This is a genomic window from Streptomyces sp. NPDC003023, from assembly GCF_042888225.1.
Classification (GTDB): domain Bacteria; phylum Actinomycetota; class Actinomycetes; order Streptomycetales; family Streptomycetaceae; genus Streptomyces.
Genome location: NZ_JBIAPL010000001.1, coordinates 1,744,584 through 1,858,294, shown reverse-complemented (window position 1 = coordinate 1,858,294; position 113,711 = coordinate 1,744,584). Strand labels below are relative to the sequence as shown.

The window sequence follows — 113,711 nt, the reverse complement described above, 5'->3', positions numbered from 1 at the left end:
CTCGGCGCGGGCCCAGGCGTCCGCCCGCCGGTGGCCGGCGGCACGCAGCGGCTCCGCGATCAGCTCCCGCAGGGTCAGCCGCGGGTCGGCGGACAGCCGCGGCTGCTGGAAGACCACGCCGACGGCGGTCCGCAGGGAACGCGGTGCGCCGTGGCGCCAGCCGTTCACCGGCTCGCCGTCCATGACGACCCGGCCCTCGTCGGGCCGGTGGAGGAGCGCCGCGACCTTCGCCAGGGTGGACTTGCCGCACCCACTGGGGCCGAGCAGGCCGACCGACTCGCCGGGGGCGATGGTCAGACGAGCGCCTCGTACGACGGGCCTGCGGCGGTCGTAGCCGGCGGTGATGTCACGCAGTTCGAACACGCTGCGGCTCCTCGGCGTGGTGGCAGGCGGTGCCGTCGGTGAGACGGGGCAGCACGGTGCAGGCGTCGTCGGCGCGGTCGCACCGGGGTGCGAAGGCGCAGCCCTCCGGGAGGTCGCCCAGTTCGGGAGGCTGCCCCGGAACGGGAGTGAACGCCCGCTCCGGCAGGGCGTCCAGGAGACCGCGGGCGTACGGGTGGCGGGGGCCGGGGCGGCCGAAGAACGAGTCGGCGGCGGTGAGTTCGACGATCCGTCCGGCGTACATGACGGCGACCCGGTCGGCGGTACGCTCGGCCGCCGCGAGATCGTGGGTGATCAGCAGCAGCGCGCGCCCCTCGTCCGCGTGCCGGCGCAGTTCGTCGGCGGTGTGGTCGACCAGCTCCCGGTCCAGGCCGGTCGTCGGCTCGTCGGCGAGCAGCAGGGGCGCGTCGCCGACGAGGGCGATCGCGGTGGCGGCGCGCTGCGCGAGTCCGCCGGAGAGTTCGTGCGGGTAGCGGTCGAGGTGGTCGGCGGGGAACGCGGCCCGTTCGGCCGCGACGGCGGCGGCCCCACGCGCGTCGTCGCCGCGCAGGCCGGTGAGCGCGCGGACGGTCTCGACGAGCTGTGCGCCGACGGTCCGCACGGGGGTGAGGTGCGCCGCCGGGCTCTGCGGCACCAGTGCGACGCGCCGGCCTCTGACCGTGCGTGCGAGGGTGCGTTCGTCGGCGCCGAGCAGTTCGACGCCGTCCACGACGGCGGATCCGGCGGTCTGGGCGTTCGCGGGGAGCAGTCCGAGGAGGGCGGAGGCCAGTACCGACTTGCCGCAGCCGCTTTCGCCGACGAGAGCCAGGCACTCCCCCGCCGCGAGGTCGAAGGAGACGTCGCTCACGGCGGCGACATGACGTCCGCCGCGCATCCGGAATCGCACGGACAGCCCGTGGACGGCGAGGACCGGCGGTGTCGTCCCGGTGTCCTCTTGCGACGGGTGGCCCTGAGGTCGCGTGGTCACAGCATCAGCTCCGATCGGCGGCGGGGACTGATCCGTTCGCGCCACGCACCGGCGAGGCCGGCCACGGCGAGGGTGGGGACGATCAGGAACAGGCCGGGGAACAGCGTGGGCCACCAGTCGCCGGCGAGCAGCGAGCCGCGCGCCGACTGCACCAGGTTGCCCAGGCTCGCCTGATGGGTGGGCAGTCCGAGGCCAAGGAACGACAGCGCCGACTCGTGCCACATCGCGTGCGGCACCATCAGCACGGCCGCGAGCCCCGCCTGCGGCAGCACGCCCGGCAGAAGGTGCCGTACGGCGACCCGCCTGCGGGACGCGCCGCCGCTGATCGCCGCGTCGATGTACGGGCGTGAGCGCAGCGACAGCACCTCGGAGCGGACGATGCGTGCCGTGGACAGCCAGTGTGTCAGCGCGACGGACACGATCACGGGCCACACCCCGGGCCGGAACATCGCCACGACGAAGATGCCGAGCAGCAGGTGCGGCACCGAGGAGAAGGTGTCGACGAGCCGCATCAGCACCCGGTCGACCCAGCCGCCGCCGACTGCTGCCACGGCGCCCACCACCGTGCCGATCACGGTGGCGACGAGTGCCGCGACCAGCCCGACGAGCAGCGAGACCCGCAGCCCGTAGACGCAGCGCAGCAGCAGGTCCCGGCCTACGTCGTCGGTGCCGAAGGGGTGGGCGGCCGACGGCGGTCGCAGTTTCATCGACAGGTCGACCGCCTGCTGGTCGAGCTGTACGAGCGGCGGTACGAGCAGCACCGCCAGCGCGACGGCCGCCACGGTCACCGCGGACACGGTGACGCGCACGGTCCGGGTGGAGCGGCGGGTGCGGCCGTGGGACTTCCACGCGAGGTCAGCCATCGAAGCCCACCCTCGGGTCGGCCAGTCCGTAGAGCAGGTCGGACAGCAGGTTGCCGAGCAGCACGGCAGCGGTCGCGAGCACGGTGAGCGCGGCGAGCAGCGGGAAGTCCACGGATGTCGCGGCCTGCACGGTGGCGGCGGCGATGCCGGGCCAGCTGAAGACGGTCTCCACCAGCAGTGCTCCGGTGATGAGTTCGGGTACGCGCGAGCCGATGAGGGTGAGCATGGGGAGCATCCCGGAGCGCAGCGCGTGGCCGAGGAGGACGGTGCGTTCGCCCAGGCCGCGGGCGCGCGCGCCGCGGACCGGGTCCTCGTCGAGTGCGTCGCCGACGCCCTGCCGCACGTACAGGAAGAACCACGGCAGCTGGCTCATGCCCAGGACCGCGGCGGGCAGCACCAGGTGGGTGGTGACCTGGCCGAAGGTCACGGTGTCGCTGCCGGTGTCGGTGAGGCCGCCGGCCGGCAGCACGCCGAGTTCGAGCGCGAAGAACCAGATGGCGAGGAGTCCGAGCCAGAACGCGGGCGCGGCTTCCAGGGTGTAGGCGAGGGAGCTGACGCACCGGTCGAGGTGTCCGCCGCGCCGGCGGGCGGCGAGCACGCCGAGCGCGGTGCCACCCGCGATGGCCAGTGCGAAGGCGGTGGCCGCCAGCAGCACGGACCAGCCGGTCCGTTCGGCGATCACGTCGGCGACGGGCTGCCGCATCACGCTGGAGTCGCCGAGGTCGCCGGTGAGGGCGGCCGTGAGCCAGTTCCACCAGCGGGTGACGAGGGGCTGGTCGACGCCGAGGTTGGCGCGGATCTGGTCGAGGTTCTCCTGCGAGGCGGTGAGTCCGGCGGCGCCGGTGTACGCCTTGACGGGGTCGAAGGGCGAGGCGGCGGCGACGGCGAAGACCGCGAACGTCACGGCGAGGAGCACCGGGACGGCGAACAGGGCCCGGCGTCCCGCCATCCGCGCCATCGCCCCTGCGGGGAAAGCGCGTTTCACTTCTTCGGCGTCCAGTCCTCGACGTTCCACCAGGGGCCGGAGGCCAGCCCGTGGTCGTGCGGCTCCACCTGGGTGCTCGGGCCGTCCCACCTGTCGTTCATGACGTAGACGTGGTCGATGTGGGTGAGGAAGGTGTAACCGGGGTTCCTGGCCAGTTCGCGCTGCACGGTGTCGTACGCGGCCTTGCGAGTGGCCTTGTCGCCGCTGCGGCGGCCGACTTCGAGGGCTTTGTCGACGGCCGGATTGTCGTACCACGCCATGTTGTTGAAGCCGTCGCCCGCGAGGGAGGACTTGAGCAGCAGGTACTGGTCGAAGTCGGGGTCGCCGGGCGCTCCGCCGCCGGCGAGGACGGCGTCGTGCTTCATCCGCGGTTCGATGACCTCCCAGGTGCCCGCCTTGGTGGTGATGTCGATGCCGGCCTTCCTGGCGTCGGAGGCGTAGGCGAGGGCGTGGTCCTGGCGGAGTTTGTCTCCCGTGAGGTACCAGAGCGGGAAGGCGGCGCGAACGCCGTCCTTGACGCGGATGCCGTCCTTGCCGGGCTTCCAGCCGGCCTCGTCGAGGATCTTCCTGGCCCCGGCGAGGTCGTGGCGGCGCTCGGTGCCCTTGGCGAACCACTCGCTGTCGGTGGGGACGGGTCCGTGGGCGGGCCTGCCCGCGCCTTCGAGGATGCTGTCCACCATGGCCCGGCGGTCGACGGCGATGTCGAGTGCGCGGCGCACGGCGGTGTCGCCGGTCACCTTGTTGTGGGTGGGCAGGGTGACCGTGCGGTAGTCGTACGTGGTGGCCTCGTACGTCTTCCTGTCCGCCTCGCCCTTGAAGCCCTTCGCCAGGTTGGGCGGCAGGATGGCGCCGTCCAGGTCTTCGGCGCGCAGCCGGGTGGCGCGGACGTCGTCGTCCTTGATGATGGCCATGGTGAACTTCTTCACCGCGGGCGCGCCGCCCCAGTAGTCCGGGTTGGCCTTGAAGCTGATCTTCTCGCCCTTGGACCAGCCGGTCAGGATGTACGGGCCGGTGCCGACCGGCTTCGTGGTGAACGGGCCGGTGTTGACGTCCTGCTTGCCGGCGATGTGTTCGGGGGCGATGGGGAGCACGGTGCGCTGCGCGAAGGGCGCGTAGGGGTACTTGAGCGTGAAGACCACGGTGTCGTCGCCTTCGGCCCTGACGTTCTCGACGGCGTCGAGTTCGGTCCTGGAGGCGTTGTTGGTCTTCTCGTCGAGGATGGTGCGGTAGGTGAAGACGACGTCGTCGGCGCCGAACGCCTCGCCGTCGCTGAACTTCACGCCCTGGCGGAGCTTGTAGGTGTAGGTGAGGCCGTCGTCGCTGACTTCGGGCAGTTCGGCGGCGAGGGCGGGCCGCAGGCGCATGTCCCCGTCGAAGGCGAGCAGCCCGTCGAAGACCTTGGAGTTGCCGTCCTTGCCGTAGCCGAGCAGCGGGCTGAGGCTGTCGGGTTCGTAGGCGATGCCGACGACCACCGAGTCCCTGGCCGTGGAGCCGCCGGCACCGCCCGGGGCGGAGCAGGCCGCCGCGCCGAAGGTCAGCGCGACGGCCATGGCCGCGGCGGCCGCGGCCCGTATCGATCGGCCCGTCATGTACGTCCACCCCTGTTGAAGATCAGCCGTTATTGCAAACTGCTCGCAATTAAACAGCATGTAAAGGGTGGGACGGAACATGGGGTGTTACGGGACGCGGCGGGCCCCGCCCCCGCGAACCTCAGGTCCTGTCCGGGCGGACAGGGCTACGGGGCCCGGAGGTCGACGATCTTCGCCAGCGCCTCCTTGTGACGCCCCGGAGTGCCGAGCGCGATCTCGTCGGACTTGGCCCGCTTGAGGTACAGGTGGGCCGGGTGCTCCCACGTCATGCCGATGCCGCCGTGCAACTGCACGCACTCCTCAGCAGCATGGACCGCGACCCGTGAGCAGTACGCCTGGGCGACGGCCACCGACAGCGCCGCCTCCGGGCTGCCGGTCGCCAGCGCGTCGGCGGCGGCGCGGGCCGCCGCCCGTGCCGAGACGACCTCCAGCCACAGCTGCGCCATACGGTGCTTGAGCGCCTGGAACGAGCCGACCGGCCGGTTGAACTGATGGCGTTCCCCGGTGTGCCTGACCGTCTCCTCGAGGCACCACTCCGCGAGGCCGAGCTGCTCGGAGGCGAGCAGCCCCGCGCCGGTGAGCAGGCCGCGGCGCACCGCCGCCTCGCCCTCGGCCGGGTCGGCGAGAAGAAGCCCGCCGCCGGCGGCGGTGACGGCCGCGAGCGGGCGGGTGAGGTCGAACGGCGTGAGGGGCTCGACCTCGGCATCCGCCGCCTCGACCGCGTACAGGCCGTCGGCCCTGAGCACCAGGAGCACATCGGCACCCGCCGCGTCGGCGACGCCGGTGACGCGCCCGGCCCCGTCGGGCAGCGGACCGTCCGGCGCCGTGGACAGCGGCACGGCGACGACAGCCGTGCGCCGCCCCTCCGCCAGCGCGGTGAGCAGCGCGGCGACCGGCTCCCGCTCCGTGTCCAGGGCGAGCAGCACCTCCGTCGCGACGACCGAGCTGGTCAGGTACGGCGCGGCGACGACGCCGCGGCCCAGCTCCTCGAGCACGACGGCGGCCTCGCGGTGGCTCGCGCCCTGGCCGCCGAGCTTCTCGGGTACGAGCAGGCCGGCGGCCCCCATCTCCGAGGCGAGCGACGTCCACAGCTGCGGGTCGCCGGGCGAACCGGCCTCGGCGCGTGCGGCGAGCGCCGCCCGGTCGCCGCGCGCCGCGACGAGGGACCGTACGGCGGCGCGCAGGTCGTCCTCGGTCTCCGAGTAGAGCAGATCAGTCATCGCGCGAGGTCCTTCCAGGCGACGTCCTTGTCGTTGCGCGGCTCGGAGGGCAGTCCGAGGACGCGTTCCGCGACGATGTTCAGCAGCACCTCGCTGGTGCCGCCCTCGATCGAGTTGCCTTTGGAACGCAGATAGCGGTAGCCGGCGTCGCGTCCGGTGAAGTCGACGAGGTCCGGTCGTCGCATGGTCCAGTCGTCGTACAACAGCCCTTCCTCACCTCGCAGTTCGACCTCGAGACCGCTGATCGCCTGGTTGAGGCGGGCGAAGGCGAGCTTCATTGCGCTGCCCTCGGGGCCGGGCTGTCCGGCGACGAGCTGCTGGCGCAGCCGCTCCCCCGCGAGCCGTGACACCTCGGCCTCGACCCACAGCGTCAGCAGCCGCTGGTGCAGGTCGTGGGTGCGCAGCTCGGGGCGCTCGCGCCAGGTCCGCGCGACCGGGCCGATCATCCCGCCCTCACGGGGCAGACGCATGCCGCCGATGGCGACACGCTCGTTGTTCAGCGTGGTCTGGGCGACCTTCCAGCCCTCGCCGACCTCACCGAGGCGGTGCGCGTCGGAAATGCGGACCCCGGTCAGGAAGACCTCGTTGAACTCGGCCTCGCCGGTGATCTGGCGCAGCGGCCTGACCTCCACACCGGGGTCGGTCATGTCGCAGACGAAGTAGGTGATGCCCCGGTGCTTGGGCAGGTCGGGGTCGGTGCGGGCAATGAGGATGGCCCAGCGGGCGACGTGCGCGCTGGAGGTCCACACCTTCTGACCTGTGACGATCCAGTCCCCTGTGCCGGCGTCACGTACCGCGCGGGTGCCGAGCGCCGCGAGGTCGGAGCCCGCTCCGGGCTCGCTGAACAGCTGGCACCACACCTCCTCGCCGATCCACAGCGGTCGCAGAAAGCGTTCCTGGACCTCCCGGGAGCCGTACTTGAGGATCGTCGGCGCGGCCATCCCGAGGCCGATGCCGATGCGGCGCGGGTCGTTGTCGGGGGCGTCGGCGGCGGCGAGTTCGGCGTCGACGACGGCCTGCAGGGCACGGGGGGCGCCGAGCCCGCCGAGGCCCTCGGGGAAGTGGACCCAGGCGAGTCCCGCGTCGAAGCGTGCCTTGAGGAAGTCGGTGCGGTCGGTGGTGGCCGGCGGGTGGTCGGCCAGCAGTTTCCGGGTCAGTTCGAGGAGTGCGCCGGCGTCCGTCATCGGGCGGCTCCGTCCAGGACGACGACCAGACGGCCCGTGGTGGTGCCGTCGGCCACGCGCTGCACGGCGTCGGCGGCGTCCTCGAAGGCCACCCGCTCGCTGACGAGCGGCTTGATCAGGCCCTTGGCCGCGTACTCGGTGAGGGTCTCGTGGCAGCGGCCGATGGAGCGCGGGTCCTTGGTCGCGTACAGGCCCCAGTGCAGGCCCATGATCGAGTAGTTCTTGACCAGGGCGTGGTTGAGCGCCGGGGCCGGGATGTCGCCGCTCGCGAAGCCCACGACCACGATGCGGCCCTCGAAGGCCACGCATTTGGCGGACTTGGCGTACGCGTCGCCGCCGACCGGGTCGTAGACCACGTCCGCGCCGCGTCCGCCGGTCGACTCCTTCACCGCGGCGACGATGTCGTCGGTGCGGCGGTCGATGACGACGTCACAGCCGAGATCGCGGGCGACGGCGGCCTTCTCGGCGCCGCCGACGACGCCGATCACCCGGGCTCCGGCCGCCTTGCCGAGCTGTACGGCGGCGCTGCCGACGCCGCCGGCGGCGGCATGGACGAGCAGCGTCTCGCCCTCCTTGATCGCGGCCCTGCGATGCAGCCCGAACCAGCCCGTCTGGTAGCCGATGTGCAGCGCGGCCGCCTCCGCGTCGTCGAGCGCCTCGGGTGCGGGGAGCAGCGCGCGGGCGTCGGCGACCACGTACTCGGCGAGGCCGCCGCCCGGCAGGACCGGGTTGGCGATGACGCGGCGGCCGTCCTCCGTCTCCCCGCAGACCTCGACGCCGGGGGTGAACGGCAGCGGGGGCCGCACCTGGTACTGGCCGCGGCAGAGCAGCGCGTCCGGGAAGTTGATGTTCGCGGCGCGCACCTTCAGCAGGAGCTGCCCTTCGCCGGGCGTTGGCCGGGGAGCCTCTTCGAGCCGCATCACCTCGCTCGGCTCGCCGTTGCGGTGCACTCGCCATGCCTGCATTTCGGGGCCTCCCACGCGTAGGGCAGTACTGTGCCGCCTCGCATACTAAGCGGTCGCTTGCCCCTCCGGGAAGTCCTTTCAGGCCCCCTTGGGTCTGGCTCGCACATGCATCCGCTCACCTTGGGGGCCGAAGAGGCTCAGAAATTCGACCGGCTTGTCGTCGGCGCACCCGAACCAGTGCGGCACCCGGGTGTCGAACTCGGCCGCCTCCCCCGCGCCGAGCACCACGTCGTGGTCGCCGAGCACCAGCCGCAGCCTGCCGGACAGGATGTACAGCCACTCGTAGCCGTCGTGCGTCCGCGGCTCGGGCGAGTCGCCCGTGGGCCTGTGGACCACCTTGTACGCCTGGAGTCCACCGGGCCGCGCGGTGAGCGGATACATCGTCCGGTGCCCACGGACGATCGGCTTGGCCCGCACCCGCGGATCGCCGACGGGCGGGGCACCGACCAGTTCGTCGAGCGGGACCTGGTGGGCGCGGGCGATCGGCAGGAGCAGTTCGAGGCTGGGGCGGCGTCCGCCGGACTCGAGCCGGGACAGGGTGCTCACGGAGATGCCGGTCGCCTCCGAGAGTGCCCCGAGGGTGGCGCCCCGCTCACGCCGGATCCTGCGCAGCCGGGCGCCGACCTCGTTCAGCACGGCCTCGAGCCGTGGGTCGTCCTGGGTTTCCTCAGTCATGCACCCATTGCAGAAACGGCAAGCTCGTTTGTCAACCGAACAAGCCCGGTCCTGCGGGTGGCGTCAGCGCCCGAAGAGCTCGAACGCGACGGCGGGCCGGCCGCCGAAGCGCGGCGCCGCCATCTGCGTCATACCGGTGAGGAACGTGCGGCAGTACTCCTCGGGGTCACGGTCCGTCAGGCCCTCGATGTAGAGCCGGTGCTCCAGCAGCGAGGCGACGGACCGCTCGAGACCGGGGCCGGCGTCGACGGCGTGCGTGGGGCTGGTCGATCCCGCCACCGCCACCCAGCGCACGCCGTTCCACGGCTGGAGGCCCTGCTCGGAGACGAGCTCAGGGAAGATCCACCGGTTCCCGGCGTCGGCGGCCGCGTCGAGGGTCGCCCTGCCGACGGCTCGGTGATCGGGCGTGTTCCAGGCGGTGCCGCCCCAGGTGTCGCGGTGGTTGAGCGTGATGACCAGCTCCGGCCGGTGCCTGCGGATGGCCGCGGCGATGTCCCGCCGAAGAGCGGTCCCGTACTCGATCACACCGTCGCTGTGATCCAGGAACTCCACGACGGAGACACCGACGACGGCGGCACTCGCCCGCTGCTCCCGCTCGCGCAGCGGTCCGCACTCGCCGGGAGCGATGCCGTCGATTCCCGCCTCGCCCCTGCTGGCCAGCAGGTAGGCGACCTCGCGGCCCTCGTCGGTCCAGCCGGCGATGGCGGCCGCGCAGCCGTACTCGAGGTCGTCGGGGTGTGCGACCACGGCGAGCGCGCGCTGCCAGTCGGTCGGCATCTCTTCGAGCTGATCGGTCTTCTCATCGGTCATGTCCGGCAGGATACGGACACGCTGACCAGGTGTCAGAGTTCCTGCCGGGCGAGCGCCAGCAGCCGGTCCACGACCCGGGGCCCGCCAGCCCGCACCCCGTCGTGCTCGTACTCGTCGGTGACCCAGGTACGCAGCCCGCGCACGGCACGGGCGGTGCGCAGCGAGTCCGCGGTGTCGACGTACATGTCGTCGTGGTAGACGGCCGCCGCGACCGGCACCTCGTTGGCGGCGAGCCGTGCCGGGTCGTACAGCGGCGACCAGTCGGTGCGGGCGGCGAGCAGTTCCGCGGTCTCGCGCAGCGGCCGCAGGGCCGGGTCCACCTCGAAGTGCCACGGATGGATGGTCTCGCCCGTGAACAGCAGGTGCGCATCGCCTTCGAGGGCCTTCGCCGCGTCGAACTCGGGGAATTCGGCGCGCGTCCGCTCCGCCGCCCAGTTCGTCGGCCGCCCGCCCTGGGCGTAGATCGCCTCGTGCAGCACCGCGTACAGCGGGTTCGTGGCGAACGACAGGACCGGGCGGACACCCTCCTGGAACACGTCGGAGAGTTCGTGTCCGGACGCCGTGCGCACGAACGCGTTCTCCAGCAGGTAGTGCAACTGGTGGCTGCCGTCGCCCCTTCCCAGCATGATGCCGAGGGACTGGAACGCCTCGACGGTCAGCGTGTAGCCGCCGGGCAGCCGAGCCGGACGTTCGGCGAGGTGGCCGGCGATACGCCGGGCCCGCTCCACGTCCTGCGGATAGCGGGCGTAGTGCGCCTGCGCCTTGCGCCGGATACGGGGGTAGGCCGCGCGGTAGACGTCGTCGGCATGGCCGTCGAGGGACGGCAGGCCGCCGGTGATGAGGACGGTGCGCAGCCCCTCGGGTGCGCTGGAGAGGTAGTGGGTGGCGCAGAAGCCGCCGAAGCTCTGGCCCAGCACCGTCCAGGGCGCTCCCCCGGTGAGCCGCTGCCGGACGCTCTCGCAGTCGCGGACGATGCTGTCGGCCCGGAAGAGCGCGAGGTGGTCGGCCTGCGCCTGCGCGCCGCCCCGATCCGCGAGTGTCTGGCGGTTTCGGGGCGTGGAGCGCCCGGTGCCTCGCTGGTCCAGCAGGAGTACGCGGAAGTCCTGCACCGCCCGCCCCAGCCAGGCCTGTTTGCCGACGAAACGGTGGACGGCGCTGCCGGGACCGCCCTCCAGGTACACCAGCCACGGCGGGGCCTCGTCCGCGTGGGACGCGGACACGACCTCGCGGCCGTAGAGCTCGATCTGCTCGCCCGCCGGGTCACCGTGGTCGAGCGGGACGGTGAAGTGGTGGTCGGTGAGTACGACTCCCGGCTGCCGGTAGCTGCCCACTGCTGCTCCTGTTCCCTGTACGCCCCCGCCCGCCCAGTGGATCACAGCGGGCGGGCGGGGTCGCGCACAGGTACCGGATCAGCCGGTCGGGAAGTTGTCCGGTGTCCTGATCCGGTCACGGATCCAGACCCCGGCGGGCTTGAGCGACGAGGTGCCGGCCCAGGGGCCGTTGTTGGCGCAGGTGCCGCTGTTGAACACGGCACCTGACCGGTGGTCGTCGGAGAAGTTCCAGTTGACCCAGCTGATCTTCTTGGCCGCCATCAGGTCGAGGTAGCGCTGGGACATCGCGAAGTCGTCGGGGCCCTCCCCCGCGTAGTCCTGGGTGCCGAACTCGGTGACGAACACGGGGATCCGGTCGGCCGCGCGGGACAGCGTGTTCAGGTTCTCCTCCCGGTGCGAGGCGGCGTAGAAGTGGAACGTGTACATGATGTTGGAGGCGTTGACCGGGTTGTCCACGACCTCGCGCTCGTCGGAGCCCTCGGACACCCCGAGGGAGGACCAGGCGCGGGTGCCGACGAGTACCGGGGTCTCGGGGTCGTTCTGCCGGATGACCGGGATGAGCTCCTCCGCGTAGCTCTTGATCCGCGACCAGCTCACGCCACTGGGCTCGTTGGCGATCTCGTAGAGCAGGTTCGACTTGCTCCGGTGACGCTGGGCGATCTCGGTGAAGAACGTCTTGGCGCGCGAGAGGTTGTGGTACGGGTCGCCTGGGCTGAGCATGTGCCAGTCGACGATCGCGTACATCCCACGGGCGGTGGCCTGCTCGATCAGCGCGTGGACCTTGTCCGTGAACCCGCGCGGGTCGGTCTCGTAGCCGCCTTCCTGGATGTACATCGAGATGCGCAGGACGTCGGCCTTCCAGTCGGTCGCCAGGGCGTCGAGCGAGGCTCCCGTGACGCACTGGCTGTACCACTGGAGTCCGTGGGTGCTCATGCCGCGCAACTGGACCGGGTTGCCGTACTGGTTGCAGAGCTTGGTGCCGCAGACCTCGAGCCGCCCGTTGACGCCGACGGGGGTGGCGTCGGCGGTGGGAGCGGTGTCGACGGCGAGGTGGTCGACGTTCGGGCCGCCGTTGGCGGTGGTGGCGGTGGCTCTGATGGTGTTGGTCCCAGCTCGGAGATCGACGGTGACGGTGGCCGTCGACCAGGACGTCCAGGAGCCGGTGCCGGGGAAGGACCGTTCGTCGGCGGCGAGGGTGCCGTTGACGGAGATGTCCATCGGCCGGTCGGCGGTGGTGCCGTTGGCGAAGCGCAGCTTGAGCGTAGCGCGGCCGGCACGGTCGGCGTCGACCGTCCACTGGACGTGACTTCCGGTCACGTTGTCGTAGTTGACGAATCCGCTGCCGGTGAAGCCGGTGTGGTTGGACTCGACCAGACCGCGGGAGACGGCCGCGTTCTCCGCCTCGTGGGTGACGGCGGCGGCGTGGGCGAGCGGAGTGGGGGCGGGGGCCGCCGGGGCGGCGGGTGCGGCGGTGAGGGAGAGGAGCAGTGCGGCGCAGAGCGCGCCCGCACTGCCGAGGGGGCGTAGCCAGAACCGTGCCGGTCTCATGGGGGACTCCGTTGGCTGGGCGGATGGGCCGGACGAACCGATGTATCGGCCAAACAATTGGAAGTAAACTTTCCTAACGACAGAAATAGCAGGACCCCGGCAGCCCCGACAAGGGCCATGACAAAAGTGCGATCGGGCGGGCGGACGGTTCTCGACCCGCCCCAGGAAGCCCTCTCGCAACTGCGCCGACTGCCGCGACAGTTTGGGTTCCGGCGCCCTTGGCGTGAAGCTTCGGGCGTTCTTGACCGCACCGACGGGAGGGCATAGCTTCCGAAGAAAGCGCTTGCCAACTCTGCGCACGACCGAAGGGAACCGCGGTGACCACGGCGGACACAACCGCTACACCGGGCTACGACGGCCTACCGGGCGGGATCGGCGTGTCCCGGCTGCGGGTCTACGACTGGGAGGCCGCCGACGGCCGGCGGGGCGGCACGCCGCACATCCATCTGACCTGCTCGGAGGGTTACGCCGTGACAGGCGGCCGGGGCGCCGTGCAGACGCTGACCACTGACGGGTTCGAGGAGACCGCCCTGTCCCCCGGTGCGCTCGTCTGGTTCACACCGGGCACGATCCACCGGCTGGTCAACGAAGGCGATCTGACGATCGTCGTGGTGATGCAGAACTGCGGCCTGCCGGAAGCCGGAGACGCGGTACTGACGCTGCCGCCGCGTCTGCTCACCGACCCGGCCACGTACCGTGCCGCCGTCACGCTCCCGGAGGGCGCTTCGGAGATGGACCTGGAGCGGGCGGCCCGGCGCCGTCGCGACCTCGCCGTCGAAGGCTTCACCGCATTGCGCGAGGCGGCACAGGCCGGGGACCACGAGCCGCTGGCCGCCTTCCACCGGGCCGCCGCGGCACTGGTCCGGCCGCTCGCCGGAGCCTGGCGGGAGCGCTGGCGCCGAGGCGCGCACGCGGCCGCCGCGGCAACAGGCGCACAGCTGGACGGGCTCGAGCGGGGCGACGCGGCCCATCTGGCGCAGGCACGGATTCGGGCCGAACAGCCGTCCGTACGGGGTCGCTTCGGCATGTGCGGCCGCCTCGACGTCTACGACATCGGCTGATCGGGTCGCCCCATCGCGTCCGCCGCCGCCCGTCCGCCGCCCGTCCGCCGTCGGCCGCTGTCGACCGCCGTGGACCGCCGTCGACCGCCGTCGACCGCCGTTGTGGGCGGCCCACGGCCGTACGCGGTTCGTCGGATCCACGGCGGCGTACGGGTCACCGGCAGCTGGGCAGGCGGTGGAGTACGACTTCCGAGAGGCGGCCCGCGGACACCCGGGCCGTCATACAGGTGCAGTGGGGCTGTTGCCGTCGGTCGGTCGGCGAGCCGGGATTGAGCAGTCGCGGCCCGGCCGGGCACGTCGTGTCCCACGGAATGTGGCTGTGCCCGAACACCAGCACGTCGAGATCGGGGAACCGCTCGGCGCATCTGCGTTCGCGGCCCCGTGCGGGACCCGTCTCGTGGACGACTCCGACGCGCACACCCTCGAGCTCGGCCAGTGCGACCTCCGGCAGGCGGGCCCGCAGCTCGGGACCGTCGTTGTTCCCGTACACCGCGAGGAGGCGCGACGATCTGGCCTCGATCAGGTCCAGGGTGGCGAGGTCGACCCAGTCTCCGGCGTGGATCACCACATCCGCCCGCTGGACCTGCTCCATGAGCCGCGCGGGAAGCTGCCGCGAACGGGCGGGTACATGGGTGTCGGACATCAGGAGCAGCCGCATACCTCCACCATGCGCCTGAAGTGGCGCGACGGCCGCGGCAGCGAGCCCCTGCCTTCCGCTGCCCGTACGCGCCGGCTTCGCCTCGAGAGTGGAAACGAAGTCGTGTGCATACCCGGGCGAGGACGGGGCACCAGCACTCCGAAGGCTCGCCCGGCCCACCCCCCCTGGTCGGCAGCGAGGCATCGCGGCTCCGTCCCCCTCCCCCCGGGGGCGGAGCCGCCCTTCCTTCTCCGTGAGTTCGCGCCGCCATGGCGACTCGGTCGGCGTGTCCGTACCGTGCTTCACCGTCGGTCGCGGTGCGCGCGCCGCCGAGGGTGGCCGCGTCAGCGCGGGAGATCCTCCGGCGGAACCCGGTGGTCCGGGTGTCCGGCGGTCCTGCGCGCCGCCCGCATCTCCGCCTCGTAGAGGTGGCTCTGTCCACCGGCCAGCTCCTGCCTGATCCCTTCCTCGATCAGACCGAACGGGCGGTAGTAGCTTCCGTCGTACGACTCCACGATCTGGAACGTCCAGTGCCCCGGGATCACGTTGCGGCCCACGATCTCCCGTTCGACCCGGTCCGCGTGTTCGCCGTGACCGGCCTCCCGCAGCAGCCTCACGGCTTCGTCGAGCTCCAGGTCGGCCGTACCCGTCAGCTGGTGGAATGAGTACAGGTGCCCACGGGCCCGCTCCGTCGTCTCCAGCGCCTTCGACAGGGCGCCCAGAGCCGCGACCGTCGTGTCGCTCATGCCCTCGGGACGCCGGTGGCCGACGGGCGGCCCCTCGTGCTCTGCTCTCTTGTCCTGTTCACCAGTCACTCCTCGCATGTCCCCGTACAGCGGCACACCATGCGCCGCTCTTCGAGTGATCGGGACCTTGGGACCGGGTGCGGGCGGCGCGGAGCAGGAAGGCAAGTACTTCGTGACGCACCCGTGAACCAGGGGCCCGAGGCGGGTACCCGCGAATGACCCGCCGTCGGCGGCAGCCCCACGGGCCGTCCGCCAACGGCCCGCCAAGGCGGCCCGCCGGGCCGGAAGGACAGGTGAACGCAGTGACCGCACCTCCGCAACCGCAGCGGGACGACGAGCAGCCCGTGGGGGTACGGGCGTACGCCGAGGCCGAGGCGGCGGTTCGCGAGCTGCCGGGGCTGCTCGCCGGCCCGGAGCATCCGCCGCAGTTCCGCGCCGGTGTGACGGCGGGATACAGCTGGGCCCTGGGCCGCGAGGCCGGCTCGCCGGTGACCGGGGTGGACGCCGGCGGTGTCCCCGACATGGAGCTGCTGACCGCGGAGATCGACGCCGCCGTGGTGCGGGAGGACGAGGCCGCCGGCGACCCGGCGACACGCGACTACGTGCGCGGTGTCCACGCCGCTCTCGCCTGGGTCTGCGGCTTCAGCGAGCGGCGAGTCTGAGACGGGCGGCTGCACACGGGCTTCGACGGTTCGGCCGGGGCCCGCTCCTGTGCCGGGCCCCGGCCGGTACGGGCCGGCCGGAGATCCCGCTTACGGGTGGCGATGCCCACCGGGGCCCGTGACCGTCCCGGGCGACGGGGTCAGGCGCGCCCACCGCGGGCCAGGTCGAGGCGGTCGGCCAGGCCGGCGGCGGTGAAGGCCGCCTCCAGCTCGTCACTTCCTTCGGTGAAGTGGGCCCAGCTGTCGTAGTGGGCGGGCACGACACGGCGGGCACCGAGGATCCGGGTGGCCTCGGCGGCCTGGGCGCTGTCCAGGACGAGCAGCGCTCCGCCGAAGAGGACGGGGAAACGGGGGGCGCCCGCGAAGAGGACGGCGGTGTCCACCGGCGCGAAGCGATCGGCGATCTCCTTGACCGCGTCGAGCGAGGCGTTGTCGCCGCTGACGTAGACGGTGGGCAGGTCCTCGCCGGTCAGTACGAAGCCGACGACCTGGCCGGTTATCGGCTCGATCTCCTCGCGCGCGCCGGGGCCGTGGACGGCCGGCACGCCGGTCACGGTCACCGTGCCACCCCCGGGACGGTCCAGCTCGACGGACTCCCAGTCGGCCAGGCCCTTCGCCTTCCCGCCGAGTCGCTGTGCGCCACCAGGAGTGGTGAGGGTGAGCGGGACATCCACGAGCAGGGCACGGCCGGAGTCGTCGAGGTTGTCGGCGTGCTCGTCGTGCGAGAGCAGGACCACGTCGACGGGGCCGAGGTCGGCGGGGGCGGCCGTGGACGGGGCGGTCTTGGTCAGGGTCGGGCCGGGGGTCTCGTAGTCGCCGGGGCCGTCGAAGGTCGGGTCGGTCAGAAAGCGGAGGCCGCCGTACTCGAAGAGGACGGTCGGGCCGCCGAGGACGCTCACCGGGAACTGGTCGTTCGTTGTGGGAAGAGAAGACATGAGAGAGCACCTCACGGATAGAAATGAATGAACCGTGAGACGACTGTAGCCCATTTCTAACGGATGACCGCAAGCCGTACCATGAGGAACATGACGGAGTCCGCGATCGAAGAACCCGCACTGTCGCCCGCGCAGGGTGAGGAGGAGCACCTCTCCCTCGCCCTTGCCAACAGCGCGATCACGATGCCCGGAGAACGCACGACTGATCTGCTGGGCACTCCCACGCAGGCCAACCAGTGGCTGACGGAGCGGGGTCTCGCCCCGGTCGAAGCCGGCATGCTCGACATGTGTGCCGGGCTGCTGCGCTCGCTTCGCGAACATGTCAGATCACTGTTCGCCTCCCGCGCCGCGGGGCTTCCCGCCCTTCCCACCGCTCTCTGGGCCGTCAACGACGCGATGACCCGCGTCCCCACGGCACCTCTGCTGCAGTGGGACGAGAAGACCGGCCCGTACCGCGCCGCGCCGCACCCCACCACCGAGATCGTCGCCCACGCCCTGGCGGCCCTCGCCGCGGACGCCGCCGACCTGCTCACCTCCCCGGACGCCGAGCGCCTCACCGCGTGCGGTTCCCCTCCGTGCAACCGCTTCCTGCTCCGCCACGGCCGCCGCCAGTGGTGCTCCACCCGCTGCGGCGACCGGGCCCGCGCCGCCCGCGCCTACGCCCGCCGCACCCGGCCCGGGACGGAATGACGACGGACAGACGGCAACAACGGCACGAGGGACTGACGGGTCCGCTCGTGCGGCGGATGCGCGGATCAGCCGTCCCCGCGGGGCCGATCCGACAGCCTGGACGTGAGCCCGGCGGCTTCTCGTACCGGCGCCGCCCGGGCCGTCACCGGCAGCTGGTGAGCCTGATGACCGCCGCTGGCCAGCATCCGGACCTCGCCGCGCTCGCTGATCTCGGCGCGCACGATCCCCGTGTCGTCCTCGTATATCGGGCTCCCGCCCGCTCCCGCGTGAAGCGTGCGCCGTACCAGGACCACGTCGTCCACGGCCGCCGCCTGGAATATGAGCTCGTAGGTCTCCGGATGTCCCATGACCGCCTCCCGGTCGTGCGCTGCGCGACCGGGACCGAGTGCCGGCCGCGCGGCACCCTTCCTTCCATCGTGGCCCCGGACCCGCCTCGGCGCCTGTCCTGACCAGGGCCGGATACTCGTTTGGGCACCGCGCCCACCCGTGGAAGGCTGACCGAGTGACGACGAAGACGGACACGGACACCGGCGGGACACGGCTGCTCTACGGATGCATGGGGCTCGGCGGGAGCTGGGACAGCACGCCGTACGGTGCGCCGGACATCGCCGCGGCGGAGGCGGCTGTCGAGGCGGCACTCGACTGCGGGATCACGACGTTCGACCATGCCGACATCTACCGGCACGGCAAGGCGGAGGCGGTGTTCGGCGAGGTCCTCTCCCGTGCGCCGGGCCTCCGGGACCGCATCGTCCTGCAGACGAAGTGCGGCATCCGGCTCGCCGACGGCGACCGGCCCGGCATGTACGACCTGCGCGGCGAGAGCATCGTCCGGCGCGTCGAGGAGAGTCTCGGCCGGCTGGGCACCGACCACGTCGACGTACTGCTTCTGCACCGGCCCGACCCGCTGGCCGACCCCGAGGACATCGCGGGCGCCCTGACGTCGCTGCACCGCCAGGGACTCGTACGCGGCTTCGGGGTGTCCAACATGGGTGCCGCGCAGATCTCTCTCCTGCAGAGCTTTCTCGACCTGCCCCTTGCGGCCAACCAGCTCGAGATGAGCCTCCACCGGCGGGACTGGCTCGAGTCCGCAGTGCTGGTCAACACGCCGGAGGCGGCCTCCGTCGGTTTTCCGTTCGGGACGGTGGAGCACTGCCGGGCGAACGGAATTCGTCTGCAGGCATGGGGCGCCCTGGCGCAGGGCCGCTTCACCGGGCGCCAGGAGACCCCCGCACAGGACGCGACAGCACGCCTGGTCGCCTCACTCGCGGCGGCCAAGGACACGACACCCGAGACCATCCTGCTGTGGTGGCTCCAGCGGCATCCCGCGAGGATCGCCCCGGTCGTCGGCAGCGCCCGCCCCGAGCGGATCCGCGCCTGCGGCGACGCCGCGCTGCGGGAGCCGGAACTGACCCACGAGGAGTGGTACCGGCTGTGGATCACCGCGCGCGGCGCGGCCCTGCCGTAGAACCTGAGAGGCCCGGCTGCCGGCCCGTCGGCAAGGCGGGCACCGCCGGGGAGCCGGGACATCGGCGGCCGGGCCGTCGCGGAACGCGAAAGGCCCGGCCGCTCCCCGTAGTCAGTGACGGAAGATGTCCTTCGTCTTCTCCTTTGCCTGCCGGGCATCGCCCTTGGCCTGCTCGGCACGCCCCTCGGCGGTCAGCCTCTCGTTGCCGACGGTGCGTCCCGCTGCTTCCTTCGCCTTGCCCTTGGCCTGTTCCGCCTTCGCACGGGCCTTCTTCTTCTCAGCCATTGCATTCACATCCGAGTCGTCGTGGACGTCCTGGCCAGGTTTTGCGTGTCTCCGCTCGGCGCCGCCCCAAACATCGCCCCCCGCCCGGCGGGAGCCGGTCGCTCGCGTATCGACGGCCGTGGTGTGACGCTGGAGTCATGAGCTGGGCGTCATGGACAACTCGCGATGTGTACACAGGACGTGGCGGAGCCCTCACGGAGGAGACCGGGATCATGACCGGGAACCTCACCGTCCATACGACATGGGCCAACGGCACCGCACAGATCGCCCTGCAGTACACCGGTGCGACCGACTGGTTCACGATGGCGGGGAGCCCCACACCGTGCCCTTCGGAGGAGGCCAGCCGGGCACTGCACGAGGCGGTGGTGCAGGCGGTCCGCGACGGTTCGGGGGCGACCGTCCCCTCATGGACACCGCAGGAGGGGCCGGGCCGCTGACTTCGGCATCTCCGTCCCCGCGATGGGCACACTCTTGCGGACCGGGCGTTCCTGTGCGGATGCCCGCAGCGGTCGGCACCCGGCCGCGCTCAGGAGATCAGGAGGACCGACGTTGCACGACATGTGGGCCTATCCGCCGGACATCGGCCACGATCCCGCGCGGAACCTGACCGGCTTCACCGTGGAAGCGCCGGACGGGGTGCTCGGACACGTCGACAGACAGTCCCGGGGTTCCGGGCCGCAGCACCTGGTCGTCGACACCGGGGCGTGGGTCTTCGGGCGAAGCGTCCTCGTCCCCGCCGGCTTCGTCCGGCGGATCAACGCCGGGGAACGGACCGTCACCGTCGTCCCCACGAAGGACCAGATCAAGAACGCTCCCGGTTTCACCACGGACAGCGAGACGACGGACGCCGGCTATCTGGCCGCGGTGGGCAGCTACTACGAGGGCCTCGGTCCGGCGGCGCCGCCCGTCGTGTGACCGGTCCGCACCGCCTTCCCGGGGCCGGGACCCGGTGGGGCCGGGGCCCGGAGCCCGGGGCCGGTGGAGTCCGGAACCCGGGGTCGGTGGAGTCCGGAACCCGGGGTCGGCGGGTCTTGAGGTCGGCGGGTTCGCTGAACACCTGCGGCGGGCGGTCGCTCACTGCCGGCGGCGGGCGGCGCGGCGCTTGAGCTTGCGACGCTCGGCCTCTCCGAGGCCGCCCCAGACTCCCAGGCCCTGTTCCGTCTCCATGGCCCATCGCAGGCACTGTTCCCGCACCGGGCACCGGCGGCAGACCGTCTTGGCCTCCTCCTCCTGGAGCAGCGCCGGTCCGGAGGTGCCGATGGGAAAGAACAGGTCCGGGTCCTCGTCGCGGCATGCCGCGTCGTCTCGCCAGTAGTCGTGCATCTGAGCCTCGCAACAGTCGTGGGTACTGCCGGTGTTCGGCATCTCAAGGGCTGTTCTGTTCGGGTGACCGCGTCGCGGACGTTGAAACGGGGCACCGGAAGAGACGAGGCGGTCGAACGGCCGCGGCCCGGACCGGCCGTGATCCGATCGGGGGTGTCCGGAACGAGTGGCGGTGCCCGGACGTTGGCAGTGTGACGCGCCGTACCCAGCGGACGCCGGACGAACGACCTGAACAGAAGAAGCCGAGGTGGCACCAGTGGCAATGTGGGACCGGATCAAGGACCAGGCCAAGAGTCTGCAGCAGTCCCAGGGGACCCGGCCCCCCGGCGGGCACGGCGCCGGCACGCGGTCCGCGGGCGGCTCGCGGGCCCAGTTGGTGAACACGCTCAAGACTCAGCTCACCTCCCTGAAGGCGGAGTTGAAGAGCGGCGCGTTCAGAGACGCGAGCATGGCGATGTGCGCCCTTGTCGCCGCCGCCGACGGGCATGTGGACGCGGCCGAGCGACAGCACGTCGAGTCGCTGATCCTCAACAACGACGTCCTCCAGAACTTCCCGGCGGACCAGCTGCGCCAGCGGTTCAACCAGCACGCCGACCGGCTCTCGGCCAACTTCCTGCTGGGCAAGGCGGAGGTGATGCAGGAGGTCGCCAAGGCCGCCAAGAAGCCCACCGAGGCCCGTGCGGTGATCCAGACCGGCATTGTCATCGCGGGCGCCGACGGCTATGTGGAGCCGTCGGAGCAGGAGATCATCCGGGAGGCGTGCGCCGTACTGGGCCTGTCCCCCACCGAGTTCGGCATCTGAGTCCGTGGCGCCCCGCGGCCACGACCCGCGGGGCGCGGGGCGCCACAGCCGCCCGAATCGGCCAACACGAGGTGAACACCGGCCGCCGCAGTGGACGGCACGGTGAACGAGACCCGAAGAATCACGGCAGCCGTCGCAATCACGCCTACGCACTCGTAACTTTGGCGCACATCCGTACACGGAGAGCGTCAGGAGTCGGCGGTGAACAGTTTTCCCTGGGAGTCGGTGATCGCCGTACTCGGGCTCGCGATACCCGTGTGCGCCGCCGCGTGGGAGTTCGCGTTCGTCGGCCGCAAGCGGCTCGGCTACCGAATACAGATGGACACCACCGCGCCGGACGCGGCAGAGGCGCCGCACGCCGGAGTACTGCGGCAGATGCAGCGGGAGAACGCCTCACTGCGCGATCCGTCGTTCGTGCTCCTGCGCATCGAGAACAGCGGCTGGACCCTCATCGACTCGGACGACTACGTCTCCCAGGGCTCCGCGGACATCGGTATAGAGGTCCTGTTCCCGGGCCGCCGGGTCGTCGGCATGGTCGTGACCGAGATGAGCCACGACTATCTGCGCCGTTCCTTCGTGGCCACTCCCCGCGAGGGATCCCCCGCCGTGGCGGCCCCCGGTCTGGGAGTGATCGACGGCCGCATCACGCTCCCCAAGGTGGCGCTCAATCGCGGTACCCACTACAAGGTCCTCGCGGTGCTGGAACGCGAAGCGGGTTTCCAGGAGCAGTCGTTCCCCGACCCTTCGGTCGTCGCCGGCGTCAAGGGCGGGGTACGCGGCGGTTCGGTCAAGGAGACCGCGAGCCACGTCCTCGCCTCGAGGCCGGTCATGATGTTCATCGCCATGCTGGTGCTCGTTGCCGGCGCCCAGTCGGTGACGACGTTCGTCCGCGAAGACGTCAGGGCCGCTCCGCTGGACTGCGCCCAGGGGACTCTGACCCTCTCCGGTTCCACCGCGTTCGCCCCCGTCGTACGGGAGGCCGCGAAGCAGTACGAGAAGACCTGCCCGGACGCCCGGATCCCCATCACGGACAACTCATTCAAGGGCAGCGTCGCCGGCCTCGACTCCCTTGCCGCGGCGGGCAGAGAGGCAGGCGGCTCGAAGGACGCGGACGGCGCGGGCCTGTCCGACCGGCTGGCGTTCACGGACGGGGAGAAGAGTGTCCGCCGCCCGCAACTGCTGCCCAGACCGGTCGCGTTGTCGCTGTTCACACTGGTCACCAACAAGGACACCGGAGTGCAGGACCTGTCCCTCCAGCAGGTCCGGGAGATCTACACGGGCAGGATCACCAACTGGCAGCAGCTGGGCGGCAACGATCTCCCCGTCCAGCTCGTCAGCCGCAACCCCGGCTCCGGAACCCGGTCCACGCTCGTCAAGCAGGTCCTCGACGGCAAGGAGCTGATGGAGGTCACCCAGGGCGACTGCGCGGCGCTGGACCGGAGCAGGCCGGGCCGTTGCGAGGTCGGTGACACCGGCACACTCCTGGACACCGTGGCCTCGACACCCGGCGCCCTCGGCCACAGCGAGGTCGGCGCCACCAGCACCCGCGAGGACCTCCAGCAGGTACGGATCGACGGGTTCGCGGCGACCCTGGAGGGCGCGGAGGACGGCGCGTACCCGTACTGGCAGACCGAGTTCGCGTACACCTACGGGGAACCGCCCGCCGACTCGATCGCCGCCGGATTCCTCCGCTACCTGGCCAATGAGGTCGGCAAGGACATCCTGCGCGCCGAGGGCCACCGCCCCTGCTCCGAACTGGCGAAGCCGCTGCTCTGCCGGCCCAGCTGAGCGCGGGGCAGTCAGGCGAGTCGGGCCAGGTTTTCGCGCAGCACGGGATGGGCGAACCCCTCGCCGTCGGCGAACCGGGCGACCTCGGCCACGGCCAGTTCCGCCAGCCGCCCCCACTCGTTGCCGAGCGATCCCGCGATGTGGGGGGTGATGGTGACGTTGTCGCACTCCCACAGCGGGTGGTCGGGCGGCAGGAGCTCGGGATCGGTGACGTCCAGCACTGCCCGGATGCGCTTCGCCGCGGCGGCGTCGGTGAGTGCGTCCTGGTCCACGACGGCTCCGCGCGCGGTGTTGATCAGTACCGCGTCCGGCCGCATGGCACCGATCAGCTCCCGGCTGACAAGACCGCGGGTGGCGGGCAGCAGCGGCGTGTGGACGCTGACGACGTCGCTGCGGGCGAAGAGTTCGCCGATGCCGACGGCCTCCGCGCCGAGACCGGCGGCGTCGTCGGCGGTCACGTAGGGGTCGTGCAGCAGGATCTCGAGGTCGTACATCCGCAGCAGCTCGATCACCCGGCGCCCGATCATCGAGGCGGACAGGATGCCGACGGTGCGGCCGTAGTTGCCGATGCCGCGCGTGCTCTTCAGCACGGCGGGGTCGCGGCGCTCCGCACGCAGGGCGCGGGCGCTCTCGAGGGCACGCTTGCCGCTGAGCAGGATCATGGCGACGGTGTACTCGGCGACGGGCAGGGCGTTGGCCACGGCCGCGGAGGACACCGCGATGCCGCGTTCCCAGCATGCTCGCGTGATGTGGCCGCGTACCGAACCGGCGGTGTGGACGACGGCCCGCAGCCGGGGTGCGGCTTCGAGCGCGGCTGCGTCCAGCGCCGGGCAGCCCCAGCCGGTGATCAGGATCTCGGCGTCACGCAGCGCCTCGTGCGCCCGTCCGGTCGTGAAGTCGTCGAGCGCGGGCCCCGGCGCGAGGTCGCACACCTCTCCGAGGGCGGCCAGGGCCGCGGGATCGAGCACGGCGGCGGCCGCGTCCGGTGCCATGGCGAGGGCGGCGCGTGGCCGGACGGTGCGGCCGGGGGTGGCACTGGCGATGCTGGGCATCTCTCTCCTGCGACTGGGCTCGGAACGGACCGGCGCCGGCCTGCTTCGCGGCGTCCGTGTCCGCGGCGCACCGGCCTTCCGTGATCATGCACCGAGTCCGTCCGCCGAGGAAGGGGGCCGGTGCTGCCACCCGCCGGCCACCGGTGCTGATGGCAGGACCGGCCGGCGGGGACGTGCCGCCCGCTCCGCGTTCCGGCCCTGCTGAAAGGTGCGCCGGCGAAGCTCGCGTCTCAGCCGCTGGGCTCCTCCGGTTCCGGCGTTCCGGGGCCGCTGACACCCGGCGACGCGGGAGTGACCGCGTCGGCTTCGCCGCTGTCGGGCGCCTCTTCCGGGCGCTCCTGGTCGCCACCACCCGTCGCGGCCGCCACGTCCTCCTGCGTGTCCGCCTCTTCGGCCTCGTTCGCCCCGGCCTGCTGATCGGGCATGTCGCGCGGCAGCGACTCGTCGCTGTCCTCGAAGCCCTCCGGGCGATAGTCGTCACTCATGGCGCTCCTCGTGGTCTGTCGGAATGGTGTGCCGGAATGGTGTGTCGGGGTGGTGTGTCGGCATCGGCGTTTGATGTGCGCGCGGCCGTCGGCGTGTGGTGCGTCGGTGTGGCGGCGGACGCCGGGCGGGTACCCGCCCAGGCCCTGCCGACACGGGCACCGACCCGGCCGCAGCCCCGGCCCGCGCTCGGTGTGCGCGGGGGCAGTGCCGTCGGAATGTCTCCCGAGCAGGGCAGGCGCGCCCCACGGATCTATCGTTGAGACATCGGCAGAAGTGGTGATCACGGTCGGACCGTGCGGTCGCACCGAGCGGCCGGCGGCCGGACTTCCCCGGGAGGTCTGTGATGACGGACGCGACGGCAATGACCGAGGCCGATCTGGCCCTCAAGACGAAGCACCGCAAGATGTGGGCGCTGGGCGACTACCCCACCCTCGCCAGTGAGCTGATTCCCGGCCTGGGCAGGGCCCTCGTCCAGGCATGCGGTACCAAGGCGGGTGACCGGGTTCTGGACATCGCCGCCGGCACGGGCAACGCCGCGATTCCCGCGGCTCGGACCGGAGCGGACGTAGTGGCCTGCGACCTCACCCCCGAGTTGCTGGACGCCGGACGGCGCCGGGCACGGGAGCAGGGCATCGAACTCGAGTGGCGGGAGGCCGACGCCGAGGCGCTGCCGTTCGACGACGGCGAGTTCGACACGGTCATGTCGTGCGTAGGGGTCATGTTCGCCCCGCACCACGGGGCGGCCGCCGACGAACTGGTCCGGGTGTGCCGCCCGGGTGGCACCATCGGCCTGCTCAGCTGGACGCCGGAAGGTTTCATCGGCCAGATGTTCGCCGCGGTGCGGCCGTACTCGCCCGCTCCGCCGCCCGGTGCCCAGCCGCCTCCGCTGTGGGGAAACGAGGAACATGTGCGCACGCTCCTCGGCGACCGGGTGACCGACCTGCAGGCACGCAGAGCGACGGTGACGGTGGACCGCTTCGGCACTCCCGAGGCCTTCCGGGACTACTTCAAAACCGTCTACGGACCGGCCATCGCGGTCTACAACAACATCGGCGACTCCTCCGAACGCGTCGCCGAACTCGACAGCACCCTCGTCGAACTCGCCCGGCAGCACGGCTGCGGGACGGGAGATTCGACCATGGAGTGGGAGTACCTGCTCGTGACCGGCCGCCGGAGCGGGTGACCCGGGCAAGGGGGAACCCCGCCGCGACGGGGGATGCGCGGCGGGGCCCGGTTGGCGTATGCCCACGGTGGGGGTGATCCATGCCTGAAGATCCATACCGGATCCGCACGACGTGCGGAGGTGGGGAGCGGCGGCGGTCCGCAGCATGACGGCGCCGGACCGTCGGCGCCCCCTCAGCCGCCCGAGGTCCTGCGCACACAGGCCGTGACGACGTCCCGGAGGCTGCCCGTATTGTTCATCAGGTCGCGCTGGAACCGGGCCCCGTTTCCGGTCTCGTGCAAGGCCGCCACCGCCTTCTCCACGTCTCGGACGTCGCCCGAGTCCTCCAGTGCGTCCCGTACGTGGTCGACGAGCGCCCGGACGACATCCGCGGCGGGCGCGGGTCGCATGGTGAGCGGATGGATCAGCTGCTCCTCGAGGCCGGAACGGCCGGCCCGCCATGAGGCCAGCCGCAGCAGACCGATGCCGTGCGGCGCGGGCGGCAGGCCCTCGCGCCACTCACGGGCCGCGGTCTCCACCAGCCCCCGGACGAGGGTGGCGACGAGAAGGGTGCCGGCAGGGTCCAGGCACACGTCCGCCACCCGGATCTCCACGGTCGGATACGTGTACGAGAGGCGCGCGTCGAAATAGATCATGCCCCGGTCGCGCAGGGCGCCGGTGCCGACCATCGCGGTGACCTGCTCGTGGTACCTGGCCGCCGACCCGAAGAGTTCCATCGGGCCCGCGGAGGGCCAACGCCCCCAGACACGGCTGCGGTAACTCGAGTAGCCGCTGTCCCTGCCCTGCCAGAAGGGCGAGTTCGCACTGATCGCCACCAGGACGGAGAGCCACGGGCGGATACGGTCGAGAACCGCCACGCCCTCCTCGTCGGAGTCGACGGACACATGGACATGGCAGCCGCAGGTGAGCTGCTCCTGCGTGGTGAGCCCGAACTGTTCGGCCATCCATCCGTAACGCTCGCCGGCCCCGAGGGAGGGACTGACCGGCAGCGGCGAGGTCGCCAGCGCGGCGACGGCCGCCCCGAGCCGTTCGGCATGGCGGGCGGCCTCCGCGCGCCAGCGGACGATCTCTTCCGCGAGATCGTGCATCGACGCCTGCGGGTGGGTCGCGAATTCGAGCTGCTCACGCTGCAGCTCCGCCTCGAACACCTGCTGGGCGTCACCGCCCTCCCGTCCGGCGGCCGCGAGCACAGCCGCCGACAGAGCCTGCGGCTCCCCGGAATCGGGATCCACGAGGAGCAGCTCCTCCTCCACACCCACAGTGCGCACGTCCATCACTTCACTCTCCAGCGGCCGATGTCGGAATCTCTCATGTGCCCGGACGTGGGAACACGATGCGCCTCCTCGTCTCCGCGATCACCGACGTAGCGCATCCGGGCCGCTGCGTTTCTTCTGCCCGCCCGGCCGGAGGCAATACCCGGGCCGCGGCGGCGGGCCGACCGGTGGCCCGGGAAGCCGGACACGGGAGAGAGGGCCGCCCCGTCCATGGAAGCCGGCCACCGGCGCCGGGTGCGACGCTCTGCCGTCGGCACCGCGTAGGCCGCCGTGAAGGGGGCAGGCGCACTGTATGACCCATTTCGCCCGGCTGCGTGAGCAGTCCACGCCGTGCCATCACTTCGACATCCGTGCCCTGCGCGCGAGCGGTCGGCCTGCCCGCTCGCCGAGAGTCCTGCCGGGGGCGTGCCCGCTCCCCGGCACGGAGCCGGCGCCGTGATACCCGGCCCGGCAGGGGCCGTGGCGCTGCTGACCGCGGTACTGCTGCCGGTGCTGCTCCTGGGGCTGGTGCTCGCGCTGGACCGGTACGAGGAACGCCTGTTCTCGCCGGGTTCCGCGCACCGGCACCGTGCGGGCCGGCATTCAAGGCCGGGCGGGCGGCGCTCGGCGGCGGGGCGGCGCCCCTCCGTCTCGCTGGGTACGGCGGGCGGCGGCCCCCGCTCCACGGGTGCCGGTCCGGCGGCGGGGAGCAGATCCGGCCTGCCGCCGGTGCGGCCGAAGCCGCCCGCCGTGACGCCCACGAACACCGTGACGCCGTGACTGAGGATGATCGGGCTTCCGTACCGCGCTCCTCGTGGCGATCGACCCGACGAGGCAGCCACCACCCCGTTTGCGTGCGTTTATGCGGCACCGGAGGGTAGGCGGAGAGCCCACCGCGGCAGCGACGCGCAGCGAGGAGGAGTCGGTCGTGCCCCAGCAGAACGACGAGGCCAGGGATCCGGTGTCGAAGCACCCGGAACCGCAGTTCCCCCAGCAGGAACAGGAGCACCCGGGCTGGACCGGTCCCATGGACCCACCGCCGGACCACGGCGAGAAGAGCTACCGCGGCAGTGGCCTGCTGCGCGATCTCAAGGCCGTGCTCACGGGCGGCGACTCGGGCATCGGCCGGGCGGTCGCACTGGCCTTCGCCCGCGAGGGCGCCGATGTGCTCTTCACACACCTTCCCGAGGAGGCGCAGGAGGCGGCCCGTACGCGTGATCTCGTCGAGGAGGCGGGACGCAAGGCGATCGCCGTCGCCTGCGACATCCGCGAGGAGGAGCAGTGCCGCCGGCTCGTGGACCGCGCCGTCGGCGAGTTCGGGCGGATCGACATCCTGGTCAACAACGCCGCCTATCAGATGTCCCAGCCGGACGGCATCGGGGCGATCACCACGGAGCAGTTCGACCGCGTCATGCGCACCAACCTGTACGGCATGTTCTGGCTGTCGAAGATGACGCTCCCCCACATGCCGACCGGCGGATGCATCATCAACTCCACATCCGTCCAGGCCTACAAGCCCAGCCCCCATCTCCTCGACTACGCGATGACCAAGGGCGCGATCGTCACCTTCACCCAAGGGCTGGCGCAGATGGTGGCGTCCGACGGCATCCGTGTCAACGCCGTCGCTCCGGGGCCCGTGTGGACCCCGCTGATCCCGGCGACCATGCCGGACACCGCCGAGTTCGGCAAGCAGTCGCCGCTGGGCCGCCCCGCCCAGCCGGCGGAAATGGCTCCTGCCTATGTCTTCCTCGCCTCGCCGCAGGCCGGCTACATCACGGCCGAGATCGTCAACGCCACGGGCGGGACGCCGCTTCCCTGATCGACGGGCCGGGCACGGCAATGACTCCCGCAGGCCGCAAGGAGCCGCCGTGAACGACGGGTCGGGCCCAGCCGGCGGCGAGGGCCCGCGGGCGTACCGCGTTCGGACCGCACCCCTGCGGACACTCGCACGGGAATCGACGTCGCGCTCGACGAGGGCCACGTCCGTCCTGGCGCGACGTCCTCGCGAACGCGCTTCGTCCTGTTCCCCCCGGCCCCTCTGCTTCCACCCGCCAGAAGGACGAGCAGAGGGACGAGCAGGAGCAGGAGCAGGAGCAGGGGGAACGCGATCGCGGCTCTCCGGGTGCGCCGGGCCCCTGCGCTCCCCCGCCCCGGCCCTCCCCCAGCCCCGGCGCTGCCCGCCCTACCCCCGATCGCCGTGCAGCACGGCCAGCAGCCGGGCCACCTCGGTGGCCACGGCGTCACGGGCGGGCCCGAGGTACTTGCGGGGGTCGGCGGTCTCGGGGTGCGCCTCGAGGTAGGTGCGGGCGGCTTGGGTGAACGCCTTGTTGAGGTGGGTGGAGACGTTCACCTTCGTCATCCCGGCCGCCACGGCCTTGGCCAGCCCCTCGTCCCCCACGCCGGACGACCCGTGCAGCACGAGCGGGACGGTCACGGCGTCCCGCAGCCGGGTGATGAGCGCGAAGTCGAGGACGGCGTCCCGGGTGAGCATCGCGTGCGAACTGCCCACGGCGACCGCCAGGGCGTCGACGCCCGTGGCCGTGACGAAGTCGCGGGCCTCCTCGGGGTCCGTGCGCACACCGGGGGCGTGGGCGCCGTCCTTGCCGCCGACCTCGCCGAGTTCCGCCTCGACCCAGACGCTCCACGAGTGGCAGTAGCCGGTGACCTCCCGTGTCGCGGCCACGTTCTCCTCGTAGGGAAGCTTCGACGCGTCGAACATGACCGAGGTGAAGCCCAGTTCGACGGCCTCGTGCACCAGCTCCGCGGATTCGGCGTGGTCGAGGTGGACGGCGACGGGGGCCTTCGCCGCGCGGGCGACGGCGAGCGTGGCCAGCCCGATCGGTTCGAGTGATCCGTGGTAGCGGGCGGTGTTCTCGCTGATCTGCAGGATCACCGGCCGGCCCGCGGCCTCCGCGCCGGCGACGATGGCCTCCGCGTGCTCGAGCTGCACGACGTTGAACGCCCCGACACCGACGCCGGCTCGGGCTGCGGAACGGGCGATGTCGTCAGTGGGCGTGAGCGGCATGGTCTTCCTCCGTGGATACGGTCGGTCGTACTGGTCCGGCGGCAGGCGCCGCCGTCGGGGGCCGGGGGCGGCCGTGCCCGTCAGGCTCCTGCGGCACTGCTCTCGTCGAGGACGACCGACCGGGTGAGGTTGCGGGGCCGGTCGGGGTTGTGGCCGCGCGCCTCCGCGAGGAGGACCGCCAGGCGCTGGGCGCGGACCAGGTCGGCGAGCGGGTCCAGGTCGTGGTCGGTGCCCCCGGAGTCCGCGACGAGCCGGCCGCCGACCCGTGCGACGTCGTCCGCCAGCCCGTGGGGCAGCGGGCCGAAGGCCCATGCCACCCGCCCGGGGCCTGTGATGCTGATCGGCCCGTGCCGGTACTCCATGGCCGGGTATGCCTCGGTCCAGGCGCCGGCCGCTTCGCGCATCTTGAGTCCCGCCTCAAGCGCCAGGCCGTAGGTCCAGCCGGTGCCCAGGAAGGTGAACTGTTCCGCGGCGCACACCGCCGCGTCGAGAGGTTCACAGACGGCCCGCTCGGCGTCCCGGATCGCCTGGTCGAGAGGGAGGACCCCGTCCGGCAGGGCGTTCTCGGCCTCCAGATGGGCTCGCAGCAGTGCGAGGTTGGCGGTGGCGAACCGGGTCTGGACGACGGATTCCTCGTCCGCGAAGTCGAGTACGGCGACGGCGTCGGCCGCCTGCATCACAGGGGTCGCGGGATCGGCGGTGACGGCGCCGGTGGGCACGCTGCCCTTGACCCGCCGCAGCAGGTCGAGGACCTCGGTGGTGGTGCCGGACCGGGTGATGGCGAGGACGCGGTCGTAGGTGCGGCCGTGCGGGAACTCGGAGGCCGCGAAGGCGTCGGTCTCGCCGTGACCGCCGCTCTCGCGCAGGACGGCGTAGGACTGGGCCATGAACCACGACGTTCCGCAGCCGACGACGGCGACGCGTTCACCCCTGCGGGGCAGGGCCGCGGCGTGCTGCGGGAGCGTGTGGGCGGCCTGCCGCCACACGGCGGGCTGGGAGGCGATCTCGGCCGAGGTGCGGGAGGAACCGGTGGGGGACAAGTGGCGTACTCCTTGAGGGGCGAACAGGACCACCACGGACGTGATCTCTGGTCTGATTCAACTTTGCCTGCATTAATCTGCTCAATCTATAGCACTTTCGAGCAGTTACGAGCAGCTGCCTGGGTGGCCGCATTATTGCTCCGGCGTGAAGGAGTGGTGCGGCACGCGCCGTGCGAATGTTGGCGAGAACAGGACGCTGCGCCCGCCCGACCCTCCGTCAAGGGCGCCACCCCTGGTCCTTTAGCGTGTCGAGAGCGCAGGTCCGATGCCCGAAGGAGTCCCACACATGGCCAAACACGAGCGGTGGAGCAGGCTGCTGGAGTTGCTGGCTTCCGAGGGCAGGCTCGAGGTCGAGGAGGCCGCGACCACTCTGGAGGTCTCACCTGCCACGATCCGCCGGGATCTCGACGAACTCGCCGAGCAGCAGATGCTGGTGCGCACCCGGGGCGGCGCCGTCGCGCACGGCGTCTCCTACGAGCTGCCCCTGCGTTACAAGACCTCCCGGCACGCGTCCGAGAAGCAGCGCATCGCCGCAGCGGTCGCCGAGCTGATCACCGAGGGAGATGTCGTCGGCCTCAACGGGGGCACCACGACGACCGAGGTGGCCAGAGCGCTGGCCCTGCGGGCGGGCGGCAGGCGGCAGGAGTCGCCCGACACGCCGACGTCCCCTTCGCTCACCGTCGTCACCAATGCGCTCAACATCGCGAGCGAACTCGCGGTGCGTCCGCAGATCAAGATCGTGGTCACCGGCGGGGTCGCCCGCCCCCAGACCTACGAACTCGTCGGCCCGCTGACCGTGGGCGTCCTGAACGAGGTCGTCCTCGACGTCGCGGTCCTCGGGGTCGACGGCGTCGACCCGCAATTGGGCCTGATGACCCATCAGGAGGACGAGGCGAGCATCAGCCGGCTGTTCGCCGAGCGGGCGCGCCGGGTCGTCGTGGTCACCGACTCGTCCAAGATGGGCCGCCGGGCCTTCGCCCGGATCTGCGGACTGGACCGCATCGATGTCCTGGTGACCGATTCGGCCCTCCCGTCCGACATGGCGGCCCAGCTCGCGGAGGCGGGTATCAAAGTGCACGCCGTCTGATCCCTCCGTACCGGGCACAGCGCACGGGCTTGGCCGGCCCCCGGGGCCGACCCGGGCCCGCGACCTCGGAACACGCCCTCGGGCCCGCCGCCGGGTGCGGCAGGCCCTTGGCACTTCGCGCCCGACCGTGCGTGTCAGGGAGCGAGGGCCATGTCGAAGACGTGGATGCCCCCGTTGCTCGGCAGGACCACGAGCTCGACCTGCTTGGCAGGGTCGAGCGGGACCGAGTGGGCGAAGATGCGGTAGGCGATGCCCGCGTTCCCGTATCCGTCCTGCCGGTTGCGCCCGTCGGACGAACCGACCAGCGTCGCGCCATGGGCGTTCGCCGGATCGAACGACCAGTTGGGGAAGCCGAACCAGCCGGTGCTGCTGGTGCCGTCGGTGTAGTAGACCGTCGCCTTCCCGGTCGCGCCGCTGCCGACGCCGGAACCGAGGAGTACGAGCTTGCTCCCCGAGCCCTCGAGCGCGATCGCCTGCCCCGCGCTGGAGACGTTGCCCTTGGTACCCGCCGGCACGTCCGGCCAGGTCAGCTCGGCGCCGAGCGCTTCGACCCGGCCACCCGGCGTCAGCCCCGCGTCGGCGAGCCTCTGCGCCGAGAAACTGTTGCCACCGCCGTCGTAGTTGCCCGGCTTGGTGTTGCTCTCGTCGGTGACGCCCACGTTGTTGTACGCGGCGGCGAGGTCCGGCAGCGGCGTGCCGGAGCGCTGGGACAGGGTCGCCGTCGCCGACCCGGCGCCGTCCCCGCCCTTGTACGTCGCCGTGGCGGTGAAGGTCCGGATGGTGAACCCGGACCGCTGCTCCGGCACCTGGATGCTGAACTCCGCGACGGCGGTGGCGCCCACGGCGAACGTGCCGTCGACGGTGCGGACGGAGGGCTGGACCGCCCAGCCCACCGGCCCGGCGAACGACACCTTCAGGGAGCGCATCCGGTCGGGCCCCGCGTTCTTGACGGTCACCTTCACTGCCGAGATGGCCGGTCCGTCGAGGTCGACGGGCGCTATCGTCACCTCGGTCTTCGTGGAGGTCTGTGCGGTCTGCGCCGTCGCGGCGACCGCGGACGGGGCGGGGACGAGCAGCACCGCGGCCGCCACCGCCATGGCTCTGAGGGATATGAACAGTCGGGCTGGTCTCACTTCGTGCTCCTTCGGTCGGGCAGCTCGAGAGGTGACGCTCAGGCGACGGGGGGCATCTCGGACTCTCGGGAGTCCAGGCCCATGCGCAGATTCACCCAGGCACCGCGGGTGAAGTCGGGGATCTCGACCGGACGGCCCCCGGCGGCCAGGGACTTGACGCTCAACGGCACCGGTGAGCACCAGGCGGCCGAGTCGTAGACGTCGATGTCGGGGACGAGACCGGCCCGCATCAGCTGCACGGTCCGCCACTGCAGCACGTAGTCCATGCCACCGTGGCCGCCGTTGTTCGCCGCGTCGTCGCCGATCTTCTTCCACAGCCAGTGGTCGAACTCCTTGCGGTACGTGTCGAAGTCGCGCCAGGAGTGCCCGCTGTGGTCGGGCTCGACGTAGATGCGTCCGCCGGTCGTCGAGGTGCCCGCGTAGTCCTCGAAGATGCCGCGGCTGCCGGCGAGGGAGTTGATGCGGCTGTACGGGCGGGGCGAGCTGACATCGTGTTCGGCCCTGATCACCCGGCCCTTCTCCGTGTCGATCAGGCAGGTGACCAGGTCACCGTTGATGTACGTCTCCCGCCACGACGGATGCGAGGCGGGAACGAAGCGCTTGCGGTAGTCGGCGAGGCCCTTGGGTTCGGTGGCGGTGGCGCGGAGTACGGCCATGCGGTCGCCGCGGTTGATGTCCATGGCCGCGGCGACGGGGGCCAGACCGTGCATCGCGTAGAAGGAGGCGGTGCTGCGGGTGTGCCAGAGCCGGCGCCAGGAATCGGTGTAGTAGGTGTCCGAGAAGAGCAGTTCCCGCAGATCGTGCAGGTAGCCGCCGTGCCCGTTGGTGATGTCGCCGAAGAGGCCCTCGTGCGCCATCTTGAGCATGGCCAGTTCGTTGCGGCCGTAGGAGCAGTTCTCCGACAGGATCAGGTGTCTGCGGGTGCGCTCGGAGGTGTCGACGAGGTCCCAGAGCTCGTCGAGCCCGGTGGCGATGGGCAGTTCGACGATGACGTGCTTTCCGGCCAGCAGCGAGTCCCTGCCCTGCTGGTAGTGGAACTCCCACGGGGTGGCGATGTAGACGAGATCGATGTCGTCGCGCCGCAGCATCTGCTGGTACGACTCGTCCGAACCGCCGTACTCCGCGGGACGCGGCTTGCCCTGCGCGACGAGCCGGTCGGCGGTGCGCTTCACGCGGTCCTCGCGGATGTCGCAGACCGCGGTCACGGTGCAGCCGGGGACGGCGGCCCAGCCCGTGCTCATGCCCGAGCCACGGTTGCCGAGACCGATCAGAGCGACGCGGACGGTCCGGTGGACGTCGAAGGGGACACCGATCATCGTCTTCTGGCCGGGGGTGCGGCGCGGCGCGGGGGCCGACTCCACGGCAGTCTGCGCGGGAGGGGCCGCATGCGCGGAGCCGCCGCCGGCTGCCAGCGCTCCGGTGGCGAGGGCACCTCCGAGGATCAAGCGGCGTGAGACTGCGGGGATTTCAGGCATGAAAGAACGCTCCTCGTGTCCGCGATCGACCATCTCTGGCGGGGAAGACTCTGACGGGAGTGGCGCTTGCATGTCAATACATGTTCATAAGACCCGTGTTACGAGCAAGAACACGCATTATTGCGCGCGTCGTCGCCCAGCCACCGCATCGCCGCGCCCAGCAGCGTCCGGACGCCGAGTTCGATCGTCGGGTCCTGCAGCGGCGCGTAGTGCGGTGAGTGGTTGTACGGCACACCGGGCGGCAGCCCGCCTCCGACGAGCGCCGCCGGGTCCGGGTCCGGGAACAGTCGCGGGTCCGCACCGCCGAAGTGCCAGAACACGGACGGCACTCCCATGGACGACCCGAACGCGCCGAAGTCCTCGCTGCCGGTGATGGGCTGGGGCAGGGTCCACACCTGTCCCCCGCCGAGCACCGACTCGAGTCCCGCCACCGCGGTGGCCGTCGCCCCGGCGTCGTTGAGCGTGAGGGGGAAGCTGTTCAGCGGCGTGAACTCCGGTTCCTTGGGCGCACCGGCCGCCAGCGCCTCCGCCCGTACGATCCGCTCGACCGAGGCGAGCACCTTCGCGCGCACGGCGGCGTCGGAGCTGCGGATGTTTATCTTCATCTCCGCGGTGTCCGGGATGATGTTCTCCTTGGTGCCGCTGTGCAGGGACCCCACGGTGACGACGGCGGCCTGATTGGCCCCCACCTCCCGCGAGACCACCGTCTGCAGACGCATGACGACCGCCGCGGCCATCACCACCGGATCGACGGTGTTCTCCGGCGCCGAGCCGTGACCGCCGCGGCCGAAGAGGCGTACGGAGAAGCTGTCGGAGGCGCTCATGACGGCGCCGGGGCGGGTGGCGGCGATGCCGGTGGGGATGGGCCCGACGTGCTGGGCGAGACACACGTCAGGTCGGGGGAAGCGTTCCGCGAAACCGTCGTCGAGCATGGCCTGCGCCCCGCTGACCTCCTCGGCAGGCTGGAAGACGGCGACGACGGTGCCCCGCCACGCGTCCCTGCCGGCGGCGAGCAGGGCGGTCGCGCCGAGCAGACAGGTGACGTGCATGTCGTGCCCGCAGGCGTGCATGACCGGCACCTCGTTGCCGTCGGCGTCGATGCCGGTACGGGTGGACGCGTAGGGCAGCCCCGTCGCCTCGAGCACGGGGAGCCCGTCCATGTCGGCCCGCAGCAGGACGACGGGCCCTTCCGAGGACGTGAGCACGCCCACCACTCCGGTGCCGCCCACCCCTTCGGTGACCTCCCAGCCCTGGGCCCGCAGCACCCGGGCCACGATCCCGGCGGTGCGCACCTCCTGGAACGACAGTTCCGGATTGGCGTGCAGATCACGGTAGAGCTCGCGCAGTGCCGGGAGCCGTTCACCGAGTCCGGCAAGGAGTGACGAGGCGTCAGTCACGCTGTGTCCTTTCCACGACAAGTCCGCAGAGGTGCACAGTCACTGTCTCAGCCGGTCGGGGCTTTTCGGCGTTACTGAGGTGACTCCTTGATGAAACGGCGCAGTTCGGCGCAGAGCGCGTCCGGATTGTCGAGCTGGACGAGGGTGCGCGCGTCCGGGATCTCGCGGTATTCGGCCCGTGGCAGCAGGGCGGCGAGCCGCCGGCCGGTCTCGTGCGGCATCATGCGGTCCTCGGCGCCCCACAGGACGAGCGCCGGGCGCTGGAAACCGCGCAGACGCTCCCCCGCCTCCAGGTAGGTGTCCTTCCTCGTACTGTCGAGGAACTTGGCGAAGTCGCGCCTGATCCTTCTGTCCGCGAGCAGCGGCCCGTACCACCGCCGGACCAGTGCGTACGGGATCGGATGCTCGGCCATGCCGCCCAGCGAGTTGGGCAGCCGGACCAGGAGGGGCACCCGGAAGGTCTGCAGCAGCAGGAAGATGCCGCCGGGGATCCGGCTCAGTACCTGCAGGGTCCTGCCCTGCACACCGGGCGGGTAGTTCTCCAGCGCCTCGCAGGAGGTGAGGACGAGCCGGCGCACCCGCTCGTCGCGCACCCCGACGAGCAGTTGGGCCGTCCCCGCGTCGTTCTGAACCAGCGTCACGTCCCGAAGGTCGAGCCGCTCGAGGAACTCGGCCAGGATGTTCGCCACCCCCTGCGCGGACAGGTCGGCGTCAGGGCGCATCGGCTGCCGGTGGCTTCCCATCGGCAGCACGGGCACGACGACACGGAATTCGGTTCGGAGCCTGTCCACCACGGGCTCCCACACCGACTCGTCGAAGGCCAGCCCGTGGAGCAGCACCAGGACTTCGCCGCTCCCTCCGGTGTCCGTGTAGTCGACGGCTCCGGCACTCAACTCGATCTTCGGCATCGGTTCCAGTCACCCCTTCTGGATTGATCGATCTAGTGAGAGACTAGCGGCGATGAGAGCGACAAGCGACACACGAGCGCGCATTCTGGCCTCCGCGACCGAACTTTTCCGGCGCCAGGGCTACTCGGCCACGGGCATGAAGCAGATCCTCACGACGGCCGACGCCACCTACGGCTCCGCCTACCACTTCTATCCGGGCGGCAAGTCACAGCTGGGCGAGGAGGTGATCCGTACCTCGGGCGCCGCCTACCTGGGTCTGATCGCCGAACTCTTCCAGGACCGGGGCGCCGACCCGGCAAAGACGACCGCGGACGCGTTCGCCGGGGCGGCGAGGACACTGCAGGACCTCGACTTCGCCGACCCCTGCCCCGTTGCGACCATCGCCATGGAGGTCGCCGGCACCAACGAGCCGCTGCGGCTGGCCACCGCGGAGATGTTCGCCTCCTGGACCGAGGCGCTCGCCGCGTTCTACGCCTCCTGCGGCATCGCCGGGTCCCGTGCGACGGCCACCTCGGTGATCGCGCTGCTCGAAGGCGCTTTCATGCTGGGCCGCGCGGCGCGCTCCACGGCACCCGTCCTCGACGCCGCCCCTGCCGCGGCCGCGATCGTCCGCGCCGCTGCCGCTGCCGGCCCGGCGGGCGAGGCGGCGGGCACCCGAAGCGGCGGCCCGGAAGGAGCACCCAGGTGATCGTCGTCGCGGGTGAGGCCCTGATCGATCTGGTGCCGCAGGCCGGCGGGGGCGTGCCGTCGCCGCTGCTGCCCGCCCCCGGCGGCGGCCCGTACAACACGGCTGTCGCGCTGGGGCGCCTCGGCGCGGCGGTCTCCTTCTGTTCGCGTGTCTCCACCGACGCCTTCGGCGAGTCCCTGATCGAGCGGCTGCGCGAGGAGGGCGTCGGGGTCGGGCTGGTGCAGCGGGGCCCGGAGCCGACCACTCTGGCGGTCGCGTCGATCGCCGCGGACGGCTCCGCGGCGTACACCTTCTACGTGGAGGGCACCGCGGACCGGCTGTTCCGGGTCCCGCCGGGGCTCCCCGCCGCCACCCGCGCGCTGTCGCTCGGCACCTGCTCGCTGGTCCTCGAACCGGGGGCGGGCGCCTACGAGGAGCTGATGCGGCGAGAGGCCGGGCGCGGCGTCTTCATCGCCCTCGACCCGAACATCCGGCCGGGACTCATCCCGGACCCGGACGCCTACCGGGCGCGGTTCAGGAGCTGGCTCCCGTACGTCTCGCTCCTCAAGCTGAGCGAGGAGGACGCCGACTGGCTGGGCCTCGACGTCAGGGAATGCGCTGCCGCCGGTCCCGCGGCGGTCGTGACCACCCGGGGCGCGGACGGTCTGACGGTGCTCACCCGCGGCGGTGACCGGGTGTCCGTGCCCGGTGAGCAGGTCGAGGTGGTGGACACGATCGGGGCCGGGGACACGGTGAACGCGGCGCTGCTGCACGCCCTGTCCGCCCGTGACCTCCTGTCGCCGGACGCGCTCGGGTCCCTGGCGCCCGCGGGGTGGCGCGAGGTGCTGGGTTTCGCCGCGACGGCCGCGGCGCTCACCTGCGGCAGGCCCGGGGCACAACCCCCGTACGCCGCCGAGCTGCGGGGCCGGGGGACGTACCCCGGCAACGGGTGACGTACGTCATTTTCCCGGCCGGACACCGGCGGTATGTTTCGCCCACCATTTCCTGTCCACCGGGCGGCCGCACTGTGCATGCTGATCTGTCACCGCTCATAGCGGCGACCGCCACCTGGCTGACGCGCGCCTACCCGGCCGTCGGCGGCGCCATGGCGTCGGCGCTGTGCGAGGCGCAGGCCCGGCAGGCCGTCACCGTCGCCGCGCTGCTGCGCTACCCGACTCCCATGGACGCCTCGCTCGTGGCCATGGCCGGACCGGGCGGCTCCGCCCGGCTCGACCGGATCGGCGACACCGGGCACCGCGCCGACTCCGACGATGCCGCCGCGCCGGAGCGCCACGCCTGGCGCACCTGGGTGGACGAGGTCGTCGCCAGCTGGGCGGCCTGTCTCCTCGGCGACCCCGGTCTCGCAGCCGCCGCCGTCGCGGGCACGAACGACGACGCACCCGGCGCGTACCGGCGTCTGGTCGCGCCCGACGAGCACGACCGGCAGGCCGCCGCCCTGCTGCGCCACCCGGACCTCCTGGCGCCCGTGGCCGCTCTGCACCGGGACCTGCTCCGCAACAGGCTTCGTCCCACTGTCCCGGACATGGCCTGACGTCTCCCCTCGCCCGCGTCGCGCCCGACGCGGGGACATGGCCTGACGCCTGTCCGCCCCGGCGCCGGGCCCGACGCGCCGACGGTGTCGAAACCGCTGGTGTGTCCGCCGCCGCGTGCGCGCGCCGGAGCCCGGTGGCCGAGTTAGGGTCGCCGTTGAGGCGCGGCAGCCACGCCCGTGGGGGGATCCTTCGCAGCAAGCGAGAGAGGACGCCAGGACATGGGACACGGCGGGAACGTCATCCAGGAGCTGACGGCCGACCACCGCGAGGTCGACCAGATGTTCACCGAGATCGAGGCCCGGAGCACCGGGGACTCGCGGCGCCGGGAGCTGGCGGACGAACTGACCAAGGAGCTCGTGCGGCACTCCGTCGCCGAGGAGGAGCACCTGTACCCCGCGGTGCGCCGGTTCGTGGACGACGGCGACGACCTCGCGGACGAGGAGACCGCCGACCACGCCGAGGTCGAGCGCATGCTGAAGGAGCTCGAGGGCTGCCAGGCCGACGACCCCCGCTTCGACACGCTGGTCTCCCAGCTCAAGGTGAAGGTCACCGCGCATGTCGCCGACGAGGAGAACCGGTTGTTTCCTCTGCTCGCCGAATCGTGCAGCCCTGAACTGCTGATGGACCTGGGCGAGAAGGTCCGTCGGGCGAAGGCGAGCGCCCCCACCCGCCCGCATCCCTCCGCCCCGAGCACCCCGCCGGCCAACAAGCTCCTCGCCCCCGGCATGGGCATGGTGGACCGGGTCCGCGATCTCCTCACGGGCCGCGCCCAGGGCTGAACCCCGGCCGGCTCGCGCCGGCGCAGGGCCCGGCCCCCGCTGCAGGGCCGGGCGGACACCGCGTATCCGGACGACCGGGTACGCGGTGTCGTGCGATCCGTCACGCGGCGCGCGGTCGCGCCACGTATGCGCGGGTCAGCTCCATGAGGCGGTTGCGGGCGTTGGCGTCGTATGCCTGCTCGTGCGCGCGGGCGTCGGTGAACCGGTCGAAATAACGGCCCGTCACGCCGGTCAGCTCCGGGTCGGTGAGAAGCCGCACGGTGGGCCGCACGCCCTCGTCGACGCCGACGACGGGGGTGAGCCCGTAGTCACGAACCCCCTGGGTGTCCATCAGGTGGGCCGGGTGAAGGGCGTTCACCGTGACACCGGTACCGGCGAGTTCTTCCGCCAGTTCGAAGGTGGCCATGATCATCGCCAGCTTGCTGCGGCAGTAGGCGCGCAGCCCCTCGTAGCCGTGCTCCAGCATCACGTCGTCGAAGTCGATGCGTTCCTGACCGATGGAGGCGACGTTGACGACGCGGGCGGACGCGCCGGCCGTCAGCAGCGGCAGCAGGCCCCGGACCAGGGCGTACGGCGCGAGGTGGTTCACGGCAAAGCGCAACTCGTGGCCCTGTGCGCTCACCTCACGTCTGAGCGGTTCGACGCCGCCGCCGGCCACGGCGTTGTTCACGACGGCGTCGAGCCGGGGCTCGGTGGCCAGGATCCGGTCGGCCATCGTGTGCACCTGCTCCAGGTCCGCCAGATCCGCGAGCACGGTGCGCACCGTGGTGTCGGGAGCGGCCGCCCGCACGTCGGCGGCGACCGCGTCGAGGCGTGCGCGGTCGCGGCCGTGGAGCAGGACGGTTCCACCTCCGCGCGCCACTTCGACGGCGATTGCGCGGCCGAGGCCCTGAGTCGTACCGGTGATCAACGTGGTGGGTCGGTTCATGTCCGTCATCCTGGCGGGCACGCTTCGGCGCGGGGAGTGCCTGCCGAGCCTGGTGTCACCACCACCAGGCTCCCGCGTCAGCCGGTGCGCACCGCCGTGACCGTGAACCTCTCGACCTCGGCGACGTGCCCGCCGGTGGACGCGACGATCGTCAGCACCGGATCGGTGGCTCCGGCGAAGGAGACGGCGGACGTCCAGGGACGGGCGGTGGTGCCGCCCGCCGCCGTGCAGCACGACTCTCCGATCGGCGCCTCGGACGACGGCTGGCGCACCTGCACGCGAATGCTCTCGTCCACGCCGGTGATCCGCCCGCCGCTCGTGAACGGGGAGCGTACGACCGATCCGTAGGCGGGCCTGGTCAGCGACAGGGTCGTGTCGTCGGTGCCCACGACCTCCCAGGGGGCGTCACTGCCGGTGCCGAAGCGCGCCAGGTGGACGACCGCCGCTGTGCCCGTGGACTCCGTACCGCTCAGCCCGACTCCGATACGGGCCTCCCGCGCCCCGACCGAGCGTGAGGTGACCCGGTCGATGTCCTCGAAGCCGAGGTAGTGACGGGTGAAGGAGAGTGCCGTCTGCTCCGGGTCGAGATGCCACGGCTGGTGGCCGCCCGAGCGGAACTCACGCTCCCAGTCCTGGGCTTGGGCGAGCGTGGCGAACGGCCACATCGGCCGGAGGTCCGAGAAGCCCGGCAGTGACTCGCCGCGGCCCGGTGCGGGCGCGGTCGTCCCCGTGGCCGGCGACGGCGTGCCGGGGACGGTCGTGGCCGTCGGATCGGTGGCGGGGGCCGACTGTGACGCCGAGGACGTCGTCGCCGGTGCTGCGGACTGCGACGCGCTCCGGGGCTCCCCGGAACCTCCACAGGCGGTGAGCGCCAGGACGGTCGAGGCCGTCACCAGGGCGAGTCGGAGCGGGAGCCGGATCTTCATAGGTGCCCCAGGAGACATATGACTGCCTTCGCTATAGCTTGTGCGGCCATCGTGCCACTTCTGCGATGCGCCTCACAGAGCGCGCGGGCCTCCGGGACCGGGCGACCGCGGGTTCGGCGGGATTGTCGACGGTGCCGGCCGGTGCGGTGGAGGGCGGTGATGCCCGTGGTGACGCCGGTGCCGGCGCGGGCGGGCGGACTTCGGGGGCCTTGCTCGTCCTCCCCGGCCGAGGCGGGCGGAACCACCGTCGCGTTGGGGGTGTGTCACCCGGACGGGTCACTCGCGCCGCGTGCCCGGGCGATCGCCGGTGAAGTGGTGGGGCGCCCCACCGGTAGAAGTCGCGGACGGTGGGCAGCCGACAAACGATGCCGTTGCCCGGAAAAGACCGGGAGCAGTTCCACAGTAGGAGGACGTCATGCCGGCAGGATCCAGCCCCAAGCGGGAACGTCAGTACGAGCACATCAAGGAGGGCGCGGAGAAGCGCGGAACCTCCACCGGGCGGGCGAAGGAGATCGCCGCGCGGACCGTCAACAAGGAACGGGCCCGCTCCGGCGAGTCGACGACCGCGAGCAGGACTTCCACCCGCGACAAGAAGTCCGCCTCCCAGCGTGGCGGCGAACGGTCCCACAGCGGATCCCAGGGTCCGACGAAGGACCAGCTGTACGAGGAGGCCAAGAAGAAGAACATCGACGGTCGCTCCTCCATGAACAAGCAGGAACTGCGCCGGGCCCTCGGCCGCTGAGCATCGCGGCACCCCGGCACGAGCACGATGACCGCGGCAGCCGGCAGGAGCGGCTGCCGCGGTCGCTCATGCCGGGCACACGGGCCGGCCGCGGCTCGGGCAGGCCGCGGCGGCCGGTCCCGGACGGCTTCGACGCCGCGGTCCCGCCCGGGGCCGACGCGGCCGGTGGCGCTGGCCGACCCGTGTCCGACGTGACCGGTGGCGCCTGCCGACCCGCCCGTGTCGGCGTAATCTCCCGTAATAGGTGAATCCGGAGCGTTTCCAGGTCCAGCGCACCCGTCCGTGCCGGAAGGTCAGGGCGAGCCGCACGTTCCCGAGGACGCACGGCGAAGGCTGGAGGTGCCTCGTGGCCGGCACGGCTGGTCCGACCAGTGCGGCCGACGGGCTCGACGCCGCGGTCGCGGAAGTCGTACGCCGCACCGGTGCGTCCATCGGCGCTCTCTACCTGCTGGAGCCGGATGACCAGGTACTGCGGCTGAAGGTGCTGTGCGGGGCGCCGGCCGAGCTCGCCGCTCCGTGGGAACGGGTCCCCCTGGCCGCTCCCGCCCCGGTGGCCGCAGCGGTTCGCGAGGAGCGCCTCGTCTGGGTGGGCAGCCAGGAGGAGATGGTCCGCTCCTATCCGCGGACCGCGGTGGCGCTCCCCTACCCCATCGTCCTCGGTGCCGCGCCGGTCACCGGCGTCCGGCGCTGGGGCTCGCTGCTGCTGATCTGGCCGGCCACCCGTCCACCGCGCATGAGCTCTCGGGAGCGGCGTCACATCGCTTCGAGCTGTCGCATGCTGGCCCGTCTCATCGAGGAGACCGTCGATGCCGAAAGGGCCCCGGCCAGTGGCACACCACCCCACATCGTCCCCGTCGAATCGGGCCGCAGGGCCGTCCCCCCGGGTCCGGCCGCCGCAGACTTCGCCGAACGTCTGCCGGGAGGCTCCTGCTCCCTGGACCTGGAGGGCCGCCTCACCTTCATCAGCTCCGGAGCCGCCGAGATGCTGGGCAGCGACGCGGGCCGGCTGATGGGCACCCATCCGTGGCAGTCACTGCCCTGGCTCGACGACCCGACCTACGAGGACCGCTACCGCGCGGCGGTGATCAGCCGCGAGCCCGTCGCGTTCACCGCCTGCCGCCCGCCGGACCAGTGGCTCGACTTCCACCTCTATCCCGATGCCAGCGGCATCAGCGTCCGCATCATCCCCACCGGCGCGGCGCCCCCGCCCGTCCCCGGAGCCCGCAGGTCGACACGCACCGTCACACCGGCCCGCGCGGGGCAGCTGTACCAGCTCATGCATCTCGCCGCGGCCCTGACGGAGGTCGTCGGCGTCCAGGACGTCGTCGATCTCATCGCCGACCAGATCGTGCCCGCCTTCGGTGCCCAGGGTCTGGTCCTCTCCGCCGTCGAAGGGGGGCGGCTGCGCATCACCGGGCACCACGGCTACCCCGCCGAGGCCGTGGAGGCCCTCGACGGCCTGCCCGTCGACACCGAGTTCACCCCCGCCGGACAGGCGCTCAGCAGTGGCATCCCGTCGTTCTTCTCCGATCCGGAGGAGATGCGGCGCATCTACCCGGACGCTCCGGCGGTCAGTGGCAAACAGGCCTGGGCCTTCCTGCCGTTGATCATCTCCGGCCGGGCCGTCGGCTGCTGTGTGCTGTCCTACGAGAATCCCCACACGTTCTCGGCCGAGGAACGGGCCGTCATGACGTCGCTCGCGGGCCTCATCGCCCAGGCCCTCGACCGCGCCCGTCTGTACGACGTCAAACTCCGGCTCGCCCACGGTCTCCAGGAGGCGCTCCTGCCGCACACCCTGCCCGAGGTCGCCGGTCTGGAGGTCGCCGCCCGCTATCTGCCCGCCACCCACGGCATGGACATCGGCGGGGACTTCTACGACCTCATCCGGCTCGGCGAGACCGCCGCGGCCGCCGTGATCGGCGACGTCCAGGGCCACAACGTCGCCGCCGCCGCGCTGATGGGGCAGGTCCGTACCGCCGTCCACGCGCACGCCACCTTCGCCGCGCCTCCCGACCGGGTCCTGGCCGGAACCAATCGGCTCCTCGTCGACCTCGACCCCGGTCTGTTCACCAGTTGCCTCTACGCCCACCTCGACTTCGCGCGCCGCCGCCTGTGCCTCGCCAGCGCCGGCCACCCCCCGCCACTGCTGCGCCTCCCCGGCCGGGACGCCGCACCCGTCGACATCACCGCCGGGCCGCTTCTGGGCATCGACCCACAGGCCACGTACCCCGTCACCGAGATCCCGCTGACCCCCGGCCTCCTGCTCACCCTCTACACCGACGGCCTGATCGAGACACCGCGCACGGACCTGGGCGATTCGATCGCACATCTGGCGCGCGAGCTCACGCACGCCGACGAGCCGGACCTGGACCGCCTCATCGACATCCTGCTGGAGCGGGTCCGCCCCACGCGTCACGGCATGGACGACATCGCGCTGCTCGTGCTCCAGGCATGACGCGAACCGGCCCGCAACCGAGCCCCGTGGTCCCGGACGGACGGGACCCGGTCATCGGACGGACGGGGCCCTGTCATCGAAGCGGGTCGTGGCCCCAGTTCATGAGGGAGTGACGCCATCTGGTGTCGGTCACGTCGCCGCTGGGGCGTTGCTCGATGTGGCGGTGGACGTAGCCGACGACTTTGCGCATGTGCGCCAGGTCGTCGTCGCTCAGGTCGGCCTTCCTGGTGCGCAGGAGTTCCACGATGCGCCGCCCGGAGGCGTGACCGATGCTTTCACCGCCGTCGCTCTGTCCGGCGCTCTTCGACTCGTCGGTGGCCAGCCACTTCTCCAGCCTGCCCGCCGTCATGTTGACCGCTTCGTCGAACGCGTCCAGTGTCGCGGCCCGGTCGTCGTCCTGCTGACGCGCGGCCATCAGGATTTCCTGCCCCTCTTCCGCAGCGCGCCGGGCCTGTGCACGGCGGAGCGACCGGTTTTGTCGCTCTCGACCTCGTACTGAGGTTCCTCCGGCGAGGCGTAGACGGTCCGGCCGGCGGCGCGGGTCCGGTCCGTGATCCTCTTCTTGACCCTGCCGGTCACGTTCTGGCCGTGGCTCTTCCACGAGACCTTGTCGCCCGTGCTCGGACGGTCCTTCTTCGGCATGGCGCACTCCCTTTCGGTCCGTCTTCCCGGTCCGTACCTCAAGGCTCGTGCACGTCACCGGGTCACGCACCCGTGCGCCCTTCGGACGGCGGCCGCCGCATCCGCACGGGTGAGAGACCGCGGCCACCGGAGGCGGCCGGAAGGCGGTCCTCCACGAAGGCTGCTTGGCTGAATGCCTCAGCCTTGACCACCCAAGGAGCACCACCGTGTCGTCACAGCCTTCGGACATCTCGTACACCGTGCCGGGGATGAGCAGCCGGGACAGCGCGCAGATCATCTCGATGCTGCAGATGCGCCTGCACTCCCTCAACGATCTCGCCCTCACCCTGAAGCACATCCACTGGAACGTCGTCGGGCCCCACTTCATCGCCGTTCACGAGATGATCGACCCGCAGGTCGACCAGGTCCGTTCCATGATCGACGACCTCGCCGAGCGGATCTCCACCCTCGGCGGCGAGCCCAACGGCACCCCGGGCGCGCTGGTCGACGAACGCACCTGGAACGACTACTCGATCGGCCGCGCGGAAGCCATCGAGCACCTCGGCGCCCTCGATCTCGTCTACACGTCGGTCGTCAAGGACCACCGGGAGGCCATGCAGGCCACCGAGGAGAGCGACCCCGTCACCCAGGACATGCTCATCGAGCAGCTGCGCGGTCTCGAACTCTTCCAGTGGTTCGTCCGCGCCCACCTCGAGTCCAGCGGGGGCCGGCTCAGCACCCGCGGGGCCACCACCGAGAAGGCCGCCGCGGGCCAGGCCGCCGGCCAGGCCCGTAAGCAGCCCTGACCCGCCCTCGGCCCCGGCCCGCCCGCCTGGCGCCCGGCCCGCCTTGTCCCCGGCCCGCCTGACGCCGGCGGTCGGCCGATCCGCGGGCCGGCGCCGGCGCCCCGGCGGTCAGAAGGCGTAGCGAATGGTCAGCCACGGAGCGTGAGTGCCGACCAGCCGGCGCACGGACTCCACGGCCGCGGCCTTCGGGGCGTTGCGGTACCGCACGTTCAGGCTGCCGTTCTCCGAACGCTTGGCCTGCTGGAGTTCGGGGCGCCAGATGGCGTCCTCGGCGCGGGGGTGCCACTCCATGTTGACGTCGTGCAGGTCCCGGTTGTGCGTCAGCATGATCACCTCCGCGGCCGCCTGCTTCTTGACCTCGGCCGGCAGCACGTCGTCCATGTGCCTGAGCAGTTCCGCCCAGGCCTGCTCCCAACCGGGCCTGATGACGACGGGTGACAGGTTGAAGTGGACCTCGTAGCCGGCCTCGAGGAAGTCCGCGGCGGCGGCGATGCGGTGCTCGACCGGGCTGGTGCGGATGTCCAGCAGCCTCGAGTCGTCGGGCGGCATCAGGGAGAAGCGGATACGCGTCCTGCCGCGGGGCTCGAGCAGCAGCAGATCGGGGTTGACGAACTTGGTGGCGAACGACGCCTTCGCGGTGGGCCACCGTGCGAAGGCGTGCACCAGGTCGGCGGTGTTCTCACTGATCAGGGCGTCGACAGAGCAGTCGTTGTTCTCCCCGATGTCGTAGACCCAGGCGCTCGGGTCGCACTGGTTCGCCTCCCCCTTGGGGCCCTGCTCGGCGACATGGCGCCCGAGACGAGCCACGATGCGGTCGATGTTCGTGAAGACGGTGATCGGATTCGCATAGCCCTTGCGCCGCGGGACGTAGCAGTACGCGCACGCCATGGCGCAGCCGTTGGCCGCGCCAGGGGCGATCCAGTCGGCGGACCGTCCGTTGGGTCGCACGGTGAGCGTCTTCTTCTCGCCGAGCACCAGAACGGTGCTCTTGATCCGCACCCACCGTTCCGCGTTTCCCCGGTTGCCGTGCAGCTGGGGGATGCGCCAGTGGGAGTCGACGGGAACGATCTCGGCGTCGGGGTAGGCCCCGATGATCTGTTTCCCGCGCGGCGAGGACGCCGCGCCCGGCTCTGCGTGGATCTCCCGCACCGCGAGCATCCGACGTGCCTGCTCGGAGTCACGGAACAGCTGCCGGCCGTCCGCGGGACGGGTTCGCGGGTCCGTCCGGATCTCGTCGAGGCCGAAGAGCCCGTCGGGGGCTTCGTCCGGCGTGCCGGACGGCTGTGGGGTGTGCATGCCTGCTCCGGAGTCTGTCGCGTCGCCCTCCACCGTACGGGAGTCCGGCCGCCCGCCGACGCGGGCCCCGCCGCCGCGCGGTGGGGCGTTTCACGGGAACTCCTCGGCGCGCACATGGGGCATGACGCCGCTGGTGACGCGGTAACGGCCGTTGGGGATGTCGGTCGAGGGGGTGACGCGCACGGTCAGCGGGCCGGCCCATTCGTAGCCGTTCTCCTCCCCGTGGCGGACCAGCGTGTCGGTCAGTGCCTGTCCGACCCGGCCGCCGCCGCGCCCGAGCTCCTCGTACACCTCGGCGTCGAGTTCCACCTCGTAGGCGTTGGGCACGACGACGCGGCTCTCGCTGCACACCACGGCGCGGGTGTCGCATGCGTGCCGCAGGGCGTCGAGCAGTTCCACTGGCTCGTCGCGGACGACCTTGGCCACCAGCGCGTCCTGCCGGCGTTCCAGGGCTCGTTCCCATCGGTTCAGCGTTCCCATGACATGCGGGTGCCCCGGGGCCCACCGCGCACGCGGCCGGACGTTTGGAGAGTCTTCGAAAGGCTGTCGGGGCGGGGCGGCGCTCCGCAAGACTCCCGTGTGTCGGGGGGTGCGGGGCCACGGAGCCGCGGACTCCGCGGGAGCAGTCCACGTCGCGTGCTCGCGGAAGAGCCACGCCCTCGCGCATGTCAGGAGCACATCAATGCTGTTCGACAGATCCATGGCGCCGGCCGAGCCGGCCGCGGTCCGCGACTCACGGTGAAAGAGCTGCTGAGCCGGGCCCGCCGTCGGCCGCGGACAGCGGTGAAGGCCGCGATTCCCGCCGGCGTCGCCCTTCTGCTCGCCGTCGGCGGTTGCCTCGGCGGCCCACGCCCCGGCAGCGGGCCGGAGCCCGGTCCGACCGTCCCGAGGACGACCACCGCCGCGGAACGGAGCCTGCTGTACAAGGCGGAGCAGGAACTGCAGCGCGCGTGCATGACCGCCGCCGGCTTCCGGTTCTGGACCGTGCCCGAGAACCCGCTGCCGGAGGCGCGCGACTTCCCCTACGTCGTCGACGACCCGGACTGGGCGCGGCAGTACGGCTACGGCGGCGTCCTGCAGGAGCGGATCGAGCGGCTGCGCACCCAGGACCCGAACCAGGTGTACCTGCGCGGCCTGCCGGAGGAACGCCGCAGGGCCGCCGTGGCCACGCTCAACGGCACCGCCCGCGAGGACGGGCTGCGGGCCGAACTGCCGGGCGGCGTGGTCATCGGCCACAGCAGGGACGGCTGCCAGGTCGAGGCCTGGCGGGAGCTGTACGGGGACGTGCCGGGCTGGTACGCCGCCGGCACCCTCGTCGACAACCTCGGCGGTGTACGACGCCAACGGGTCACCGCCGAGCCGGAGTTCAGGACCGCCGTGCGCGCCTGGGCGGCATGCATGCGGCAGCACGGCCAGGCGTACGAGCAGCCGGCGGACGCCAGGGCAGCCTTCCTCGGGCAGGAAGGCCGGGACACGGCGAACGAGACCCGAACCGCCGTCCAGGAGGCCCGCTGCGCGCACAGCAGTGGCCTGGCAGGCGTCGCACGGCGTCTGGACCGCCACCACGACAGGGAACTGCGGCGGGAACACCGCGCCGCGTTCGAGCAGATGGAACGGCTCCGGGTCGCCGCACTGCCGCGGGCACGCACCGTACTGGCCCCTTGAACGGGCCGTTCCCTCATGACTCCCGCGCCCCGGGGCGCGGGCCCGACCGCACGACAACAACCCACGAAGGAGACATCATGTCCAAGAACCGAGGCATGCTCGCACTCGCCGGCGCGCTGGCCGTGGCCACGCTGGGGCTCGCGCCCACCGCCGCCCAGGCCCAGGAGGCGACACCGGCCCCCACCGCGCCGGCCCGCACCGCCGCGGTGGCGGCCGCAGACGGCAACCTGTACGCCTGGGAACACTCCTGGAAGGGCGGTCGCGTCGCCACCTGGTCCGGGAACAGCACGAACTGGGCCGACCGCAACATGCGCAACCAGGCCTCGTCGGTCGACAACAACGGCTACGCGGGCGCCTACGACGACGTGTTGCTCTACTGGGACGTCAGCTACGGCGGCGCCTCGTACTGCCTGCGCAACGCCAACTACCTGATGGACATGCCCTACGACCACTTCCCCAACAACGGAGCGGGCGGCGGACAGTCCCTGAACGACAACATCTCCTCGCACAAGTGGGTCAACGCCTGCTGAGGGCTGTCCCGCAAGGTCCGAGCCGGAAACCCCCGCCGCGCCGCATGGCGGGGGTTTCTGGCGTCCGTCCCCCGCCATATGCTCACGACGGCGACCGCGGACCAGCGGGTCGCCGGTGCACACACCGGGGGAAGCATGTCCGAGCGAAGAACCGTGCCCGTGGACCACCTGTTACAGCTCCACCCGTCCGTCAGCCGGCATCCCGGCCCGACCCTGTTCTCGGTCATCACGAGCGCCCTCGGCACCAGCGCCCACGGCATGCCGCCGGCCTGGCGCCGGGCCGTCCGCGAAACCGCCCCCCTCCCTGCCGCCGGCGCACTGCGCACACTGCTCACCACCGGCCGGCCGTGGATGCCCGATTGCCTTTCCCTGACGCGGAACATGCACTCGGGGCACAGCACCTCCATCACGGACGAACTCGACTCCATCGAAGTGGACACCTTGGTCGCGGAGGTCCAGCACCAGTTCACCGGCGCCGTGCCCGACATGTGGCGGCAGGTCGTCGACCGGCCCCGTCAGTTCCTGACCGCCTACCGGGACCTGACCCACGCGGTGTGGGACGCCTTCTCCCCGCTGTGGCGGCAGGCGGACGGGCTGATGGCGCGCGAAGTGGAACGCGTCGGGGTCGCCTCGGTCACCGGCGTCATGGGCCCGGTGCTCTCCGGCCTCGGGCCGCATGTGCGGTACGCGGACGGCCGGCTGCACCTGCCGGACACGTACTGCGGCCCTTCGGCCGACCACGGCCAACGGCGCCTCGTCCTCGCCCCGCTGGCCTCCGGGCTGACCGCGTGCGCCTACAGCACGGAGGACGCCGCTCTGGTCTGGATCGGCTACCCGCTTCCGGGGCTCGGGCGGCTCGTCCACCGTGCGGGCCCGCCGGAACCGAGGGACGGAAAGGACCGCCTGGAACTGCTCCTCGGCCCGGTCCGTGCCGCGATCATGCGACACGCGCATCGGCGCCCCTCGGTGTCGCAGGCCGCGCAGTTCGCCCATGTGACGGTCAGTACCGCCACGTACCACTGCGGTCAGCTCACACGGGCCGGACTGCTCCAGCGGCTTCGGCACGGTCGGGAAGTGCGGCTGCACCTCACCGCCGAGGGCACCGCCCTCCTCGACCTCCTCGCCTGACTCCCGCCCGGGCCGCCGGCCGGTTCGCGGTTCCGGCCACTGTTGTTCCACTGAAGGTGCGACCTGCGCCACTTGGGTCCAGGTCCACCGTTCGACCGTCATCGGCAAGGCCGCTGCCGGCGGGAGGGGATCAGCCCTCGGCAGTGCCGGCGAGGGCCTCGGTGCGGACGGTGATGCGGAGGGTGGCCATTCCTTCTTCCGTGATACGGGAGACGCCGCGCATGCTGTCGTCGGTCACGGGTAACGGCGCGTCGGGGGGAATGCCGGACACCTGACAGGAGGGAACCCCGACATGCTGATGGCCCACCCCGCCGTACTGAAGGACCTGGTCACACAGTACGAGACACTGCGTCTGCTGCGTGCCGACGAAGGCGGCCCCGAGGTGCGCCGGCGGCTGGACGACATCGCCTACTGCCTGTGCGTCTCGACCGGCACGCAGGACGTGGACGTGGCGCTGGTCGCCGCTCGCCACCAACTCCCCGGCGCCCGCCCGCACGACGACTCCCTCGTGGCCGGCTGAACCGGCAGCCCTGCCCCGCGTCGCGCGGTCCGGGGAGGGCTGCCGGTCCGTGCCGCCGTCACGCGGGGTCCTGCTCCTCGATGGCGGCCGGGCGCAGTTGCGCGGCGCGAACGCGATCGACGTCCAGCTTGTCGCTCCGGTCGAAGCGGTAGATGCCGTTCTGCTCCTGGAAGACGTCGGTCAGCTGCGTGTAGCAGTAGCCGAACATGGCGGGGTCCTGCAGCAGGACGCCGGTGAGTCCGCTGAAGCGCGCGTGGAACTCGTCCTCGTCGCGTACCCGCTCGCCGTAGCCCCAGGACTCGGTGCGGTCCTCGCCGGACCGCTCGGCAGCCGCCTCCGGGTCCCACCAGATGCCGCCGAACTCGCTGACGAAGTACGGCTGGCCGCGGTAGGGCTGTGAGTAGGCGGTGCCGTTCTCGTGGGCGTTGACGAAGGGTTCGTCCTTGGCGAGTCCGGACATCAGCTCCCGGAAGGCGGCCGGGTCCTGCTCGTAGTTGTGGGCGTCGTAGATGTCCGTCTCGGCGACCCGGTGCGCGTAGCCGGACGCGTCGATGACGGGCCGGGTGGTGTCCATGGCCTTGGTGGCCAGGAACATCGCGCGGGTCACGGCGTCGAGCTGGGTGATGCGGTCGTGCAGCTTCTGGTACGTCTCGTTGAGCGGGCACCAGCCGATGATCGAGGGGTGCGAGTAGTCCCGTTCGAGGGCTTCGAGCCACTGGGCGACGTACGAGGCGTCCGGCTTCTGGTTGTCGCCGGAGGAGCCGCCCGTCTCGCAGCCCCAGTCGCCGAACTCGCCCCAGACGAGGTAGCCGAGACGGTCCGCGTGGTAGAGGAAGCGCTCCTCGAAGACCTTCTGGTGCAGCCGGGCCCCGTTGAAGCCGGCGGCCATGGCGAGCTCGATGTCGCGGACCAGCGCGTCGTCGGTCGGGGCGGTCATCAGCCCGTCCGGGTACCAGCCCTGGTCGAGGACGAGGCGTTGGAACACCGGACGTCCGTTGAGAGTGACGGCCTTGCCCCGCAGGCCCACGGCGCGCAGGCCCGCGTAGCTCCCGGCGCTGTCGATCACGTCGCCGGAGGCGTCGAGGAGTTCCAGCCGCAGGTCGTACAGGTGCGGGTCGTGCGGGCTCCACTCGCGTCGTCTGTCGTCCGGCACGGGCAGGTGCAGGCGCGGTGCGAGGTCCAGGTCGGCGCGGGCCTCGGCGCGGCACACCTCCCCGTCGCCGTCGGTGAGTACGGCGCGGACCCGGTGGCCCGGCCGGTTGCCGGACAGGGGCAGTTCGACGTGGAAGGCGGAGCCGCCGAGGTCGGGAGTGATCCGTGGGCGCCGCAGGTGGACGTCGGGGACGGGCTCCAGCCACACGGTCTGCCAGATGCCGGTGACCCGGGTGTAGTTGCAGTCGTGGTTGGCGTACTGGACGGCCTGCTTGCCGCGGGCCTGCGGGCCGGAGCGTGGGTCGCGGGCCCGGACGGTGACGACGACCTCCTCACCCGAGCCGGCGATGTCGCCGAGGTCGGCGGTGAAGGGGGTGAAGCCGCCGCGGTGACGGGCGACCTCTGTGCCGTCGGCCCACACGGTGGTGTCGTGGTCGACGGCGCCGAAGTGCAGCAGCACCCGGCGTCCGGCCCACTCCGGGGGCAGGGTGACGGCCCGCCGGTACCAGACGGCCTCCAGGAAGTCGGTCTCGCCGATGCCCGACAGCTCGGACTCCGGCGGGAAGGGTACGAGGATCTCGCGGCGCAGCTCGCGGCCGAGGAGACCGCGCTCGAGTCCGCTGTCCCCGCGGTCGGTCTCGAACTGCCAGGCGCCGTTCAGATTGAGCCAGTCGCGACGGACGAACTGCGGTCGCGGGTACTCCGGGCGCGGTACGGAGTGAGTGGGCACACATGCTCCAGTCGATCGGTGGGCCGGCGTGGGACCGCCGTGCCCGGTGTGTACGGCGAAGGGGGTGCGGGTCAGGAACCGCCGAGGCCGGTGGTGGCCACGGAGTTGACGATCCGGCGCTGGAAGAGGAGGAACACCGCGATCAGCGGCAGCGCGGCCAGCAGGGCGGACGCCATGGACTGCGCGTACTGGATGCCGAAGGCGTCCTTGATGGTGGCCAGGCCGACCGGCAGGGTCATCAGGTCGGCGTCGTTGGTGACGATGAAGGGCCACATGAAGTTGTTCCACGCCCCGATGAAGACGAAGATCGCCACCGCGGCGACGATCGGCCGGGACAGCGGCAGCACGATCGACCAGAAGACCCGGACCTCGGAGGCGCCGTCGATGCGTGCCGCGTCCTCCAGTTCCCTGGGGACGCCGTCGAAGAACCGCTTGAGGATGAAGACCATCATCGGCGCGACCACCTGGGGCAGGATCACGGCCGCGTAGGTGTCCACCAGGTCGAAGAGGAGCATCTGCTCGAACAGGGGCACGACGAGCAGTTGCGGCGGAATCATGATCGCGGCGACGGTGATCCCGAGGAGGACGCGGCGGCCGCGGAACGTGCCGCGCGAGAAGCCGTAGGCCGCGAGCGTGGAGACCACCACTGTGATCAGCGTGACCAGCCCGGCGATCAGGAAGCTATTGAAGCCCCACAGGAGTACGCTGCCGCGCTCCAGGATCTGCCGGTAGGCGTCCAGCGTGAAGGCGCCCTTGAACGGGGACAGCCCTGGGGTGGCCACGTCCTGCTCGCTCTGGAGGGAAGTGGCCACCGCCCAGAGGAACGGCACCAGCCATACGGCCGCCAGTACCGTCAGCGCCGTCCCGGCCAGAAGACGGGGCAGGCGGCCGTGGCCGAGGAGCAAGGGCGAGCCGGCTGCCTCACGGGGCGGACGGCGCCGTGGGCGGACGGTCGTTGCGGAAGCGGACACGGTCAGTCCTCCTGCCGGAAGATGCGCAGCTGCGCGAGCGAGACGACGATGACGAGCGCGAAGAAGACATAGGAGACGGCGGAGGCGTAACCCAGTCGGTAGCCGGTGAAGCCGACGTCGTAGACGTACTCGAGGATCGGGCGGGTCGAGCCGCCCGGGCCGCCCTTGGTGAGGATGTAGATCTGGTCGAACACCTTGAGCGAGGCGAGGACCTGGAGCATGGCCACCAGGGCGGTGGTCCTGCGCAGTTGCGGCAGGGTGACGGACCAGAGGCGTCGCCAGGCGCCGGCGCCGTCGAGTGCGGCGGCCTCGTCGTAGGTCGACGGCAGGGACTGGAGCGCCGCGAGGTAGAGCAGGAAGTTGAAGCCGATCGTCCACCAGACGGTGAGGGCGGTGACCGACCACATGGCGACGGCTTCGTCGGACAGCCAGCCGACGGGCTCGAGGCCGAGAGCGCCGAGGAGTTCGTTGCCGAGGCCGATGTCCGGCTGGTACAGCCAGGTCCAGATGAGCGTGACCACGGTGACGGGCAGCAGGTACGGCGCGAAGAACGACAGCCGCCAGACCCACTGGCCGGCCAGTCCGCTGTGCACCAGGAGCGCCATCGCGAGGGCGACCAGCACCAGTGGCACGGAGGAGATGACGGTGAAGAAGACCGTGTTGCCGAGGCTGCTCCAGACGTCCGGGTCGCCGAAGGCCTCCGCGTAGTTGGCGAAGCCGACGAACGTCGTGTCGCGGAGAGTGAGCGAGGTGTCGGTGAAGCTCATCCAGAGCCCCTGCACGACCGGCCACACCAGGAACAGGCCGAAGACGAGCAGGAAGGGCAGTACGAACAGGAGGCCTCTGCCGGGTGCGGCGGGATTCCTCCGGCCGCCGGCGAGGCGGCGGTCCTCGGTGCGGGCGGAGGCCGGATCGGCCTGTGCGCCGGCACCGACGGGTGCGGTGGTGGTCACGTCGGTAACTCCTTCTGCTGGGTCAGGCCACCGGGTTGGGCTGCCGCAGCAGCGCGTCCGCCTCGCGGACCATCTGGCGTACCGCCTTCTCCGCGGAGGTGTTGCCCAGCAGCGCGGACTGGAGCGGCTGGCACATCCGGTTCTGGAAGTTGGAGCCGGCCCCGGCGAACCAGTTCGGCGGGTCGAGGACCGCCACCTTTCCGGCGTCCGCGTAGGACGACTGCGGGTCCAGCGCGGCGTACTCCGGCTCGGCGAGCACGGGCTGATAGGCGGGGATGTGACCGGCGGTCGCCCAGGTGAGGCTCTGCTTGAGCATCTGCGCCACGTACCGGTGCGCCTCCCGGCGCCGCGCCGGGTCGGGGTCGTCCTGGTGCGGCAGGACGAAGCTGTGGGAGTCCGTGTAGACCGCGGGCCGTTCGAACACCTGGGGAAAAGGTGCGGCTCCCAGCGGGACGCCGGACTTCTTGAGGGTGGGCAGCTCCCACTCCCCGAGCATCACCATGCCGCCGCGGCCACCGATGAAGCCGGCCATCGCCCCGTTGTAGTCGAGGTTGTTGGGGTTGGTGCGGCCGTCGAAGAGCTGCTGCATGAACGTCACGACCCGCACCGCGGCATCGATGTCGATCTCGGCCGGGCCGCCCTCCGGGAGGTTGAACGAGGCACCGGTCTGCGCGTAGAACGCGGCGAACTGCCGCCAGCTCTGGGCCGTGTCGGTGACGTGCCCGAAGAGGATGCCCGCTCCCCCGGTCTCGGCGGCGAGTGCCTTGCCCGCGTCCAGCAGCGCCTCCGGTGAGCCCATGGCGGCCAGCTCGCCGGAAGGGTCGAGGAGTCCGGCCTTGTCCGCGGCCTCCTTGTCGTAGAAGACGATGAACGGGTGGACGTCCAGCGGAATCGCGTGGACGACGCCGTTCGTCTGTGTCCGGGCCCAGATCGCCGGGGTGAAGTCCCGCTCCGTCACGCCGAATTCGGCGAGCAGGTCCAGGTCGTAGGGGTCCAGCAGCCCGCCGGGGGCGTATCCGGCCAGCCGGGACAGGTGCAGGACTGCCACGTCGGAGGCCCGGCCGCCGGCGGCCGACATGGCCAGCTTGGTGTAGTACGACGGGCCCCAGTCGAGGATGGTGCGGTCGACGGAGAAGCCCTCGGGACCGGAGGAGACCGCCTTGATCATGTCGTCCATCAGCATGCCGTCGCCGCCCTGGAACAGGTCCCAGACGCTGAGGGCGGAGGGTCCGGAGGCCGAGGCCGGTGAGGCGCAGCCGGCCAGCGGGCCGGAGGCGAGCAGGGCGCCCGCTCCGGCCATGCCGTAGCGCAGGAGGCGGCGGCGGCTGAGACCGCGGACCGGGCCGGACGCGGGTGCGGGCGGCACCTCGGGAACAGGGGAAGGGGAACTCATCGCGGACCTTTCGACGGCCGGACGCTCATGCCGGACCGGCGGTGGGTCCGCCGGTGAAGGCGGCTCCACCGCGCACGGCAGCGGGTGGCGCACCGGCTGAAACGGTGCGGTGGGATGTTTTTACATCGATGTACATTGGCTGTAAAGAGTCGGGGAACAGACGGCTGCGGGACGGTCGCCGGGCGCCCCGTCGACGCACGGAGACCCCCGGCCGGGTCCGCGAAGGCCGCCAACGGGGCAGGGGCGGCCTCCGGCGGGTCGGCGAGGGCCTCCGGCGGGTCGGCGACGCGCCGGGACATAGACTCGGCGGCGCGCCAGGGGGCAGGGAGGTTTCAGGTGGCACGGCCAAGGATCAAGGACGTCGCACGGCACGCGGGGGTGTCGGAGAAGACGGTGTCCAACGTGATCAACGACTACGCCCATGTCTCCGACCGCACCAGACGCGTGGTGCGCGAGGCCATCGAACACCTCGGGTACCGGGTGAACCTGGCGGGCCGCCATCTGCGCAAGGGACGCACCGGCATCATCGCGCTCGTCGTACCCGAGCTGGACGTCCCGTACTTCGCCGAGCTCGCCCGGCATGTCGTCCGCGAGGCCGAGCAGTGCTCCCTGACCGTGCTGATCCACCAGTCGGGCGCGGACCGTGAGCACGAGCTGGCCGCGCTGGCCGGATTCGGCTCCGACTTCGTCGACGGGATCATCCTCAGCCCTCTGGCCCTCACCGCCGACGACCTGCGCAACCGTGCCGGCGCCCCACCGACCGTGCTGCTCGGCGAGTTGCTGGAGGAGGGCGCCGACCATGTGGCCATCGACAACGAGAAGGCCGCACGGGAAGCCACCGAGCACCTGATCGGTCTGGGCCGCAGCACCATCCTGGCCGTCGGCGGGCGCGACGACGCGGGTCTCGGAACCGCGGAGGCCCGCACCCGCGGCTACCGCGCCGCCCTGCGGGAAGCGGGCATCGCCTGGGATCCGGCCGCACTGCTGGCGGTCGAGTCCTTCCGGATGCCCGACGGCGCCGACGCGGTGGCCAGGGCGCTGCGTGGGGGCGCGCGGCCCGACGCGCTGCTGTGCCTCAACGACCAGCTGGCGCTCGGCGCGCTGCGCGCCCTGCACGAGCACGGGATCAAGGTGCCGGAGGACGTCGCCGTCGTCGGCTTCGACGACGTGGAGGGCGGACGGTTCAGTGTGCCGACGCTGAGCACGGTGGCCCCCGACAAGGAGGCGGTGGCCAGGGTCGCCGTACAGCTCCTGCAGCACCGTATAGAGGAAGCCGTGGGGCCGGAGACGGCGGACCCCACGACTCCCGGCGTCCTGTCACCGCAGGACCGCGTGGTGGCTCACCGCCTGGTGCTGCGCGAGAGCACCGAAGGTCCCGCACACCGGAGGTGAGCCCGGCCTGCGGGTCCCGCACGGCCACCGTGGACCCGGCCGGCGCGGACTTCGTCGGGACGGGGTTACGCGAGGGGTCCGGCGGCGGACAGTCCGCTCAGGACGCCAGATGCGGGAACCGGAATTCGGTACGGCTGCGGCGGACCGAGCCCGGACGCAGCACGGTGCTGGGGTACTCGGGGCGGTTGGGGGCGTCCGGGAAGTGCTGGGTCTCCAGGCAGACGCCGCTGTGGCGGTCGAGGCACCGGCCGGTGCCGTCCATGAGCGAGCCGTCGAGCTGGTTGGCGGTGTAGATCTGCACGCCGGGTTCCGTCGTCCAGACCTCCATGACGCGCGTCGCGGCCGGAGCGGTGAGCCGGGCGGCACGCCGCAGTCCGCGCCGGGCGTCGCCCTCACCGGCGTACTCACGAGCGCTCTCACCGGCGCTCTCACCGGCGCTCTCTCCGTCACTGACGAGGTCACCGACGAGATCGCCCGGAACGTCGTCGTCGGCCAGCATCCAGCAGTGGTCGTAGCCGCCGCTCTGGCGGACCTGTTCGTCCGAGGCGGTCACCCGCTCAGCGAGGAGACGCGGCGAGCGCAGGTCGAAGGCGGTGCCGTCGACGTCGGCGGCCGGCCCGTACGGGATGCCGTCAGCGGCGACCGGCAGATAGGCGGGGGCGTGGACCTGGAGGGTGTGGTCGAGTACGTCACCGCCTCCGGCGAGGTTGAAGTAGGCGTGGTTGCTCAGGTTGACGACGGTGGGGCGGTCGGTCACCGCCGTGTACTCGACGCTGAGCGTGCCGGAGGTGTCGAGGCAGTAGGTGGCGGTGACGTCGAGCGCGCCGGGGAAGCCCATGTCGCCGTCCGGACTGTGCAGGGTGAGCCGGACCGACGCGTGGCTCTCGTCCGTGTGGGAAGTGGCCCGCCACACCTTGGTGTCGAAGCCCCCGGGGCCGCCGTGCAGAGCGTGACCGCGGTCGTTCACGGGGATCCGGTAGGTCGTTCCGTCGAGCGTGAACCGGCCGTGCGCGATGCGGTTGGCGTAGCGGCCGACGAGAGCGCCGAGGTACGGGCTCTTCTGCGCGTACTGGTCGACCGAGGCCAGCGACAGGACCACGGAGGCGGTGTCCCCCGTGGTGTCGGGCACGCCGAGCGTGTGCAGGATGCCGCCGTAGGTGAGGATCTCGGCATGGACGCCCGTACCGGATTCCAGCCGCCACAGGTCGGCTTCCTCTCCGCTCGGGGTGGTTCCGAACGGCCGTTGATGGACGCTGGGTCGGGGCATGATCAGTCCTCGTGACGAGCGGTGGCCGCGGTGGGCGCGGTCGATGGGGGGAAGGGTTCACGCGTGGGGGGTGGCCGGCCTCTGGCCGGCTTCCCCCGCGCCGGGCCGGCCGGCTCCGGTCGACTCGCGGGCGATGAGCCGGTACCCGGGTCGCATCCGCTGCGGCTCCGTCAGCGGCTTGCCGGCGAGGCGGTCGACGAGCCGGTCGACCGCCAGCCGCGCGATGGCCGGCTTGTCGGGGGAGACAGTGGTGAGGGTGACGGTGCCGTAGCGGCTCTCCTCGATGTCGTCGAAGCCGACCACGGCGACGTCCTCGGGGACACGCAGACCCCGTTCGGTGAGGGTGCGCATCGCGCCGATGGCGATCAGGTCGTTGTAGGCGAACACACCGTCGGGCCGTTCACCGCGGTCCAGCAGCTCTGCCATGGCCGCGGCGCCGTCGGCACGGCCGTAGCCGTCGGTGGCGACGACCAGGGCGTCGTCAGGCCGCAGCCCCGCCTCTGCCGTCTCCTCCCGCCAGCCGCGCAACCGCAGGTGCGCGGGGCGGCGTTCGCGGCTGGAGCGGGAGCCGAGGAAGGCGATCCGGCGGCGGCCCCGGTCCAGCAGATGGCGTACCGCGGTGCGCGCCGCGGCCACGTTGTCGATGGCGATCTGGTCGTAGGGGGCGTCGTACTCCCGCTCGCCGAGCAGCACCAGCGGGGAGGTCTCCTGCCTGGCGAGCAGGTCCTCGTTCTCCAGATGGATGGGGCTGAGGATGAGCCCGTCGATGACATGGGAGCGGAACTCCTGGCTGACCAGCAGCTCCCGCTCGCGCAGACCGGCCGTGTGGTCGACGAGCACGGTGTAGTCGTGCACCGCCGCGGCGTCGATGACGGCACCGGCCAGTTCGGCGAAGTACGGGTTGCCGAGTTCTGGAACGGCGAAGGCGATGATGCCGGTACGCCCCTTGCGCAGGTGACGTGCGGTGAGGTTCGGCCGGTAGCCGAGCTCGTCGATGGCCTGCTGCACCTTCGCCCGCATGTGTGGTGTGACGTGGGGATAGTTGTTCACCACGTTCGACACGGTCTTGATCGACACGCCCGCCCGCTGCGCGACGTCCTTGAGGCTGACGCCCACGGCACTCCTCTTGCTCGGCTGTCCACGGCTTGGGACCGGTGCGCGGGTCTCTCCGGGCACCGGGCAATGCGCCGGGATCCTGGCGGTCCTGTGCCCGCACGGGATCCCGGCCGCGTTCAGGCTGTTCTTCGGCTGCGCCCCAGGTAACGCTGCGCAACCACCACGAGGATAAGGAACCCGCCGCTGACCACGGACTGGTAGGAGGAGTTGAGCGAGCCGATCTGGTTGATGAGGTTCTGGATCACGGCGAGCAGCAGCACACCCCACAGCGTGCCGCTGACGGATCCGGCGCCACCGACCAGCAGGGTTCCACCGATGACCACGGCGGCGATCGCGTCGAGCTCCATGCCGGCGCCGATGATGGTGACTCCGGAGGAGAGCCGTGCGGCGTTGATCGCCCCGGCCAGGCCGGCGAGGAGTCCGCTGAGCAGATAGACGGTGATCTTGGCGCGGGCGACGGGCAGCCCCATGAGGGTGGCCGCGTCGCTGCTGCCGCCGACGGCGAACAGGGTCTGGCCGAACGAGGTGCGCTGCAGCAGCAGTCCGCCGGCGCCGAACAGTACGAGGGCGATCAGGATCGGGTGGCCGAAGCCCCAGACGCTGCCCTGGCCGAGTTCGGCGAAGGCCGAGTCCTTGGGCACCAGGTAGGTGGTGGCGCCCTCGTCGGTGATGGCGAGCAGCAGGCCGCGGGCGCCGAGCAGGGAGGCGAGTGTGACGATGAAGGGCGCCATCCCCGCCCGTGCGATGAGCAGTCCGTTGAGCGCGCCGATCGCTCCGCACACCACGAGCGGTACCAGCAGGGCCGCGAGGATGCCGTACTGGGAGGCCCATGCGGCGAGTACGCCGCCGAGGGCGAAGACCGAGCCGACGGACAGGTCGATGCCGCCGGTGATGATCACCAGTGTCATGCCCAGTGCCACGACGGCGAGGAAGGACGCCTGCACGGTCACACCGCGGGCGTTGTCGAGCGTGGCGAACGTGGGATAGACGAAGGAGGCGATGACGACGACGAGCATCAGGACCGCGAGCACGCCCTGACGCTGCACGAGGGAGACGAGTCGCTCCCTGCCGGAGCCTTCGGCGGCGGGCTCCGTGCCCGCTCCTCGTCCGAGGGGCACGGACGCCGAGGGGACGGCGGGTGGTGAGGTGACTTTCATCGGGATCGGCGCTCCCGTGCGACGTAGACGGCGACGATGATGATGGCGGCCTGGGCCATCTGGGCGGTGGAGTCGGGCAGGTCGTGCTTGACGAGCGTGGCGCGCAGCAACTGCATGAGCAGCGCTCCGGCGACGGTGCCCAGCACGCGGATGGAGCCTCCGGTGAGCGGAGTTCCGCCGACCACGACGGCGGTGATGGCGGAGAGTTCCATCAGGGTGCCGAGCGACGACGGGTCGCTGGCGGTGAGCCGGGCGGTGGCGAGGATACCGGCCAGCGCCGCGAGCACGCCGCACAGGATGTAGACACCGGTCAGGACGCGCTTGACCGGCAGTCCGGCCAGGGCGGCGGCGGAGCGGTTGCCGCCGATCGCGACGACCTGCCGTCCGAAGGTCGTGCGGTGTACGAGGAAGGCCACCGCGAGTGCCAGTACGGCGGCGATGAGGACGACGAGCGGGATGCCGAGGAGGCTTCCGGTGCCGAGGGACAGCAGATCGGGGTTGGTGATCTGCTTCAGCCGGCCGTCGGCCATGACGAGGGCGATGCCGCGTCCGCCGACGAACAGGGCGAGGGTGGCGACGATGGGTTGCAGCCCCACGACGGACACCAGGGTGCCGTTCACCGCGCCGACGACCGCGCCGGCGAGGAGCGCGACGAGCAGGGCGGGCACGAGACCGTAGCCGAGGTAGAGCGGCAGCAGCGCGGCCGCCAGTGCCATGGCGGAACCGACCGACAGGTCCACGCCTTCGGTGCCGATGACCAGCGCCATGCCGAGCGCCACGATGACGATCGGCGCGACCTGGATCAGCTGGGTGCGGAGGTTGTCGACGGTCAGGAAGTGTTCGGTGAACGCCGCGTTGAAGACCAGGAGCGCGGCCACCGCGGCGTACACGCCGTACTCCTGGAACCATGCGGCGCCGCTCGGCCGTGGCAGTCGGCGTGTCGGCGCCACGGTCGCCTGCGTGGTCATCGGGGGTCCTCCTCGGCGGCCTCGGCCCGGGCCGGGGCGTGCGGTTCTTCTGCGGCCCTGGTCCGGGCCGGGGTCTGCGGTTCCGGGCCGAGGACACCGGGGTCATCGGTGACGCCGGGGTCATCGGCGGTTGCGGCGGTTCCGGCGGTTCCGGCGGTTCCGGCGGTTCCGGCGGTTCCGACCGGGGCGGGGCCGGTATCGGAGTGGTGGGCGAGTGCGGCGAGCAGGGCGTCCTCGGTGACCTCGGCGCCGGAGAGCTCGCCGGCCGTGCCTCCGTTCCGCATCACCACGATCCGGTCCGACCCTTCGATGAGCTCCTCGATGTCGGAGGAGATCAGCAGCACGGCAAGCCCTTCCTGGGCGAGTTCGTCGATGAGCGACTGCACCTCGGCCTTCGCCCCGACGTCGATACCGCGCGTCGGCTCGTCGAGCAGCAGCACCTTCGGTTCCAGGCACAGCCATCGGGCGAGGAGGACCTTCTGCTGGTTCCCGCCGGAGAGTTCGCCGACCTTCTGCTCGGGGCTCGACGCCTTGATGCGCAGCCGCTTCATGAAGATGTCGACGACGCGGTCCTGCTGTGCGCGCGAGACGATGCCTGCGCGCGAGAGCCGGGGCAGGGCGGCGAGCACGATGTTCTCGCGGACCGACAGACCGGGCACGATGCCCTCGGCCTTGCGGTCCTCCGGCAGCAGGCTGATCCCGGCACGGATGGCGCTCGCGGAGGTGAGCCTGCCGAGGGAGGTGCCGTCGATGTCTATCCCTCCGGCGTCGAGCGGCAGCGCTCCGGCGAGCGCTTTGGCGGTCTCGCTGCGACCGGATCCGAGCAGACCGCCGAGGCCGAGGACCTCGCCGGGGTGGAGTTCCAGCGACACATCGTCCAGTCGGTGCCTGCTCGCCAGCCCGGTGGCGGTGAGTACCGGCCTGCGTGCGATGTCGTGGTCCTCTTCACCGAAGCTCGTCACACCGTGCCGGCGGACCTCGGAGATCTCCCGGCCGAGCATCATGGACACCAGTTGCATGCGGTCCACGTCGGCCAGGTCGCCGGTGTGGATGTGCCTGCCGTCACGGAGCACCGTGACGCGGTCGCAGACGCGGTACAGCTCGTCCATGCGGTGGCTGACGTAGACGACGGCGATGTCCTGGCGGCGCAGGTCCGCGATCACCCGGAACAGGGTCTCGACCTCGCGCGGCTCCAGGGACGAGGTGGGCTCGTCCATGATGACCACCTGGGCCTTCACGGAGACCGCGCGGGCGAGAGCGACCATCTGCTGGGTGCCGACGCCCAGGGTGTGGAGCGCTCGGCGGGGGTCGACCGAGACGCCGAACCCGCCCAGGATGGTGGCCGTCTCACTGTGCATCCGCGCGAAGTCGATCAGCCCTAGCCGGGTGCGGGGCTCGCGGCCGAGGAAAATGTTGCGGGCCACGCTCATCAGCGGTACCAGATTCACCTCCTGATAGATCGTGGAGATGCCTGCCTGCTGTGCCTCGAAGGGGCGGGCGAAGTGCACGGGCCGGCCCGACAGCAGCAACTCGCCGCCGTCCGGGCGGTGGACACCGGTGAGCACCTTGATCAGGGTGGACTTGCCGGCGCCGTTCTCGCCGACGAGCGCATGGGTCTCCCCCGCGCGCAGAGTGAAAGAGACGTCGTCGAGGGCGACCACGCCGGGGAAGCGTTTGCCGACGCCGCGAGCCTCCAGCACCGTCGGCGCGACCGCCGGCTGGGTGCCGGGCGCCGCGGACACTGCCGCTTCGGGGGGTGCCATGAACGTGGCCTTCCGGAGATCGATCGTGGGAGTGAGAGTGGGAGTGGACCCGGGCCGCCACGGAACGGGAGTGCACCGCGGCGGCCCGGAGGAACGGGCCGGTGTCCGGTCCGAGTCAGGTGAACCGGACACCGGCCGGATCAGGTGAATCGGAACTCCGGCCGGATCAGGCAAGCAGGAACACCGGCCTGGTGAGGTGACCAGGGGTGCCGGCCGGGTCAGTACGCTCCGCCGAGGGAGGCCTTGGCATTGGTCTCGTCGTAGGCACGGTCGGCGATGATCACGTTCTCCGGGACCTCCTCCCCGGCGTAGAACTTCTGGGCGGTGGCGAAGGCGAGCGGGCCGAAGCGCGGGTTGGACTCGATGACGGCGTTGAGTTCGCCGTTGGCGAGCGCCTGAACGGCGTTGCGGGTGCCGTCGATGGACACGATTTTGACGTCCTTGCCGGGCGTCTTGCCGGCTGCCTTGAGCGCGGTGACGGCGCCGAGCGCCATTTCGTCGTTCTCCGCGTAGACAGCGGTGATGTCGGGCTTGGACTGGATGAGCTGCTCCATGACCTGCTGGCCCTTGTCGCGGGCGAACTCGCCGGTCTGCTGGGCGACGATCTCCAGTCCGGGCGCCTTGGCCCCGACCTGGTCGACGAAGCCCTTGGTCCGGTCGGTGGTGACGCTGTTTCCGGAGGAGCCGAGGAGAATGGCGACCTTGCCCTTGCCACCGGTTGCCTTGATCATCGCGTCGGCCGCGCGCTTGCCCTGCTCGACGAAGTCGGAGCCGAGGAACGCCAGATAGTCCTTGCAGGCGGTGGCGTTGACCTTGCGGTCGATGGTGAGCACGGGGACCTTCTTCTCCGCTGCCGCCTTGAACGCCGGCTCCAGACCGTCCGAGTTCAGCGGCGCGACAATGAGGAACTGGGCGCCCTGGGCGAGCATGTCCTGGATGTCGCTGATCTGCTTCGGCAGTTGGGACTGCGCGTTGGTGGTGAGCAGCTTCTTCACACCGACCTTGGCGGCCTCGTCCTTGATGGACTGCGTCTCCGCGATACGGAACGGATTGGCCTCCTTCTCCGACTGGGAGAAGCCGACGATCGCGTTCTTCAGGTCGAGCTTCGGAGCGCCGTAGGTCTCCAGCTTGCAGCCGGCGCCGGAGGACGCGGCCGGCGTCTGGACCGCCTGGGCAGCCTGGCCGCTGTCGCCGCCGGCGTTGTTCGAGGTCTCCGACTTCGCGCAGCCGGAGAGGGCCAGCGTGGTGGTGGCGACCACCAGGCAGGCGACGGCGAACGTGCGGGATCTCAGCGGAAGGGTCATGCGAGGACACTCCTTGGCGGGTGACAGCACCGCCGAGCGGCGTGCGGTCGGGCGGGGTGGGTGGGCGGAACCGGCCTGTTCCGATTTCCGGACAGGAATGGTCAGTACGCTCCTGACCTGCGAATACCGTGCTGCGAAGCATCCGTGCGGCCGTCGGGAGCCTCGGATTTACAACGTTATATAGCCGCCGGAGCGCGCACGGCAAGAGTGCGGCACCACGTTTCCGGGAGGCTCCGCCGCGATGACTTGCCGTCAGCCGCTGCCGCCACGACCACGAGTCGGGCGATTGCGTGTGCGGGGTCTGGACAGCCGTCGGGGGGCGTGCTGTCATTCCGCTGCACACAGTTTCCAACGTTGCAACGCCCAGCGGCCGTTGCGGCTGTCCGCTCCTGCGCCACTGTCCTGCCGGTCCACGACGCCGGACCGTGCGGCACCCCGCCGACCGCCGACCGCCGGCAGGCCTCGGCGAGCAGGACATCTTGCCGGGGCCTTCCAGCCGCTCCGTTCCGTCCAGGCCCGCTCCGACTCCCTCTGCACGAGGAAGAATCCGATGACAAGACAACGCACCCGCCCCCGAACCAGACTGTGGGCGCTGCTGACAGCAGCCGCCCTCGTACTGCCGACGAGCAGCTTGATCCCGACCGCCGCGGCCGCGGAGCCGACCGGCAGCGCGCCCGCGTCCGCCTCGGAGAACGCCGCCATCGAGGTGCACGGCCTGAAGGGCGAGTACTTCGCCATGTCGGCCCCCGGCGCCCGGGACTTCGCCGAGCTCGGCGGCGTAACGCTCGATCCGCAGATCAACTTCCCCGGCCTGACGACCACCTTCGAGACACTGACGGGCCGCACGGAGCACACGACCGCCCGCTGGACGGGGCAGATCGAGGCACCCGTCACCGGCGACTACACCTTCTACGGCATCGGCGACAACGGCTTCCGGCTCTTCATCGACGGCAAGCCGGTCATCGACCACTGGGTGGGCGACTGGGACAAGGAACAGACCAGCACGCCCGTCAGGCTGACCGCCGGGCAGAAGTACGACTTCCGTACGGAGATGTTCCAGGACGTCGGCGGGGCGAACATGTTCCTGCGCTGGTCGACGCCGTCGATGCCCAAGCAGCTGGTGCCGGAGTCCGCGTTCACGCCGCCGGCGGGCTTCGAGGTCTACCCGGTGGAGTTGTCGGTCGCCGAGGACGGCCGGCGGCTCCGCGCACGGTTCGAGGACAGGGTCAGTGACATCCAGGCGGTCAGTGACCACCTGAAGATCGAGGCCGACACGACGGCCATGCCGATCAAGTCGGTGGCCGTCGCCCCGGGCGACCGGAACTCCGCCGTCGTCACGCTCTCCGAGCCGATCCAGAAGAACCAGCAGGTCAAGGTCGTCTACGACGGTGAAGGCGGCCTCAAGTCCGGCGGCGAGACCGTGCCACGGATCGCCCGTTCCGCCCAGAACGCCTCCACCCACCGGCTCACCACCGAGTGGGGCGACGAGCTCGACGAGAAGAACCCCCTGCCGGAGTACCCCCGGCCGCAGCAGGTTCGCGCCAAGTGGAAGAACCTCAACGGCCCCTGGCAGTTCAGCGGTGCCGACGCGGGCGAGCAGCCGGTCTTCGGCAAGGACCTCGACGAGAAGATCATCGTGCCGTTCCCGGTCGAGTCGCAGCTCTCCGGGCTCGAGCGGCACGAGGACCACATGTTCTACCGCAAGCTCGTCGACGTGCCCGAGAACTGGAAGGTCGGCAAGGGCAACCGGCTGAAGCTCAACTTCGGAGCCGTCGACTACCAGGCCCGTGTATGGGTCAACGGCAAGCAGGTCGCCGAACACACCGGCGGCTACAACGCCTTCAGCGCCGACGTCACCGACGCCCTCAAGGGCACCGGACCGCAGGAGGTCGTGGTCGCGGTCACCGACACCGGCGGCGCGAACCAGCCGATGGGCAAGCAGTCCACCAACCCGGGCGGCATCTTCTACACCCAGTCGTCGGGCATCTGGCAGACGGTCTGGATGGAGCCCGTCGCCGACGCGTCGATTGACAACGTAGTCACGACACCCGACATCGACACCAGCAGCCTCGCGGTGACCGTCGAGTCCGACGACGCGTCCCCCGACGCCCGTGTCGAGGCCGTCGCCCGTGACGCCCGCGGCAAGGTCGTCGGCACGACAAGCGGGCCGGCCAACGCCGAACTGCGCCTGCCCGTCGCCGAGCAGCACCTGTGGAGCCCGGACGACCCGTACCTCTACGACCTCGACGTCAAGCTGACCGACGGCAGGACGACCGACAGCGTCGACAGCTACTTCGGCATGCGGAAGATCGGGATCGAGAAGGTCGGCGGCTTCCCGAAGCTGGTGCTCAACGGGAAGCCGGTCTTCTCCCTCGCCACGCTCGACCAGGGCTTCTGGCCCGACGGCCTCTACACCCCGCCGAGCGATGAGGCACTCGCCTTCGACCTCGAGGCGCACAAGAAGCTCGGGTTCAACGCCGTCCGCAAGCACATCAAGGTGGAGTCGCCGCGCTGGTTCCACCACGCGGACAAGCTCGGCCTGCTGGTCTGGCAGGACTTCGTCTCCGGGAACCTCACCAACGAGACGGGCCGCAAGGCCTTCGTCGACCAGGGCCGGGAGATGATGCGGCAGCATCACAACTCGCCCTCCGTCATCGGCTGGATCGTCTTCAACGAGGGCTGGGGCGAGTGGGACCGCGAGGAGAGCGGCCGCATCGCCGAATCCGTCAAGGCCGCCGACCCGTCCCGTGTCGTCAACGCCCACAGCGGTGTCAACTGCTGCAACTCCAAGGGTGACTCGGGCAAGGGCGACATCATCGACCACCACGACTACAACAACACCGACCCGGCCTACCCCGACGAGAAGCGGGCCGCCATGGACGGTGAACACGGCGGCTTCACCCTGCGCACCCCCGGTCACATGTGGCCTGGTCCTCCCACCGTGATCTACAGCGGCGTCGCCGACAAGGAGGCGCTGACCCGCAAGTACGTGGAGAACACCGAGAAGTTCTACCTCGAGGCCGCCGGCGCCGAGCTCTCCGGCTCGGTGTACACCCAGATCTCCGACCTCGAGAACGAGCTCAACGGCCTCTACACGTACGACCGCCGGGAGATCAAGCTCGACCCGGTACGGGTGCGCGAGATCAACCTCAAGGTCATCGCGGCGGGCGCCGCGGCCGGTGAACGCGACGAGCTCAAGGGCGGCGGCCACTGGGCCCTCGACGAGGGCAAGGGCACGACCGCCGGGGACTCGGGCCCGAACGACAAGCCCCTGCAGCTCACCGAGGGCACCAGCTGGACGCCCGGCGTCAGCGGCAGCGCGCTCAAGTTCGACGGTCAGGGCCAGTACGCGCAGACGGACGGCCCGGTGCTCGACACCACCAAGAGCTACTCGGTCTCCGCCTGGGTCACGCTCGACTCCCTCCCCGGCAACTACGTGACGGCCGTCAGCCAGGACGGCCGGCGCCAGGAGAACCCGTTCTACCTGCAGTACGGGCAGGGCGCGTTCGCCTTCAGCACGCCGGGCGGCAACCGCGCCCGCATGGCGACCACGCCCGAACTCGGCCGCTGGTACCACCTCGTCGGGGTGCGCGACAGCTCCAGCAACGAGATCAAGCTGTACCTGGACGGCAAGCTCGTCTCGACGGCGGCCGCCGGCCCCGCCGATGTGAGCACCGGCCCGCTCGCCGTCGGCCGCGCCCGGTGGGGCGGCGGGAACGTCGACTTCTGGCACGGCTCGATCGACGAGGTCCGCGCCTACGACAAGGCGCTCACCGCCGAGGAAGTGGGCGCGCTCAACACAGAGGGGCGGCCGTAGTCCTCGCCGCAGTGTCCACGATCCCCGGGTGGGCGGGGCCCCTGGCTCCGCCCACCCGGTTCGCCGCGCCCCTCTTCACCGTGCCCTCTCCGTGACGCTTTTGGCCGTGTCGTAGACCTCGCGGGCGGCCTGCACGTCCGGCACCCGCGCCTCCACCCAGCGCGCGAGCTGCCACACCTGGCGAGCGGCGCCCTCGCCGAGCGGGGTGAGGGAGTACTCGACACGGGGCGGGATCACCGGGTGCACCTCGCGGTGGACGAAGCCGTCCCGTTCCAGGGTCTGCAGGGTCTGCGCGAGCATCTTCTCGCTCACGCCGGAGACGGTGCGCCGCAGTTCGCTGAACCGGTGGGTGCCGTCGAGCAGCGCGGCGAGCAGGAGCACGCCCCAGCGGCTGGTGACGTGCTCGAGGATCAGCCGTGAGGGGCAGTTCGCGGCATTCACGTCGGGTGCCTGTCCCGGTGGGACGGCGGTCTCTTCTCTCACGCTCACGTCAGTAGCTTACCTGAAGGTGGGTACTTCCGAAAAGTTAGTACCCCTCTTACGGTTAGCCGTGTCCTCGCGCAAGCGATCAAACACGCACCACAGGAGCGGAAAGCATGAGCATCGTCGTCACCGGAGCCACCGGTCAGCTGGGCCGTCTCGTCGTCGACGAACTGCTGGCCAGGGTCCCCGCCGAGCAGATCGCCGCAGTCGTACGCGACAAGGCGAAGGCCGCACCTCTGGCGGAGCGCGGCGTGGAACTGCGCGTGGCCGACTACGACAAGCCGGAGTCCCTCGCCGGCGTGTTCGAGGCCGGTGACATCGTCCTGCTGATCTCCGGCAGCGAGGTCGGCCGGCGCCTCACGCAGCACACGGCCGTCATCGACGCCGCGAAGGCGGCGGGAGTGGCCCGTCTCGTGTACACCGGCGTCCTCGGCGGTCCCGCCGCCGCTTTCGGACTCGCCGACGAGCACAGGTCCACCGAGCAGGCCGTCCTCGACTCCGGCCTGACGCACACCTTCCTGCGCAACGGCTGGTACAGCGAGAACTACACCGCCCAGATCCCCGTGCAGCTCCGGCACGGCGTCGTCGGCAGTGCCGGCGAGGGCCGCATCGGCTCCGCCTCCCGTGCCGACTACGCGGCCGCCGCGGCTGTCGTCCTGACCACGGAGGGCCACGACGGCAAGGCGTACGAGCTCAGCGGAGACACCGCCTGGACCCTGGCGGAGTACGCGGCCGTGCTGTCCGAGCAGTCCGGCGAGACGGTCGCGTACAACGACGTCCCCGCCGAGGTCCTTCTCTCCGTACTCACCGGCGCCGGGGTTCCGCGGCCCATGGCCGAGATCCTCGTCGACGTCGATGTCCGTGCCGTCCGTCAGGGCCTGCTCCAGGGCGGCAGCGGCGACCTGAGCCGCTTGATCGGACGCCCGACGACCCCGGTCGCCGACAGCATCGCCGCCGCCCTGAACGGCGGGCCGTCGGACGGGACCGGCCGGGCCGTCTCCTAGGGTCTCGCTGTCCGCCGCTCGCCGCCCGCCGCCCGCCGCCCGGAAAATTCCCCCTGGGGTCCGGTCCGTTCGCCTAGGGTGACGGCGAGGGTCGTGAGCTGCGCTTCTTGAACGAATCGGCGGACGCGGCCCGTTGACGACCCTGGGGGGACGGCATGCAGCCGAGAGCACGTTCCGTACGCGCGGTGAACCGGCTCACCGCGCGGTGGGCGGCCACCGTGACGGGGCACGGCGACACCGTCTTCTCCGGTTCCGATCTGTGGCCGCTCCTAGCCGTCCTCGCACACGCCGCCGACGGGCCCGCGCGGACGGAACTGGAGGACGCGGCAGGTCTGCCCGCCGCCGAGGCCGCCGACGCCTCGCGCGGCTTCCTCGAAGCGCTGCGATCGATCCGCGGCACCCGTACCGCGCTCGGACTCTGGACGAGGGCCGGCCTCCCGCTGCACGCCGACTGGACGGCACGTCTGCCCGCCGGGACCGTCGGCACCTTCGTCGGCGACCTGGAAACCGACCGCGGGAATCTCGACGCATGGGTCGTCGGGCAGACGGACGGACTGCTCCGGAAGTTTCCGCTCGAGATCGACGAGGACACGGAGCTCGCCCTGGCCTCCGCCCAGACCGTGCGGACCCGCTGGCTGCAGGCGTTCCACGAGACGGAGTCGGTCCCCGACAGCGGTCCATGGCAGGGCCGTTACCTCATCGCGTTGCGCCGCACCACGTCGCTTCCGGACCGCGTGGCCGTGGCTCAGACGCCGGACGGCCCGCTGACGGTGCTCAAGGTGCTCGGCGACACCGGCGTCGACGTGCATCTCGTCATGGGCACGCGGGACATGACGCCCTCCCAGGTCCTGTCCCACGGGATCGGCACGCTCTCCGGCCTCGGCAGCCCGGTTCCCGGCGACCGGCTTCCCCTCGGTGATGCCGGTCCGGGGCTGAGAGTGTCGACCGAGCGCAGCAGCACGCCGGAACCCGAGCTCGACGTCGTCACGATGCCGTTCCGGGTGGAGACGCATCACGACCTCCTGGAACAGGCCGCGCTGTTCGGCCTGTCGACGGCCATGGACACGAGCCGCGGGCACTTCCCGGAGATCAGTCCGGAGCCCCTGGCGATCGGTACGGCCGGCCAGTCGGGCCTCGCCGTGTTCGACGACACGGGCTTCGAGTCGGCCTCCGTGACAGCGGTCGCCGCTGTGGCCGGCGGTGTGCCGCGCTCCCGTTACACGGTGCGCCGCGTCCAGGCGTCCTTCGACCACCCCTTCGGTTTCCTGACCGTCCACCGCACTTCGCGCCTGGTCCTGAACGCCGGGTGGGTCGCGCACCCCGTCCCGTTCACCGGGTACGAGGAGATCGACCACGGCGACGCCCCCGAAGCCACCTGAACACGCCTGAAGACGGCAGAACGCGGCTGAAGCCGTCCGGAGCTGTCCGAGCCGTGCGGCGTCGACCGGTCGTCAGGCACCGGACCGCGAACTCCGGAAGGTGCGGCGGTAGTTGTCCGGCGGCACTCCGACGGTGCGGTTGAAGTGCCGGCGCAGCGTCGCGGCGGTCCCCATGCCGGTGGCCGTCGCGACGGCGTCGATGCTGTCGCCGGTGGTCTCCAGCAGTTCCTGGGCGCGCCGGATCCGCTGGGTGAGCAGCCATTGCAGCGGGGTGGTACCGGTCACCGACCTGAAGTGGCGGCCCAGGTTGCGAGAGCTCATGTTCGCCCGGCGGGCCAGGTCCTCCACGGTCAGCGGTCGGTCGAGGCGTTCGATCACCCACGGAAGCAGCTCGGCGAGGGGGTGGTCGTCCTGGGCGGGCACCGGGCGGGTGACGAACTGCGCCTGGCCGCCGGCGCGGTGCGGGGGCACCACCAGACGGCGGGCCAGCGTGTTGGCGATCGCCGAGCCGTGGTCCAGGCGGACGAGGTGCAGACACAGGTCCATCGCGGCGGCCTTGCCCGCGGAGGTGAGCACGCTGCCACTGTCCACGTAGAGCACGTCCGGATCGACCTCGACCCGCGGGTGGCGGGTGGCCAGAACCCGGGTGTGCGCCCAGTGCGTGGTCGCACGCCGGCCGTCCAGCAGACCGGCGGCGGCGAGCACGAACGCGCCCGTGCACAGGGAGGCGACCCGTGCGCCGGCCTCGTGGGCGGCGCGCACCGCGTCGACCAGGTCCGCGGGCGGCTCCTCGTCCACGTCTGCCCACCCGGGGACGATCACCGTGTCGGCGAGCGGGAGCTGGTCGAGCCCGCGGTCGGGCTCCATTCGGAACCGTCCGACCCGCACGGGGCCCGGCCCGCAGACGGCGACGCGGTACAGGGGGTCGGCCACGCCGTACGGCTCGGCGCCGAAGACCTCGTAGGCCACGGACAGTTCGAAGTGCAGCATCCCGTCGGTGACGGCGAGCGCGACAGTACCCATGTCCGAAATTGTACGGGCCATGTCGTTCCGGACACTCGCGCGGGCCGACGCCGGCCGACAGGGTGGTTTCACGACGGATCGATCGAGGACGGCGGGAGAACCCATGAGATCGGGTCACACGGTGGCGGTGTTCGGCGCCTACGGGCACACCGGGCGCTTTGTGGTGGCGGAGTTGCTGGAGCGCGGGTTCGTCCCGGTGCTGTCCGGCCGCGACGAGGGCAGGTTGCGAACGCTGACGGCGTCGCGTCCCGGGCTGGCGGTCCGGCCGGCTTCGGCCGACGACCCGGCCTCGCTCGACCGGGCGCTGGCCGGCGCGGCCGCCGTGATCAACTGTGCCGGACCCTTCTCCGCGACCGCCGCACCGGTCGTCGAGGCGGCACTGCGCGCCGGTATCCCGTACGTGGATGTGGCGGCCGAGATCGAGGCGAGCCTCGACACGTTCACTCACTTCGGGGATCGTGCCCGCGTCGCCGGCGCGGTGGTGATCCCCTCGATGGCCTTCTTCGGCGGACTCGGCGACCTGCTGGTCACCGCGGCGATGGACGACTGGACGGCGGCCGAAGAGGCGCATGTCGCGTACGCGCTGAGCAGTTGGCATCCCACGGCCGGGACCCGCGCCGCGGGTGCGGTGTCCCGGCAGCGAAGGGACGGTCGGCGTGTCCGGTACAGCCGAGGGCAACTGGAATACCTGGACGACGCGCCGCCGACCCTGAAGTGGTCCTTTCCCGACCCGGTGGGGACGCGTGCCGTCATCGGGGAGTTCACGATGGCCGATGTCGTCACCGTCCCCAGCCACCTGGCCGTTCCCGAGGTGCGTACCTGCATGACGGTCGAGGCGGCCAGGGACCTGGCGGCTCCGGAGACACCGGCGCCTGCCGCGGTCGACGATCGGGGGCGGTCCGCGCAGACCTTCCTCGTGGACGCCGTGGTGCGCTCGGGGGGCATGGAGCGGCGGGCGGTGGCGAGCGGCCGGGACATCTACGCCGTCACCGCGCCGCTCGCGGTGGAGGCGGTGCACCGTGTACTCGCGGGACGGACGAGGGCAGTCGGTGTCGTCTCGGCCGGTGCGGTATTCGATGCGCCCGACTTCCTCCGGTCCCTGTCCGCGCACATGTCGCTCGAACTGCACCGGTAGGCGCCGGCACCCCGCCGGTCGGGCGTCCTCGTCGGGCATCCGGGGCGAGCTCGGGCATCGGGCATCGGGCATCGGGGGCGGGCGTCCGGAGGGGGCGTCCGGAGGGGCGTCCCGCTCAGCCGTTCGGGTCGGGAACCGGCGGTCCGGCGAGCGGGATCGGCTGCCCGGCGGCCGGATCAGAATCCCGGCGGCAAGTGGCCGGCCGGTACCTCCTCCTCGGGCGCGACCGGGCCCGGCGGCGTACCGTCACCGAACGGCCGCCCGCCCAACGCCGCGCGGTCATGCGGCTCGAGCCAGTTCGCCAGGTCGGGGCCGACCGGCACGATCCCGGTCGGATTGATGTCACGGTGCACTGCGTAGTAGTGCAGCTTGATGTGCTCGAAGTCGACCGTGTCGCCGAAGCCGGGCGTCTGGAACAGGTCCCGCGCGTACGCCCACAGCACCGGCATCTCCGACAGCTTCCGCCGATTGCACTTGAAGTGGCCGTGGTAGACGGCGTCGAAGCGCACGAGTGTGGTGAACAGCCGCACGTCCGCCTCGGTGATCGTGTCGCCGACGAGGTAACGGGACGTCTCCAGCCGCTCCGAGAGCCGGTCCAGCCGGTCGAACAGACGCTCGTACGCAGCGGTGTACGCCTCCTGGGAACCGGCGAACCCGGCACGGTACACCCCGTTGTTGACGTCCTTGTAGACCGCGTCGTTCACCGCGTCGATCTCGGGTCGCAGCGCGGGCGGGTAGAGCGCGGGCGCCCCCTCACGGTGGTGGGGCGCCCACTCCAGCGACATGTCGATCGTGATCCGCGCGAAGTCGTTGGTGACCACCTCGCCGCTCGGCACGTCGACGATCGCGGGCACCGTGATGCCCCGGTCGTAGCCGGGATCGCGGGCGAAGTACGCCTCCTGGAGCCGCTCGATGCCGAGCACCGGGTCCTTCCCGCCGGGATCCAGATCGAACGTCCAGCTGCGGTCGTCGTGCGTGGGACCCGCGACAGCCATCGGCAGCGCATTCTCCAGCCCGAGGAGTCTGCGCACGATCACCGCCCGGCTCGCCCATGGGCAGGCCCGGCTGACCACCAGGCGGTAGCGTCCGGGCTCGACCGTGAACCCGTCACGTCCGTCGCGGGTGATCCGGGTGGTGATGTACCGGCTGTCGCGCGAGTAGTCCCCGCCGGATTTCACATAGCTCACGTACCGACCTCTACCCACGAACAGCGACCGCGAACGCCGAGCGGCATCCGGCGCAGGCCATTGGGACGAGCCCGCCTCGTGGATCAGCCGGGCGTCCTCCCGGTCGCGGTGGCGCCGCCCGTCGTCTTCGGCGGCGCGGCCCACGACCCGGTGGCTGACGTGGCTGCCGTGCGGACCGGTCGTCCGCCCGGCAAGCCGAGTGCCACAAGCATGCCGATGAAGGCGAAACCGGCGACCGCGTCCATCGCCACCGAGGGTCCCGCAGCATCATGAACGCGCCGGACGCCTGACCGACAGCGGCCCGGCAGAAAGCCGGTGGACAGAGCTCACGCGCGCGCCACACTGGTCGCATGACCGAATCCGACCCCAAGGCCGATCTCCACTTCTACCTGCAGTCAGCCCGCGACGCCCTGCTGTGGAAGCTCGAAGGGCTCTCGGAGTACGACGCCCGCCGCCCGCTGACGCCGACCGGCACCAACATCCTGGGCATCGTCAAACATGTGGCCAGTGTGGAGCTGGGCTACCTCGGTGACACGTTCGGACGGCCGTCCGGCGAGCCGCTGCCCTGGCTCGAGGAGGGTGCCAAGCCCAATGCGGACATGTGGGTCCCCGCCGACGAGTCACGCGAGGACGTCGTGGGCCTCTACCACCGGGCCTGGGCGCACTCGGACGCGACGATCGACGCGCTGGCGCTGGACACGATCGGCAGGGTGCCGTGGTGGCCCACCAGGACAAGCAGGGTGACGCTGCACCATGCCGTGGTGCGCGTGATCGCCGATACGCACCGGCACGCCGGGCACGCCGACATCCTCCGGGAACTCATCGACGGTGCCGTCGGGATGAGCCGGCGCAACGACAGCATGGCGCCGGGCGACCCGGCATGGTGGGAAAACCACCGGAGCCGGGTGGAGCACGCGGCACGGGAAGCCGACCGGGACGCGTGACGTCGGACGGGTGGCGCGGTACGGCACACGAGGCCGCGAGTACGGGGCCGGCGGCATTCGCCGCCGGCCCCGCGACCGCGGTCTCCTGACGGGCTACTTCAGGTAGGGGCCGGCTGTTCCGATCCTGCCGGTGCCGTTCAGGACGTAGACCCGCAGATTGCCCTTGCCGGGCGCGGCGACGGTCAGCCTGCCGTCGGTGACGACCCGGGTGTCACCGGTGACCGCGTCGGTGTAGGTGCCGTTGGGGATGCCGGTGTACGTGGCGGTGTGGGTGACGGTGACCAGCGCGAAGCTGTCCGTGGTCCCGCTGGTGTACCGCCGTTTGAAGGCCATCTCGCCGCTGATGCCCTCGGTCGAGTACTGGCCCGTCTGCAGGGCCGGGATCGCCCGGCGGATCTCGTTCAGCCGCTGCACATGCTTGACCAGCGGCTTGTCCAGGGTGCCGGCGACGGTGCCGGTGGCCGAGTCGACCTTGGAGAAGGCGGAGGCCTTCACGTCGCCGGCGACGTGGTCGCCGTAGTAGGCGCGACCGGTCGTGGCGAGTGGGCAGGAGGGACCGCAGTCGATCTTCTTGCCCGCCTGGAATTCGATCTCCGATCCGTAGTAGAGGGTGGGGATGCCGCGGAAGGTCCACATCAGGGACATGTTCTCGGCCCAGGCGTCGGTGCCGCCGGTGTAGCGTTCGCTGCTCTTGTTGGGGCCGTAGTCGTGGCTGTCGACGTAGACGACGTTGTAGGTGGCGTCGTTGTAGCTGTCGTCGGAGTCCTTGCCGTTGTGGAAGGCGTTCCGGGCGTCACCGAAGTTCATGTGCATACGCATGTCGATGACGTTCATCCCGGAGAACTTGCTGTGGTCCGGGGCGTGGTAGGTGTTCCCGTCGAGGAACGCGTTGGTGGACGTGGGCTGGTTCGCCGGGCCGGCCTGCTGCTCGTGGTCGTACATCTCGAGCGCGGCCTTCTCGTCGTCGGCGCTGTACTCCTTGCGTTCCTTCCAGGTGTAGAACTGGGCGGAGTGGTTGACCGAGCCGCGGTTCCACTTGTCGTTGACGAAGGCGGCGACCTCGCCGAAGACGAAGAAGTTCTTCGCTGCCTCCGCACCGTGCCGCTGGGTGACGCGTTCCTGGATGGCGGGCAGGAAGCGGCGGTTCCAGGTGGTGCGCGGGATGTGGACGGCGGTGTCGACGCGGAAGCCGTCGACGCCCATGTCGATGTACTTGTTGTAGGCGCCGATCAGGTGGCTCTGCACTGCCGCGTTCTCGGTGTTGAAGTCGGCGAGGTCGTCGTGCAGCCAGCAGGAACGGGAGTCCTCGCCCTCCCAGTTGCCGATCCAGCAGTTGTGGTAGAGCGCCTTCGGGAACATCCCCGAAGTCGGACTGGGCCACTGGCAGTTGTAGATGCGGTAGCCCTCGGGCGAGGTCCACTGGGTGGGCTTGCCCCAGTCGACGCAGGTGTTGCCGGAGGGTTCGGCGGTCGACCACAGGTCGCCGTTGTAGTACGACTTGCCCGTCTTCGGATCGACGGTCAGGCCGTCGTACTCGAAACCCGACTGCTTCTCGTCGTAGTACCAGCTCCACTGGGAGTCCCGGACACCGTACGCAGTGGGCACGAACAGGCCCTTGGCGCCCCACCGGGAGGAGTGGTTGTAGACGACGTCCTGGTAGATCTTCATGCCCTTGGCGTGGGCGGCGTTGATCAGGTCCTGATACGAGGCGCCGGCGGACTCCAGGCGCGGGTCGACCTTGTAGAAGTCCCAGCCGTGGTAGCCGTGGTAGTCGTAGTCCGAGCGGTTGAGGACGACCGGGGTGATCCACACGGCGGAGAAGCCGAGGCCCTTGATGTAGTCCAGCTTCTCGACCAGACCCTTGAAGTCGCCCCGGAACATGGGGTCGTCGTTCGCCGCGTTGCCTGACTTCCGGTGCTGGCTGCCGCCGCGGTTGTTGCCCGTGTCGCCGTCGTTGAAGCGGGCGGTGAGGACGAAGTAGATGGGGTCCTTGCGCGGGTCGGTGCCCAGCGGCTTCCCCGGCGCGGGCGTCGGGGGTTTCGTCCCGGTGGTCGCCGTCGCGGAGGCGGAGGCCGCGGAGACGTTACCGGCCGCGTCGGCGGCCCTGACACTGTAGGTGTAGGTGGTCCGTTCCTCCAGGTTCGCGTCGGAGAAGACGGTGGAGCCGACGTCGGTGACGACGGTGCCCCTGGTTCCGCCGGTACGGGTGACCTGGTACCGGGTGACGCCCTTGTCGTCGGTGGACGGGTCCCAGGTCAGCACGACGGACACGCCGTCGGCCTCGGCGGCGACCCCGGTCGGGACGGACGGCGCCTGCGTGTCGGGCGTCTCGCCGGCGCAGGGGTCGCCGGCGTTCGCGGTGACGGTGTTGTTCTCGACGGTGGTGACGCCGGTGGGCAGTGTGTAGTCGGTGCCCTTGTTGTTGTCCCAGACGCCGTTGCCGTTGTTGAACGCGGCCTTCATCGACGTGGCCGCGCCGAGATCGATCTCCTTCTTCCACCACCCCGTGCACGCCGTCCGCATGCCGATGCCGGGCACGGCGGTCCAAGCGCCGCCCGCGGGCTGGTAGTGGACGTTGACGGTGGTCCAGCCAAGGGTCCGGGTGGAGTAGTAGACCGTGGCCGTGTTGCCGTCACCCGGTGTGGGCGTGGGCGTCGGGTCCGGGCCGCCGCCGGCGCAGGGATCGGAGTGGGCGATCACGCCGTCCTTGACCGTGATGCTGCCCGTACCGAGCGCGTAGTTCCTGCCCGCGTTGTTGTCCCAGGTTCCCGAACCGTTGTTGAAGGTCGCCTGCAGGCCCTCGGCGGCGCCGAGGGAGACGGTCTTCTTCACCCAGTCGGTGCACGCGGCCTCCATCCCGACACCCGGCACCGTCGTCCAGGAGCCGCCGTCCGGCGCATAGTGCAGGTGGTACTGGGACCAGTTCTTCGTCTTCGTGTAGTAGAAGACGGTGGCCGTGTTGTCGGCCGCCGCGACCGGCGCGGTCGAGGACGAGGGGGCGCCGGGTACGGCGGACACCAGTCCCAGGATGCCGCTTGCGGCCACCGCGGCGGCCAGTGGCCGTCCGGGCAGCCGGGTGCGGGTGCGTTTCATACGTCTCTCCAGAGAAGGCCACGGTGGGGCCGCGGCAGCTGGGCACTGCTGGCGTCGGAGGGGCGAGCCCCATCCACCGCCTTCCCTGACGCGCCTCAGGGTCCAGTGCGGATCCCGCACTGGAAAGCCGAACAGAAAATTTCAGAAACTCCTTACAGGGCCGGGAAGTTACTCGTGCCCGACGGTGTCGTAAAGAGGCTGGGCCGGAACTGGGATCAGGTGCGCCCGATCGTCCTCATGGCGAGCCGCCGCCCACCGGGATGCGGACGATCCCACCCGCGCCGGCCCAGGACTGCCCCTCGGCGAGGGGGCTGCGGGGGCGGGTGCGGAGACGTCCGCGGGGAGGTTGCGAAGGCGGGTGCGGAGAGGGCTGCGGGGCGGGTGCAGAGAGGGTACGGAGAGGGCTGCGGCGACACGGCCCGGCGCAAAGGAGCCTGACGGCCGGGGCGGTCGGCGACGCGGGCTGCGCGTCAGCTCCCTGTCGCGAGGCCCGTGTGTCCGCCCGCGGTGTGCGGGAGGGGGAAGGACCTGTCGCCGAAGAGGACTCGACCGGCCGCGGCTCTGCCGAACGGCGTGCGCAGCAGTGTGAACGCCGCCGTCGCCGCGGCCGGAGTCCGCACCTGGGCCAGCCCCCTGCGCAGCATGAGCCGTCCCCGGAAGCGCGCTCGCAGCACGGCTCCGTCGTAGCCGGTCAACGCGTCGGGCCTGCCTGCCCGCAGCGCGTCGTCGAGGACCGATGCCGCGAGTTCCGACAGCCGGAGGCACGGATCCAGTCCGCCCGCGGTCAACGGGGACACCGCGCCCGCCGCGTCCCCCACGAGAAGCCCGTCGGCGCAGCTGATCCGGCGCAGCACGCCACCGACGGGGATCGGGCCTCCGCGCCGCTCGACCGCCTCGGGACGGTCGACTCCGGCCAGTCCGGGCGCCGAGGCGCTGAACCTCTCCAGTGCCCGGCGGAGTCCTTCCGGGAAGCGGTCGGCGGAGCCGGCGACGCCGACATGGGCGTGCTGCCCGTCGTTGATCACCCAGGCGAGATAGCCGGGTGCGAGCGACGGGTCGAGCACGCAGTGGAACGTCGGCGGCTCGTCGCTCCCGGACAGTTCGAAGACCTCCTCGGCACCGATCAGCATGTGGCGGTTGCGGTCGAGCCCGAGGTCGCGGGCGACTCTCGAGCGGGCGCCGTCGGCTCCGACGACGAAGCGTGCCCGGATCGCCGTCGGCCCGTCGCGACCCGCCAGGTGGAAGGTGTCGCCGTCACGGCCGACGTAGCGTGTGCCCAGCGCGATCCGCACGCCGGCGTCGACCGCGATGTCGGCCGAAGCCGCGTAGAGCGGCCCCATGTCCCCCACCCGGTACTCGTCTCGATCGCTGGTCAGGCTGACGGGGCGGCGCATACTGGGCGGATAGAGCATCACCCGCCGGATCGGCGGCCCTAGGCACTCGGGTGGCAGCGGAAAGTCGTCGAGCGTCTTGCGCACGAAGATTCCCGTGGTGCGGATGGCGGTGGCGAGCGCGGTCCGCCGTTCGACCAGCAGTACGTCATGGCCCTGCCGTGCGAGGAGCGTGGCGGTGTGGAGGCCGGCCAGCCCGGCCCCGACCACCAGTACGTCGGTACTGGCGGCGGCCTTCGGGCAGTGGGCGGTGTCGGCTGTCGTCATGGTCTGCTCCTTGTGAAGTGCGGCATCGGGGCGGAGGCGGGCCACGCGCGTCGGACACATACGGGGGAACTGAGCCCTCGGGTCGCGTCGGGTCGCTCGGGTCACGTCGCTTCGGGCAGGCATCGCTTCGCGCGGGCGCGGCAGCAGCGGCCTGCTCCGCGCGAGCGGTCCGTACCGGCGTGGTGGGCCTGGGCTGCTCGTCGGCCCCGGGGCCCACCGACGCCTCGACCCCCCGGCACCCAAGCCGGGGACAGGAGGTCACGTGGTCAGGTGGTCAGGTCGTCAGGTGGTCAGGCGGTCGTCTTCCAGGAGGCTGCCGGAGCGGCGCTCCGCCGCTCCCGCCTCGATCACCGGTGCTCCGCGTGCGCGGCGGCGTCGTCCACCAGGTCCTCCGCCTCCCAGCGCAGCAGGTCTCCCGGCTGACACTCGAGCACCTCGCAGAGCGCGGCGAGCGTGGTGAAGCGCACCGCCTTGGCACGGCCGTTCTTGAGGACCGCCAGGTTGGCGGGCGTGATCCCGACGCGTTCCGCGAGCTCCCCCACGGACATCTTCCGCCTGGCCAGCATCACGTCGATGTCGACGGTGATCGGCATCAGATCACCTCGTCCAGCTCGGCCTGCATCTGTGTCGCCTCGACGTCACGCGCGACCGCCTGGACGAGCAGCATTCGCAGTACGAGCACGATGAGCGCGATTCCGAACACCGCCAGGGAGACCACGCCGAGCAGGAGCACGATGCCCGGCGCCACCTCCTCGCCCGGCGCCAGGACCACCCCGAGCGCGAACACCAGGAGTGCGGCGGCCACGAAGGCGCCGATCACCATGTGCACGTACCGGAAGGCGGCGTGGGAGAACACGGTTCCGTGTCGCACCATCGTGACGAGCCGCCAGACACAGACCAGGACGACCTGGACCGTCACGGCTCCCAGGACGGTGATCACGAGGATCGGGGTGCGCCGGTCCGCGAGGACGCCGCTCTCATCGATGCCGGTGGCCGGCAGCGCCACCATCAGCGTCTGGACGAACACCGTTCCGGCGAGCAGTGCCACGAGCACGGCGCGCAGCGCAAGCACTGTAAGTTTCCCCATCGTCACTCCCTCGATCGAACTACGATGGAAATCTATCGATTCTCGATAGCCATGGCAAGCGGCTGATGACGCGCGAAGATTGCCGGGAACCGGCAATGCGCGACGGCCCGTCGTGCGTGCATGCTGATGCACTTCTCGGCGCAGGACTGTGTACATCGATGTAAATCAGCCCTTACATTGATGCTCGCCCGGCCGGAACCGTGACCGGCTGCCTGACCGCGGCATGCCGTCCCACGGCGGGCGAACACGTCCCGGCCCACTGTCCCGGCACCGTCCGGGCAGCTTCCGCGTACCGCTGTACCGCACCCTGTGCCGTCCGCGTCAACAGGAAGGAAGTCCGTGTTCCCTTTGCGTCTGCGCAGATTCCTCGCCCGCCCCTCGGCGAGCGCCCACCCGCACTCCCCCACGCACCCCTCGGCGAACACTCACCCGCACTCCCCCACCTGCCCCTCGGCCGACGCCGACCTTGGCGCCGCGTCCACCGGCGCCGCGAGCCGCTTCCGGCACACGGTCCGTACCGCCGCGGCCTTCGCCATGGCCGCGGCACTCGGCCTGACCCTCGCCCTTCCCGCCTCGGCCGGGGCCCCTGCGGCGGCCGCTTCCGCGGACAGCGGCGCAGCCGCCGGGACGAGTTCCGTCGCATCCACGGGCACGCCGTTGCGGGAGGGTACCGGCCTCTACCCGCGGGCCGTACGACTCGCGCACAGCGGTTCCGCCAACGGGCGTGTGCTGGCGAGCGTCGTCACCTTCGACGGCGACAACGGGCTCGGCTCCATTCACGAGAGCACCGACGACGGCGCGACATTCCGGCAGGTCGGCTCCGTCCGAGACCCTGAGTCCACGTCGGGGCAAGGCCTGTGCTGCGCGACCCTCTTCGAACTTCCGCGCCCTGTGGGCGCTCTGCCCGCGGGGACCCTGCTGTGGGCTTCATCCGCCGGTCAGGACGAGGCGGACCGCCGGATGGCCCTGCGCGTCTGGCGCAGCAACGACCTCGGGCGCAGCTGGTCGTACCTGTCGACCTGCGCCACCGCGAGCGGGACAGGAGGCCTGTGGGAGCCGGAGTTCTCCGTGGCGGCCGACGGGGCGCTGGTGTGTCACTACGCGGACGAGACCGACGCCGGGCACAGTCAGAAACTCGCCGCCGCGCGCAGCTACGACGGTGTCCACTGGCAGGACCGCCGTGACACCGTGGCGAGTGACTGGTCGGCGGACCGGCCGGGAATGCCGGTGGTCCGCAGGTTGCCGAACGGCACGTACTTCATGAGTTTCGAGATCTGCAACCCCGGCGGTCAGTACCAGTGCGTCGTGCACTACAGGACCTCCGCCGACGGGTGGGACTGGGGAGCCCCGGCCTTCCTCGGCCACCGTCCGGAGACGGTGGACGGCAAGTACTTCCGGGCGGCGCCGACCATCGCCTGGGCGCCCGCGCCGGACGGTGGCCCGAACGGCCGAATTCTGCTGGTCGGCCAGCAGTTGCTCAACCGGGACGGCACTCCCGCCACCGAGAGCGGACGAACGATCCTCGTCAACACCGAGAACGGTTCCGGACCCTGGTACGAGATCGAGGCACCGGTGCGGGTCGCGAACCCGACCGCGAACTACTGCCAGAACTACAGTTCTCCGCTTCTGCCTTCGGTCGATGGCCGGCGGGTCCTGGAGATCGCCACGGACTGGGACGGCGACGTGTGCCGGGCCTACTTCGCCACCGGCGGTGCCACGGGCAGTGGGAACTCCGCCGGTGTCGTGGACGGCGGCCTCTACCGGCTGGTGAACGCGAACAGTGGTCACTGCCTGGACGTGGCCGGCGACTCGCGCGCCGCCGGCGGAAACGTCCAGCAGTGGACCTGCAACGGTCTGGGCCCGCAGCAGTGGACGCTACGGGCGCGCGGCGGGGATCGCTTCACCCTCACCGGCCGTAACAGTGGGCACTGCCTGGACGTCGAGAACGGCTCCACCGCCCCCGGCGCGAACGTGCGGCAGTGGTACTGCAACGGGATGGCGGCCCAGGACTGGCGGCTGGAGAGCGTCGGCCGCGGCTACTTCAGGCTCGTCGCCAGGTCCAGTGGCCAGTGCCTGGATGTGGCCGAGGGCTCGAGGACGGCCGGCGCCAACGTCCGGCAGTGGACCTGCAACGGCCTTCAGCCCCAGGTGTGGCTGCTGCGACGGGTCTGACGGGCGCCACCGCACACCCGCCGGTTCCTCCCGGACCAAGACGCCCGCCGGAGCAACCGGCGGGCGTCCGGCACGCGTTCAGGGCTACTCGAAGAACTTGATGCTCCAGCCGGTGTCGTTGTTCGGACCGGGGACGTTGGCGCGGCTGTACGTGGTGTTGCCCCACCAGGCGAACGTCCCCGTGTACCAGTACCGGTTGGCCCACGAGTACGGGGTCCCCTTCGGCACGGCGTGGAACATCAGGGGGAACCGCGGACCGGCGGGCGGGCTGGTGGCGATGTCACCGTCGAGCAGGACGAAGGTGTGGTGGCCGGGGCCGTTGACGTACAGCGTCGGGTCCCAGCCGGCCATCATCGTGGCCCGATTGGAGCCGAACAGACAGCCGTTGGACTTGTACCAGTCCCATACGTACGTCGGGTCACCGCCCGCCCGCAGTCTCAGGTCGGCCAGACAGTACTGCTCGCTCCAGCTGCCGTTGGCGGAGTACGCGATGTGCAGTTGCCCGTTCGGGTCCTTGATGGGCTCCGGTCCCTCGTTGATGAACGGGTTGCCCACCACCCGTTCCCAGGCCTCCCGCGGCTGCGAGATGACATGGCGCGCGCCGGTCGTCGTGGTCGGGCTGCTCATACGGGCGATGTAGAGGTTCTGTTCCACGTTCGTGTCGCCGGCCCAGCCGGACCAGACGAACCAGCGCTGCCCGTTGAAGGTGAACATGGTTCCGTCGATGGCCCACTTGTCGTCCGGCAGGGCCATCCGCGTCTCGGCGGTGTATCCGCTGTCCGGGGAGGCGGAGCTGATGACGTACATCCGGTGGGCCGGTCCGCGGCCGGCGGAGAAGTAGATGTAGTAGCGGCCGCCGTCCCTCACGATCTCCGGAGCCCAGACCTCACCGTGATCGCGGATGTCCGACCAGACCTGCCGGGCGGGCGCCGAGGCGAGAGCGGCCGTCGACGTGGCCTGGCGCACGGCGATGCCCCCACCGGCCGACTGCACCGAGATGTAGGTACCACCGACGCGGATCACGCTCGGGTCCGCGGCCCGTAGACCGGTCTGGCCCTCGGGGGCCGCGGTGCCGGCCGGGGCAGCAGAGCCCAACGCACCTGCCTGGGCCGGCTCGGCGGACGACACGGACATCGCGGCAGCAAGGACACCGGACAGCACGACGGCGGCGATCCCGGAATGACTGCGAGAGAGTTTCATGGTCCTGGTTCCCATGGTCGGGCCTCCGCTTCGACGCCGGGCCGACGGAAGAAGGCCGACGTTGGGGTGACGTCTGGTCAGGAGGGCGTCGGGGCGGATCGGCGGCCCCGGACGTCGCGTGGCACGTCTTCCGACGTGCTTTACATCGATGAAATAGCGCTTCCACAGAATCCCGACTCGCACTGGACATGTCAACAGATCAACTGTCCCCACCCCGCCGCGCCCACCCTCCGAGGGCGGAGCACCCCCGGCGGGGCGCCCGGAAGTCCTGCCCGGGAACGACGGCCGTGGGCCAACCGCCCTGTTAGCGTCGCTCCTTGACCAAGAGGGGGAAGAACGCACATGGCATCGACGACGTTTCATATCGGCGGGGATCTGGAAGTACGGCGGCTCGGATTCGGGGCCATGCACTTGCCCACGGAGCCGGGCCCGGCCCGTGAGAACTCCCTCACGGTCGCCCGGCGGGCCGTCGAACTGGGCGTCACCCTGATCGACACCGCGTACATGTACGGCGCGGGAGCCAACGAAGAACTCCTGACCGAGGCTCTGCACCCGTACCCGGACGACTTGCTGATCACCACCAAGGTCGGTGTCGCCCTGTCGGGCGCTCCGGGTGAGTGGGGGCTCGACGGGCGGCCGGCTGTTCTGCGCGATCAGGTCGAGCAGGCGCTGCGCCGACTTCGCGTCGAGCGGATCGAGCTGCTCCAACTGCACCGGATCGACCCGGGGACACCGCTCGCCGACCAGCTCGGCGCGCTGCGTGACCTGCGGGCCGAGGGCAAGATCGGCCGGATCGGACTGTCCGAGATCACCGTCGCCGAACTCGACCAGGCACGGCGGATCGTCGACATCGCGAGCGTCCAGAACCGGTACAGCATGCTCGACCGCGAGCACGAGCCCGTGCTCGCGGCCTGCCGGACAGCGGGGATCGCGTTCCTGCCGTGGCGCCCGGTCGCGTGGGGGAAGTCGGGAACGACGGCCGAGGTCGCCGCCGTGGCGGCCGAGGCCGGCGCCACCCCCACGCAGGTGGCGCTCGCCTGGCTCCTCGGCCACTCACCGGTCATCCTGCCCATCCCGGGCACCTCCCGGGTCGACCACCTGGAGGAGAACCTCGCCGCGGAAAACCTCCGGCTGACTCCCCTCCACCGCGAACGTCTCGACCGCCTGGCCGGGCGGGCCCAGGGACAGGGCTCCGCGTCCGAGGCCGCCGACGGAGCCGGATGAGCACCGAGACGGCGGCGACGTCACCCGCGGGGACGTCACCGCACTCTCCGTTCACACCGGGACGGCGCGTCACTTGTCGATCATGTCGCGCGTCTGCGCGTACACCACCGCATCACTGAGCAGCGCCGTGTGGCCGAGACAGGCGGTCCGGGTGTTGACCGCGCCGGACACGGAGACGGAACTGTCCGGGTTGATCACGGCGTCACAGGGCGACCACCAGGTCGCGTAGCGGGGCGAGCCGGGCGTCTCGTCACCCGAGTTGAGAGCGGTCAGGAAGTCGGAGCCGATGCGCATCTCGGTGCAGGACGCGTCGAAGCAGTTGTTGGCGCTGTCGGTCCCGTGGTTCGGACCGCCCAGCGACACCCAGGCATCGACCTTGGCCGTTCCTCCGAGGTTCTTCAGATAGTGGCGCGAGGAAAGCCCGCCCATGGAGTGGCTGACGATGTCGACCTGAGTGGCGCCGGTGGCGGCGAGCAGCTCGTCGATCTCGGCCGCGAGTCGCTGGGCGGTGGTGGTGTTCGACTGGCGCGAGTCGTAGGACCACTGATCCAGGTGGGAGGACGGCCAGCCGTCGTTCCTGAAGCGGTCGGCCATGGTGTTCCAGTTGCCGGCGCTGCCGTTGTAGCCGTGCACGAACAGGATCGGGTTGCTGGAGGGGCCGAAGCCGGAGGCGCTCGACGCCTGGGCGGGGAGCGGCGCCTGTACTGCGAGAAGGGCACTGGCCGCGGCGACGGCGGACATCACCAGAGGTCTCTTCACGGGTCTACTCACATTCCTCGACGGAGCACTCGCGGAGCGTCAGGGACACGGCGCCGGACGCTTCCGGATCACGGGAGCGGGCGGGCGGGCGGGTGTATGGGCGTGCGGAGGTGCGGAGGTGCGGGTGTGCGGGTGTGCGGGGGCCCGCTGTGGGGCCGGTCCACCGCACCAGCACGGGAAGGGACACCGGTGTCTTTCGAGGGGTGGCGCGAGCTTACTGGCCAGTAAGTGCGCCCCGTCAAGGGTCGTGCGTCGGGTAGCACCCACGGCCACCTCGCCATCGGAAGGACTCTGCCGCGACTCCACTTGATAGGCAAGTAACCACTTGCCTATTCTGGTGGGCGTGGCGGAGGACATATTCAAGGCGCTCGCCGATCCCACGCGTCGGCGCATCCTTGACGAACTCGTGGAACGGGACGGTCAGACCCTGTTCGAGATCTGCGCGCGACTGCTGACCAAGCACGGACTGGGGCTGTCCCGCCAGGCGATCAGCCAGCACCTGGCCGTACTGGAATCCGCAGGTCTGGTCGTCTCACGGCGCCAGGGCCGCTACAAGTTCCACGATCTGAACACCGAACCCCTTGAGCGCATCGTGACACGGTGGCTCAGGCCCGAACCACCGGAGAGCACCCCATGAGGATCCACATTTCCAGCGTCTTCGTCGACGACCAGGACAAGGCCCTGCGCTTCTACACCGACGTACTGGGCTTCGTGAAGAAGACCGAGGTCCCGATCGGCACGGACCGGTGGCTGACCGTGGTCTCTCCGGAGGACCCCGACGGGACCGAACTCCTTCTGGAGCCCGACGGCCACCCCGCGGTGAAACCGTACAAGGAGGCGCTGGTCCAGGACGGCATCCCGGCCACGTCCTTCGCCGTGGACGACGTGGTCGCGGAGTTCAACCGGCTGCGCGAGCTCGGGGTGCGCTTCACCCAGGACCCCCTGGAGATGGGCCAGGTCACCACCGCGGTTCTGGACGACACCTGCGGCAATCTGATCCAGATCGTGCACGGCGGGTAGGACCGGCGCGGAGCCGCCGCGGTGCCCTCCTGGCGAAGAAGATCTCGCAGAACCGGTCCGGGTCCCTTCATCGGCACTCGGCACTCGGCACCCGACACTCGGCACTCGGCACTCGGCACCCGGACCGGATCACGATGAGTTCCGGAGGCCGGCCCGGTCTGCCTTGTCATGGACGAGAGAAGGAGCCACGGCATGAGCACCCCCGAAGTCCTGATGGACGGCATCGTGTTCGGCGAGTCGCCGCGCTGGTACGGCGAACGTCTCTGGTTCGCCGACTGGGGCGCGAACCAGGTGATCGCGCTCGACGCCGACGGCAGCCACGAGGTGGTGGTGACCGTCCCGTCGTTCCCGATGTGCATCGACTTCCTCCCCGACGGGCGGCTGCTGGTCGTCGACTCGGCACAGCGCCGACTGCTGCGCCGTGAGCCCGACGGATCGTTGGTGACGCACGCCGGCCTCTTTGAGATCTCGACGAAGCCGTGGAACGACATCGTCGTGGACGCCCAGGGCAACGCCTATGTCAACACGATCGGATTCGACTTCCCCCAGGGCGAGTTCGCGCCGGGCCTCGTCGTGCTGGTCACGCCGGGAGGCGCTGTCCGCCGGGTGGCCGACGGCCTCGCATTCCCGAACGGGATGGCGATCACACCTGACGGCGGGACGCTGATCGTCGCCGAGTCGTACGCCGAGTGCCTCACGGCGTACGACATCACGGACGACGGTGGCCTCGAGAACCGGAGGGTCTGGGCGCGGACGCCCGGCGACCATCCCGACGGGATCTGTCTGGATGCCGAGGGCGCGCTCTGGTACGCGGACGTGGGCAACCAGCACTGTGTGCGTGTACGCGAGGGGGGTGAGGTGATGGCCACGGTCGACCTGGACAGGGGCGCCTTCGCCTGCGCGCTGAGCCGAGGAGAGGATCCTCGGCTGTACGTCGTCGGCCAGAACTGGGGCGGGCCCGAGCAGTCGGAGCCAAGCGGCCGGGTCGTGGCCTTCCCGGCGCCCGCGCCGGGAGCCGGGAAACCCTGACCCCGAGCCCGGTCCGCCGTCCGGTCCCCCCGGCCGACCTCCCGCCCCGCCCGCCCCGCCCGTCCGGCGGGCACGTGGACGAAGACAGGCGTCCGGAGGAGGCCGGGATCAGCCGCCGCGCCGTACCCGGGCCGCCTTGCGGGCCTCCGCGAGCATGCGGGCCTCGCTGCTCTTGCGGGACGGCCTCCCACCGGAACCGCTCTTCGCGTCCTTGGCACTGCCCAGACCGCGGAACGGGGCGTTGTGGCTCTTGGGACGCGACACGGCCGGCCCGCCGTCGAGAGGCTCCCCGGAGGGGGCCCTGGCACCGGTGATCCGGCTCAGCTCCGCCTCGCCGGCCCGCACCTTGGTGACCTTGGGAGCGACGTCGGCCTCCGCCATGACCTGACTCGTCTCGCGGCGCTGCCCCGACAGGACGAGGGTCACGACGGTGCCGGAGCGGCCGGCCCGCGCCGTGCGGCCCGCGCGGTGCAGATAGTCCTTGGGGTCGGTGGCCGGGTCGACGTTGACCACGAGGTCGAGGTCGTCGATGTGCAGGCCGCGTGCGGCGACGTTCGTGGCCACCAGTGCGGTGACCTGCCCGTTCCTGAACTGGGCCAGGGTCCGGGTGCGCTGCGGCTGGGACTTCCCGCTGTGCAGGGCGGCGGCGGCCACGCCGCTGGCCCGCAGATGCCGCGTGAGCAGGTCGACGCCGTGCTTGGTGTCGAGGAACAGCAGGACGCGGCCGTCCCGGGCGGCGATCTCCGTGGTCACGGCGTACCGGTCCGGGCCGTGCACGACGAAGACGTGGTGCTCGATCCCGGAAACCGCACTGGACGACGGGTCCACGGAGTGGACGGCCGGGTCGCGCAGGTACTGCCGCACCAGTTGGTCGACGTCGCGGTCGAGAGTGGCGGAGAACAGCATCCGCTGCCCGTCGGGACGCACCTGGTCCAGGATCTCGGTGACCTGCGGCAGGAACCCCATGTCACACATCTGGTCGGCCTCGTCCAGGACCGCGATGCGCACCCGTCCCAGTCGGCAGCCCTTGCGCTCGATGAGGTCGTGCAAACGACCGGGCGTGGCGACGACGATCTCGGCGCCGTCCCGCAGTGCGGCGGTCTGCCGTGCGATGGACACACCACCCACCACGGTCGCGATCCTCAGCCGCAGCGCCTCGGCGTACGGGGTGAGCGCCTGACCGACCTGCTGCGCCAGCTCCCTGGTGGGCACCAGAACGAGCGCCAGCGGCTCCTTGGGCTGTGCGCGCCGCCCGGCCGTCCGGGCGAGCATCCCCAGGCCGAAGGCGAGCGTCTTACCGGATCCCGTGCGGCCCCGGCCCAGGACGTCCCGTCCCTCGAGCGCGTTCGGCAGCGCCGCCGCCTGGATGGGGAAGGGCACGGTCACACCGTGCTCGTCGAGTGTCCGCAGCACCTCGGCCGGCAGCCCCAGCTGCGCGAAGGACGCCATCGCGGGCGGCGCCGAAGCGGCGTCCGACGCCTCGGACACACGGTCCTGCCGCCGGGCATCGCCGCGTACTGATTCGCTCACAGAAAGCCTTCCTCCGAAAGAACCGTACCGAGGAAGGCGCGGCGGATACGCGGTCACCGGCCAGGAACACCGGACGGAGCACCGACACAGCGACGCTGCAAACAGTGAACGCTAGCACGGGAGACGCCGCGGGCTCCCACGACTGCACCGCACCGCCGTCGTCGGAGGGGCCCTCGGCGCTCTTGCGAAGGACCGCTTGCAGCAACCGCTGCCGCCGGGCGGAGCCGGTCGAACCGAGCAGTCGTGCATAGGGTTGGCTGGCGCACGTGGGGTGGCAACGGGCTCTGAATTCTGATGGGGGATGTGTGGACCGTCGTCCGGTAAAGCTTGTCCTGGATGTCCTGCTCATGCTGCTCGGGGCCTTGTTGGGCATGGCGACCAACTACGCCACCAGTCGGACGGACCATGTCCCGTGGCCACTGCGTCTGTTGCGGGAATGGTCGGTGCTTCTGGTCGCGATCGTGCTCTTGCTTCTCGTCGCGGGACAGGTCTGGCTGCACTTCCTGGCGCGGCCCGTCGCGATCACGCGGTCGTGGAGCTCCTCGCAGCCGCCGTACCCCGGGCTGGAGGCGTTCACCGAGGACGATGCCGGCGTGTTCTTCGGCCGTGACCGGGAGATCAGGGACCTCGTCGGCAGGCTCCATCCGTCCGCACCGGCCCGTGCGCACCGGTTTGTCGCGGTGATCGGTCCTTCCGGGAGCGGCAAGTCCTCGCTGGTGCGGGCGGGGCTGCTGCCCGCCCTGGGACGGCGGCGCGGCCGCTGGGTGATCGCGCCACCGTTCGCACCCGGCGCCGAGCCTCTGGTGGGCTTCGCGTCGAGTCTCGCCGCGATGCTGCCCGGTACGACCGCCGAGCAGGTTCGAACGGAACTGGCCCAGGGGCCCGCGGGCGTACAGCGTTGCCTGGAGCGGCTGCGCACGGCACGGGGCGGACGTGCCGCGCCGGTGCTCCTGGTCGTCGACCAGCTTGAAGAACTCCTCACGTTGACCGGAGCCCAGGACCGGGACGTGTTCCTCTCACTGCTCGACGAGTCGCTCGCGGCGGATCCGCACCTGTGGGTGGTGGCCACCTTGCGATCGGATTTCCTGACCGACTTCCTGGAGACCGGGCACGCCGCGCTGATCCACCAGCCGACGCTGGTCGGCGTGCTCGGCCGCACAGAGCTGTTCGAGGTGATCGAGAAACCCGCGGAACAGGCGGGCCTGGGTTTCGCTCCCGGGGTCGTGGCACGGATGGTGGACGATGCCGGAGGCGGGGACGCGCTGCCGCTACTGGCGTACACCCTTCAGGAACTCTTCCTGCGGGTGGGCTCCGGCGGGAATGTGACGGAGGACGACTACCGCCGTGCAGGCGCTGTGGCGGGCGCACTGTCCGACCAGGCGGACCGGATCACCTCCGAATTGCGTACGGCCGACGCGGACACGCCTGTGGTCTCCACACTGCTGAAATTCGTGGCCGTGGAGCACGGCGAACCGACCCGCCGCCGCGTGCACCGCGACGACCTCACGCCCGAAGAGCGCACCGTGACCGATGCGTTCGTCGCCGGGCGCCTGCTCACCAGTGACAACGCCGTGCTGGGTGCCGCCCATGAGGCGCTCTTCCGACAGTGGGCTCCGCTGCGTCAAGCTGTCTCGGCCGGCGCGGACAAGCTGCGGCGCCGTACGGAGTTGGAAAGATGGGCACAGGACTGGGAACGCTCGGGTCGGCGGGACGCCTACCTGCTGAGCGGCGAACGGCTGGCTGTCGCAGGCGATTGGGCGGACGAGGCGCCTGAAGCCCTCACCGGTGTCCCGCTCGTCGCCGCTTTTCTGGAATGCTCCATCCGCCAGGACAGAGCCTCCATGGAACGTGTCGCCGACGCGGTCGCCCACCGGGCTCTGGAAAGCGCCGAACGCGACCCGGAGCTGGCGATCCTTGCGGCGCTCGCCGCCGTCGAGGAGTGCGCCCCGACCTCGGCCGCCCAACAGGCCCTGCACACCGCTCTGGGCGCCTCCCGGCGGCGTGCGGTCTTCCGCGGCCACGAACAGGACATCAACGCTGTGGCCTGGTCTCCCGACGGGTCACTACTGGCGACCGCGTCGGACGACGGCACGGTCCGGATCTGGGATGCCCAGGAGGCCGCGGATCCCGTCGCCCTCACCTGTCGCCGCGGGGACAGGGTGTACGCGGTGGCCTGGTCACCGGACGGGAAGCGGCTGGCAGGTGGTTCGCGGGACCGTACCGTCACCATCTGGGACGCCGAGAGCTGGGCCGAACTCGGCGTGCTCACCGGTCATGACGACAGCGTCGGGGCTCTCGCGTGGTCACCGGACGGCGACCGGCTCGCCACGGCGAGCAGCGACCGTACCGTACGGATCTGGGACGCGGAGACGCATGCCGAACTGACCGTGCTGACCGGCCATGAGCTGCCGGTGTGGGACCTTGCCTGGTCACCCGGCCGGCGGCAGTGTCTTGCCAGCGCGTCGGACGACGGCACGGTGCGTGTCTGGTCCCTGTCGCCCGGCGGGCGCACCACCGAGCTGACCGGCCACCGGGCCGGCGTCTCCGCCGTCGCCTGGTGTCCCGACGGCCGCCGTCTCGCGTCGGTGTCGGAGGACCGCACGGCCATGGTGTGGAACATCGCCGAAGCGGAGGAGGCGGGGGACGAGCCGCAGGCCCGGAAGCTCGAATCGCTGACCCCGCTGAACTGTGTGACGTGGTCCCCCGACGGCCGCCACATCGTCGCCGGAGACGACGACCGCACCGTCCACGTCTGGGAGGCATGCACCGGTGAGGAATCACGGCTGATCGGCCACACCGACAGCGTCAACGGCATTGCCTGGCACGGCCGTCGCATCGCCACCGTCTCCCGCGATCGGACGGTGGCCATATGGGACGCCACTCCGCGTGGCAGCCGGAGCGGCACTCTGCTCGGCCACGACGACTCGGTCCAGAACGTCTCCTGGTCGCCCGACGGCACCCGCCTCGCCACTGCGTCCCAGGACGGCACGGCCGTGATCTGGGACGTCGCGCAGAATGCTCCGTTGGCCACGCTGAGACACGAAGGTGCCGTGTCCGATCTGGCGTGGTCCCCCGACGGCGAGCGGCTGGTCACCACGTCCAGCGGTACCGCCGCCCAGATCTGGGACGTACGCGGCCGGACGCATCTCGCCGTGCTGAGCGGCCATGGCGACGAACTCACGACGGTCTCCTGGTCCCCCGACGGCACCCGGATCGCAACGGCATCACGCGACAGCACTGCCCGCGTCTGGGATGCGTCGGACGGCACCGAACTCATGGTGCTCCGCGGGGACAGGCACTGGATGGGCGGGGCCGCGTGGTCTCCCGACGGCCGCCACCTCGCCACCTCGTCGACCGACAAGGCGCTCTGCGTCTGGGACACCCGTCGGGGAACGGCCGTGACGACCTTGCACGGGCACACGGACTACGCGTGGCGCGTCGCCTGGTCTCCTGATGGCCGTCGGCTCGCCACCGGTTCCCGGGATCGCACCATTCGCCTCTGGGACCCGTTCAGCGGTGCGGAGCTCGTCACCATGACCGGGCACCAGGAACGCGTTCAAGGCGTCGCCTGGTCACCTGACGGGCGGCACCTGGCGACCGTGTCCTGGGACCGGACCGTACGGCTCTGGAACCCGGACGACGGCCGCGAACTGGCCGTCGTGGGGGTCCACGACGACCAGGTCAATGGTCTGGCATGGCATCCGGACGGCTCACACCTGGCCACTGTCTCCCGCGACCGCAGCGTAAGAATCTGGGAACCCGCCACGGATATGGACGCCCTGCTCAGGCGCGCCCGGTCCCGGGTCTTCCGCCGGCTCACCGACGACGAGCGCCGCAGCTTCCTGTTGCCGACAACCCGAGCGGGAGTTTGAAGGGCATCGGGTCTTCCGGACAGAGGTGTTGACCGATCTCCTGGTACTCCGCCCGGAGCCCTCGCTGCTGAGCCGGTTGTTCTCGCCGAGCACGCTGGACCGGCGGAGACCGCCGCCGTCCGTCGGCACCTGCCGTGGCACCGACGCCGGCGACGAACCGCGACCCCGGATCGCACGAGCACCGACACGGCCAACCGCTCCCGAAATGAGCGAGAACTCGGTGCAGGGAAACCCCATTGGGGAGTCGGTTCCACTTTCCCTCCGGTTCCCGGCCGTCCTGGAGATTCCTAGGCATTGGAAGCACATTGGAGGCACAAGGGGCGCGCTACATCATGTCTGTCGTCGAACGTGCTCCCGCCCCGGCCGCACCATGCGCTTTCCACTCTGACGGGAGGGGTACGCGCCCTGTGAACCCTCCGCACGGTACGCAAGGACCGTGGAGCTCGAAATCCTGGAGAATTTCATGACCCCGGAGATAGAGAACGCCTTCGCGACGATCAGGAGTGAGTACGGGCCGGAGTCGATCGCCCGGGTCGAGCAGATGCTGGAGGCGGGAAAGCAGCAATGCCACCCGCTCCAGAAGGGCGCCAAGTGGATCCTGCCGGGGATTTCGCAGCAGCCCTGGCACGACCCGTACGGTCACCCGGAACTGACGCCCGTGGTGCACGCCTTCGAAGCGAACCATGCGGTGATCAAGAAGGAGTTGGAGACTGCCTGGGCCGCGCGGCGGAACGCGTTCTCGGATTACGAGCACTACCTCACGCGACAGTCGGACTGGCAGGCCCTCTATCTGTTCCGTCAGGGCGGGTTGGTGAGTGAGTCGGCCGACACGGTGCCGACCGCGTTCCAGGTCCTCAAGGAGGAGGCGGTCGACACGGGCAGGCTTTGCCCCCTCCTTGAGTGCCACTTCTCCACCCTGCTCCCCGGGGCGTCGATCGCTCCCCACTGCGACCTGTGGAACTTCAGCATCAACCTGCACCTGGCGGTCGACATCCCCGAGGACTGCGGCATCACGGTCGCGGGCGAGACTCGGTCGTGGCAGGAGGGCAAGTGCCTGCTGTTCGACTACTCCTTCGAGCACGAGGCGTGGAACCGCGGGACGCGTCCGCGCACGTGCCTGCTGGTCGACCTGTGGCACCCGGAAACCACCGTCCCCGAGCGGAAGGCGCTCGTCGTACTCATCGCCGAGATCCGAAAGCTGATGGGCGAGGGCTGAGCGGGCGGCACCCTCCGTTCGTCCACGACCGCACGGGACGATCACCGCATCGACCCTTGTCCGCCCCGAGATCCGGCACGTCCAGAGCCTGCTGAAGACGGTCCGGGAGTCGGGACACCCGCGATGCCGTCGGCCGGCCGCTGAATGCGGGGCCTGCCCGGCCGTCGCTCACCAGTCGGGGGAGCCGGGCGAGTTGGGTGTCGGCGCCGACCGCCGTGGCCCGGACCACCAGCAGCCCGCCGACGTTGACGGCGTCACCCACCGTAGCCGATCCCTGCCCCACCTCCATCGAGGTGTTCTCGCCGGTCACCGCTGACGGATGGTGACCGGCGCTCGTCATCGGCTCACCTGCGCCTCACGGTCGACGGCGCCCAACCCGTGCATGCCCGGCATGCCCGGCTCCCGGTTCGGGCCGGGGTGCGACGAAACCACGTTTCGACTTCTCCGTGAAACATACGGCGGGGGGTATCCAATGAATGGCCCGCTTCGGCATGTGACAAAAAACCCGGGTGCGGTCGGGAACCAGCCTTGTCCCCCATCCGACTCCCTATGAATAGGGCCTTCTCTGTTCTTTCGAAATCTCGTGCTCCGGATCAGCCGGAACGATATCGAAAGTGCGGCCAACCCCACCGCGAAGGGCCTGGAATCGGCCATCCATGGCGCGCTGGTAATCGACCCCGAAGGCTGGAACCGGAGGGCAGGTCCAGCCGACTTATCGAATGGGGAACCTCGTCCCCCGTCGCCCGGACGAGACCACTGCCCCCGCCCTTGGGGGCAAAGGCGTGCGGCCACCTGGGATTCCCCTCTGACCGCCCTGCGGTCGGCGGCACCCGGATGTCCATCGTTCGCGAAACGGGTGGGTAATTCTGGCCACCAGTGCGTAAGCCAGGCCGAAATTGAAGGGCGGGTGCTTGTCGCAATGCACGGAGTGAGCCACGATCCGGGGGTGAGCCGCCGTCCTGATTCAGAGGGCAGATTCGTAGGGGGAACCGGTTAAGCGATGCCTGCAGTGAATACTCCGTCCACTTCGTCACGCCGGCGCCTGGGACTGCCGCTCCTGGTCCTGGCCGCCGCGCAACTGGTCATCTCGCTCGACTACAGCATCGTCTATGTCGCCCTCCCGAGCATCGGCAGCGGTCTTGGTTTCTCCGGGCAGCATCTCCAGTGGGTCGTCAGCGCCTATGTCGTGGCGACCGGCGGGTTCCTGCTCCTCGGCGGCCGGGCCACCGACCTGCTGGGGCGGCGCAGGATCTTCATCGTCGCCGCCCTGCTGTACGCGGTCTCCTCGTTGGTGGGCGGGCTCTCGGAGTCGGCGGGTGCGCTCGTCGCGGTGCGCGCGGTGCAGGGCATCGGCGGTGCTCTCATGTTCCCCGCCGCCCTGTCCCTGATCAACACGCTCTACGAAGAGGGCCCCAGCCGTAACCGGGCCCTGGTCGTCTGGGGAGCCGCCGGAGCCGGAGGGCTCTGCTTCGGCTCGCTGCTGGGCGGGGTGCTCGTGGACGCCTTCGGCTGGCCGGCGGTGTTCCTCGTCAACGTCCCACTGGCCGGCGCCATCGCCCTGGCCGGAACGTTCCTCTTCCCCGCAGACGAGCCACCGCCCCCTCAGCGGGACTTCGATCTCCCGGGCGCCCTGACCTCGACAACGGGCATCACCCTGCTCGTCTTCGTCCTCATCCACGCGCCGGAGGCCGGCTGGGACAGTCGCGGTGTCCTGGTCTGCGCTGCCCTGTCGCTGATCTCGTTGTCCCTCTTCGTACTGACCGAAACCCGCACCCGCGCTCCGCTGACGCCAGGACACCTGTTCCGTCAGCGCGGCCTGCTCGGCGCCATGGCGCTTACCGCGCTGTTCAGCGCCACGTTCAGCTCGCTTCCGTACTTCCTGACCCTCTACTTCCAGACGGTGCACGGCTACAGCGCGATGGCCACCGGAGCCGCCTTCCTCGTACCCGCCGTCGTCGTGGCCGCCGGAACGAAGGTGGGCGAGAAGGCCGTGGCCGCTCTGGGGCTGCGCGCCATGCTCCTGGGCGGCATGGCGCTGGGAGCCGCCGGCGCCCTGCTGCTCGCCCTCGCCCTCGGCGCCGACGGCTCCTACGTGCGACTGCTGCCCGGGATCGTGCTGCTGAGCCTGGGGCAGGGGGCCGCTTGGACCGGCATGTGGATCGCGGCCGGGGCCGGCGTCCCCGCCCGGGACCAGGGCATCGCGTCGGGGCTTGCCTCGACCACATTGCAGGTGGGTGGCGCCGTGGGACTCGCCGTCCTGGTCGCTGTCGCGGATACCGGGAGTCATGGCCTGACCACCCCTGCACTGCTCGACGGGGTCCGCGACGCCGTGTATGTCATCGCGGCCGGGATCTGTCTCGGTGCGTTGGCCCTCCTGCCCTTGCAGAGGCGCGCGGACCGCTGACGACAGCCGCAGACGCACTCCCACCCCGTCGTACGACTGTTCTGTCCCTGTCGGCCCGCGACCTCACCGACCGCATCGGGAGCACTAGGAGACCTCGTGTTCAGCACGCCTGACCGGCCGCCAAGTTCCTTCGTGCCGCCGCCCTCCCCGCCGTCCGACCGGGCCTCCGTCCTCTGCGGCCTGGCGGGCTGGCTGCCCGCCCGCGCCGTGACCAACGAAGAACTCTCTCAGCGGCTCGACACCAGCGACACCTGGATCCGCACCCGCACCGGCATCAGCCGACGCCACTTCGCCGAACCCGGCCAAGCCACTTCCGACCTGGCGGTGGAGGCGGGCCACCGAGCGCTGCGGTCCGCGGGCACGGCAGACGTGGACGCCGTGGTCGTCGCCACGACGACCCCTGACCGCTCCTGCCCCGCGACCGCACCGCTCGTGGCCGGCCGGCTCGGCCTGACGGGAGCGGCGGCCTTCGACATCAGCGCCGTGTGCACCGGCTTCGTCTACGGGCTGGCCTCGGCCACGAGCCTGATCACGGCCGGGATGGCCGACCGCGTGCTGCTGATCGGCGCGGACACCTACTCCACCATCGTCGACCCGGACGACCGCACCAACGCGATCATCTTCGGAGACGGGGCCGGAGCCGTGGTCCTGCGCGCCGGACGCGCCGACGAGCCCGGCGCCGTCGGCCACTTCGACCTCGGCAGTGACGGCACGGGCGAAGAGCTGATCATGGTGGCTGCCGGTGGCTCGCGTCAGCGGTCGACGCCTGGTGAGGTGGACCCGCAGGACCGTTACTTCGCGATGCGTGGCAAAGAGGTCTACCGTCACGCGGTCACTCGCATGACGGCATCCGCCCGCGCCACGCTGAAGCTGGCCGACTGCGAGGTCGACGACGTCGACCGTCTCGTCCCGCACCAGGCGAACCTGCGCATCCTGCGCTCGGTTGTGGACGACCTCGGACTGCCCGCGGAACGGCTGGTGACCAACATCGACGCCGTAGGCAACACCGGAGCCGCGTCCATTCCGCTCGCCCTGGCCGATGCGGCCGCCCAGCACACCATCGAGCCGGGCGAACGCGTCCTGCTCACCGCGTTCGGTGGCGGACTCACCTGGGGTTCCTGCCTCCTGACCTGGCCCGCCCTCTCGCAGACCGACCCGCACGACACAGGAGGAACTCACGCGCCATGAGCACCACCTACGACCAGTTGGTCGACATCGTCACGAAACTGCACGACGCGCCACCCGACCGGATCAGTGCGGACGTCACCTTCGCCCAACTGGACGTCGACTCGCTGACCTTGGTCGAGATCAGCATGCGCATCGAGCGCGACCTCGGTGTCCACCTCGAGGACAACGAACTCGAGGAAGACCTCACTCTCGGCGCGACCACCCAGCTCATCGAATCGAAGCTCGCCCAGTAGCCGCAGCGCACACAGAGAGCAGGGATGATGGAGATCACGGAACGCATCGGTCACGACCTCGGCGCCACGGTCGAAGGGTTCGACCACACGACCGCCTCGCAGTCGGACGTCGACGCCATCAAGGCGACGGTCTACACCAAGAAGATCGTTGTCCTGAAGAACCAGGACCTGGCGCCCCGACAGTTCCTGGAACTCGGCAAGCGCTTCGGTCGGCCGGAGACGTACTACGAGCCGATGTACAAGCACCCAGAAGTGGAGGAGATATTCGTCTCCTCCAACGTGCCGGAGGACGGCAAGCAGATAGGTGTGCCGAAGACCGGGAAATTCTGGCACGCCGACTACCAGTTCATGCCGGATCCGTTCGGCCTCACGTTCATCTATCCCCAGGTCGTCCCCGAGAAGAACCGCGGCACCTACTTCATCGACATGGGGAGGGCGTACGAGAAGCTCCCCGAGGACGTGAAGAAGGAAGTGGCGGGCACCTTCTCCCGGCACTCGGTGCGCAAGTACTTCAAGATCCGCCCCTCGGACGTCTACCGGCCGATCTCCGAGATCGTCGAGGAGGTGGACACGAAGACCCCGCCGGTTGTGAAGCCCAGCACCTTCATCCACCCGATGACGGGCGAGAGGGTCCTCTACATCAGCGAAGGCTTCACCCTCGCCATGGAGGACGAGCACGGCAAGCCGTTGGAGACCGACCTGCTGCACCGGCTCTTCGACGCCACCGGCCAACTCGACGAGACCTTGACCCACCCCAACATCCACCTGCAGACCTTCGAGAAGGGCGACCTTCTCCTCTGGGACAACCGCAGCCTGATCCACCGCGCCCGGCACACGACCACCCCGGAGCCGACCGTCTCCTACCGGGTGACCGTGCACGACGAGCGCAAGCTCTACGACGAGGCCGCGTGACCGTGCGGACATCCGTTCAGCACACGCTGTCGTCGCGCGACTTCGACAACGACGACGAACTCCTGTTCCAGGTCCTGCGGCCGTACAAGGCGCACTGCAAGTACCTGAAATCGGCGTCGGTGAGCACCCGGACAGGGCGTGTGACCGCACGCTGCGAACTGGCCATTCCGGAATCCTGCTACATCGACGACACCGGCCATCTCAATTCCGTTGAAGTCAACATCAGCTACAACCAGATGATGTACTACACCGTCGCCAAGACGGTGAAGGAAGGGCTGCTGGAAGAATTCGCCGGCTGGACGCTGGACGACTACTGGCGCCACCAGTTGCCCGACATCCTCATCGCCCGCTTCAGCGGCAGTTTCCGACGCCCCATCAACGCCCGCTCCTTCTCCGGGGAGATCGAATTCCTCTCCGTGGAGCGGCGCTCACCGGGCGGAGAGCCGCTGCTCGTCGCCGAGACCGCCTACCGGTACTGGGACGACGCGGGCGGGCGGTGCGACGGCACCGTGAAACTGGCCTTCGTCAACGCCCCGTAACGCAGCGACCGAACAGCGGCGTGCCGTCGGCGGCCCGGCAGCGGCACGCCCCCGGCAGACCGAGAGCAGAACGAGAGCAGAACGAGAGGCAGGCCCGCACATGGCCGAACCGTCCGCGCCCGGGACATCCGGCGGAAGGCTGTACAACTCCCGGCTCACCACCCTCGTCGACACGGCACGCTTCCACGCCGCGCATCACCCGCAGGTCAACGCCGTTGTGTGCGAGGACCGCAGTCTCACCTACGAGCAGTTGCACCGCGAGAGCAACCGCATCGCCCACGCCGTCCGCGCCGCCGGGGTGGAACCCGGAGCCCGGGTGGCTTATCTGGGCAAGGAGTCCGAGCACTACTACGAGATCGTCTTCGGGTGCGCCAAGAGCAACACCGTTCTGGTGCCGATCAACTGGCGGCTGACCGCACACGAGGTCAGCCACATCCTGAAGGACTCCGGCAGCGAACTGCTCTTCCTGGAGGAGGAGTTCGCCGCCGTTCTCGACCGTCTGCCGACCGCGCCGCCGAAGACGGTGGTCCGGCTCGGCGCGGCCGGCGGCTTCACGGCCTGGAAGGCGGAGAACCCGGACACCGAACCGGCGTCCACCGCCACCCCCGACACGCCGGTCGCCCAGCTGTACACCAGCGGCACCACCGGCCTGCCCAAAGGCGTCGTCCTGGCGCACCGGAGCTTCTTCGCCATCCGCGACGCCCTGGCGAGCGAACATCTGGACTGGATCGACTGGCGCGCCGGCGACATCGCCCTGGTCGGCATCCCCGGGTTCCACATCGGTGGCCTGTGGTGGGCCACCCAGAACTTCAACGCCGGCGTGACGGTGGTGGCCATGCGCGCCTTCACACCTCGGGACGCGATCGGTCTCATTCGCGACAACGGCATCACCACAGCCTGCGTCGTCCCCGCGATGCTGCGCATGATGCTGGCAGAACCCGGGATCCGGCCCGACGACTTCGCCACCCTCCGCAAGATCATCTACGGTGGTTCGCCCATCTCCGAGGCCCTGCTCGAAGAGAGCCTGGCCATGTTCGGCAGCGAGTTCGCACAGATATACGGCCTCACCGAGACCGGCAACACCGCCGTGTGCCTGCCGCCCGTCGACCACGTCTCCGGCCACCCCAGGATGAAGGCCGCGGGCCGCCCCTACCCGGGGGTTCGCAGCAAGGTCATCGACGACGACGGCAAGGAACTGCCGCCGGGCACCGTCGGAGAGATCTGCCTGGCCACCCCGGCCCACATGGTCGAGTACTGGGGCCTGCCGGACAAGACGACCGAGACGCTCGTCGACGGATGGATCCATACCGGCGACGCCGGATACGTCGACGAGGACGGCTACATCTTCATCCGTGACCGCATCAAGGACGCGATCCTCGTCGCGGGCGAGAACGTCTACCCGGCCGAGATCGAGAACGTCCTGGAGCGCCACCCCGGCGTGGCCGAGGCAGTGATCGTGGGGGCACCCGACGAACGCTGGGGCGAGAGCGTCCACGCCTTCGTCGTGCCCGTCGCCGGGGAGGAACCCACTCCGCGGGACCTGCACCGGTTCCTCGTCGACCACTTGGCCGCCTTCAAACTGCCCGCCGCCTACGAGTTCATCGACCACGTGCCGCGCAACCCGAGCGGGAAGATCCTCCGCCGGGAACTGCGCGAGCGTTTCTGGAGCGGCTCCGACCGCAAGGTCAACTGACCGGCATGCCACCACCCCCGTGCAGCTACCAAGAGAGAACACCATGCCTGAGCCCTTGACGCTGGACGCCTTCCGCGCGGACCTGGCGGAGTTTCTGCACCAGCAACCGGACGACGTGGACCTGGACGAGAACCCCCTGTACGCGGGCCTGGACTCACTGCGCATCACCACCTTGGCCGAACGGTGGCGAAGTGCCGGCGCGGACGTGAGTTTCGTGGAACTCGCCGAGCGCACCTCCTTCGCCGAATGGTGGCAGCTCCTGTCCGAACGCCAGGCGGGAGCGACCCATGCCGACGCCTGACCCGTATGAATCCCGCCGCGCCCTCCTGGCCGCCCAGGAGGGAATCTGGACCGGCCAGCATCTCGATCCGCACAGCCCCGCCTACAACACGGCCGAATACGTGCACATTCACGGCGCGGTGGACCCGACGGCCTTCGAGAAGGCACTACGCCACACCGTCGCCGAAGTCGAGGCCCTCAACGTCCGCTTCGTCACCGACGAGGCCGGCCGGCCCTGGCAGATGAACACTCCCGCTGTCGAGTGGGACCCGCACATCGCCGACCTCTCCGCCGCCCCTGACCCGCACGGCGCCGCCCTCGCGTGGATGGCACAGGACCTGGCCCGCCCCGTCGCCCTCGGTCACGACCCGGTCTTCGGCCATGCCCTGCTGCGGACAGCCGCGGACGAGTTCCTCTGGTACCACCGCGTGCACCACATCGCGCTCGACGGCTTCGGACTGTCCCTGGTCGCGCGCCGCGTGGCGCAGGTCTACACCGCCCTGGTGGAAGGCACCCCGTCGGGGGCGAGCGGCTTCGGCTCCCTGGAATCCGTCCGGCAGGAGGAGGACGCCTACCGGGCCTCGGAACGCTTCACCAAGGACCGCGCCTACTGGACCCGGCGCTTCGCGGACCGCCCGGCGGTCCCCAGCCTCACCGCCGAGCAGGCGTTACCGGCCCGGACCTTCCTGCGCCATGTCGTCGACCTGGATCCCCAGGAGACGCTGAGCCTGCGCACCGTCGCCCAAGAGCTGTCGGTGACCTGGTCCGACGCGCTGCTGGCCGTCACAGCCGCCTACATCCACCACGTCAGCGGAGCACCCGAGGTCGTACTCAGCCTGCCCGCCATGGGCCGCCTCGGGTCGGTGTCCCTCCGCGTTCCCTGCATGGTGCGCAACATCCTTCCCCTCCGCGTCGTGGTGGGAGAAGAGGACGGCCTGCGCGACCTTGCCGCCCGGGTGGCCGCGGAGCTCCGCGCCGGACTGCCGCACCAGCGCTACCGCTACGAGCAGCTGCGGCGCGACCTGAAGCTGGTCGGCGGCAGGCGGAGGCTGTCCGGGCCCGGTGTGAACATCATGCCGTTCGAGTACGACCTGCGGTTCGCCGGACACCGCAGCACGGTCCACAACGTCTCCGCCGGCCCTGTCGACGACCTCTCGGTCAACGTCTACGACCGTGCAGAGGGCGCGGGCCTGCGGATCGCCGTGGACGCCAATCCCGACCTCTACGACGAGGCAGACCTGGCCACGCACCAGCAGGGTCTGCTGTCGCTGCTGCGGGAGGCCCTCGCCGACCCGGACGGGGCCATCGGCCGGCGGCCCGTCACCGTCCTCGACGGTGGGCCGCTGCCCGGACCGGCCCGGCCGGTGCTGAGCCTCATCGCCGACCAGGCCGCCCGGCGCGGCGGCGCCACGGCCGTCGAACACGACGGGCGGAGCATCACCTACGCCGAGTTGTTCGGCTCCGCCCGGCAGCTCGCACGAAGGCTCGCCGCCCGTGACGTCGGTCCCGGCGCCTTGGTGGGCGTCGCCCTGTCCCGTGGTATCGACGCCGTGACGGCCATTCTCGGTGTCCTGTTGTCGGGCGCCGCGTACTGCCCGCTCGATCCGGACGCACCGGAGACCAGGACGCAGGCGCTCCTGGACGGCGCGGGACTCGCACTCGTTGTCACCAACAGCATGCACGCTCCCCGTTTCGCAGGGCAGCCCGTCCTGCTGGTCGACACGGCCGGCGAGGATACCGGGGCCCCGCTTGCCCCGGCCGCGACCGCGACCGCGACGGCGACCGCGACCGCGACCGCGACCGCGACCGCGGATGATCTGGCCTACGTCATCCACACGTCGGGCTCCACCGGTCGGCTCAAGGGCGTGGAGATCAGTCACGGGGCGCTGTCCACCTTTGTCGCCGGCGCCGCGCACCGTTACGGTCTGCGAAGCGAGGACCGCGTCCTGCAGTTCGCGCCCCTGCACTTCGACGCCAGCGTCGAGGAGGTCTTCCTCACCCTGTGCACGGGCGCCACCCTCGTCGTGCGCACCAGCGACATGACCGAGTCGGTGACCGGGTTCCTGCGCGCGGTCGACCGGCTGCGGACCAGCGTGCTGGACCTTCCCACGGCCTACTGGCACGAGTTGGCCTACACCGTCTCCACGGGGGCCGCCGTGCTCCCCGCCGGCGTGCACACGGTCATCATCGGCGGAGAGGCCGCCCTGCCCGAACGAGTGGACCGCTGGCGGAGCACGGTCGGTTCGTCGGTACGGCTGTTCAACACCTACGGCCCGACCGAGGCGACGGTGGTGGCCACGACGGCCGCGCTCCACGAACCCGCCGCCGGCCCGGGCGACGTACCGATCGGTGTCCCGCTGCCCGGCATGCGCGCGGCGGTCGTCGGCGGCGAGCTTCACCTCATCGGCGACGCACTGGCCCTGGGTTACCGCGGTGCCGACGCACCGGACGACGCCCGGTTCGCCCCGCTTGCCCAGCTGCCCGGCCGCCCGCGCGCCTTCCGTACCGGCGATCTGGTGCGCCTCGGCGACGACGGGCAACTGCGGTTCCTCGGAAGGGCGGACGACGAGTTCAAGATCAGTGGGCATCGTGTGCACCCCGCGGAGGTCGAAGCCGCTCTTCTGGTGCAGCCGCGCGTCCGCGAAGCCGCTGTCGTCGGGCAGATGCTGCCGGACGGGACGCGACGACTGGCCGCCTACGTGGTCGCGGACAACCCTCGGCCCAGCGCTACCGGCATACGGGAGCAGTTGCGGGCGGCACTTCCGGCCGCGATGGTCCCCTCTGCCGTGGAGTTCACCGACCGGCTGCCCCGCACCAGTACCGGGAAGATCGACAGGAACGTCCTCAGCATCGTCGAGAGCAAGGACGGTCCGGACGAGGCGACCGGCGGCCTCGATGAGACGATCACCCGTATCTGGGCCCAGATCCTGGGTATTGACGGCATGGAGCCCCAGGACGACTTCTTCGACCTCGGCGCCCAGTCACTCCAGGCGATCCAGGTCGCCAACCGGCTCAGCGTCGAACTCAGGCGTGACGTGCGTGTCGCCTGGCTCTTCGAGTACCCGACGGCCGCCGGCCTCGCCCGTCGCCTGGAACACCGCCCGGACACTTTGGGCACAACCCTCGTGCTCCCCGAGGCCGTTCTGGCCGACGCCGTCCTGGAGGACGGCATCCGGCCCACCTCCCCGCGCCGTACGGCTGGTGCACCGCGCACCGTCCTGCTAACCGGCGCCACCGGCTTCGTCGGCCCGCATCTGCTGGCGGAACTGCTCAAGGCCACCGACGCCGAGATCATCTGCCCGGTCCGGGCGGCGACCCCGGCCGAAGCCACCGACCGCATCCGACAGGCCCTGGCCGCCCAGCGGATCCCCCTTCCGGCAGACACCGAGCGGATCACCGCCGTCCCCGCCGACCTCGCCCGTCCGTACCTGGGGCTCGCGTCCTCCCGGTTCGCCGAACTGGCCGAGACCTGCGACGTCATCGTCCACAACGCGGCTACGGTCAGCATCATGCGCGAGTACACCAGCCTGCGCGCCGCCAACACGGAATCCACCCGTCAGTTGCTGAGGATGGCGTCCACGCGCTCCGTCCCGCTCCACCTGGTGTCGACGCTGTCCGTCGCGCCGCCCCGCAGCCGGAGTCCGGAAGTGCCGGAGGCGTTCTTCCCACCGCATCCCGGGCTGGGCAGCGGCTACCAGCAGTCCAAGTGGGCTTCCGAACGGCTGCTGGAGCAGGCCGTCGAGCGAGGTTTCCCCGTCACCGTGCACCGTCTGGGACGTGTGGTGGGAGCACCGGACACCGGCCAGGTGAACCGGCGGGACTTCCTGTGGAGCGTCCTGGCGTCCGGCATCCCGGCCGCCATCCTGCCCGACCTGTTCGAGGCGGAGGTGTGGACGCCGGCGGACTATGTCGCCCGCGCCGTCGTACATCTGTCCCTGACTGCCGCCCCCGGCACGGTCTTCAACCACGCCCCCGTCGCGCCGGTACGGCTGGCCGACCTGTACGACTGGGTACGGGAGTACGGGTACGCCGTCAAACGGATGCCGCCGGCCCAGTGGCGCCGGGAACTGCCTCGCGCCGCCGAAGTGGCGGCGACGACCGGAGCGTTCTTCGACTCCTTCACCGGCGACGGAACCGGCGACAGCACCGGCGGTGATGCCGAGCCGGAGCTCGCACTGGGTGACGTCCGGGCGGACAACGTGCTGCGCGGACTCGACGGCACCGGAATCTCCTGCCCGCGAGCCGATCGCGCTCTGGTGTTCCGATACCTGGATCACTGCGTGAAAACCGGAATACTGCCGCCGCCCTCGGAGCGCGACATGTGACGCCTTGGGAACCCGGAGGGACCCCGCGCCGACTACCTGAGCGGAGGCCTTCCCACCCCAAGGAGATCATGTGCTGACCAAACGGCCCGCTGCCGTGGCCCTGGCCGGAGCCCTCTGCCTGGCCACCACGGCATGCGGGGCCTCGTCGACCCCCACCGCGAGCGCCGCGGCGGGCACGAGCGCCCCCGGATACCCGGTCACTCTCGAGAACTGCGGACAGACAACCACGTACACGAAAGCCCCGAGCCGGGCCGTCGTCATGAACGGCGCTTCCGTGGCCGAGGTCTCCTCGTTGCTGGCGCTGGGGCTCGGTGACCGCATCGTCGCGAACGGGCAGTCCTACGGACGCTCCGAGGTACCCGGCCGGGCCGAGAACATCAAGAAGCTGCCCACGGGGAACGTCACCCTCAACGACGCCTACGACATCCCCCGCGAAGCGATGCTGGGCCTGCGCCCGGACCTCGTGCTGTCCACCACGTCCTACGGGTTCGACGCCAGGAACGGCTTCGCGACCCGCGACGACCTCGAGGCGGTCGGCGCCAACGCCTATGTCTCCCCGCAGGGGTGCGACCAGGACACCTCCCGCATGGCGATCGACGACAGCTACCGGCTGCTGCGCGACCTCGGGAAGATCTTCGACGTCAGTGATCGCGCCGAGAAACTCATCGCCGAATCGCGCCGGCGGATCAGCGCCGTGTCGGCCAAGGTGAAGGACGGGAAGAGCCCCAACGTCATGGTGGTGTTCTCCAACATGAGCATGGGCGGCAACGACTTCAGCGCCATCGCGGCCCGCGGCATCTGGAACGACATCCTCGCCGAAGCGGGCGGCAGCAACGCCTTCTCCTCCGCTTCCAGGACCACCTTCGCCGACCTCAGCAAGGAGAAGGTCGCTGCCGAGCGGGTCGATGCCCTCGTGGTCATCAGCTACAACGACCCGAACCCCGAGGCGTACGCCCGCAAACTGCTCAAGGAGTTCCCCCAGTGGCCGGCCGCGAAGAACAAGCGATCCCTCGTGCTGTCCGACTCGATCTACCTCGGTCCCAGCAACGACCTGGCCGTGGAGAAGATCGCCAGGATGCTGCACCCGGACGCGTTCTGACTTGTCCCGGCCGGCGCAGGCGACCCGGCCCCGTGCTGACGCTGCTGGTGCTGTCGGCCGTGCTGGCAGGCGTCATGATCGTGGCGATCAGCATCGGCGCCGTGACCCTGCCACCGGGCGAGGTCTGGCAGATCGTCTGGCACCACCTGACCGGAAGCACCACGGTCGCGGACCCCGCCACGGACCAGATCGTCTGGAAATTCCGCACCCCCCGCGTCGTGCTGGCCGCCCTGGTCGGCGCCGGCCTGGCCATCTCCGGTGCGGTCCTGCAGGCGGTCGTCGCCAACCCGCTTGCCGACCCCTACGTGCTCGGCGTCTCCTCAGGAGCGTCACTCGGCGCCGTACTCGTCATCACGCTCACCAGCGGAGCCCTCGGCGGGCTCGGGGTGTCCTCGGCAGCCTTCCTCGGCGCCGCGGCTGCGGCGGCCCTGGTCTTGTTCCTCGGGCGGAAGAGCGGACGGCTGGCCCCCACCCGGCTGGTCCTCTCGGGCGTCGCCGTGGGCTACCTGTTCCTGGCGGCCACCAGCTACCTGCAACTGCGCGCCACCCCCACCGAACTGCGCACGGTGATGTTCTGGATGCTGGGCAGTGTGGCCGGCGCGAAGTGGGAGCAACTGCCCGTCGTCACCACCGTCGTCGTCACCACCACCGTGGCCCTGGCGCTCTTCGGGCGACGGCTCAACGCGCTGCTCGTCGGCGACGAGTCCGCCACCGCCCTCGGCGTCGACGTGCACCGGCTGCGCGCCGTGCTGCTGGCACTGTCCTCCCTGGTGACCGGCGCGTGCATCGCCGTCGCCGGCGGTATCGGCTTCGTCGGCCTGATGATCCCCCATCTGGTGCGCCTGACCACCGGCGCCGACCACCGCAGACTGCTGCCCCAGGCCGCCCTGGTCGGCGCCGTCTACCTGGTCGTCGTCGACCTGTTCTCCCGCACCGTCAACCGGCCCAACGAACTGCCCCTCGGCATCCTCACGGCCCTGTTCGGGGCGCCCTTCTTCCTGTGGCTGCTGCGACGCAACAAGAGCCTGGACAGCGTATGAACCTCACCGTGGAACAGATCCATGTCACCCTCGGCCGCCGGCCGATCCTCCACGACGTGAGTCTGGAGGCCGAAGCAGGCGACATCATCGGGCTCATCGGCCCCAACGGCAGCGGCAAGTCCACACTGCTGCGCACCGTCTACCGTTCCCTGCGCCCCCACCGCGGCGTGGTGCGCGTGGGCGGCGACGACGTACGGGCCCTGACCGCGCGCAGCGCCGCCCGCCGCACCGCCGCTGTCCTCCAGGACACCAGCAGCAGCCCGACCGGCATGAGCGTCGCCGAGATCGTGGCCCTCGGCCGCACCCCGCACCACGGACTCCTCGGCCGCGACGACGCCGACGACCACCGGGCCGTGGAGGAGGCCCTCGGCCTGTGCGGGATCCGTCACATGGCCGAACGCGACGTCACCTTCCTGTCCGGAGGTGAACGCCAACGCGTGCTGCTGGCCCGTGCCCTGGCCCAGGAGCCCCGGCTCCTCGTCCTCGACGAGATCACCAACCACCTCGACATCCGCGCCCGCTTCGAACTGCTCGACCTCATCCGTTCGACCGGGATCACAACCCTCGCCGTCCTGCATGACCTCGACCTGGCCGCCCGCCTCTGTGACCACCTCGTGGCCCTGCACGCGGGCGAGGTGGTCGCCGCGGGCCCGGTCCTGGACGTGCTGACGCCCGGCCTGCTGCGCCAGGTCTTCGGCGTGGCCGCCACCGCCGACCTCCATACCGATGGAGTCGTACGCATCACCTACGGCGCCCAGCCGCTCGCCCTGGAGCGGGTACCGGAGACAAGGGTCGGCTGACGGAACGGGTCGTACCGGATCCCCTGGTGGACCTCGGTCGCAGCCTCCGGGCTGTCGAGCCGCTCCACCAGGTGGAAGGCCTTGCCGATGCCGGCGGACACGCCCGCGCCGGTGAGGACGTCCCCGTCATCGACGTATCGCTGCGCCGCGCGGACGTCGATCCCGTCCTCGATCCTCGCGAGTCGTTCCGCGTGGTTTCGGTGCGTGGTGGCATCCGGTCATTCGGCAGACCCGCCGCGGCCTGCACCGGCGATCCGGCCGAATCCGGTCTCGGGCGCGTCATCGCAAGGACAGCGAACGCAGGGCCGGTCCGCCTCGGGTTGGGCGAGGAATCGCTGCTGCACCCGGTGTGACCGAGGTGGGGCCGGTGCCCGCCTTGCACGGCGGGCACCGGCGTCTCGTCGTCAGGCCGCCGCGGCAGCTACCGCCTGGTGCGGTCGCAGGGGCGACGGCCGAACTCCGCCGTCCGAACAGGGCTCTTCCGGCTCCGCAAGCAGATCCAGAAGGGTCGCGCGGGCCCGTGCCACACGGGAGCGGACGGTCCCGATGGGACAGTCGATGGCATCGGCCGCCTCCGCATACGGCAGGCCGACCACCTGAGTGAGGATGAACGCCTCGCGGCGTTCGTCCGGCAGCGTGGCCAGCAGGTCGAGGAGTGCGATGCCCTCGTCGAACCCGGGCAGGCCGACCGGCTGGGCGAGTTCGGCGGCCCGCCGCCAGTCATGGCTGTCGGACAGCCGGGGCCGGGAGGCCGTTCGCCGGAAGTCGTCGATCACAGCCCGACGTGCGATGGACAGCAGCCAGGCACGAGCCGAGGAACGGCCCTCGAACCGGTGCAGGCTGCTGAGCGCCCTTATGAACGTCTCCTGGGCCAGATCGTCAGCCGACTGGGGATCCGCACTCAGATGAGCGACGTAGCGCAGCACGTCGAAGTGGAGGGCACGGACGAAACGCTCGACGGCTTCCTCGTTACCGCCGCGGGCAGCCAGCGCCCAGGTTGTGATCATTTCATCGACTTCTTGTGTCTTGTCATGTTTCTTACGCTTCTTGCGTTGCCCGCGGAATACGGGCAGGGCAGGAGCAAGCACCTGGTGTCCTTCGCGAATTCGTGCATGGTCCGGCGATACGCGGACACGCCGGACCAGCGACAAGGGGACTGCGGCCGCGAGTGGGCACGACCTCAGCCCGGGGCGCGAGCGTCGACGACGCCCGGAAACGGCCCCGGGAAACCGGCTGTTCCAGACGACAGCAATCCTGGCAGGCGGTCCCCGAGTAGTGATCGCGTGAACGAGGTGAAGGCGCCGCGGCACCCAGCGCGAGCGGTTCCGTCGTACGAGAACACGGGGACGCCGCCGCAGCGCGGGCAGCGCGAGCACCAGCCGCAGCGGGGCGGCCAGCCATCCCGCCACCGCGCGCAGCAGACGGAACACGGCACGCTCGCCGTAACCCAGCCACAGGCCGCACAGCAACGCGGCCAGCAGATGGGCCGCGTACATGCCGAGTGAATGCGTACCGCTCAGACAGTGCGCCAGGCAGGCCAGAAGGTCCCAGCCCATGTGACCGGCATGGCTCATGTCCATGGACGTCCCCGTGGGCTGCATGTGCATGGAGTGCTCGTGCATGGCGCCCATGCCCATGGACACCATGTCGTGTCCCGTGGACCCCATCGGCATGGTGCCCGCACCGTCCGTGCCGGAGGCCGCCGAGGGTGCTGCCGACTGTGCGAGCGAGAACACCGAGTGGAGTACGCCTTGGGCGGCGACCACCACGAACACGACCAACGGCAGACCGCGTTCACGGCCGGCCAGGCCCCAGCCCACACCGCCCGTCCCCACGGCTCCGCCGACCAGCGCCCACCAAGGTACAAAGGCGCCGGACATCCAGGCGTGCCCCCCAGCCGCGAGCAGCACACAGACGGCCGCGAACACTGCGGCCCGCGCCGTACGCAAACTCCACCCGGCAGCCATGACGGGCTTCATCCTCGCATCCGGAGTTCGACCGTCACGTGTCAGTAGGCAGATTGACCCGGCGTCACATTCACACCTGCGGACGTGTTCCAGCACACGGCGAAACGCGGGAACTCAATGGAAGCCGGAGCCGACTTACTTGAGAGAGGAGCAGTTCGCCGCCATGGTGCTCGCGTGCTGTTGCCATCTCGGTAGCAGCTGCCATCGGCCAGAGTCGGCGGCCCGGGGCGTCTCAGCCTCGGGCTGCCCGTTTCATACCGTCCTTGGGATACGCGCGCCGACGTGCGAGCGATTCAGGAGGGATCCAGGTCAGCGAACACGACCTCGCGCCTTCAGCGGCGTCGCCGGAAGCTCCGGGGCCGGCAGCGGAGGGCCGTCGTAGCCCTTGACCTCGCCGAAGCGGGTGCCGTTCATCCAGTCGTCGCGGGCCTGTGCGATGTCCTCCTGGGACCGTCCGATCCAGTTCCAGCACATATCGCGTTGCAGGTGTCTTTCTGCAGGTCAGGCACTCTGTGGGTCGCTGACGGTCAGCAAACCGTCAGCATCGGTACCCCCAGGAGTCCCCGGAACATGGCTGCCAAGAAGCTCCCTCGAGGAATGGGCAAGTTCTTCAAGGACTGCGAGCACACGCCCTCACGGTGGACGAAGTGCCCACACCTCTACAAGA

General features: G+C 70.8%; 103 protein-coding genes and 1 pseudogene (1 of these 104 only partly in view). 48 read left to right on the top strand and 56 right to left on the bottom strand.

All coding sequences use genetic code 11. The features are described from left to right. From ACFYV1_RS07805 to ACFYV1_RS07750, 12 genes are all read right to left on the bottom strand, one after another. Positions 1-363, bottom strand: the 5' portion of a protein-coding gene (locus tag ACFYV1_RS07805) for an ABC transporter ATP-binding protein (RefSeq protein WP_389394455.1). The gene continues 300 nt to the left of window position 1, outside the view; only the first 363 of its 663 coding nucleotides appear in the window; the start codon lies at positions 361-363; the stop codon falls past the left edge of the window. Next, positions 347-1,255 (bottom strand): ABC transporter ATP-binding protein, encoded by a 909-nt coding sequence (locus tag ACFYV1_RS07800; RefSeq protein WP_389394609.1) that lies wholly within the window; start codon positions 1,253-1,255, stop codon positions 347-349. The genes ACFYV1_RS07805 and ACFYV1_RS07800 overlap by 17 nt, the downstream gene beginning before the upstream one ends. Positions 1,256-1,344: 89 nt before the next feature. Beyond that, positions 1,345-2,211, bottom strand: a complete 867-nt coding sequence (locus tag ACFYV1_RS07795) for an ABC transporter permease (RefSeq protein ID WP_389394454.1) — start codon at positions 2,209-2,211, stop codon at positions 1,345-1,347. Beyond that, positions 2,204-3,169: an ABC transporter permease gene (locus ACFYV1_RS07790; RefSeq protein WP_389394608.1), complete on the bottom strand. Its 966-nt coding sequence runs from the start codon at positions 3,167-3,169 to the stop codon at positions 2,204-2,206. The genes ACFYV1_RS07795 and ACFYV1_RS07790 overlap by 8 nt, the downstream gene beginning before the upstream one ends. Positions 3,170-3,192: 23 nt before the next feature. Continuing rightward, positions 3,193-4,785 (bottom strand): ABC transporter substrate-binding protein, encoded by a 1,593-nt coding sequence (locus tag ACFYV1_RS07785; protein ID WP_389394453.1) that lies wholly within the window; start codon positions 4,783-4,785, stop codon positions 3,193-3,195. Positions 4,786-4,931: 146 nt separating this feature from the next. Further along, complete coding sequence (locus ACFYV1_RS07780) at positions 4,932-6,005, bottom strand: acyl-CoA dehydrogenase family protein (RefSeq protein WP_389394452.1); 1,074 nt, start codon at positions 6,003-6,005, stop codon at positions 4,932-4,934. Then, the gene (locus ACFYV1_RS07775; protein ID WP_389394451.1) at positions 6,002-7,189 is read right to left on the bottom strand and encodes an acyl-CoA dehydrogenase family protein; all 1,188 of its coding nucleotides are present in this window, start codon (positions 7,187-7,189) and stop codon (positions 6,002-6,004) included. The genes ACFYV1_RS07780 and ACFYV1_RS07775 overlap by 4 nt, the downstream gene beginning before the upstream one ends. Continuing rightward, positions 7,186-8,154 (bottom strand): NADPH:quinone oxidoreductase family protein, encoded by a 969-nt coding sequence (locus ACFYV1_RS07770; protein ID WP_389394450.1) that lies wholly within the window; start codon positions 8,152-8,154, stop codon positions 7,186-7,188. The genes ACFYV1_RS07775 and ACFYV1_RS07770 overlap by 4 nt, the downstream gene beginning before the upstream one ends. Before the next feature lie 78 nt (positions 8,155-8,232). Next, positions 8,233-8,829 carry a helix-turn-helix domain-containing protein gene (locus ACFYV1_RS07765; RefSeq protein WP_389394449.1) on the bottom strand — a complete coding sequence of 199 codons (597 nt, stop codon included), beginning with the start codon at positions 8,827-8,829 and terminating at the stop codon, positions 8,233-8,235. Between the two features lie 63 nt (positions 8,830-8,892). After that, entirely contained in the window at positions 8,893-9,639 is a 747-nt protein-coding gene (locus ACFYV1_RS07760; protein ID WP_389394448.1) for a PIG-L deacetylase family protein, read from the bottom strand. A gap of 32 nt (positions 9,640-9,671) precedes the next feature. Further along, the gene (locus ACFYV1_RS07755; RefSeq protein ID WP_389394447.1) at positions 9,672-10,970 is read right to left on the bottom strand and encodes an alpha/beta fold hydrolase; all 1,299 of its coding nucleotides are present in this window, start codon (positions 10,968-10,970) and stop codon (positions 9,672-9,674) included. A 78-nt stretch (positions 10,971-11,048) separates the two neighbouring features. Beyond that, positions 11,049-12,518: a cellulase family glycosylhydrolase gene (locus tag ACFYV1_RS07750; RefSeq protein WP_389394446.1), complete on the bottom strand. Its 1,470-nt coding sequence runs from the start codon at positions 12,516-12,518 to the stop codon at positions 11,049-11,051. Positions 12,519-12,835: 317 nt separating this feature from the next. On the opposite strand from ACFYV1_RS07750, the gene ACFYV1_RS07745 reads away from it, so the two are divergent. Next, positions 12,836-13,579 carry a cupin domain-containing protein gene (locus ACFYV1_RS07745; RefSeq protein WP_389394445.1) on the top strand — a complete coding sequence of 248 codons (744 nt, stop codon included), beginning with the start codon at positions 12,836-12,838 and terminating at the stop codon, positions 13,577-13,579. 154 nt (positions 13,580-13,733) lie between these two features. On the opposite strand, the gene ACFYV1_RS07740 is transcribed toward ACFYV1_RS07745, so the two are convergent. Next, positions 13,734-14,237: a metallophosphoesterase family protein gene (locus ACFYV1_RS07740; protein WP_389394444.1), complete on the bottom strand. Its 504-nt coding sequence runs from the start codon at positions 14,235-14,237 to the stop codon at positions 13,734-13,736. Positions 14,238-14,560: 323 nt separating this feature from the next. Beyond that, the gene (locus ACFYV1_RS07735; RefSeq protein ID WP_389394443.1) at positions 14,561-15,040 is read right to left on the bottom strand and encodes a hypothetical protein; all 480 of its coding nucleotides are present in this window, start codon (positions 15,038-15,040) and stop codon (positions 14,561-14,563) included. A 215-nt stretch (positions 15,041-15,255) separates the two neighbouring features. On the opposite strand from ACFYV1_RS07735, the gene ACFYV1_RS07730 reads away from it, so the two are divergent. After that, positions 15,256-15,624 (top strand): hypothetical protein, encoded by a 369-nt coding sequence (locus tag ACFYV1_RS07730; protein ID WP_389394442.1) that lies wholly within the window; start codon positions 15,256-15,258, stop codon positions 15,622-15,624. Positions 15,625-15,764: 140 nt separating this feature from the next. Here the strand turns inward: ACFYV1_RS07730 and ACFYV1_RS07725 are convergent, their stop codons facing one another. Then, positions 15,765-16,559: an MBL fold metallo-hydrolase gene (locus tag ACFYV1_RS07725; protein WP_389394441.1), complete on the bottom strand. Its 795-nt coding sequence runs from the start codon at positions 16,557-16,559 to the stop codon at positions 15,765-15,767. A gap of 90 nt (positions 16,560-16,649) precedes the next feature. On the opposite strand from ACFYV1_RS07725, the gene ACFYV1_RS07720 reads away from it, so the two are divergent. After that, positions 16,650-17,249, top strand: a complete 600-nt coding sequence (locus ACFYV1_RS07720; RefSeq protein ID WP_389394440.1) for a CGNR zinc finger domain-containing protein — start codon at positions 16,650-16,652, stop codon at positions 17,247-17,249. A gap of 65 nt (positions 17,250-17,314) precedes the next feature. Here ACFYV1_RS07720 and ACFYV1_RS07715 read toward each other — a convergent pair whose 3' ends face one another. Then, entirely contained in the window at positions 17,315-17,596 is a 282-nt protein-coding gene (locus tag ACFYV1_RS07715) for a DUF6296 family protein (protein ID WP_389394439.1), read from the bottom strand. 155 nt (positions 17,597-17,751) lie between these two features. Between ACFYV1_RS07715 and ACFYV1_RS07710 the strand changes: the two genes are divergently transcribed. Next, positions 17,752-18,714: an aldo/keto reductase family oxidoreductase gene (locus ACFYV1_RS07710; RefSeq protein WP_389394438.1), complete on the top strand. Its 963-nt coding sequence runs from the start codon at positions 17,752-17,754 to the stop codon at positions 18,712-18,714. A 111-nt stretch (positions 18,715-18,825) separates the two neighbouring features. Here the strand turns inward: ACFYV1_RS07710 and ACFYV1_RS07705 are convergent, their stop codons facing one another. Next, positions 18,826-18,999, bottom strand: coding sequence for a CsbD family protein (locus ACFYV1_RS07705; RefSeq protein ID WP_389394437.1), 174 nt, complete (start codon positions 18,997-18,999; stop codon positions 18,826-18,828). 137 nt (positions 19,000-19,136) lie between these two features. Here ACFYV1_RS07705 and ACFYV1_RS07700 point away from each other — a divergent pair, with 137 nt between their 5' ends. After that, a complete protein-coding gene (locus tag ACFYV1_RS07700; RefSeq protein WP_389394436.1) occupies positions 19,137-19,436 on the top strand; it encodes a hypothetical protein in 300 nt (99 codons plus the stop codon). A gap of 121 nt (positions 19,437-19,557) precedes the next feature. Continuing rightward, the gene (locus ACFYV1_RS07695; protein WP_389394607.1) at positions 19,558-19,914 is read left to right on the top strand and encodes a PRC-barrel domain containing protein; all 357 of its coding nucleotides are present in this window, start codon (positions 19,558-19,560) and stop codon (positions 19,912-19,914) included. A 159-nt stretch (positions 19,915-20,073) separates the two neighbouring features. On the opposite strand, the gene ACFYV1_RS07690 is transcribed toward ACFYV1_RS07695, so the two are convergent. Beyond that, on the bottom strand, positions 20,074-20,364 hold the full coding sequence (locus ACFYV1_RS07690) for a WhiB family transcriptional regulator (RefSeq protein WP_389394435.1): 291 nt from the start codon (positions 20,362-20,364) through the stop codon (positions 20,074-20,076). A 214-nt stretch (positions 20,365-20,578) separates the two neighbouring features. On the opposite strand from ACFYV1_RS07690, the gene ACFYV1_RS07685 reads away from it, so the two are divergent. Beyond that, positions 20,579-21,124: a tellurite resistance TerB family protein gene (locus ACFYV1_RS07685; protein WP_389394606.1), complete on the top strand. Its 546-nt coding sequence runs from the start codon at positions 20,579-20,581 to the stop codon at positions 21,122-21,124. Between the two features lie 201 nt (positions 21,125-21,325). Further along, positions 21,326-22,912 carry a substrate-binding domain-containing protein gene (locus ACFYV1_RS07680; RefSeq protein ID WP_389394434.1) on the top strand — a complete coding sequence of 529 codons (1,587 nt, stop codon included), beginning with the start codon at positions 21,326-21,328 and terminating at the stop codon, positions 22,910-22,912. 11 nt (positions 22,913-22,923) lie between these two features. Here ACFYV1_RS07680 and ACFYV1_RS07675 read toward each other — a convergent pair whose 3' ends face one another. Both ACFYV1_RS07675 and ACFYV1_RS07670 read right to left on the bottom strand, forming a co-directional pair. Further along, positions 22,924-23,964: a hydroxyacid dehydrogenase gene (locus tag ACFYV1_RS07675; protein WP_389394433.1), complete on the bottom strand. Its 1,041-nt coding sequence runs from the start codon at positions 23,962-23,964 to the stop codon at positions 22,924-22,926. A gap of 230 nt (positions 23,965-24,194) precedes the next feature. Beyond that, positions 24,195-24,449 (bottom strand): hypothetical protein, encoded by a 255-nt coding sequence (locus ACFYV1_RS07670; RefSeq protein WP_389394432.1) that lies wholly within the window; start codon positions 24,447-24,449, stop codon positions 24,195-24,197. Positions 24,450-24,793: 344 nt separating this feature from the next. Between ACFYV1_RS07670 and ACFYV1_RS07665 the strand changes: the two genes are divergently transcribed. Beyond that, positions 24,794-25,633 carry a class I SAM-dependent methyltransferase gene (locus tag ACFYV1_RS07665; RefSeq protein ID WP_389394431.1) on the top strand — a complete coding sequence of 280 codons (840 nt, stop codon included), beginning with the start codon at positions 24,794-24,796 and terminating at the stop codon, positions 25,631-25,633. 173 nt (positions 25,634-25,806) lie between these two features. On the opposite strand, the gene ACFYV1_RS07660 is transcribed toward ACFYV1_RS07665, so the two are convergent. Further along, a complete protein-coding gene (locus tag ACFYV1_RS07660; protein WP_389394430.1) occupies positions 25,807-26,907 on the bottom strand; it encodes a glutamate--cysteine ligase in 1,101 nt (366 codons plus the stop codon). 435 nt (positions 26,908-27,342) lie between these two features. Between ACFYV1_RS07660 and ACFYV1_RS07655 the strand changes: the two genes are divergently transcribed. Further along, the gene (locus ACFYV1_RS07655; RefSeq protein WP_389394429.1) at positions 27,343-27,666 is read left to right on the top strand and encodes a hypothetical protein; all 324 of its coding nucleotides are present in this window, start codon (positions 27,343-27,345) and stop codon (positions 27,664-27,666) included. A 148-nt stretch (positions 27,667-27,814) separates the two neighbouring features. Beyond that, positions 27,815-28,705, top strand: a complete 891-nt coding sequence (locus tag ACFYV1_RS07650; protein WP_389394428.1) for an SDR family oxidoreductase — start codon at positions 27,815-27,817, stop codon at positions 28,703-28,705. A gap of 363 nt (positions 28,706-29,068) precedes the next feature. Here the strand turns inward: ACFYV1_RS07650 and ACFYV1_RS07645 are convergent, their stop codons facing one another. Together ACFYV1_RS07645 and ACFYV1_RS07640 are read right to left on the bottom strand one after the other, a co-directional pair. Next, a complete protein-coding gene (locus ACFYV1_RS07645; RefSeq protein WP_389394427.1) occupies positions 29,069-29,911 on the bottom strand; it encodes a ketose-bisphosphate aldolase in 843 nt (280 codons plus the stop codon). 80 nt (positions 29,912-29,991) lie between these two features. Further along, positions 29,992-30,951 (bottom strand): SIS domain-containing protein, encoded by a 960-nt coding sequence (locus ACFYV1_RS07640; protein WP_389394426.1) that lies wholly within the window; start codon positions 30,949-30,951, stop codon positions 29,992-29,994. Positions 30,952-31,237: 286 nt separating this feature from the next. Here ACFYV1_RS07640 and ACFYV1_RS07635 point away from each other — a divergent pair, with 286 nt between their 5' ends. Then, complete coding sequence (locus tag ACFYV1_RS07635; RefSeq protein WP_389394425.1) at positions 31,238-32,038, top strand: DeoR/GlpR family DNA-binding transcription regulator; 801 nt, start codon at positions 31,238-31,240, stop codon at positions 32,036-32,038. A gap of 134 nt (positions 32,039-32,172) precedes the next feature. Here the strand turns inward: ACFYV1_RS07635 and ACFYV1_RS07630 are convergent, their stop codons facing one another. The 4 genes from ACFYV1_RS07630 to ACFYV1_RS07615 form a co-directional block, all read right to left on the bottom strand. Further along, entirely contained in the window at positions 32,173-33,135 is a 963-nt protein-coding gene (locus ACFYV1_RS07630) for an NEW3 domain-containing protein (RefSeq protein ID WP_389394605.1), read from the bottom strand. A gap of 74 nt (positions 33,136-33,209) precedes the next feature. Then, positions 33,210-34,646, bottom strand: coding sequence for a Gfo/Idh/MocA family protein (locus ACFYV1_RS07625; RefSeq protein WP_389394424.1), 1,437 nt, complete (start codon positions 34,644-34,646; stop codon positions 33,210-33,212). Between the two features lie 98 nt (positions 34,647-34,744). After that, the gene (locus ACFYV1_RS07620; protein WP_389394423.1) at positions 34,745-36,043 is read right to left on the bottom strand and encodes an amidohydrolase; all 1,299 of its coding nucleotides are present in this window, start codon (positions 36,041-36,043) and stop codon (positions 34,745-34,747) included. 71 nt (positions 36,044-36,114) lie between these two features. After that, positions 36,115-36,951: an alpha/beta fold hydrolase gene (locus ACFYV1_RS07615; protein WP_389394422.1), complete on the bottom strand. Its 837-nt coding sequence runs from the start codon at positions 36,949-36,951 to the stop codon at positions 36,115-36,117. Between the two features lie 52 nt (positions 36,952-37,003). On the opposite strand from ACFYV1_RS07615, the gene ACFYV1_RS07610 reads away from it, so the two are divergent. The 4 genes from ACFYV1_RS07610 to ACFYV1_RS07595 all read left to right on the top strand — a co-directional run bounded on the left by ACFYV1_RS07610 (position 37,004) and on the right by ACFYV1_RS07595 (position 39,950). Next, positions 37,004-37,639 carry a TetR/AcrR family transcriptional regulator gene (locus ACFYV1_RS07610; protein ID WP_389394421.1) on the top strand — a complete coding sequence of 212 codons (636 nt, stop codon included), beginning with the start codon at positions 37,004-37,006 and terminating at the stop codon, positions 37,637-37,639. Continuing rightward, on the top strand, positions 37,636-38,571 hold the full coding sequence (locus ACFYV1_RS07605) for a carbohydrate kinase (protein WP_389394420.1): 936 nt from the start codon (positions 37,636-37,638) through the stop codon (positions 38,569-38,571). The genes ACFYV1_RS07610 and ACFYV1_RS07605 overlap by 4 nt, the downstream gene beginning before the upstream one ends. Positions 38,572-38,645: 74 nt before the next feature. After that, a complete protein-coding gene (locus tag ACFYV1_RS07600; RefSeq protein ID WP_389394419.1) occupies positions 38,646-39,170 on the top strand; it encodes a hypothetical protein in 525 nt (174 codons plus the stop codon). Between the two features lie 219 nt (positions 39,171-39,389). Continuing rightward, on the top strand, positions 39,390-39,950 hold the full coding sequence (locus tag ACFYV1_RS07595) for a hemerythrin domain-containing protein (RefSeq protein ID WP_389394418.1): 561 nt from the start codon (positions 39,390-39,392) through the stop codon (positions 39,948-39,950). Between the two features lie 100 nt (positions 39,951-40,050). On the opposite strand, the gene ACFYV1_RS07590 is transcribed toward ACFYV1_RS07595, so the two are convergent. Continuing rightward, positions 40,051-40,878 (bottom strand): SDR family NAD(P)-dependent oxidoreductase, encoded by an 828-nt coding sequence (locus tag ACFYV1_RS07590; RefSeq protein WP_389394417.1) that lies wholly within the window; start codon positions 40,876-40,878, stop codon positions 40,051-40,053. 77 nt (positions 40,879-40,955) lie between these two features. Beyond that, positions 40,956-41,804 carry a hypothetical protein gene (locus tag ACFYV1_RS07585; protein ID WP_389394416.1) on the bottom strand — a complete coding sequence of 283 codons (849 nt, stop codon included), beginning with the start codon at positions 41,802-41,804 and terminating at the stop codon, positions 40,956-40,958. Positions 41,805-42,219: 415 nt separating this feature from the next. Here ACFYV1_RS07585 and ACFYV1_RS07580 point away from each other — a divergent pair, with 415 nt between their 5' ends. After that, on the top strand, positions 42,220-42,546 hold the full coding sequence (locus ACFYV1_RS07580; RefSeq protein WP_389394415.1) for a plasmid stabilization protein: 327 nt from the start codon (positions 42,220-42,222) through the stop codon (positions 42,544-42,546). Positions 42,547-42,892: 346 nt separating this feature from the next. Then, positions 42,893-45,001 (top strand): SpoIIE family protein phosphatase, encoded by a 2,109-nt coding sequence (locus tag ACFYV1_RS07575; protein WP_389394414.1) that lies wholly within the window; start codon positions 42,893-42,895, stop codon positions 44,999-45,001. A gap of 73 nt (positions 45,002-45,074) precedes the next feature. On the opposite strand, the gene ACFYV1_RS07570 is transcribed toward ACFYV1_RS07575, so the two are convergent. After that, on the bottom strand, positions 45,075-45,416 hold the full coding sequence (locus ACFYV1_RS07570) for a DUF3140 domain-containing protein (RefSeq protein WP_389394413.1): 342 nt from the start codon (positions 45,414-45,416) through the stop codon (positions 45,075-45,077). Continuing rightward, positions 45,416-45,643, bottom strand: a complete 228-nt coding sequence (locus tag ACFYV1_RS07565; protein WP_389394412.1) for a DUF2945 domain-containing protein — start codon at positions 45,641-45,643, stop codon at positions 45,416-45,418. The genes ACFYV1_RS07570 and ACFYV1_RS07565 overlap by 1 nt, the downstream gene beginning before the upstream one ends. A gap of 206 nt (positions 45,644-45,849) precedes the next feature. On the opposite strand from ACFYV1_RS07565, the gene ACFYV1_RS07560 reads away from it, so the two are divergent. Then, positions 45,850-46,428, top strand: coding sequence for a Dps family protein (locus ACFYV1_RS07560; protein ID WP_389394411.1), 579 nt, complete (start codon positions 45,850-45,852; stop codon positions 46,426-46,428). A 108-nt stretch (positions 46,429-46,536) separates the two neighbouring features. On the opposite strand, the gene ACFYV1_RS07555 is transcribed toward ACFYV1_RS07560, so the two are convergent. After that, complete coding sequence (locus tag ACFYV1_RS07555; RefSeq protein ID WP_389394410.1) at positions 46,537-47,724, bottom strand: spore photoproduct lyase family protein; 1,188 nt, start codon at positions 47,722-47,724, stop codon at positions 46,537-46,539. 90 nt (positions 47,725-47,814) lie between these two features. Continuing rightward, positions 47,815-48,204, bottom strand: a complete 390-nt coding sequence (locus ACFYV1_RS07550; protein WP_389394409.1) for a DUF3662 domain-containing protein — start codon at positions 48,202-48,204, stop codon at positions 47,815-47,817. 258 nt (positions 48,205-48,462) lie between these two features. Here ACFYV1_RS07550 and ACFYV1_RS07545 point away from each other — a divergent pair, with 258 nt between their 5' ends. The 4 genes from ACFYV1_RS07545 (at position 48,463) to ACFYV1_RS07530 (ending at position 51,567) form a co-directional block, all read left to right on the top strand. After that, positions 48,463-49,389, top strand: a complete 927-nt coding sequence (locus ACFYV1_RS07545) for a hypothetical protein (RefSeq protein WP_389394408.1) — start codon at positions 48,463-48,465, stop codon at positions 49,387-49,389. A gap of 77 nt (positions 49,390-49,466) precedes the next feature. Beyond that, the gene (locus ACFYV1_RS07540) at positions 49,467-49,919 is read left to right on the top strand and encodes a hypothetical protein (protein WP_389394407.1); all 453 of its coding nucleotides are present in this window, start codon (positions 49,467-49,469) and stop codon (positions 49,917-49,919) included. 135 nt (positions 49,920-50,054) lie between these two features. Beyond that, positions 50,055-51,047, top strand: coding sequence for a hypothetical protein (locus ACFYV1_RS07535; protein WP_389394406.1), 993 nt, complete (start codon positions 50,055-50,057; stop codon positions 51,045-51,047). A 292-nt stretch (positions 51,048-51,339) separates the two neighbouring features. Then, entirely contained in the window at positions 51,340-51,567 is a 228-nt protein-coding gene (locus ACFYV1_RS07530) for a DUF5133 domain-containing protein (protein ID WP_389394405.1), read from the top strand. Between the two features lie 58 nt (positions 51,568-51,625). Here ACFYV1_RS07530 and ACFYV1_RS07525 read toward each other — a convergent pair whose 3' ends face one another. The 4 genes from ACFYV1_RS07525 to ACFYV1_RS07510 all read right to left on the bottom strand — a co-directional run bounded on the left by ACFYV1_RS07525 (position 51,626) and on the right by ACFYV1_RS07510 (position 56,766). Then, complete coding sequence (locus tag ACFYV1_RS07525; protein ID WP_389394404.1) at positions 51,626-53,449, bottom strand: glycoside hydrolase family 2 protein; 1,824 nt, start codon at positions 53,447-53,449, stop codon at positions 51,626-51,628. 71 nt (positions 53,450-53,520) lie between these two features. After that, positions 53,521-54,420 carry a carbohydrate ABC transporter permease gene (locus ACFYV1_RS07520; protein ID WP_389394403.1) on the bottom strand — a complete coding sequence of 300 codons (900 nt, stop codon included), beginning with the start codon at positions 54,418-54,420 and terminating at the stop codon, positions 53,521-53,523. A 2-nt stretch (positions 54,421-54,422) separates the two neighbouring features. After that, positions 54,423-55,373, bottom strand: coding sequence for a carbohydrate ABC transporter permease (locus ACFYV1_RS07515; protein ID WP_389394402.1), 951 nt, complete (start codon positions 55,371-55,373; stop codon positions 54,423-54,425). Between the two features lie 22 nt (positions 55,374-55,395). Then, complete coding sequence (locus ACFYV1_RS07510; protein ID WP_389394401.1) at positions 55,396-56,766, bottom strand: extracellular solute-binding protein; 1,371 nt, start codon at positions 56,764-56,766, stop codon at positions 55,396-55,398. A gap of 336 nt (positions 56,767-57,102) precedes the next feature. Between ACFYV1_RS07510 and ACFYV1_RS07505 the strand changes: the two genes are divergently transcribed. After that, positions 57,103-58,158 (top strand): LacI family DNA-binding transcriptional regulator, encoded by a 1,056-nt coding sequence (locus ACFYV1_RS07505; RefSeq protein ID WP_389394400.1) that lies wholly within the window; start codon positions 57,103-57,105, stop codon positions 58,156-58,158. 97 nt (positions 58,159-58,255) lie between these two features. Here the strand turns inward: ACFYV1_RS07505 and ACFYV1_RS07500 are convergent, their stop codons facing one another. From ACFYV1_RS07500 to ACFYV1_RS07475, 6 genes are all read right to left on the bottom strand, one after another. Beyond that, the gene (locus ACFYV1_RS07500) at positions 58,256-59,425 is read right to left on the bottom strand and encodes an aldose epimerase family protein (RefSeq protein WP_389394399.1); all 1,170 of its coding nucleotides are present in this window, start codon (positions 59,423-59,425) and stop codon (positions 58,256-58,258) included. 57 nt (positions 59,426-59,482) lie between these two features. Next, the gene (locus ACFYV1_RS07495) at positions 59,483-60,541 is read right to left on the bottom strand and encodes a LacI family DNA-binding transcriptional regulator (protein ID WP_389394398.1); all 1,059 of its coding nucleotides are present in this window, start codon (positions 60,539-60,541) and stop codon (positions 59,483-59,485) included. 116 nt (positions 60,542-60,657) lie between these two features. After that, on the bottom strand, positions 60,658-61,698 hold the full coding sequence (locus tag ACFYV1_RS07490; RefSeq protein WP_389394397.1) for an ABC transporter permease: 1,041 nt from the start codon (positions 61,696-61,698) through the stop codon (positions 60,658-60,660). Then, positions 61,695-62,666, bottom strand: coding sequence for an ABC transporter permease (locus ACFYV1_RS07485; RefSeq protein WP_389394396.1), 972 nt, complete (start codon positions 62,664-62,666; stop codon positions 61,695-61,697). The genes ACFYV1_RS07490 and ACFYV1_RS07485 overlap by 4 nt, the downstream gene beginning before the upstream one ends. Further along, positions 62,663-64,429, bottom strand: a complete 1,767-nt coding sequence (locus ACFYV1_RS07480; RefSeq protein ID WP_389394395.1) for a sugar ABC transporter ATP-binding protein — start codon at positions 64,427-64,429, stop codon at positions 62,663-62,665. Before ACFYV1_RS07480 ends, ACFYV1_RS07485 begins: the two co-directional genes overlap by 4 nt. Positions 64,430-64,647: 218 nt before the next feature. Then, on the bottom strand, positions 64,648-65,733 hold the full coding sequence (locus tag ACFYV1_RS07475) for an ABC transporter substrate-binding protein (protein WP_389394394.1): 1,086 nt from the start codon (positions 65,731-65,733) through the stop codon (positions 64,648-64,650). Between the two features lie 550 nt (positions 65,734-66,283). Between ACFYV1_RS07475 and ACFYV1_RS07470 the strand changes: the two genes are divergently transcribed. After that, the gene (locus ACFYV1_RS07470; RefSeq protein ID WP_389394393.1) at positions 66,284-69,550 is read left to right on the top strand and encodes a LamG-like jellyroll fold domain-containing protein; all 3,267 of its coding nucleotides are present in this window, start codon (positions 66,284-66,286) and stop codon (positions 69,548-69,550) included. Between the two features lie 75 nt (positions 69,551-69,625). On the opposite strand, the gene ACFYV1_RS07465 is transcribed toward ACFYV1_RS07470, so the two are convergent. Next, the gene (locus tag ACFYV1_RS07465) at positions 69,626-70,039 is read right to left on the bottom strand and encodes a winged helix-turn-helix transcriptional regulator (RefSeq protein ID WP_389394392.1); all 414 of its coding nucleotides are present in this window, start codon (positions 70,037-70,039) and stop codon (positions 69,626-69,628) included. 107 nt (positions 70,040-70,146) lie between these two features. On the opposite strand from ACFYV1_RS07465, the gene ACFYV1_RS07460 reads away from it, so the two are divergent. Further along, entirely contained in the window at positions 70,147-71,037 is an 891-nt protein-coding gene (locus ACFYV1_RS07460) for an SDR family oxidoreductase (RefSeq protein WP_389394391.1), read from the top strand. Between the two features lie 155 nt (positions 71,038-71,192). Further along, complete coding sequence (locus tag ACFYV1_RS07455) at positions 71,193-72,416, top strand: serpin family protein (protein WP_389394390.1); 1,224 nt, start codon at positions 71,193-71,195, stop codon at positions 72,414-72,416. Positions 72,417-72,488: 72 nt separating this feature from the next. Here the strand turns inward: ACFYV1_RS07455 and ACFYV1_RS07450 are convergent, their stop codons facing one another. After that, positions 72,489-73,439, bottom strand: a complete 951-nt coding sequence (locus ACFYV1_RS07450; protein WP_389394389.1) for a helix-turn-helix domain-containing protein — start codon at positions 73,437-73,439, stop codon at positions 72,489-72,491. A 103-nt stretch (positions 73,440-73,542) separates the two neighbouring features. Between ACFYV1_RS07450 and ACFYV1_RS07445 the strand changes: the two genes are divergently transcribed. Next, positions 73,543-74,574, top strand: coding sequence for a saccharopine dehydrogenase family protein (locus tag ACFYV1_RS07445; RefSeq protein WP_389394388.1), 1,032 nt, complete (start codon positions 73,543-73,545; stop codon positions 74,572-74,574). Positions 74,575-74,750: 176 nt separating this feature from the next. On the opposite strand, the gene ACFYV1_RS07440 is transcribed toward ACFYV1_RS07445, so the two are convergent. After that, positions 74,751-75,752: a glutathione S-transferase family protein gene (locus ACFYV1_RS07440; RefSeq protein ID WP_389394604.1), complete on the bottom strand. Its 1,002-nt coding sequence runs from the start codon at positions 75,750-75,752 to the stop codon at positions 74,751-74,753. A gap of 359 nt (positions 75,753-76,111) precedes the next feature. Here ACFYV1_RS07440 and ACFYV1_RS07435 point away from each other — a divergent pair, with 359 nt between their 5' ends. After that, entirely contained in the window at positions 76,112-76,705 is a 594-nt protein-coding gene (locus tag ACFYV1_RS07435; RefSeq protein ID WP_389394387.1) for a DinB family protein, read from the top strand. A 93-nt stretch (positions 76,706-76,798) separates the two neighbouring features. Here ACFYV1_RS07435 and ACFYV1_RS07430 read toward each other — a convergent pair whose 3' ends face one another. The 4 genes from ACFYV1_RS07430 to ACFYV1_RS07415 form a co-directional block, all read right to left on the bottom strand. After that, positions 76,799-79,798: a carbohydrate binding domain-containing protein gene (locus tag ACFYV1_RS07430; RefSeq protein ID WP_389394386.1), complete on the bottom strand. Its 3,000-nt coding sequence runs from the start codon at positions 79,796-79,798 to the stop codon at positions 76,799-76,801. 470 nt (positions 79,799-80,268) lie between these two features. Then, positions 80,269-81,456, bottom strand: a complete 1,188-nt coding sequence (locus ACFYV1_RS07425; RefSeq protein WP_389394385.1) for an NAD(P)/FAD-dependent oxidoreductase — start codon at positions 81,454-81,456, stop codon at positions 80,269-80,271. 347 nt (positions 81,457-81,803) lie between these two features. After that, the gene (locus ACFYV1_RS07420) at positions 81,804-82,049 is read right to left on the bottom strand and encodes a helix-turn-helix domain-containing protein (RefSeq protein ID WP_389394384.1); all 246 of its coding nucleotides are present in this window, start codon (positions 82,047-82,049) and stop codon (positions 81,804-81,806) included. Further along, entirely contained in the window at positions 82,049-82,543 is a 495-nt protein-coding gene (locus ACFYV1_RS07415) for a DUF2975 domain-containing protein (RefSeq protein ID WP_389394383.1), read from the bottom strand. Before ACFYV1_RS07415 ends, ACFYV1_RS07420 begins: the two co-directional genes overlap by 1 nt. A 534-nt stretch (positions 82,544-83,077) precedes the next feature. On the opposite strand from ACFYV1_RS07415, the gene ACFYV1_RS07410 reads away from it, so the two are divergent. Continuing rightward, positions 83,078-84,715: an RICIN domain-containing protein gene (locus tag ACFYV1_RS07410; protein WP_389394603.1), complete on the top strand. Its 1,638-nt coding sequence runs from the start codon at positions 83,078-83,080 to the stop codon at positions 84,713-84,715. A gap of 84 nt (positions 84,716-84,799) precedes the next feature. Here ACFYV1_RS07410 and ACFYV1_RS07405 read toward each other — a convergent pair whose 3' ends face one another. Beyond that, positions 84,800-85,915, bottom strand: a complete 1,116-nt coding sequence (locus tag ACFYV1_RS07405; RefSeq protein WP_389394602.1) for a glycoside hydrolase family 43 protein — start codon at positions 85,913-85,915, stop codon at positions 84,800-84,802. Positions 85,916-86,257: 342 nt separating this feature from the next. Here ACFYV1_RS07405 and ACFYV1_RS07400 point away from each other — a divergent pair, with 342 nt between their 5' ends. Further along, complete coding sequence (locus ACFYV1_RS07400) at positions 86,258-87,139, top strand: aldo/keto reductase (protein WP_389394382.1); 882 nt, start codon at positions 86,258-86,260, stop codon at positions 87,137-87,139. A 69-nt stretch (positions 87,140-87,208) separates the two neighbouring features. Here the strand turns inward: ACFYV1_RS07400 and ACFYV1_RS07395 are convergent, their stop codons facing one another. Next, positions 87,209-87,898 (bottom strand): esterase/lipase family protein, encoded by a 690-nt coding sequence (locus tag ACFYV1_RS07395; protein ID WP_389394381.1) that lies wholly within the window; start codon positions 87,896-87,898, stop codon positions 87,209-87,211. A gap of 343 nt (positions 87,899-88,241) precedes the next feature. Here ACFYV1_RS07395 and ACFYV1_RS07390 point away from each other — a divergent pair, with 343 nt between their 5' ends. The 3 genes from ACFYV1_RS07390 (at position 88,242) to ACFYV1_RS07380 (ending at position 89,947) form a co-directional block, all read left to right on the top strand. Continuing rightward, the gene (locus tag ACFYV1_RS07390) at positions 88,242-88,535 is read left to right on the top strand and encodes an ArsR/SmtB family transcription factor (protein WP_389394380.1); all 294 of its coding nucleotides are present in this window, start codon (positions 88,242-88,244) and stop codon (positions 88,533-88,535) included. Continuing rightward, positions 88,532-88,918 carry a VOC family protein gene (locus ACFYV1_RS07385; RefSeq protein ID WP_389394379.1) on the top strand — a complete coding sequence of 129 codons (387 nt, stop codon included), beginning with the start codon at positions 88,532-88,534 and terminating at the stop codon, positions 88,916-88,918. Before ACFYV1_RS07390 ends, ACFYV1_RS07385 begins: the two co-directional genes overlap by 4 nt. A gap of 192 nt (positions 88,919-89,110) precedes the next feature. Beyond that, positions 89,111-89,947 carry an SMP-30/gluconolactonase/LRE family protein gene (locus ACFYV1_RS07380; RefSeq protein WP_389394378.1) on the top strand — a complete coding sequence of 279 codons (837 nt, stop codon included), beginning with the start codon at positions 89,111-89,113 and terminating at the stop codon, positions 89,945-89,947. Positions 89,948-90,055: 108 nt separating this feature from the next. Here the strand turns inward: ACFYV1_RS07380 and ACFYV1_RS07375 are convergent, their stop codons facing one another. Next, a complete protein-coding gene (locus tag ACFYV1_RS07375; RefSeq protein WP_389394601.1) occupies positions 90,056-91,396 on the bottom strand; it encodes a DEAD/DEAH box helicase in 1,341 nt (446 codons plus the stop codon). 428 nt (positions 91,397-91,824) lie between these two features. Between ACFYV1_RS07375 and ACFYV1_RS07370 the strand changes: the two genes are divergently transcribed. Beyond that, on the top strand, positions 91,825-95,349 hold the full coding sequence (locus ACFYV1_RS07370) for an AAA family ATPase (protein ID WP_389394377.1): 3,525 nt from the start codon (positions 91,825-91,827) through the stop codon (positions 95,347-95,349). Positions 95,350-95,812: 463 nt separating this feature from the next. After that, a complete protein-coding gene (locus ACFYV1_RS07365; RefSeq protein ID WP_389394600.1) occupies positions 95,813-96,565 on the top strand; it encodes an aspartyl/asparaginyl beta-hydroxylase domain-containing protein in 753 nt (250 codons plus the stop codon). On the opposite strand, the gene ACFYV1_RS07360 is transcribed toward ACFYV1_RS07365, so the two are convergent. Beyond that, positions 96,528-96,854, bottom strand: coding sequence for a hypothetical protein (locus tag ACFYV1_RS07360; RefSeq protein WP_389394599.1), 327 nt, complete (start codon positions 96,852-96,854; stop codon positions 96,528-96,530). The two genes, ACFYV1_RS07365 and ACFYV1_RS07360, sit on opposite strands and share 38 nt — an antisense overlap. A gap of 711 nt (positions 96,855-97,565) precedes the next feature. Between ACFYV1_RS07360 and ACFYV1_RS07355 the strand changes: the two genes are divergently transcribed. The 12 genes from ACFYV1_RS07355 to ACFYV1_RS07300 all read left to right on the top strand — a co-directional run bounded on the left by ACFYV1_RS07355 (position 97,566) and on the right by ACFYV1_RS07300 (position 111,430). Then, a complete protein-coding gene (locus tag ACFYV1_RS07355) occupies positions 97,566-98,969 on the top strand; it encodes an MFS transporter (RefSeq protein ID WP_389394376.1) in 1,404 nt (467 codons plus the stop codon). Between the two features lie 96 nt (positions 98,970-99,065). Then, the gene (locus tag ACFYV1_RS07350; RefSeq protein WP_389394375.1) at positions 99,066-100,157 is read left to right on the top strand and encodes a beta-ketoacyl-ACP synthase III; all 1,092 of its coding nucleotides are present in this window, start codon (positions 99,066-99,068) and stop codon (positions 100,155-100,157) included. Next, positions 100,154-100,390: an acyl carrier protein gene (locus tag ACFYV1_RS07345; protein ID WP_389394374.1), complete on the top strand. Its 237-nt coding sequence runs from the start codon at positions 100,154-100,156 to the stop codon at positions 100,388-100,390. The genes ACFYV1_RS07350 and ACFYV1_RS07345 overlap by 4 nt, the downstream gene beginning before the upstream one ends. Positions 100,391-100,417: 27 nt before the next feature. Further along, positions 100,418-101,302 (top strand): TauD/TfdA dioxygenase family protein, encoded by an 885-nt coding sequence (locus ACFYV1_RS07340; RefSeq protein ID WP_389394598.1) that lies wholly within the window; start codon positions 100,418-100,420, stop codon positions 101,300-101,302. A 2-nt stretch (positions 101,303-101,304) separates the two neighbouring features. Further along, on the top strand, positions 101,305-101,841 hold the full coding sequence (locus tag ACFYV1_RS07335) for an FcoT family thioesterase (RefSeq protein ID WP_389394597.1): 537 nt from the start codon (positions 101,305-101,307) through the stop codon (positions 101,839-101,841). A gap of 100 nt (positions 101,842-101,941) precedes the next feature. Continuing rightward, entirely contained in the window at positions 101,942-103,534 is a 1,593-nt protein-coding gene (locus ACFYV1_RS07330; RefSeq protein WP_389394373.1) for a long-chain-fatty-acid--CoA ligase, read from the top strand. 43 nt (positions 103,535-103,577) lie between these two features. Beyond that, positions 103,578-103,835 (top strand): phosphopantetheine-binding protein, encoded by a 258-nt coding sequence (locus ACFYV1_RS07325; RefSeq protein WP_389394372.1) that lies wholly within the window; start codon positions 103,578-103,580, stop codon positions 103,833-103,835. Then, the gene (locus ACFYV1_RS07320) at positions 103,822-108,138 is read left to right on the top strand and encodes an amino acid adenylation domain-containing protein (protein ID WP_389394371.1); all 4,317 of its coding nucleotides are present in this window, start codon (positions 103,822-103,824) and stop codon (positions 108,136-108,138) included. The genes ACFYV1_RS07325 and ACFYV1_RS07320 overlap by 14 nt, the downstream gene beginning before the upstream one ends. A gap of 70 nt (positions 108,139-108,208) precedes the next feature. Then, positions 108,209-109,237, top strand: coding sequence for an ABC transporter substrate-binding protein (locus ACFYV1_RS07315; RefSeq protein ID WP_389394370.1), 1,029 nt, complete (start codon positions 108,209-108,211; stop codon positions 109,235-109,237). A gap of 74 nt (positions 109,238-109,311) precedes the next feature. Further along, entirely contained in the window at positions 109,312-110,277 is a 966-nt protein-coding gene (locus ACFYV1_RS07310; protein WP_389394596.1) for a FecCD family ABC transporter permease, read from the top strand. Then, a complete protein-coding gene (locus ACFYV1_RS07305) occupies positions 110,274-111,077 on the top strand; it encodes an ABC transporter ATP-binding protein (RefSeq protein WP_389394369.1) in 804 nt (267 codons plus the stop codon). Before ACFYV1_RS07310 ends, ACFYV1_RS07305 begins: the two co-directional genes overlap by 4 nt. Before the next feature lie 26 nt (positions 111,078-111,103). Continuing rightward, the gene (locus ACFYV1_RS07300) at positions 111,104-111,430 is read left to right on the top strand and encodes a hypothetical protein (protein WP_389394368.1); all 327 of its coding nucleotides are present in this window, start codon (positions 111,104-111,106) and stop codon (positions 111,428-111,430) included. Positions 111,431-111,481: 51 nt separating this feature from the next. Here the strand turns inward: ACFYV1_RS07300 and ACFYV1_RS07295 are convergent, their stop codons facing one another. After that, a complete protein-coding gene (locus ACFYV1_RS07295; protein WP_389394595.1) occupies positions 111,482-112,165 on the bottom strand; it encodes a sigma-70 family RNA polymerase sigma factor in 684 nt (227 codons plus the stop codon). A 1,188-nt stretch (positions 112,166-113,353) separates the two neighbouring features. Beyond that, positions 113,354-113,518, bottom strand: a pseudogene (locus tag ACFYV1_RS07290) (hypothetical protein); the annotation flags it as partial. Positions 113,519-113,711: the final 193 nt, after the last annotated feature.

Bases quoted from the DNA above. Each gene is read 5' to 3' on its own strand.
- ACFYV1_RS07635 (WP_389394425.1), top strand. From the start codon at position 31,238: ATGGCCAAACACGAGCGGTGGAGCAGGCTGCTGGAGTTGCTGGCTTCC.
- ACFYV1_RS07660 (WP_389394430.1), bottom strand. From the start codon at position 26,907: ATGGACGTGCGCACTGTGGGTGTGGAGGAGGAGCTGCTCCTCGTGGAT.
- ACFYV1_RS07340 (WP_389394598.1), top strand. From the start codon at position 100,418: ATGGAGATCACGGAACGCATCGGTCACGACCTCGGCGCCACGGTCGAA.
- ACFYV1_RS07320 (WP_389394371.1), top strand. From the start codon at position 103,822: ATGCCGACGCCTGACCCGTATGAATCCCGCCGCGCCCTCCTGGCCGCC.
- ACFYV1_RS07695 (WP_389394607.1), top strand. From the start codon at position 19,558: ATGTGGGCCTATCCGCCGGACATCGGCCACGATCCCGCGCGGAACCTG.
- ACFYV1_RS07445 (WP_389394388.1), top strand. From the start codon at position 73,543: ATGAGATCGGGTCACACGGTGGCGGTGTTCGGCGCCTACGGGCACACC.
- ACFYV1_RS07705 (WP_389394437.1), bottom strand. From the start codon at position 18,999: ATGGCTGAGAAGAAGAAGGCCCGTGCGAAGGCGGAACAGGCCAAGGGC.
- ACFYV1_RS07425 (WP_389394385.1), bottom strand. From the start codon at position 81,456: ATGACGACAGCCGACACCGCCCACTGCCCGAAGGCCGCCGCCAGTACC.
- ACFYV1_RS07355 (WP_389394376.1), top strand. From the start codon at position 97,566: ATGCCTGCAGTGAATACTCCGTCCACTTCGTCACGCCGGCGCCTGGGA.
- ACFYV1_RS07310 (WP_389394596.1), top strand. From the start codon at position 109,312: ATGATCGTGGCGATCAGCATCGGCGCCGTGACCCTGCCACCGGGCGAG.
- ACFYV1_RS07380 (WP_389394378.1), top strand. From the start codon at position 89,111: ATGAGCACCCCCGAAGTCCTGATGGACGGCATCGTGTTCGGCGAGTCG.
- ACFYV1_RS07490 (WP_389394397.1), bottom strand. From the start codon at position 61,698: ATGAAAGTCACCTCACCACCCGCCGTCCCCTCGGCGTCCGTGCCCCTC.
- ACFYV1_RS07325 (WP_389394372.1), top strand. From the start codon at position 103,578: ATGCCTGAGCCCTTGACGCTGGACGCCTTCCGCGCGGACCTGGCGGAG.
- ACFYV1_RS07720 (WP_389394440.1), top strand. From the start codon at position 16,650: ATGACGGAGTCCGCGATCGAAGAACCCGCACTGTCGCCCGCGCAGGGT.
- ACFYV1_RS07715 (WP_389394439.1), bottom strand. From the start codon at position 17,596: ATGGGACATCCGGAGACCTACGAGCTCATATTCCAGGCGGCGGCCGTG.
- ACFYV1_RS07760 (WP_389394448.1), bottom strand. From the start codon at position 9,639: ATGACCGATGAGAAGACCGATCAGCTCGAAGAGATGCCGACCGACTGG.
- ACFYV1_RS07435 (WP_389394387.1), top strand. From the start codon at position 76,112: ATGACCGAATCCGACCCCAAGGCCGATCTCCACTTCTACCTGCAGTCA.
- ACFYV1_RS07370 (WP_389394377.1), top strand. From the start codon at position 91,825: ATGCTGCTCGGGGCCTTGTTGGGCATGGCGACCAACTACGCCACCAGT.
- ACFYV1_RS07770 (WP_389394450.1), bottom strand. From the start codon at position 8,154: ATGCAGGCATGGCGAGTGCACCGCAACGGCGAGCCGAGCGAGGTGATG.
- ACFYV1_RS07510 (WP_389394401.1), bottom strand. From the start codon at position 56,766: ATGAGTTCCCCTTCCCCTGTTCCCGAGGTGCCGCCCGCACCCGCGTCC.
- ACFYV1_RS07385 (WP_389394379.1), top strand. From the start codon at position 88,532: ATGAGGATCCACATTTCCAGCGTCTTCGTCGACGACCAGGACAAGGCC.
- ACFYV1_RS07330 (WP_389394373.1), top strand. From the start codon at position 101,942: ATGGCCGAACCGTCCGCGCCCGGGACATCCGGCGGAAGGCTGTACAAC.
- ACFYV1_RS07540 (WP_389394407.1), top strand. From the start codon at position 49,467: ATGTCCAAGAACCGAGGCATGCTCGCACTCGCCGGCGCGCTGGCCGTG.
- ACFYV1_RS07375 (WP_389394601.1), bottom strand. From the start codon at position 91,396: ATGGCGTCCTTCGCGCAGCTGGGGCTGCCGGCCGAGGTGCTGCGGACA.
- ACFYV1_RS07625 (WP_389394424.1), bottom strand. From the start codon at position 34,646: ATGCCTGAAATCCCCGCAGTCTCACGCCGCTTGATCCTCGGAGGTGCC.
- ACFYV1_RS07455 (WP_389394390.1), top strand. From the start codon at position 71,193: ATGCAGCCGAGAGCACGTTCCGTACGCGCGGTGAACCGGCTCACCGCG.
- ACFYV1_RS07800 (WP_389394609.1), bottom strand. From the start codon at position 1,255: ATGCGCGGCGGACGTCATGTCGCCGCCGTGAGCGACGTCTCCTTCGAC.
- ACFYV1_RS07450 (WP_389394389.1), bottom strand. From the start codon at position 73,439: ATGGGTACTGTCGCGCTCGCCGTCACCGACGGGATGCTGCACTTCGAA.
- ACFYV1_RS07415 (WP_389394383.1), bottom strand. From the start codon at position 82,543: ATGGGGAAACTTACAGTGCTTGCGCTGCGCGCCGTGCTCGTGGCACTG.
- ACFYV1_RS07630 (WP_389394605.1), bottom strand. From the start codon at position 33,135: ATGGCGGTGGCGGCCGCGGTGCTGCTCGTCCCCGCCCCGTCCGCGGTC.
- ACFYV1_RS07365 (WP_389394600.1), top strand. From the start codon at position 95,813: ATGACCCCGGAGATAGAGAACGCCTTCGCGACGATCAGGAGTGAGTAC.
- ACFYV1_RS07410 (WP_389394603.1), top strand. From the start codon at position 83,078: ATGGCCGCGGCACTCGGCCTGACCCTCGCCCTTCCCGCCTCGGCCGGG.
- ACFYV1_RS07400 (WP_389394382.1), top strand. From the start codon at position 86,258: ATGGCATCGACGACGTTTCATATCGGCGGGGATCTGGAAGTACGGCGG.
- ACFYV1_RS07590 (WP_389394417.1), bottom strand. From the start codon at position 40,878: ATGAACCGACCCACCACGTTGATCACCGGTACGACTCAGGGCCTCGGC.
- ACFYV1_RS07530 (WP_389394405.1), top strand. From the start codon at position 51,340: ATGCTGATGGCCCACCCCGCCGTACTGAAGGACCTGGTCACACAGTAC.
- ACFYV1_RS07485 (WP_389394396.1), bottom strand. From the start codon at position 62,666: ATGACCACGCAGGCGACCGTGGCGCCGACACGCCGACTGCCACGGCCG.
- ACFYV1_RS07675 (WP_389394433.1), bottom strand. From the start codon at position 23,964: ATGCCCAGCATCGCCAGTGCCACCCCCGGCCGCACCGTCCGGCCACGC.
- ACFYV1_RS07750 (WP_389394446.1), bottom strand. From the start codon at position 12,518: ATGAGACCGGCACGGTTCTGGCTACGCCCCCTCGGCAGTGCGGGCGCG.
- ACFYV1_RS07615 (WP_389394422.1), bottom strand. From the start codon at position 36,951: ATGCCGAAGATCGAGTTGAGTGCCGGAGCCGTCGACTACACGGACACC.
- ACFYV1_RS07780 (WP_389394452.1), bottom strand. From the start codon at position 6,005: ATGACTGATCTGCTCTACTCGGAGACCGAGGACGACCTGCGCGCCGCC.
- ACFYV1_RS07580 (WP_389394415.1), top strand. From the start codon at position 42,220: ATGCCGGCAGGATCCAGCCCCAAGCGGGAACGTCAGTACGAGCACATC.
- ACFYV1_RS07735 (WP_389394443.1), bottom strand. From the start codon at position 15,040: ATGCGAGGAGTGACTGGTGAACAGGACAAGAGAGCAGAGCACGAGGGG.
- ACFYV1_RS07460 (WP_389394391.1), top strand. From the start codon at position 70,147: ATGAGCATCGTCGTCACCGGAGCCACCGGTCAGCTGGGCCGTCTCGTC.
- ACFYV1_RS07430 (WP_389394386.1), bottom strand. From the start codon at position 79,798: ATGAAACGCACCCGCACCCGGCTGCCCGGACGGCCACTGGCCGCCGCG.
- ACFYV1_RS07725 (WP_389394441.1), bottom strand. From the start codon at position 16,559: ATGTCTTCTCTTCCCACAACGAACGACCAGTTCCCGGTGAGCGTCCTC.
- ACFYV1_RS07500 (WP_389394399.1), bottom strand. From the start codon at position 59,425: ATGCCCCGACCCAGCGTCCATCAACGGCCGTTCGGAACCACCCCGAGC.
- ACFYV1_RS07550 (WP_389394409.1), bottom strand. From the start codon at position 48,204: ATGGGAACGCTGAACCGATGGGAACGAGCCCTGGAACGCCGGCAGGAC.
- ACFYV1_RS07345 (WP_389394374.1), top strand. From the start codon at position 100,154: ATGAGCACCACCTACGACCAGTTGGTCGACATCGTCACGAAACTGCAC.
- ACFYV1_RS07785 (WP_389394453.1), bottom strand. From the start codon at position 4,785: ATGACGGGCCGATCGATACGGGCCGCGGCCGCCGCGGCCATGGCCGTC.
- ACFYV1_RS07775 (WP_389394451.1), bottom strand. From the start codon at position 7,189: ATGACGGACGCCGGCGCACTCCTCGAACTGACCCGGAAACTGCTGGCC.
- ACFYV1_RS07360 (WP_389394599.1), bottom strand. From the start codon at position 96,854: ATGGAGGTGGGGCAGGGATCGGCTACGGTGGGTGACGCCGTCAACGTC.
- ACFYV1_RS07555 (WP_389394410.1), bottom strand. From the start codon at position 47,724: ATGCACACCCCACAGCCGTCCGGCACGCCGGACGAAGCCCCCGACGGG.
- ACFYV1_RS07480 (WP_389394395.1), bottom strand. From the start codon at position 64,429: ATGGCACCCCCCGAAGCGGCAGTGTCCGCGGCGCCCGGCACCCAGCCG.
- ACFYV1_RS07535 (WP_389394406.1), top strand. From the start codon at position 50,055: ATGTCCGAGCGAAGAACCGTGCCCGTGGACCACCTGTTACAGCTCCAC.
- ACFYV1_RS07470 (WP_389394393.1), top strand. From the start codon at position 66,284: ATGACAAGACAACGCACCCGCCCCCGAACCAGACTGTGGGCGCTGCTG.
- ACFYV1_RS07420 (WP_389394384.1), bottom strand. From the start codon at position 82,049: ATGCCGATCACCGTCGACATCGACGTGATGCTGGCCAGGCGGAAGATG.
- ACFYV1_RS07405 (WP_389394602.1), bottom strand. From the start codon at position 85,915: ATGAAACTCTCTCGCAGTCATTCCGGGATCGCCGCCGTCGTGCTGTCC.
- ACFYV1_RS07700 (WP_389394436.1), top strand. From the start codon at position 19,137: ATGAGCTGGGCGTCATGGACAACTCGCGATGTGTACACAGGACGTGGC.
- ACFYV1_RS07645 (WP_389394427.1), bottom strand. From the start codon at position 29,911: ATGCCGCTCACGCCCACTGACGACATCGCCCGTTCCGCAGCCCGAGCC.
- ACFYV1_RS07665 (WP_389394431.1), top strand. From the start codon at position 24,794: ATGACGGACGCGACGGCAATGACCGAGGCCGATCTGGCCCTCAAGACG.
- ACFYV1_RS07795 (WP_389394454.1), bottom strand. From the start codon at position 2,211: ATGGCTGACCTCGCGTGGAAGTCCCACGGCCGCACCCGCCGCTCCACC.
- ACFYV1_RS07565 (WP_389394412.1), bottom strand. From the start codon at position 45,643: ATGCCGAAGAAGGACCGTCCGAGCACGGGCGACAAGGTCTCGTGGAAG.
- ACFYV1_RS07570 (WP_389394413.1), bottom strand. From the start codon at position 45,416: ATGGCCGCGCGTCAGCAGGACGACGACCGGGCCGCGACACTGGACGCG.
- ACFYV1_RS07740 (WP_389394444.1), bottom strand. From the start codon at position 14,237: ATGCGGCTGCTCCTGATGTCCGACACCCATGTACCCGCCCGTTCGCGG.
- ACFYV1_RS07595 (WP_389394418.1), top strand. From the start codon at position 39,390: ATGGGACACGGCGGGAACGTCATCCAGGAGCTGACGGCCGACCACCGC.
- ACFYV1_RS07765 (WP_389394449.1), bottom strand. From the start codon at position 8,829: ATGACTGAGGAAACCCAGGACGACCCACGGCTCGAGGCCGTGCTGAAC.
- ACFYV1_RS07690 (WP_389394435.1), bottom strand. From the start codon at position 20,364: ATGCCGAACACCGGCAGTACCCACGACTGTTGCGAGGCTCAGATGCAC.
- ACFYV1_RS07610 (WP_389394421.1), top strand. From the start codon at position 37,004: ATGAGAGCGACAAGCGACACACGAGCGCGCATTCTGGCCTCCGCGACC.
- ACFYV1_RS07790 (WP_389394608.1), bottom strand. From the start codon at position 3,169: ATGGCGCGGATGGCGGGACGCCGGGCCCTGTTCGCCGTCCCGGTGCTC.
- ACFYV1_RS07475 (WP_389394394.1), bottom strand. From the start codon at position 65,733: ATGACCCTTCCGCTGAGATCCCGCACGTTCGCCGTCGCCTGCCTGGTG.
- ACFYV1_RS07585 (WP_389394416.1), bottom strand. From the start codon at position 41,804: ATGAAGATCCGGCTCCCGCTCCGACTCGCCCTGGTGACGGCCTCGACC.
- ACFYV1_RS07305 (WP_389394369.1), top strand. From the start codon at position 110,274: ATGAACCTCACCGTGGAACAGATCCATGTCACCCTCGGCCGCCGGCCG.
- ACFYV1_RS07670 (WP_389394432.1), bottom strand. From the start codon at position 24,449: ATGAGTGACGACTATCGCCCGGAGGGCTTCGAGGACAGCGACGAGTCG.